101 protein-coding genes, 1 other RNA gene, 2 pseudogenes and 1 riboswitch (1 of these 105 running past the window's edge) are annotated in these 114,077 nt (G+C 67.8%); of the genes and pseudogenes, 34 read left to right on the top strand and 70 right to left on the bottom strand.

Features of this window, described 5'->3' with window-relative positions:
* Positions 1-125 precede the first annotated feature (125 nt).
* The 6 genes from Q0907_RS15115 to sucC form a co-directional block, all read right to left on the bottom strand.
* On the bottom strand, positions 126-2,759 hold the full coding sequence (locus Q0907_RS15115; protein WP_299346372.1) for a TonB-dependent receptor: 2,634 nt from the start codon (positions 2,757-2,759) through the stop codon (positions 126-128).
* A gap of 313 nt (positions 2,760-3,072) precedes the next feature.
* Positions 3,073-3,966 carry a DUF4097 family beta strand repeat-containing protein gene (locus Q0907_RS15120; RefSeq protein ID WP_296278458.1) on the bottom strand — a complete coding sequence of 298 codons (894 nt, stop codon included), beginning with the start codon at positions 3,964-3,966 and terminating at the stop codon, positions 3,073-3,075.
* Between the two features lie 10 nt (positions 3,967-3,976).
* Positions 3,977-4,459 (bottom strand): hypothetical protein, encoded by a 483-nt coding sequence (locus Q0907_RS15125; protein ID WP_296278459.1) that lies wholly within the window; start codon positions 4,457-4,459, stop codon positions 3,977-3,979.
* A complete protein-coding gene (locus tag Q0907_RS15130; protein ID WP_299346376.1) occupies positions 4,456-5,034 on the bottom strand; it encodes a sigma-70 family RNA polymerase sigma factor in 579 nt (192 codons plus the stop codon). Before Q0907_RS15130 ends, Q0907_RS15125 begins: the two co-directional genes overlap by 4 nt.
* 109 nt (positions 5,035-5,143) lie before the next feature.
* Complete coding sequence (gene sucD, locus Q0907_RS15135) at positions 5,144-6,022, bottom strand: succinate--CoA ligase subunit alpha (RefSeq protein ID WP_056878046.1); 879 nt, start codon at positions 6,020-6,022, stop codon at positions 5,144-5,146.
* A 27-nt stretch (positions 6,023-6,049) separates the two neighbouring features.
* On the bottom strand, positions 6,050-7,219 hold the full coding sequence (gene sucC, locus Q0907_RS15140) for an ADP-forming succinate--CoA ligase subunit beta (RefSeq protein ID WP_296278461.1): 1,170 nt from the start codon (positions 7,217-7,219) through the stop codon (positions 6,050-6,052).
* 200 nt (positions 7,220-7,419) lie between these two features.
* Here sucC and Q0907_RS15145 point away from each other — a divergent pair, with 200 nt between their 5' ends.
* From Q0907_RS15145 to coaE, 8 genes and pseudogenes are all read left to right on the top strand, one after another.
* Complete coding sequence (locus Q0907_RS15145; protein ID WP_299346379.1) at positions 7,420-9,042, top strand: HAMP domain-containing sensor histidine kinase; 1,623 nt, start codon at positions 7,420-7,422, stop codon at positions 9,040-9,042.
* Between the two features lie 201 nt (positions 9,043-9,243).
* Positions 9,244-10,647: a sigma-54 dependent transcriptional regulator gene (locus tag Q0907_RS15150; RefSeq protein WP_299346382.1), complete on the top strand. Its 1,404-nt coding sequence runs from the start codon at positions 9,244-9,246 to the stop codon at positions 10,645-10,647.
* Between the two features lie 588 nt (positions 10,648-11,235).
* Positions 11,236-11,328, top strand: a pseudogene (locus Q0907_RS15155) (prepilin-type N-terminal cleavage/methylation domain-containing protein); the annotation flags it as partial.
* Positions 11,329-11,803: 475 nt separating this feature from the next.
* Complete coding sequence (locus Q0907_RS15160) at positions 11,804-12,133, top strand: prepilin-type N-terminal cleavage/methylation domain-containing protein (protein WP_299346385.1); 330 nt, start codon at positions 11,804-11,806, stop codon at positions 12,131-12,133.
* 135 nt (positions 12,134-12,268) lie between these two features.
* The gene (pilB, locus tag Q0907_RS15165) at positions 12,269-14,005 is read left to right on the top strand and encodes a type IV-A pilus assembly ATPase PilB (RefSeq protein ID WP_299346388.1); all 1,737 of its coding nucleotides are present in this window, start codon (positions 12,269-12,271) and stop codon (positions 14,003-14,005) included.
* Between the two features lie 417 nt (positions 14,006-14,422).
* Entirely contained in the window at positions 14,423-15,583 is a 1,161-nt protein-coding gene (locus tag Q0907_RS15170; protein ID WP_299346678.1) for a type II secretion system F family protein, read from the top strand.
* A gap of 3 nt (positions 15,584-15,586) precedes the next feature.
* Complete coding sequence (locus Q0907_RS15175; protein ID WP_296278467.1) at positions 15,587-16,450, top strand: A24 family peptidase; 864 nt, start codon at positions 15,587-15,589, stop codon at positions 16,448-16,450.
* 50 nt (positions 16,451-16,500) lie between these two features.
* Positions 16,501-17,118, top strand: coding sequence for a dephospho-CoA kinase (gene coaE, locus Q0907_RS15180; RefSeq protein ID WP_299346390.1), 618 nt, complete (start codon positions 16,501-16,503; stop codon positions 17,116-17,118).
* 46 nt (positions 17,119-17,164) lie between these two features.
* Here the strand turns inward: coaE and Q0907_RS15185 are convergent, their stop codons facing one another.
* The 3 genes from Q0907_RS15185 to Q0907_RS15195 form a co-directional block, all read right to left on the bottom strand.
* The gene (locus Q0907_RS15185; protein WP_299346393.1) at positions 17,165-18,115 is read right to left on the bottom strand and encodes a Nudix family hydrolase; all 951 of its coding nucleotides are present in this window, start codon (positions 18,113-18,115) and stop codon (positions 17,165-17,167) included.
* A 115-nt stretch (positions 18,116-18,230) separates the two neighbouring features.
* Positions 18,231-20,981: a preprotein translocase subunit SecA gene (secA, locus tag Q0907_RS15190; protein WP_299346396.1), complete on the bottom strand. Its 2,751-nt coding sequence runs from the start codon at positions 20,979-20,981 to the stop codon at positions 18,231-18,233.
* A 171-nt stretch (positions 20,982-21,152) separates the two neighbouring features.
* Positions 21,153-22,103 carry a M23 family metallopeptidase gene (locus Q0907_RS15195; RefSeq protein ID WP_299346399.1) on the bottom strand — a complete coding sequence of 317 codons (951 nt, stop codon included), beginning with the start codon at positions 22,101-22,103 and terminating at the stop codon, positions 21,153-21,155.
* Positions 22,104-22,111: 8 nt separating this feature from the next.
* Here Q0907_RS15195 and Q0907_RS15200 point away from each other — a divergent pair, with 8 nt between their 5' ends.
* Entirely contained in the window at positions 22,112-22,579 is a 468-nt protein-coding gene (locus Q0907_RS15200) for a DUF721 domain-containing protein (RefSeq protein ID WP_299346401.1), read from the top strand.
* 201 nt (positions 22,580-22,780) lie between these two features.
* Here Q0907_RS15200 and lpxC read toward each other — a convergent pair whose 3' ends face one another.
* The 15 genes from lpxC to mraZ all read right to left on the bottom strand — a co-directional run bounded on the left by lpxC (position 22,781) and on the right by mraZ (position 39,501).
* Positions 22,781-23,695, bottom strand: coding sequence for a UDP-3-O-acyl-N-acetylglucosamine deacetylase (gene lpxC / locus Q0907_RS15205; protein ID WP_296278473.1), 915 nt, complete (start codon positions 23,693-23,695; stop codon positions 22,781-22,783).
* 214 nt (positions 23,696-23,909) lie between these two features.
* Positions 23,910-25,136, bottom strand: a complete 1,227-nt coding sequence (ftsZ, locus tag Q0907_RS15210) for a cell division protein FtsZ (RefSeq protein WP_296278474.1) — start codon at positions 25,134-25,136, stop codon at positions 23,910-23,912.
* 86 nt (positions 25,137-25,222) lie between these two features.
* A complete protein-coding gene (gene ftsA / locus Q0907_RS15215; protein ID WP_055940270.1) occupies positions 25,223-26,458 on the bottom strand; it encodes a cell division protein FtsA in 1,236 nt (411 codons plus the stop codon).
* Positions 26,455-27,237, bottom strand: a complete 783-nt coding sequence (locus Q0907_RS15220; protein WP_299346406.1) for a cell division protein FtsQ/DivIB — start codon at positions 27,235-27,237, stop codon at positions 26,455-26,457. Before Q0907_RS15220 ends, ftsA begins: the two co-directional genes overlap by 4 nt.
* Complete coding sequence (locus Q0907_RS15225) at positions 27,234-28,196, bottom strand: D-alanine--D-alanine ligase (protein WP_299346408.1); 963 nt, start codon at positions 28,194-28,196, stop codon at positions 27,234-27,236. The genes Q0907_RS15220 and Q0907_RS15225 overlap by 4 nt, the downstream gene beginning before the upstream one ends.
* A complete protein-coding gene (gene murC / locus Q0907_RS15230; RefSeq protein WP_296278571.1) occupies positions 28,193-29,644 on the bottom strand; it encodes a UDP-N-acetylmuramate--L-alanine ligase in 1,452 nt (483 codons plus the stop codon). The genes Q0907_RS15225 and murC overlap by 4 nt, the downstream gene beginning before the upstream one ends.
* Entirely contained in the window at positions 29,644-30,741 is a 1,098-nt protein-coding gene (gene murG, locus Q0907_RS15235) for an undecaprenyldiphospho-muramoylpentapeptide beta-N-acetylglucosaminyltransferase (RefSeq protein WP_299346411.1), read from the bottom strand. Before murG ends, murC begins: the two co-directional genes overlap by 1 nt.
* Positions 30,738-32,057 (bottom strand): putative lipid II flippase FtsW, encoded by a 1,320-nt coding sequence (gene ftsW / locus Q0907_RS15240; protein ID WP_299346414.1) that lies wholly within the window; start codon positions 32,055-32,057, stop codon positions 30,738-30,740. The genes murG and ftsW overlap by 4 nt, the downstream gene beginning before the upstream one ends.
* On the bottom strand, positions 32,057-33,142 hold the full coding sequence (gene mraY, locus Q0907_RS15245; RefSeq protein ID WP_296278478.1) for a phospho-N-acetylmuramoyl-pentapeptide-transferase: 1,086 nt from the start codon (positions 33,140-33,142) through the stop codon (positions 32,057-32,059). The genes ftsW and mraY overlap by 1 nt, the downstream gene beginning before the upstream one ends.
* Positions 33,132-34,508, bottom strand: coding sequence for a UDP-N-acetylmuramoyl-tripeptide--D-alanyl-D-alanine ligase (gene murF / locus Q0907_RS15250; RefSeq protein WP_299346417.1), 1,377 nt, complete (start codon positions 34,506-34,508; stop codon positions 33,132-33,134). Before murF ends, mraY begins: the two co-directional genes overlap by 11 nt.
* Positions 34,505-35,989 carry a UDP-N-acetylmuramoyl-L-alanyl-D-glutamate--2,6-diaminopimelate ligase gene (locus tag Q0907_RS15255; RefSeq protein WP_299346419.1) on the bottom strand — a complete coding sequence of 495 codons (1,485 nt, stop codon included), beginning with the start codon at positions 35,987-35,989 and terminating at the stop codon, positions 34,505-34,507. Before Q0907_RS15255 ends, murF begins: the two co-directional genes overlap by 4 nt.
* A complete protein-coding gene (locus Q0907_RS15260) occupies positions 35,986-37,833 on the bottom strand; it encodes a penicillin-binding transpeptidase domain-containing protein (protein WP_299346422.1) in 1,848 nt (615 codons plus the stop codon). The genes Q0907_RS15255 and Q0907_RS15260 overlap by 4 nt, the downstream gene beginning before the upstream one ends.
* Positions 37,830-38,093: a cell division protein FtsL gene (gene ftsL, locus Q0907_RS15265; protein WP_296278482.1), complete on the bottom strand. Its 264-nt coding sequence runs from the start codon at positions 38,091-38,093 to the stop codon at positions 37,830-37,832. The genes Q0907_RS15260 and ftsL overlap by 4 nt, the downstream gene beginning before the upstream one ends.
* Complete coding sequence (gene rsmH, locus Q0907_RS15270) at positions 38,090-39,058, bottom strand: 16S rRNA (cytosine(1402)-N(4))-methyltransferase RsmH (protein WP_299346425.1); 969 nt, start codon at positions 39,056-39,058, stop codon at positions 38,090-38,092. The genes ftsL and rsmH overlap by 4 nt, the downstream gene beginning before the upstream one ends.
* Positions 39,055-39,501, bottom strand: coding sequence for a division/cell wall cluster transcriptional repressor MraZ (mraZ, locus tag Q0907_RS15275; RefSeq protein ID WP_296278484.1), 447 nt, complete (start codon positions 39,499-39,501; stop codon positions 39,055-39,057). The genes rsmH and mraZ overlap by 4 nt, the downstream gene beginning before the upstream one ends.
* A 320-nt stretch (positions 39,502-39,821) precedes the next feature.
* Here mraZ and Q0907_RS15280 point away from each other — a divergent pair, with 320 nt between their 5' ends.
* Positions 39,822-40,592 (top strand): NRDE family protein, encoded by a 771-nt coding sequence (locus tag Q0907_RS15280; RefSeq protein ID WP_299346427.1) that lies wholly within the window; start codon positions 39,822-39,824, stop codon positions 40,590-40,592.
* 204 nt (positions 40,593-40,796) lie between these two features.
* On the opposite strand, the gene rnpB is transcribed toward Q0907_RS15280, so the two are convergent.
* The 5 genes from rnpB to rsmI all read right to left on the bottom strand — a co-directional run bounded on the left by rnpB (position 40,797) and on the right by rsmI (position 46,975).
* An RNA gene (gene rnpB, locus Q0907_RS15285) (RNase P RNA component class A) lies at positions 40,797-41,145 on the bottom strand.
* A 32-nt stretch (positions 41,146-41,177) separates the two neighbouring features.
* Positions 41,178-42,398: a chromate efflux transporter gene (chrA, locus tag Q0907_RS15290; RefSeq protein ID WP_299346429.1), complete on the bottom strand. Its 1,221-nt coding sequence runs from the start codon at positions 42,396-42,398 to the stop codon at positions 41,178-41,180.
* A gap of 50 nt (positions 42,399-42,448) precedes the next feature.
* The gene (locus tag Q0907_RS15295) at positions 42,449-44,230 is read right to left on the bottom strand and encodes a DUF885 domain-containing protein (RefSeq protein ID WP_299346432.1); all 1,782 of its coding nucleotides are present in this window, start codon (positions 44,228-44,230) and stop codon (positions 42,449-42,451) included.
* Positions 44,231-44,333: 103 nt separating this feature from the next.
* Positions 44,334-46,139: a DUF885 domain-containing protein gene (locus Q0907_RS15300; protein WP_299346434.1), complete on the bottom strand. Its 1,806-nt coding sequence runs from the start codon at positions 46,137-46,139 to the stop codon at positions 44,334-44,336.
* Positions 46,136-46,975 carry a 16S rRNA (cytidine(1402)-2'-O)-methyltransferase gene (gene rsmI, locus Q0907_RS15305; RefSeq protein WP_299346438.1) on the bottom strand — a complete coding sequence of 280 codons (840 nt, stop codon included), beginning with the start codon at positions 46,973-46,975 and terminating at the stop codon, positions 46,136-46,138. Before rsmI ends, Q0907_RS15300 begins: the two co-directional genes overlap by 4 nt.
* Before the next feature lie 225 nt (positions 46,976-47,200).
* On the opposite strand from rsmI, the pseudogene Q0907_RS15310 reads away from it, so the two are divergent.
* From Q0907_RS15310 to Q0907_RS15320, 3 genes and pseudogenes are all read left to right on the top strand, one after another.
* A pseudogene (locus tag Q0907_RS15310) lies at positions 47,201-48,457 on the top strand (penicillin-binding protein activator); the annotation flags it as partial.
* Entirely contained in the window at positions 48,447-48,836 is a 390-nt protein-coding gene (locus Q0907_RS15315; RefSeq protein WP_299346440.1) for a YraN family protein, read from the top strand. The pseudogene Q0907_RS15310 and the gene Q0907_RS15315, both read left to right, overlap by 11 nt.
* Before the next feature lie 12 nt (positions 48,837-48,848).
* Positions 48,849-50,228: an FAD-linked oxidase C-terminal domain-containing protein gene (locus Q0907_RS15320; RefSeq protein WP_299346442.1), complete on the top strand. Its 1,380-nt coding sequence runs from the start codon at positions 48,849-48,851 to the stop codon at positions 50,226-50,228.
* Positions 50,229-50,375: 147 nt separating this feature from the next.
* Here the strand turns inward: Q0907_RS15320 and thiL are convergent, their stop codons facing one another.
* The 12 genes from thiL to Q0907_RS15380 all read right to left on the bottom strand — a co-directional run bounded on the left by thiL (position 50,376) and on the right by Q0907_RS15380 (position 59,520).
* The gene (thiL, locus tag Q0907_RS15325) at positions 50,376-51,323 is read right to left on the bottom strand and encodes a thiamine-phosphate kinase (protein ID WP_299346681.1); all 948 of its coding nucleotides are present in this window, start codon (positions 51,321-51,323) and stop codon (positions 50,376-50,378) included.
* A gap of 13 nt (positions 51,324-51,336) precedes the next feature.
* A complete protein-coding gene (locus Q0907_RS15330) occupies positions 51,337-51,588 on the bottom strand; it encodes a helix-hairpin-helix domain-containing protein (protein WP_299346445.1) in 252 nt (83 codons plus the stop codon).
* Position 51,589: 1 nt separating this feature from the next.
* Positions 51,590-52,057, bottom strand: a complete 468-nt coding sequence (gene nusB, locus Q0907_RS15335; protein WP_299346448.1) for a transcription antitermination factor NusB — start codon at positions 52,055-52,057, stop codon at positions 51,590-51,592.
* A 22-nt stretch (positions 52,058-52,079) separates the two neighbouring features.
* Positions 52,080-52,547, bottom strand: coding sequence for a 6,7-dimethyl-8-ribityllumazine synthase (ribH, locus tag Q0907_RS15340; RefSeq protein ID WP_296278494.1), 468 nt, complete (start codon positions 52,545-52,547; stop codon positions 52,080-52,082).
* Positions 52,548-52,611: 64 nt separating this feature from the next.
* A complete protein-coding gene (gene ribB / locus Q0907_RS15345; RefSeq protein ID WP_299346451.1) occupies positions 52,612-53,706 on the bottom strand; it encodes a 3,4-dihydroxy-2-butanone-4-phosphate synthase in 1,095 nt (364 codons plus the stop codon).
* Complete coding sequence (locus Q0907_RS15350; protein WP_299346453.1) at positions 53,703-54,305, bottom strand: riboflavin synthase; 603 nt, start codon at positions 54,303-54,305, stop codon at positions 53,703-53,705. Before Q0907_RS15350 ends, ribB begins: the two co-directional genes overlap by 4 nt.
* A gap of 138 nt (positions 54,306-54,443) precedes the next feature.
* Positions 54,444-54,642: riboswitch (FMN riboswitch) on the bottom strand.
* An 83-nt stretch (positions 54,643-54,725) separates the two neighbouring features.
* On the bottom strand, positions 54,726-55,487 hold the full coding sequence (locus tag Q0907_RS15355) for a class I SAM-dependent methyltransferase (protein WP_299346455.1): 762 nt from the start codon (positions 55,485-55,487) through the stop codon (positions 54,726-54,728).
* A gap of 8 nt (positions 55,488-55,495) precedes the next feature.
* Positions 55,496-56,593: a bifunctional diaminohydroxyphosphoribosylaminopyrimidine deaminase/5-amino-6-(5-phosphoribosylamino)uracil reductase RibD gene (gene ribD / locus Q0907_RS15360; protein WP_299346458.1), complete on the bottom strand. Its 1,098-nt coding sequence runs from the start codon at positions 56,591-56,593 to the stop codon at positions 55,496-55,498.
* Positions 56,586-57,104: a GNAT family N-acetyltransferase gene (locus tag Q0907_RS15365; RefSeq protein ID WP_299346461.1), complete on the bottom strand. Its 519-nt coding sequence runs from the start codon at positions 57,102-57,104 to the stop codon at positions 56,586-56,588. The genes ribD and Q0907_RS15365 overlap by 8 nt, the downstream gene beginning before the upstream one ends.
* Before the next feature lie 2 nt (positions 57,105-57,106).
* A complete protein-coding gene (gene nrdR / locus Q0907_RS15370; RefSeq protein ID WP_296278500.1) occupies positions 57,107-57,640 on the bottom strand; it encodes a transcriptional regulator NrdR in 534 nt (177 codons plus the stop codon).
* Positions 57,641-57,649: 9 nt separating this feature from the next.
* On the bottom strand, positions 57,650-58,918 hold the full coding sequence (gene glyA / locus Q0907_RS15375) for a serine hydroxymethyltransferase (RefSeq protein WP_299346463.1): 1,269 nt from the start codon (positions 58,916-58,918) through the stop codon (positions 57,650-57,652).
* A 122-nt stretch (positions 58,919-59,040) separates the two neighbouring features.
* Complete coding sequence (locus Q0907_RS15380; protein ID WP_299346466.1) at positions 59,041-59,520, bottom strand: RcnB family protein; 480 nt, start codon at positions 59,518-59,520, stop codon at positions 59,041-59,043.
* A gap of 216 nt (positions 59,521-59,736) precedes the next feature.
* On the opposite strand from Q0907_RS15380, the gene ettA reads away from it, so the two are divergent.
* Positions 59,737-61,404, top strand: a complete 1,668-nt coding sequence (gene ettA / locus Q0907_RS15385) for an energy-dependent translational throttle protein EttA (RefSeq protein ID WP_296278503.1) — start codon at positions 59,737-59,739, stop codon at positions 61,402-61,404.
* 53 nt (positions 61,405-61,457) lie between these two features.
* On the opposite strand, the gene Q0907_RS15390 is transcribed toward ettA, so the two are convergent.
* The gene (locus Q0907_RS15390; protein ID WP_299346471.1) at positions 61,458-62,255 is read right to left on the bottom strand and encodes a DUF3667 domain-containing protein; all 798 of its coding nucleotides are present in this window, start codon (positions 62,253-62,255) and stop codon (positions 61,458-61,460) included.
* Between the two features lie 195 nt (positions 62,256-62,450).
* Between Q0907_RS15390 and Q0907_RS15395 the strand changes: the two genes are divergently transcribed.
* A complete protein-coding gene (locus Q0907_RS15395; protein ID WP_299346474.1) occupies positions 62,451-63,536 on the top strand; it encodes a methyl-accepting chemotaxis protein in 1,086 nt (361 codons plus the stop codon).
* Positions 63,537-63,548: 12 nt separating this feature from the next.
* On the opposite strand, the gene Q0907_RS15400 is transcribed toward Q0907_RS15395, so the two are convergent.
* Positions 63,549-63,872, bottom strand: coding sequence for a Rieske 2Fe-2S domain-containing protein (locus Q0907_RS15400; RefSeq protein WP_299346477.1), 324 nt, complete (start codon positions 63,870-63,872; stop codon positions 63,549-63,551).
* A gap of 90 nt (positions 63,873-63,962) precedes the next feature.
* Between Q0907_RS15400 and Q0907_RS15405 the strand changes: the two genes are divergently transcribed.
* From Q0907_RS15405 to Q0907_RS15420, 4 genes are all read left to right on the top strand, one after another.
* A complete protein-coding gene (locus tag Q0907_RS15405) occupies positions 63,963-64,238 on the top strand; it encodes a hypothetical protein (RefSeq protein ID WP_299346480.1) in 276 nt (91 codons plus the stop codon).
* A gap of 64 nt (positions 64,239-64,302) precedes the next feature.
* Positions 64,303-65,010: a fumarylacetoacetate hydrolase family protein gene (locus tag Q0907_RS15410; RefSeq protein ID WP_299346483.1), complete on the top strand. Its 708-nt coding sequence runs from the start codon at positions 64,303-64,305 to the stop codon at positions 65,008-65,010.
* A 77-nt stretch (positions 65,011-65,087) separates the two neighbouring features.
* Positions 65,088-65,492, top strand: a complete 405-nt coding sequence (gene mscL, locus Q0907_RS15415; protein ID WP_296278511.1) for a large-conductance mechanosensitive channel protein MscL — start codon at positions 65,088-65,090, stop codon at positions 65,490-65,492.
* 92 nt (positions 65,493-65,584) lie between these two features.
* Positions 65,585-66,988, top strand: a complete 1,404-nt coding sequence (locus tag Q0907_RS15420; RefSeq protein WP_299346486.1) for a M28 family peptidase — start codon at positions 65,585-65,587, stop codon at positions 66,986-66,988.
* A 3-nt stretch (positions 66,989-66,991) separates the two neighbouring features.
* On the opposite strand, the gene Q0907_RS15425 is transcribed toward Q0907_RS15420, so the two are convergent.
* The 7 genes from Q0907_RS15425 to cysD form a co-directional block, all read right to left on the bottom strand.
* Complete coding sequence (locus Q0907_RS15425) at positions 66,992-67,834, bottom strand: TrmH family RNA methyltransferase (RefSeq protein ID WP_299346489.1); 843 nt, start codon at positions 67,832-67,834, stop codon at positions 66,992-66,994.
* Between the two features lies 1 nt (position 67,835).
* On the bottom strand, positions 67,836-69,335 hold the full coding sequence (locus Q0907_RS15430; protein WP_299346491.1) for an alanine/glycine:cation symporter family protein: 1,500 nt from the start codon (positions 69,333-69,335) through the stop codon (positions 67,836-67,838).
* A gap of 117 nt (positions 69,336-69,452) precedes the next feature.
* On the bottom strand, positions 69,453-70,004 hold the full coding sequence (locus tag Q0907_RS15435) for a GNAT family N-acetyltransferase (RefSeq protein WP_299346494.1): 552 nt from the start codon (positions 70,002-70,004) through the stop codon (positions 69,453-69,455).
* On the bottom strand, positions 69,997-73,131 hold the full coding sequence (locus Q0907_RS15440; protein ID WP_299346497.1) for an efflux RND transporter permease subunit: 3,135 nt from the start codon (positions 73,129-73,131) through the stop codon (positions 69,997-69,999). Before Q0907_RS15440 ends, Q0907_RS15435 begins: the two co-directional genes overlap by 8 nt.
* Positions 73,132-73,136: 5 nt before the next feature.
* Positions 73,137-74,237, bottom strand: coding sequence for an efflux RND transporter periplasmic adaptor subunit (locus tag Q0907_RS15445; RefSeq protein ID WP_299346499.1), 1,101 nt, complete (start codon positions 74,235-74,237; stop codon positions 73,137-73,139).
* Between the two features lie 165 nt (positions 74,238-74,402).
* The gene (gene cysN / locus Q0907_RS15450) at positions 74,403-76,277 is read right to left on the bottom strand and encodes a sulfate adenylyltransferase subunit CysN (protein WP_299346502.1); all 1,875 of its coding nucleotides are present in this window, start codon (positions 76,275-76,277) and stop codon (positions 74,403-74,405) included.
* Positions 76,277-77,188: a sulfate adenylyltransferase subunit CysD gene (gene cysD, locus Q0907_RS15455; protein WP_299346505.1), complete on the bottom strand. Its 912-nt coding sequence runs from the start codon at positions 77,186-77,188 to the stop codon at positions 76,277-76,279. Before cysD ends, cysN begins: the two co-directional genes overlap by 1 nt.
* Positions 77,189-77,390: 202 nt before the next feature.
* On the opposite strand from cysD, the gene Q0907_RS15460 reads away from it, so the two are divergent.
* The 6 genes from Q0907_RS15460 to Q0907_RS15485 all read left to right on the top strand — a co-directional run bounded on the left by Q0907_RS15460 (position 77,391) and on the right by Q0907_RS15485 (position 84,416).
* Complete coding sequence (locus Q0907_RS15460; protein WP_299346508.1) at positions 77,391-79,256, top strand: assimilatory sulfite reductase (NADPH) flavoprotein subunit; 1,866 nt, start codon at positions 77,391-77,393, stop codon at positions 79,254-79,256.
* Between the two features lie 94 nt (positions 79,257-79,350).
* Positions 79,351-81,054 carry an assimilatory sulfite reductase (NADPH) hemoprotein subunit gene (cysI, locus tag Q0907_RS15465; protein ID WP_299346511.1) on the top strand — a complete coding sequence of 568 codons (1,704 nt, stop codon included), beginning with the start codon at positions 79,351-79,353 and terminating at the stop codon, positions 81,052-81,054.
* Positions 81,051-81,764 carry a phosphoadenylyl-sulfate reductase gene (locus tag Q0907_RS15470; protein ID WP_296278521.1) on the top strand — a complete coding sequence of 238 codons (714 nt, stop codon included), beginning with the start codon at positions 81,051-81,053 and terminating at the stop codon, positions 81,762-81,764. Before cysI ends, Q0907_RS15470 begins: the two co-directional genes overlap by 4 nt.
* A gap of 140 nt (positions 81,765-81,904) precedes the next feature.
* Positions 81,905-83,167 (top strand): histidine kinase, encoded by a 1,263-nt coding sequence (locus Q0907_RS15475; RefSeq protein WP_299346684.1) that lies wholly within the window; start codon positions 81,905-81,907, stop codon positions 83,165-83,167.
* The gene (locus Q0907_RS15480) at positions 83,164-83,934 is read left to right on the top strand and encodes a LytTR family DNA-binding domain-containing protein (RefSeq protein ID WP_296278522.1); all 771 of its coding nucleotides are present in this window, start codon (positions 83,164-83,166) and stop codon (positions 83,932-83,934) included. Before Q0907_RS15475 ends, Q0907_RS15480 begins: the two co-directional genes overlap by 4 nt.
* A 113-nt stretch (positions 83,935-84,047) precedes the next feature.
* Complete coding sequence (locus Q0907_RS15485; RefSeq protein ID WP_299346515.1) at positions 84,048-84,416, top strand: hypothetical protein; 369 nt, start codon at positions 84,048-84,050, stop codon at positions 84,414-84,416.
* A 6-nt stretch (positions 84,417-84,422) separates the two neighbouring features.
* Here the strand turns inward: Q0907_RS15485 and Q0907_RS15490 are convergent, their stop codons facing one another.
* The 3 genes from Q0907_RS15490 to Q0907_RS15500 all read right to left on the bottom strand — a co-directional run bounded on the left by Q0907_RS15490 (position 84,423) and on the right by Q0907_RS15500 (position 86,212).
* Positions 84,423-84,806: a DUF2809 domain-containing protein gene (locus Q0907_RS15490; RefSeq protein WP_299346517.1), complete on the bottom strand. Its 384-nt coding sequence runs from the start codon at positions 84,804-84,806 to the stop codon at positions 84,423-84,425.
* On the bottom strand, positions 84,803-85,120 hold the full coding sequence (locus tag Q0907_RS15495; RefSeq protein WP_296278525.1) for a hypothetical protein: 318 nt from the start codon (positions 85,118-85,120) through the stop codon (positions 84,803-84,805). The genes Q0907_RS15490 and Q0907_RS15495 overlap by 4 nt, the downstream gene beginning before the upstream one ends.
* A gap of 108 nt (positions 85,121-85,228) precedes the next feature.
* Complete coding sequence (locus tag Q0907_RS15500; RefSeq protein ID WP_296278526.1) at positions 85,229-86,212, bottom strand: LysR family transcriptional regulator; 984 nt, start codon at positions 86,210-86,212, stop codon at positions 85,229-85,231.
* Between the two features lie 170 nt (positions 86,213-86,382).
* Here Q0907_RS15500 and cysG point away from each other — a divergent pair, with 170 nt between their 5' ends.
* Positions 86,383-87,837, top strand: coding sequence for a siroheme synthase CysG (gene cysG / locus Q0907_RS15505; RefSeq protein WP_299346521.1), 1,455 nt, complete (start codon positions 86,383-86,385; stop codon positions 87,835-87,837).
* A gap of 18 nt (positions 87,838-87,855) precedes the next feature.
* Positions 87,856-88,830, top strand: coding sequence for a cysteine synthase A (gene cysK / locus Q0907_RS15510; RefSeq protein ID WP_296278528.1), 975 nt, complete (start codon positions 87,856-87,858; stop codon positions 88,828-88,830).
* Positions 88,831-88,836: 6 nt separating this feature from the next.
* Here cysK and Q0907_RS15515 read toward each other — a convergent pair whose 3' ends face one another.
* The 12 genes from Q0907_RS15515 to gap form a co-directional block, all read right to left on the bottom strand.
* Positions 88,837-89,301 carry a DUF6265 family protein gene (locus tag Q0907_RS15515; protein WP_299346524.1) on the bottom strand — a complete coding sequence of 155 codons (465 nt, stop codon included), beginning with the start codon at positions 89,299-89,301 and terminating at the stop codon, positions 88,837-88,839.
* Positions 89,302-89,517: 216 nt separating this feature from the next.
* Positions 89,518-89,904 (bottom strand): VOC family protein, encoded by a 387-nt coding sequence (locus Q0907_RS15520; protein WP_299346526.1) that lies wholly within the window; start codon positions 89,902-89,904, stop codon positions 89,518-89,520.
* 1 nt (position 89,905) lies between these two features.
* Positions 89,906-91,462 (bottom strand): MDR family MFS transporter, encoded by a 1,557-nt coding sequence (locus Q0907_RS15525; protein WP_299346529.1) that lies wholly within the window; start codon positions 91,460-91,462, stop codon positions 89,906-89,908.
* Between the two features lie 140 nt (positions 91,463-91,602).
* Complete coding sequence (locus tag Q0907_RS15530; protein WP_299346532.1) at positions 91,603-92,694, bottom strand: HlyD family secretion protein; 1,092 nt, start codon at positions 92,692-92,694, stop codon at positions 91,603-91,605.
* A gap of 8 nt (positions 92,695-92,702) precedes the next feature.
* Complete coding sequence (locus tag Q0907_RS15535; RefSeq protein ID WP_296278533.1) at positions 92,703-93,176, bottom strand: MarR family transcriptional regulator; 474 nt, start codon at positions 93,174-93,176, stop codon at positions 92,703-92,705.
* Between the two features lie 202 nt (positions 93,177-93,378).
* Positions 93,379-94,383, bottom strand: a complete 1,005-nt coding sequence (locus tag Q0907_RS15540; RefSeq protein WP_296278534.1) for a class I fructose-bisphosphate aldolase — start codon at positions 94,381-94,383, stop codon at positions 93,379-93,381.
* 137 nt (positions 94,384-94,520) lie between these two features.
* Positions 94,521-95,990: a pyruvate kinase gene (gene pyk / locus Q0907_RS15545; RefSeq protein WP_296278535.1), complete on the bottom strand. Its 1,470-nt coding sequence runs from the start codon at positions 95,988-95,990 to the stop codon at positions 94,521-94,523.
* Positions 95,991-96,266: 276 nt separating this feature from the next.
* Positions 96,267-96,908 carry an HAD hydrolase-like protein gene (locus Q0907_RS15550; RefSeq protein ID WP_299346537.1) on the bottom strand — a complete coding sequence of 214 codons (642 nt, stop codon included), beginning with the start codon at positions 96,906-96,908 and terminating at the stop codon, positions 96,267-96,269.
* Complete coding sequence (locus Q0907_RS15555) at positions 96,905-98,080, bottom strand: phosphoglycerate kinase (RefSeq protein ID WP_299346539.1); 1,176 nt, start codon at positions 98,078-98,080, stop codon at positions 96,905-96,907. Before Q0907_RS15555 ends, Q0907_RS15550 begins: the two co-directional genes overlap by 4 nt.
* A 69-nt stretch (positions 98,081-98,149) precedes the next feature.
* Positions 98,150-99,502: a DUF3999 family protein gene (locus tag Q0907_RS15560; protein ID WP_299346542.1), complete on the bottom strand. Its 1,353-nt coding sequence runs from the start codon at positions 99,500-99,502 to the stop codon at positions 98,150-98,152.
* The gene (locus Q0907_RS15565) at positions 99,499-102,240 is read right to left on the bottom strand and encodes a DUF2339 domain-containing protein (RefSeq protein ID WP_299346687.1); all 2,742 of its coding nucleotides are present in this window, start codon (positions 102,238-102,240) and stop codon (positions 99,499-99,501) included. The genes Q0907_RS15560 and Q0907_RS15565 overlap by 4 nt, the downstream gene beginning before the upstream one ends.
* Positions 102,241-102,469: 229 nt before the next feature.
* Complete coding sequence (gene gap / locus Q0907_RS15570) at positions 102,470-103,474, bottom strand: type I glyceraldehyde-3-phosphate dehydrogenase (RefSeq protein ID WP_299346545.1); 1,005 nt, start codon at positions 103,472-103,474, stop codon at positions 102,470-102,472.
* Between the two features lie 165 nt (positions 103,475-103,639).
* On the opposite strand from gap, the gene Q0907_RS15575 reads away from it, so the two are divergent.
* The 6 genes from Q0907_RS15575 to Q0907_RS15600 all read left to right on the top strand — a co-directional run bounded on the left by Q0907_RS15575 (position 103,640) and on the right by Q0907_RS15600 (position 107,910).
* Entirely contained in the window at positions 103,640-104,260 is a 621-nt protein-coding gene (locus Q0907_RS15575; protein WP_299346548.1) for an OmpW family outer membrane protein, read from the top strand.
* 59 nt (positions 104,261-104,319) lie between these two features.
* The gene (locus Q0907_RS15580; RefSeq protein WP_299346551.1) at positions 104,320-105,135 is read left to right on the top strand and encodes a S1/P1 nuclease; all 816 of its coding nucleotides are present in this window, start codon (positions 104,320-104,322) and stop codon (positions 105,133-105,135) included.
* A 62-nt stretch (positions 105,136-105,197) separates the two neighbouring features.
* On the top strand, positions 105,198-105,983 hold the full coding sequence (gene modA, locus Q0907_RS15585; RefSeq protein ID WP_299346554.1) for a molybdate ABC transporter substrate-binding protein: 786 nt from the start codon (positions 105,198-105,200) through the stop codon (positions 105,981-105,983).
* 7 nt (positions 105,984-105,990) lie between these two features.
* A complete protein-coding gene (gene modB / locus Q0907_RS15590; RefSeq protein WP_299346557.1) occupies positions 105,991-106,692 on the top strand; it encodes a molybdate ABC transporter permease subunit in 702 nt (233 codons plus the stop codon).
* Positions 106,692-107,309, top strand: a complete 618-nt coding sequence (locus tag Q0907_RS15595; protein ID WP_299346560.1) for an ATP-binding cassette domain-containing protein — start codon at positions 106,692-106,694, stop codon at positions 107,307-107,309. Before modB ends, Q0907_RS15595 begins: the two co-directional genes overlap by 1 nt.
* 40 nt (positions 107,310-107,349) lie before the next feature.
* Positions 107,350-107,910 carry a flavin reductase family protein gene (locus Q0907_RS15600; RefSeq protein ID WP_299346563.1) on the top strand — a complete coding sequence of 187 codons (561 nt, stop codon included), beginning with the start codon at positions 107,350-107,352 and terminating at the stop codon, positions 107,908-107,910.
* A 3-nt stretch (positions 107,911-107,913) separates the two neighbouring features.
* On the opposite strand, the gene Q0907_RS15605 is transcribed toward Q0907_RS15600, so the two are convergent.
* Genes Q0907_RS15605 through Q0907_RS15615 form a run of 3 tightly spaced genes read right to left on the bottom strand, consistent with a single transcriptional unit; the run spans position 107,914 to position 110,466 of the window.
* Positions 107,914-108,435, bottom strand: a complete 522-nt coding sequence (locus Q0907_RS15605) for a hypothetical protein (RefSeq protein WP_299346566.1) — start codon at positions 108,433-108,435, stop codon at positions 107,914-107,916.
* The gene (locus tag Q0907_RS15610) at positions 108,435-110,093 is read right to left on the bottom strand and encodes a TonB family protein (protein ID WP_299346567.1); all 1,659 of its coding nucleotides are present in this window, start codon (positions 110,091-110,093) and stop codon (positions 108,435-108,437) included. Before Q0907_RS15610 ends, Q0907_RS15605 begins: the two co-directional genes overlap by 1 nt.
* 4 nt (positions 110,094-110,097) lie before the next feature.
* Positions 110,098-110,466 (bottom strand): BlaI/MecI/CopY family transcriptional regulator, encoded by a 369-nt coding sequence (locus Q0907_RS15615; RefSeq protein WP_299346569.1) that lies wholly within the window; start codon positions 110,464-110,466, stop codon positions 110,098-110,100.
* A 109-nt stretch (positions 110,467-110,575) separates the two neighbouring features.
* On the opposite strand from Q0907_RS15615, the gene Q0907_RS15620 reads away from it, so the two are divergent.
* Positions 110,576-112,528, top strand: a complete 1,953-nt coding sequence (locus Q0907_RS15620) for an acetyl-CoA hydrolase/transferase C-terminal domain-containing protein (protein WP_299346572.1) — start codon at positions 110,576-110,578, stop codon at positions 112,526-112,528.
* A 119-nt stretch (positions 112,529-112,647) separates the two neighbouring features.
* Here the strand turns inward: Q0907_RS15620 and Q0907_RS15625 are convergent, their stop codons facing one another.
* Positions 112,648-113,151 carry a hypothetical protein gene (locus Q0907_RS15625; RefSeq protein ID WP_299346575.1) on the bottom strand — a complete coding sequence of 168 codons (504 nt, stop codon included), beginning with the start codon at positions 113,149-113,151 and terminating at the stop codon, positions 112,648-112,650.
* A gap of 14 nt (positions 113,152-113,165) precedes the next feature.
* A protein-coding gene (locus tag Q0907_RS15630) for an XVIPCD domain-containing protein (RefSeq protein WP_299346578.1) crosses the window boundary here: on the bottom strand, positions 113,166-114,077 show its 3' portion. 423 nt of this gene lie beyond the right edge of the window; only the last 912 of its 1,335 coding nucleotides appear in the window; its start codon lies off the right edge, out of view; the stop codon is at positions 113,166-113,168.

The raw sequence follows: 114,077 nt of genomic DNA on the forward strand, positions 1-114,077 counted from the left end.
TTGGTGGAGCTGTCCGACTCAGGAGAGCTGGGCTGACCTCTGGCTCTGTTCCAACCACATTTTGCAAATAGCCAAAAAAAGGGGCCCCTTGCGGGGCCCCTCCAAGACTTACTGCAAGCTGTGGATTACCAGCTCTGGGTGTAGCGGAAGTAGATCTCGCGACCGATACCGTAGTACAGGGCGCTCTGGTAGTACGGCGGGGTGAAGCCCAGCTGGTCCAGACGCGGCTTCTTGTCGGTCACGTTGATCGCACCGATGGTGAAGCGGCCGTTCCAGGGCGTCTTGTAGGTCGCCGCCAGGTCGTGGGTGATGTACGGCTTGTTGTCGCCGCAGTTGGAGATCAGGTAACCGAAGTCGACCACGTCCTGGCAGGTGTAGCCCAGGTCGTTGACCAGGTAGTCTTCGGTGTACGAGACGGTCTGGTCCATCGCGTTGATGGTCCACGCCAGCGAGAAGTCGCCCTTCTCCCACTCGTTGACCAGGTTGGCGCGCCACTGAGGCTGATCGGTCGTGTTGACGAAGTCCGTCGTGACGGAGTTCGGGCCGCCCGTTTCAAACTTGTTGATCCAGCTCACGTTGAGGTTGTTCCTCAACGAACCGAACGCACCCAGGTCGAAGCGCGTTGTCGCATTGAAGTCGAAGCCGTCCGTGTTGGTGAAGCCTTCGTTGGCATAACCCGCACGCACCTGGAGGAGCGCGCCGTTGGCCGGATCACGCACGCTGTACAGGTTCGACGGCAGGAAGGCGCCGCTACGCTCGCGATTGATGACGGTCTGAGCCGAGAAGAAGCGGATCGTGTTGGTGAGCTTGATGTTGTAGTAGTCCAACTTCAGGCTGGCCCAGTCGGTCGGATCCCACACCACGCCCGCGCTCCACTGCTTGGAGTCTTCCGCCTGCAGACCGGGGGTGGCCACACGCAGGCCATCGATCTGCAGCGTCGAACCGGCCGGCTGACCATAGGCGAGCGCGGTCGGAGCATCGACGACGCTATCGGCCGAGAACGCATCCTTCGAGTTCAGGAGGGTCAGCGGCGGAGCGCGGAAACCTTCACCGTAGCTCGCGCGCAGGGTCAGGCTGTCGATCGGGTGATAGCGGAACGAGACCTTCGGAACGAACGAATTGCCGAAGTCGGAGTACGTGTCGTAACGCGCCGCGAGGTCGACTTCGAAGGTGCTGGTGAACGGCATCAGCCACTCGAAGTAGGCCGACGAGAAGTTGCGGCTACCGGAGCTCGAGTTGCCCGACGAGCCACCGATATTGCCGGCTTCGGACTGCGCGTCGTAGATGTCGGCGAATTCCTGCTTGTGGTGCTCCGCACCAACGACCAGACCGGAGGTACCGCCGGACAGTTCAAACAGGTCGAACGTGGCGTTGGCGTAGACTTCGTCTTCCTTGAAGAGGCCATCACGACCGATCGTGGCGCGAACCGCATCCAGCACTTCCTGCGGATTGCCGATCGGGTTGAAGATGTCGTACTCGCCACTCTGGATCAGCGCGGTGGCGATCGGGATGTTGACGTAGTTGCGACCCAGCGAAAGGAACTTCGACTCGGCGCGGCGCAGGCCGAACTCCACCGCCACCGTATCGCTTACCTGCCAGTTGAAGCCAAGGTTGGTGTCGTAGGTGTTGGTGTCGTCGAAGTTGTCGCGCGGACCGACCGCAGCGAAACGGTGCTTCAACACCACGTCCTGACCGGTCGTGTTGTTCGGCGACGCCGCCGGGATGAAGATGCCCGAATCCGCGAGCGTCGGCGCGAAGCGGCCAAAGCTGCTGACGCGCGTGACGCTGGAGTTCAGGTAGACGGTCCAGTCGTCGTTGATCTGGTAGTCACCACGCAGGAACAGACCCTTCTGCTCCAGCGAAGCGGTGTCCGCCGCGACCAGGTTGTAGTCGTAACGGCAAACGTCGACGGCGGGTGCGGTGTCGAACCAGAAGCCCGGGTTGGTACAGCCACCCGGTACTGCGGAGATGATGGTACCCGGGGTAACGCGGCCCGTGATCGGGTTGGTCGCCGGCCTGTAGTAGTTGTTCGCGTTGGACGACGGACCACGACGGCCTTCCATCCACGGCAGGTCGCGGATGTAGGAGATGTCGCGGTTTGCGTACGACACGCCACCCAGCAGGCGGCCACGGTCGCCGGAGATGCCGAACACGACGGAACCGGACTCGGTGTCGCCGCCGTTCTGGGCCTGGCCCACGCCGATGCTGGCTTCAACGCCGTTGAAGTCCTTGCGGGTGATGATGTTGACCACGCCGCCGATCGCGTCGGCACCGTAGATGGCCGACGCGCCGTCGGTCAGGATTTCGACGCGCTCGACCGAAGCCAGCGGGATCGAGTTGAGGTCGGAGCCGGCTTCGCTGAACTGCGGCGACAGCGGCAGACGGCGACCGTCGATCAGGATCAGGCTGCGACCGCCGCCGAGGCCACGCAGGCTGAGCTCGGACATCGACTGGGCCGAGGAGCCGGACGCCGGCTTGTTCGAACCGAACGAGTTGAAGGTGGAGTTCTGCAGCAGGTCCGCGACCGTGGTCTTGCCGCTGACCTCGATGGCCTCACGGGAAATGACGGTGACGGGCAGCGCGCCTTCGATTTCCGCACGCTTGATGCGCGAACCCGTGACTTCGATGCGGTCGAGGGTCTTGGCTTCCGAATCGGGGCTCGCGGCTTCCTGGGCGAATGCATTGCCCGCTGCCAGCGATGTTGCGCTGGCGAACAACGCAAACTGGATTGCGTTGGGCAGCTTCTTGAGGTTGGTCATTAGAGGCTCTCTCTCCAAATGTTCACTGAAAAGCCAAAGCCTCGCGGCCCGGGCCAATGGTTCAGACGCATGAATGCTGCGCGACTGGTGCCCAGAGCATAACGTAAATTTTACGGCGATGAAAAGAACCCGATGATTTATCGGAAGAATTTCGTTTTTTTTAGCCTCATCAGTTACTTACGAAACCTTTTTCTCGCGCACGTACGACCATCCGTCGGATTGCGGCGCAACGAAGAAGGGCGCCCGATGGCGCCCTCCCTGTTCAGCTTCGACAACGCGACGCCATCGTGTGGGTCGCGTCAGACGCCCGTGGCTATTCGACGCGGACCTCTGCACTGCCGGAAAACGTCTCGACGGTGACGCGACCGCTGCCGCTGCCGTAGCGGGTACTGAAGCTGCTGCCAGGGCCACGCCGTTTCTCGATGCTCACGCCGGTCGCCTTCAGCGAACCACTGAAACTTTCGCCGCTGACCTGCGCGGACACGTCCTGGGGAAGGCGCAGCATCAGATTGCCGCTGACCGATTCCATGCTGATTTCGCCGCCCGGTGCCAGGCCGGTGCGCACGTCCACGCGACCGCTGACGGTGCTGGCGCTCAAGTCACGCACCTGCTGTTCGTTGACGATCACCTCGATGCGGCCCGACACCGTTTCCGCATCGATCTCGCCGCCGAGGCGCCCCCGCAACACGATCGCACCGCTGACGGTGGCCACGCCCACGTCATCGCTGTTGAGCGTCAGGTTGGCGTTGCCGCTGACGGTTTCGACATCCGCCTTGCGGGGCGCCGCCGCGGCTGAAACGCTGCCGCTCACGGTGCTGATGGACAGCTCGCCGGACGCGACCCCCGTGACGTCCACGTCGGCGGCGACCGATTCGATGTCGAGGTCGGCGCGCAGCGGCACCATCACCACCAGCCGGGTGGGTCCGCTGTCGTCGCTCCCCCAGCTGCGCTTGGGATAGCGCACCTCGATGTTCACCTGCGATCCCGATCCATCCACCTCCAGCCGCTCCACGCCCTTGCCCAGCGTGCCGGTGATCTGCACCTCGTTGCGCTCCCAGCCACGCACGTCGATACGGCCCTTGAGATTGCTGATGTCGACGCGCCCGCGGGCATCGAGCGGTCGGGTTTCGTTGATGGCGGTCTGCGCCAGGACGGCGGGCGCCCACAGGGCGGTGGCCAGCAACAGGGAAAGGGAAGCGATGCGCATGGGGAACTCCTCAGGTCATGGCCGCGCGCTGGGTCAGCTCCAGGCGGCGGGCGTAGGTACGGCGCAACTGGTCGAGCAGGAAGTGCGCATTGGGTTCGGTCGCGATGGCATGGCGGATCTGGGCGGCACTCTCATCCAGCGTATGCAACGCCGGCGCGATCTCCGGCGACGCGGTCACCTGGCGGTCGAGCTGCGCCAGCGCGCCGGTGTAGTCGCGGGTCAGTGCGGCCGCTTCGCGCTGGATGAGCGCATCCCCGGTCGGCGCGCGCTGCAGCTGCCACGTTACCGTCACCGCAAGCAGCACCGACGCCGCCAGTGCGAACGGCGCGAGCCGCGTGCGGCGCGGACGGGCGGCCGCGTGCTGCGGCACGGTAGCGATCCGGGCAGCGATGTCCGGCCACAGGTCGCGCGACGGCGGCAGGTCCTGGCGCATCGCGCGCAGCTGCCAACGCAGCGCGTCGTCGGTCGACGGGGGAAGATCATGCGGGTTCATGCGGCAACTCCTAGACGCTCGCGCAGCAACTGGCGCGCTCGGTGCAACTGGGCTTTCGAACTGCCGACCGCCATGCCCAGCTCGGCGGCGATCTCTTCGTGCTTGAAGCCTTCCACGTCGTACAGCACCAGCACGGCGCGTGCGCGCGGCGGTAGCGTGGCGACGGCGCGCTCCAGGTCCATCGACAACGCCGTGCCATGGCCCGCACTGTCGGCCAGCCCCAGGCTGTCCAGCGCTTCATCATCGTCGTCGAAGCGCGGACCGTTGCGGCGGCTGCGCAGTTCCATCAGTGCCGTGTTGACGGCCAGGCGGTGCAACCAGGTGCCGACGGCACTTTCGAAACGGAAACCCGGCAGCGCCTGCCACGCCCGTACGAACGCCTCCTGCGCAAGATCCTCGGCACGCACGCCATGGCTGCCCACCAGCCGGACGATGACGCCATGCACGCGGCCGGCGTGGCGGCGGTACAGCGCTTCGAATGCCTTGGCGTCGCCTCCGGCGGCGGCCCGCGCCAGCGCAGTGTCCAGCGCGGCACCGTCATCGGCGGCGTTTGTCTCGGCGAGGGGTTCGATCACGGCGGTCAGCATACGGAATGGGATGCCGGGGGAAGCGAAAGGGTTTAGGCGGCCCCAAAAAAGAAAGCCGCCCCAGGGCGGCTTTCCGATCGGCCCGGAGGGGCGCGACTTACTTCTTCAGGCGGGCCGCGATGGCGGCACCCAGGTCGCCCGGCGAACGGACGGTGGTGACGCCGGCGGCTTCCATGGCCGCGAACTTGCCTTCCGCCGTGCCCTTGCCGCCGCTGGCGATCGCACCGGCATGGCCCATGCGCTTGCCGGCCGGGGCCGACGCGCCGGCGATGAAGCCCACGACCGGCTTCTTGACGAACTGCTTGATGTACTCGGCGCCGGCTTCCTCGGCGTCGCCGCCGATCTCGCCGACCATGATGATGCCTTCGGTCTGCGGGTCTTCGTTGAACAGCTTCAGGCAGTCGACGAAGTTCAGGCCGTTGATCGGGTCGCCGCCGATGCCGATGCAGGTCGACTGGCCCAGGCCCACTTCGGTGGTCTGCTTGACCGCTTCATAGGTCAGCGTGCCCGAGCGCGAGACGATGCCGATCTTGCCCGGCATGTGGATGTGGCCCGGCATGATGCCGATCTTGCACTCGCCCGGCGTGATCACGCCGGGGCAGTTCGGACCGACCAGCACGGTGTCCGGATGGGCACGCGTCAGCACGTTCTTGACGCGCAGCATGTCCAGCACCGGGATGCCCTCGGTGATGCAGACGATGACCTTGATGCCGGCCGCGGCCGCTTCGAGGATCGCATCGGCCGCGAACGGCGGCGGCACGTAGATGACAGACGCATCGGCGCCGGTACTCTTGACGGCATCGGCGACGGTGTCGAACACCGGCAGGTCGATGTGGGTCGTACCGCCCTTGCCCGGGGTCACGCCGCCGACCACCTGGGTGCCGTACTCGATCATCTGGGTGGCGTGGAAGGTGCCCTGCTGGCCGGTGAAGCCCTGCACGATCACCTTCGTGTTCTTGTTGATCAAAACGCTCATGGAAGATTCCTGGTTCGGTGACGTGGATTAGGCGGCGGCCTTGACCGCTTCAACGACCTTCTTGGCGCCGTCGTTGATGTTGTCGGCCGGGATGATGGCCATGCCGCTGTCGCGCAGCAGCTGCTTGCCTTCTTCCACGTTCGTGCCTTCCAGGCGGACGACCACGGGCACCTTGACGCCCACTTCCTTCACCGCGGCGATGATGCCCTCGGCGATCATGTCGCAGCGGACGATGCCGCCGAAGATGTTCACGAAGATGCCCTCGACCTTGTCCGAGGACAGGATCAGCTTGAAGGCCTCGATCACGCGCTGCTTGTTGGCGCCGCCGCCCACGTCGAGGAAGTTCGCCGGCTCGCCGCCGTTGAGCTTGATGACGTCCATGGTGGCCATGGCCAGGCCCGCGCCGTTGACCATGCAGCCGATGTTGCCGTCCATGGTCACGTAGTTGATGTCCATCTCGGACGCCAGCACTTCGGTCTCGTCTTCCTGGCTCTTGTCGCGCATGGCGACCAGGTCCTTGTGGCGGAACGCGGCGTTGTCGTCGCTGTTGAACTTGCCGTCCAGCGCGTACAGGTTGCCGTCGTCCAGGATCGCCAGCGGGTTGATCTCGACCAGCGCCAGGTCCTTCTCGTTGAAGATGCGGTACAGGTTCACCATGATGTTGGCGAACTGGCCCGCCTGCTTGGCGGTCAGGCCCATCTTGAAGCCGAACTCGCGGCCCTGGTACGGCTGCACGCCTTCGACGAAGTCGACGTTGAGCGTGTGGATCTTCTCCGGCGTCTCGGCCGCGACCTGTTCGATCTCCACGCCGCCTTCGGACGAGGCGATGTAGGTGATGGTGCGCGTGCCGCGGTCGACCAGCACCGACAGGTACAGCTCCTTGACGATCTCGCCGGCGGTGGTCACCAGCACCAGGTTGACCGGCAGTTCGACGCCGGCGGTCTGGTAGGTGGCCATCTTGGTGCCCAGCATCTTGCCGGCGGCCGCCTTCACGTCATCGACGGTCTTGCAGAACTTGACGCCGCCGGCCTTGCCGCGACCGCCCGCGTGGATCTGGGCCTTGACCATCCAGGGGCCGTTGCCGAGGGACTGCGCGGCCGCGACCGCTTCGTCCGCCGTGGCGGCGACTTTGCCGGCCGGGACCGGGATGCCGTACTCGGCCAGCAGCTGCTTGGCCTGATATTCGTGGAAATTCATGCGTCACCGTGGGTAGGGAACAGAAGACACCGCCCGGGCCGGGGCCGTGACGGCGGCGGCTGGGCGAGCCCCCTATTGTCGCTGACCGGAGCGGGGGGCGCAAAACCTCGGGTCTAAGCCTTTGGTGGAAAAGGCCTCTCTGGGCCACGCGGGGGCCGTCATGCCTATACTGGGGGCCTCGCTAGAGGGGAAGTACGCGTTTGCGCCAGGCCCAGTCGCTCCTGTCCCGCATCGAATCGGTTCCGCGCCGCGAACTGTATTTCTTCGCCCTCTACCGCGTGCTGGAAGCCGGCATCCTGGCCGCGCTGATGTTCAGCCCGCTGGGCGAAGTGCTTGGCCAGCCCCGCCACGAAGCGCTGGGCATGGGCGTCGCGATTGCCTATCTGGTGCTGGCCCTGGCCTTGCTTTTCATCGGCCGCAGCGTGCGCTGGCTGGTGTGGATCGTCTTCGCGAGCGTCTGCGTGGACATCGCGGTCGCCGCGCTCATCACCCATGCCCTGCCCACCGCCACGGCCGGCGTGGCGATGATGCTGCTGTTCAACGTGTCGGCCGCGGCCCTGCTGCTGCCCAACACCCGGATGGCGCTGGTAGTGGCGCTGATGGCCATCGCCGGGCTGTTCGGCGAGTACCTTTTCACCCTGTTCCACGACCAGAACGCCAGCCGCTCGCTGGCGGAAGTCATCATGTTCGCGGTGAGCTACCTGGCGCTGGCCTACCTGGCGCACCAGGCCGGCCAGAAGGCGCGCAACAGCCAGGCGCTGGCCGACAAGCGCGGCGAAGAGGTCGCCAACCTGTTCGAAGTCAACGAACTGATCATCCGCCGCATGCGCACCGGCGTGCTGGTGGTCGATGCCGAAAACCACATCAAGCTGGCCAACGAAGCCGCCAGCCTGCTGCTCGGCGATGGCGGCGACGGCGCAGGCGCCGACGGCAAGGGCGTGTCGCTGCTGCACGCCGCGCCGGAGCTGGCCCGTCGTCTGCAGCGCTGGCGCAACGGCTGGCAGACCGACGAAACCCCGATGCAGCTGACCCCCGACCAGCCGGAAGTGCAGCCGCGCTTCGCCCGCCTGCTGGCCGACAGCGAGATATCGCTGATCTTCCTGGACGACGCCACGGTGGTGTCGCGCCGCGCCGAATCGCTGACGCTGGCCGCGCTGGGCCGCTTCTCCGCCAGCCTGGCGCACGAGATCCGCAACCCGCTGGCCGCGATCAACTACGCGGTGCAGCTGCTGGAGGAATCCCCGCACGTCAACGACGGCGATCGCCGCCTGCTGCAGATCATCCACCAGCAATGCCAGCGCACCAACGGCATCGTCGAGAGCGTGCTGGGCCTGGCCCGGCGCGAGCGCGCCACGCCCGAGCACGTGGACCTCAACACCTTCGTACGCCGCTTCGTCGACGACTACCAGCAGACCCTTTCCATCGAGACCGACACGCTGGAAACCATCATCGGCGCCAAGCCGGTGCCTGCGCTGGTCGACCCGCGCCACCTGCAGCAGGTGGTGACTGTGCTGGTGCAGAACGCACTGAACTACGGCCGCCTGCCGGGCGAATCCGCGCGCATCCGCGTGCGCGTGTTCAATGCCGAAGGCCGCCCGACGCTGGACGTGATGGACCGAGGCCCCGGCATTCCGGATGCCGTGGCGGCGCAGCTGTTCCGACCGTTCTTCACCACGTCCGAGCACGGCACCGGCCTGGGCCTCTACATCGCCCGCGAACTGTGCCGCGCCAACCAGGCCACGCTGGAATATGTCCCGGTCCCCGGCGGCGGCGCCTGCTTCCGCGTCACCCTGCCCGGTCCGCACGCCCTGTTGCCCGCCTAGCCGAGAGGACGCAGGGCTTTGTAGGAGCGGGCCATGCCCGCGATGCTCTTGCTTGTTGGGGCCATCCGTGAAAAGCATCGCGGGCATGGCCCGTTCCTACAAAGACAAGCGCTCATGTGGCGGGCATCCTGTAGGGGTCTCGCCTACCATGTTTAACATTCACTCGGTACACTGCCGGCACAGGGGCATGAGGGGGAATGCATGAATCAAAGCCGTAGCGCCCTGATCGTCGATGACGAACGCGACATCCGAGAACTGCTGACACTGACGCTGGGCCGCATGGGCCTGCGCATCGATACCGCCGCCAATCTCGGCGAGGCCCGCGAGCTGCTGGGCCGCAACACCTACGACCTCTGCTTCACCGACATGCGGCTGCCCGACGGCAACGGCATCGACCTGGTGGGCGAGATCTCGCGCAACTACCCCGCCACGCCGGTCGCCATGATCACCGCGTTCGGCAACATCGAACTGGCGGTGGAGGCCCTGAAGGCCGGCGCATTCGACTTCGTCAGCAAGCCGGTCGACTTGACCGTACTGCGCGGGCTGGTGAAGCACGCGCTGGAATTGAACAACAGCGAACGCGCCCCGCCGCCCCCGCCACCGCCGGAACAGGCCAGCCGCCTGCTCGGGGGGTCGGCCGCGATGGATGGCCTGCGCGAGACCATCGGCAAGGTCGCCCGCAGCCAGGCGCCGGTCTACATCATGGGCGAGTCCGGCACGGGCAAGGAGCTGGTCGCCCGCACCATCCACGAACAGGGCGCGCGCGCGGCCGGTCCCTTCATCCCGGTCAACTGCGGCGCCATCCCGGCCGAGCTGATGGAAAGTGAGTTCTTCGGCCACAAGAAGGGCAGCTTCACCGGGGCCCACGCCGACAAGCAGGGCCTGTTCCAGGCCGCCAACGGCGGCACGTTGTTCCTCGACGAAGTGGCCGAGCTGCCGCTGCCGATGCAGGTGAAGCTGCTCCGCGCGATCCAGGAAAAGGCGGTGCGCCCGGTGGGTGCGTCCGGTGAGGTGCTGGTCGACGTGCGCATCCTGTCGGCCACCCACAAGGACCTGGGCGAACTGGCGGCGGATGGCCGCTTCCGCCACGACCTGTACTACCGCATCAATGTGATCGAGCTTCGCGTGCCGCCGCTGCGCGAACGCACCGGCGACCTGGCGCAGCTGACCAGCGCCATCCTCGATCGGCTGGCCGCCCAGCACGGACGCATGGCGCCATCGGTGTCGCCGGAAGCGATGGAGGCCCTGGGCCGTTACCCGTTCCCGGGCAACGTGCGCGAACTGGAGAACATCCTGGAACGCGCGCTGGCCATGTCCGAGGGCCACAGCATCGAGATCGACGACCTGTACCTGCCGCAGGCGCCCGCCGGCAAGAAGTTCGGCGGCGAGTTCAGTCCCGGCGAGGTGATCGGTGACGCGCCCGGCGCGATGGACGTGGACCCGGCCGCCGGTGGCGCCCTTCCCGACTACATCGAGCAGTTGGAGCGCGCGGCCATCCAGAAGGCGCTGGAAGAGAACCGCTGGAACAAGACCAAGGCCGCAGCCCAGTTGGGCATCACTTTCCGCGCCCTGCGCTACAAGCTGAAGAAGCTGGGGATGGAGTAGGCCGTGCCGGGCGACAGCCCGGTCCATGCGCGCCATCGGACGATGACACCGGCCGATCACCGATGACCCCTGCGGGAGCGGGCCATGCCCGCGATGCGCTTGCCCGATAGCGCCGGAAAAGCATCGCGGGCATGGCCCGCTCTTGCAGGGCATGGAGCGACGATGGCGGCGGTCACACGCTATATATATGTATGTACCCTCAAATGTGCGCCGCATCCCACAGTGACCCGGGTGACGCAACGCGTCACTTGCTGACGCGGCAGGTCATCTCACCAAGGGGGCGTCAGCTATTTGGCGGTCACCCCCTTTTTCCGGCCAATCGCGCAATCTGTGACCCGGGCCGGCATTGGCCGCACTTCCCGATACACAACGCAAAGGAATGATGCGATAGTCCCGCCCGACTTCGGTGTCAGGGGTTTCCTCCCGGGGACGTGTGGGGGAATCACTGGGGGTATCAGAAGTTGGCACGCATCCTGCTCTACATCCCTGCACGCGTCGTAAGCAGTTGTACGCGGCGCCCACGGTCCATGTAGGGACACGGGGCTTGTGTCCCTAAACCATCAAGCCAATCCTGAAAGGGGAAATACCATGAAGAAGAACGCCCAGGGCTTCACCCTGATCGAACTGATGATCGTCGTCGCCATCATCGCCATCCTGGCCGCGATCGCGCTGCCGGCGTATAACAACTACCGCATCCGCTCGTCGGAAGGCGCCTGCCAGGCAGAAGCCAAGGCATGGGTGAACTCTGCCGTTGCTGCTGCTCAGTCGGAAATGAACGTTCTCCCTTTCCCCGCAACCGCATGTGCGGCTGACGGTGCGATTACTGCTTGGCAGACCGCTCCGGTCACCACCGCCGGCACCACGCTGACCTTTGATCCGTCCGGCCCCGGCGTGCGCACCACGACCTGTCAGATGGACAGCGCGACCTGCGCGCTGGATCCGTAATAGTTTCAGCAACTATGTGCTTCATAAAGACCCCGCCCAAAGCGGGGTCTTTTTAGTTGGACCTTGGGAAGACAAAGCGCTTGATCTCGTAATTTTTTTGCGAAGTCGATCACGCTACGGGAAACGCACACTAAATGTCCGGGTCCCTAGATGAATTCTTGGCGCACTCCTTGCATTGATTCTGCTGGGGCAATCATTTTTAGGGGTCATCATGTTCACCAAAGCACGCGGATTTACGCTCATCGAACTGATGATCGTGGTGGCCATCATCGCTATTTTGTCCGCCGTCGCGCTACCGGCATACAATAATTACCGTATTCGCGCCTCTGAGGGTGCTTGCCAAGCGGAAATGAAGAGCTATGCAAACTTCGCGCTAGCAACAATTCACAATGGCGACACACCTGATGCACCGCCGGTCGGTGCATGCAGCGCAGCGGACACGGCTACAACGATTGGCGCAGATATTACAGGCACACCTCAGCTGCCTGGCGTAAGACGCACACTTTGCGACATGGAAACAGGCAATTGCGCGCTTGAGTAAGCAGCCCCCATATCAAGCATCAGACTACAAAACATCGCACACCCACAGCTTTGGGGGAATAACTGATGTTGCTCGCATTCAACGTGCGGAGACGTCAAGCTATCGCCGCCGCTCAACGCTGATGAGGAGAGTTTCATGAGTGCAGTTTCAGCTACCACTAATCTGGTCGGCATAACCGGCTTGGCTCGCCGGTTAGTGCAGGACGGCGCACTGGAAGAGTCGGCCGCTCGTGCCGCCATGGTAAATGCCGCAGAGGCGAGAATTCCGTTACCCCAGTGGATTGCTGAAAAGCGGCTTGTTACTGCACCGCAGTTGGCGGCAGCCAATGCCATGGAATTCGGCATGCCACTGCTCGACACCCAAGCGTTTGATCCCTCGCATAGCGCTATCAAGCTGGTAAGTGAAGAATTACTACAAAAGCACCAAGTACTACCCTTGCTCAAACGTGGGAACAAGCTTTTTGTCGGTGTGGCAGATCCAACCCGCAGCCATGGCGCGCTGGATGAGATAAAGTTCCATACCAATCTGATCGTCGAACCGGTGCTGGTGGACGAGGACCAGCTGCGACGTACGCTGGACCAATGGCAAAACGCGGCCAATGCGCTGTCAGGTAACTTCGGTGATGACGAGGATGGCCTCGACAGCCTGGATGTCGATGCCAGCGACGAAGAAGGTGGCAGCGAGAGCGCGGTCGACGCCAAGGGCGACGACACTCCGGTAGTGAAGTTCGTCAACAAGGTGCTGGTGGACGCGATCAAGCGCGGTGCCTCGGACATCCATTTCGAGCCCTACGAAACCGATTATCGCGTGCGCCTGCGCGTGGACGGCATCCTGAAACAGGTCGCCAAGGCGCCGACCAAGCTCAAGGACCGCATCGCCGCGCGCATCAAGGTGATGGCGCAACTCGACATTGCCGAGAAGCGCATACCACAGGACGGACGCATCAAGCTGAACCTGTCCAAGAGCAAGCAGATGGACTTCCGCGTCAGCACGCTGCCCACGCTGTTCGGTGAGAAGGTGGTGCTGCGTATCCTGGACGGCAGCGCGGCCAAGCTGGGCATCGACAAGCTGGGCTACGAACCGGACCAGCAGAAGCTGTTCGAGGACGCCATCCAGAAGCCTTACGGCATGGTGCTGGTCACCGGCCCCACCGGTTCGGGCAAGACGGTCAGCCTGTACACCGCGCTGGGCATCCTCAACGACGAGACCCGCAACATCTCCACGGCGGAAGACCCGGTGGAAATCCGCCTGCCGGGCGTGAACCAGGTACAGCAGAACAACAAGCGCGGCATGACCTTCGCCGCCGCCCTGCGCAGCTTCCTGCGCCAGGATCCGGACATCATCATGGTCGGCGAAATCCGCGACCTGGAGACCGCCGAGATCGCCATCAAGGCCGCCCAGACCGGCCACATGGTGCTGTCCACCCTGCATACCAACGACGCGCCGCAGACCATCGCGCGCCTGATGAACATGGGCATCGCGCCGTACAACATCACCAGTTCGGTGACACTGATCATCGCGCAGCGCCTGGCCCGCCGGCTGTGCGCCAAGTGCAAGCGACCGGTCCAATTGCCGCCGCAGGCACTGCAGGCCGAAGGCTTCAGCGAGGCCGAGATCGCCTCGGGCTTCACCGTTTACGAGGCCGTGGGGTGCGACGAGTGCACCAGCGGCTACAAGGGCAGGACCGGCATCTACCAGGTCATGCCGATGAACGAAGCGATCCAGGAGATCGTGCTGGAAGGCGGCAACGCCTTGCAGATCGCGGAAGCGGCGCAGCGCGTCGGCATCCGCGACCTGCGCCAGTCGGCCCTGTTGAAGGTCCGCAACGGCATCACCAGCCTGGCCGAGATCAATCGCGTCACCAAGGACTGATATCGCGACCTCTCCCGAAGCGCCTGTAGGAGCGGGCCATGCCCGCGATGCCTTTGGGATCAATGACGACGGTAGTGCATCGCGGCCATGGGGCGCTCCTACGGCCGCGGCGGCGCTGGATTCGCGGTGCGCGCCCCTCACGGGCCTGGCACGGATAGCGCCCACTCCCGGAACACGGCAAGGGGAAGGCCCTGCATCCCCATATCACCGAAACCCGGCCGCCGTCACAGGCGCGGCGCTTCCATTGGGCCGATTACCGGCTACCATGCGGCATTGACGTCCGGGTGGGGAAATCCGGACAGGGGACTACCGATGGCCGTGACCCGCTCCGCTGCGAAGAAGACCGTGACCGCGCCCGTGCGCGAGAACCCGCTGAACCTGTTCGTCTGGGAGGGCACCGACAAGCGCGGTGTCAAGATGAAGGGCGAGCAGCAGTCGAAGAACGCCAATTTCCTGCGCGCCGAACTGCGCAAGCAGGGCATCACGCCCAGCGTGGTGAAGGTGAAGCCGAAGCCGCTGTTCGGTTCAGCCGGCAAGCCCGTCAGCGCGAAGGACATTGCCTTCTTCAGTCGCCAGATGGCGACGATGATGAAGTCCGGTGTACCGATAGTGTCGTCGCTCGAGATTATCGAAAGCGGACAAAAGAACATCCGCATGAAGAAGATGGTCGAACAGATCCGCTTTGATATTGAAAGCGGTTCGTCCATGTACGAAGCCATCAGCAAACATCCGGTACAGTTCGACGAGCTTTACCGCAATCTGGTGCGTGCGGGTGAATCGGCGGGCGTACTGGAAACGGTCTTGGAGACCGTCGCCAACTACAAAGAAAACCTGGAAGCGCTGAAGGGAAAGATCAAGAAGGCGTTGTTCTATCCCGCAGCGGTGATCGCGGTCGCGATATTGGTCACTTCCGTGATCCTGATGTTCGTCATTCCGGAGTTTGAAAAGACCTTCGCCAGCTTTGGCACAGAGCTCCCAGCCTTCACTCAGATGATCATGGGTGCATCACGCTTCATGGTGAGTTACTGGTGGATGCTGCTGCTCATCGTGATCGTGGGCAGCTTCAGCTTCATGTTCTTCTACAAACGCTCGCCGGCAATGCAGCACACGATGGATCGGTTGATTTTGAAGGTCCCGGTCATCGGCAACATCATGCATAACTCGTCGATTGCACGCTTCGCGCGCACTACTGCGGTAACCTTCAAGGCGGGCGTGCCTTTGGTGGAAGCGCTGGATACTGTCGCAGGCGCAACGGGCAATCTGGTTTATGAGAAGGCCGTGTTTCGCATGCGCGACGACGTTTCGGTCGGCTATCCCTTGAACATGGCGATGAAGCAGACGCAGCTTTTTCCTCACATGGTGGTCCAGATGACGGCGATCGGCGAAGAGGCCGGCGCACTCGACACCATGCTGTTCAAGGTGGCCGAGTATTTCGAATCGGAGGTCAACAACGCGGTGGATGCGCTGTCCAGCCTGCTGGAACCCTTCATCATGGTCATCATCGGCGTGCTGGTAGGCGGACTGGTCATCGGCATGTACCTGCCGATCTTCAAGATCGCATCCGCAGTCGTCGGCTGAATCGTGGCATTCCTGGATCAGCACCCCGAACTGGGGTATCCCGTGGTGGCAGGTCTCGGCCTGCTGGTGGGCAGCTTCCTCAACGTGGTTATCCTGCGGCTGCCCAGGCGGCTGGAGTGGGAGTGGAAGCGCGACGCGCGCGAGGTGCTGGAAGAACCGGAACTGTACGACCCGCCGCCACCCGGCATCGTGGTGGAGCGCTCGCACTGTCCGCACTGCAAGACCCCGCTGTCCTGGTACGAGAACATCCCGCTCTTCAGCTGGCTGGCCCTGCGCGGCAAGTGCCGGCACTGCAAGGCACCGATTTCGCCCCAGTATCCCCTCGTCGAACTGCTGACCGCGGTGCTGGCGGTGGCGTCGGTCTGGCGGTTCGGCTTCGGCTGGCAGGGCTTCGGCGCCGCCCTGCTGAGTTGCTACCTGGTGGCCTTGAGCGGCATCGACCTGCGCACGCGCCTGCTGCCGGACCAGTTGACGCTGCCACTGATGTGGCTGGGCCTGATCGGCAGCCTGGACAACCTCTACATGCCCGCCAAGCCCGCCCTGCTGGGCGCGATTGCCGGCTATGTCTCGCTGTGGCTGGTGTGGTGGCTGTTCAAGCAGATCACCGGCAAGGAAGGGATGGGCCGGGGCGACTTCAAGCTGCTGGCCGCGCTGGGCGCATGGGTGGGGCTGAGCGGTGTGCTGCCGATCATCCTGATTTCTTCACTGGTGGGCGCCGTGGTCGGCTCGGTCTGGCTGGCGATGAAGGGGCGCGATCGCGCCACGCCCATTCCGTTCGGCCCTTACCTGGCCATCGCAGGCTGGATCGTCTTCTTCTGGGGCCAGCAGATCGTCGACGCATACCTGCGCTTCGCCGGGCTGAAGTGAGCCGCCGGCCATAGGGCACGCGTCGGCGTGCCCTGCCCCATACTTCGCGCATGAGCGATTACTTCATCGGACTGACCGGCGGCATCGCCTCGGGCAAGAGCGCGCTGGAAAAAGCGTTCGCTACCCACGGCATCGTGGTGGCCGACGCCGACCTGCTGGCGCGCGAGGTGGTGCAGCCGGGCTCCCCCGCCCTTGCGGCGGTGGTGGAGCGGTTCGGCCCCGACGTACTGCGGGCCGATGGCCAGCTCGACCGCGCAGCCCTGCGTGCGCGCGTCTTCGGCAACGAGGAAGAGCGCCGTGCGCTGGAAGCGATCCTCCACCCTGCCATCCGGATCCGCCTGCAGGCGATCTGCCAGCAGGCCACCAGCCCGTACGCCATCGCCGTGATTCCCCTGCTCACCGAAGGCGGCGGCCGCGCCAGCTACCCGTGGCTGCACCGCATCCTGGTGGTCGACACCCCCGCCGCCGTGCAGAAGGCGCGCCTGATGCAGCGCGATGGCATCGATGCCGTCCTGGCCGACAGGATGATGGCGGCCCAGGCCACCCGCGCCGACCGCCTGGCCCTCGCCGACGACATCGTCGTCAACGATGGCGACCTGCACCACCTGCAACATGCCGCCGACGCCCTGCATCGGCGCTACCTCGCCCTGGCCAACGCCACCCCGTAGTCTCGCGCCGCACAGCTTTTTAGGAGCGGGCCATGCCCGCGATGCGCTATGTCGTGGGCCACAGTCCGCGGATGGCCGCGATGCCTTGTGCGCCATGCCGCCGGGCTTCGGTGATGTCGGCGGTTCCCATGCCGCCGATGGCATAGATCGGCAACGACACGCGTTCGCGCCGGTGGACGAACCCCTGCCACCCGATCGCCTGGCCGCCGGGATGGCTGGGAGTCGGATGCACGCTGCCCACGACGGCGAAATCGCACCCCAGTGCCTGCGCCTTCTGCAGTTCGTCCGGCGTATGGCACGACGCCGCCACCGGCAGACCGTCCGGCAAGGGCCGCGCCGCGAGGGCGTCGAGTTGCGAGGCACGCAGGTGCACGCCGGCCTGCAGTTCCTGCGCCAGCTCTATGTCGCCATTGAGCAGCACCGCCGCTCCGGCATCACGGCAGCGCGCGACGGCATCTCGCGCCAGCGTCTTCCACGCCTCGCCCGACAGGCTGCGCGCGCGCACCTGCACGCGACGGATACCGTTCGACAGGGCTTGCTCCAGCGCGGCCAGCCAGCGTGCCGGATCGGCGGGTTCCGGCGTCACGAGATAACGGTCTGGCTGCAGCAGGGCCGCGACCACCGGGCGGTCGGCGGGCGGCATGTCGTAGCGCGAAAGCTTGTCGGGCGCGACCCAGGCCAGGGCCTGCCCCTCGTGCCCGCGCGGGGTGCCGGTCCAGCCGGTCAGGTGCCGCACGTCCAGGCACAGGCGCTTGTCGGGGTACTGCTGCGGCACGCTGATGATGGGCTCGCCCACGCGTGCCTCGATGCCGAGTTCCTCGCGCAATTCGCGCACCAGCGCCTCCTCCGGGCTCTCGCCGGGCTCCTGCTTGCCGCCGGGGAATTCCCAGCGTCCCGCCAGATCGCGCCCCTCGGTCCGGCGGGCGAGCAGGATGCGGCCGCGCGCGTCGGTGATGACGGCGGCCATGACATGGATGGAGCGCAACGGGGTGGGCATGGAGGAAGCTTGCCGGGAACCGGCAGGTAGACGCAAATAGGCGCGCCGATGCCCGGACCCGCAAAAAGAAAAGCCGCGCAGTGCGCGGCTTTTCCTCCAGGCGAAAGGCGATGCCTCAGTCCAGTTGGCCGTGGCAGTGCTTGTACTTCTTGCCGCTGCCGCAGGGGCACGGGTCGTTGCGGCCCACCTTGGGGGTGTCGCGCTGCGCCGGCATCGGGCCCGACTGCATGTAACCGCCCTGCTCCGCCTGGCGCTGTGCTTGCGCGGCTTCCTCGTCGGCGCTGTACCCGCCCGCGTCCTGGTGCTGGAACTGCATCTGCCGGGCCTGCGCTTCGGCCATCGCGCGTTCCTGCGCTTCCAGTGCCGCGACCTCTTCCTCGCTGCGGATGCGCACGCGCGACAGCAGGGTGACGACTTCGCTCTTCACCCGCTCCAGCATGCTGGAGAAAAGTTCGAAGGCTTCCTTCTTGTACTCCTGCTTCGGCTGCTTCTGCGCGTAGCCACGCAGGTGGATGCCCTGGCGCAGGTAATCCATCCGCGCAAGGTGTTCCTTCCAGTTCTTGTCGAGCACGGTCAGCATGATGTGCTTCTCCAGCGCACGCATGGTCTCGTCGCCGATCGCCGCTTCCTTGTCGGCGAAATGCTGGTCCATGGCGTCCTGCACGCGGCGCTCGATCATCTCCGCATCGAGTTCCTCGGCCTCTTCGCGCCAGCGGGACACGGGCAGGTCGATGCCCATTTCCTCGCCGAGCTCGCGTTCCAGGCCCTGCAGGTCCCACTGCTCGTCCACCGAGTTCTGCGGCACGAAGCGCCCCACTGTCTCGGCGACCACGTCGCCACGGATGCCGTCGATGTTGTCCTTCACCGACTCCGCATCGAGCAGTTCGTCGCGCTGGGCGTAGATGACCTTGCGCTGGTCGTTGTTGACGTCGTCGAAGTCCAGCAGGTTCTTGCGGATGTCGAAGTTGTGCGCTTCCACCTTGCGCTGCGCCTTCTCGATCTGCCGGCTGACCAGCTTGTCCTCGATGACGTCGTCTTCCTTCATGCCGATCAGCTTCATCGCCTTCTGGACCCAGTCCGAGGCGAAGATGCGCATCAGGTTGTCTTCCAGCGACAGGTAGAAGCGGGACGAACCCGGATCGCCCTGGCGGCCCGAACGGCCGCGCAGCTGGTTGTCGATGCGGCGCGATTCGTGGCGTTCGGTGCCGACGATGTGCAGGCCGCCCGCCGCCTTCACCGCGTCGTGGCGCTTCTGCCACTCGGCCTTCACCGCCGCGCGGGCGGCTTCATCGGCGTCTTCGCCGAGTGCGTCGTATTCGGCTTCCAGCGAACCGCCCAGCACGATGTCGGTGCCGCGGCCGGCCATGTTGGTGGCGATGGTGATCGCGCCCGGGCGACCGGCCTGCGCGACGATGTGCGCTTCGCGTTCGTGCTGCTTGGCGTTGAGCACTTCGTGCGGCACGCCGGCCTTGTTGAGGAAGTCGGACAGCATTTCCGACGTCTCGATCGACGTCGTGCCGACGAGCACCGGCTGACCGCGCTGGTAGCAGTCCTGGATGTCGGCCAGCACCGCCTTGAACTTGCCCTGGCGGTTGAGGAACACCTGGTCAGGCGAATCCTTGCGCACGGTCGGGCGGTTGGTCGGGATGACGATGACTTCCAGCCCGTAGATGCTCTGGAACTCGAAGGCTTCCGTATCCGCCGTACCGGTCATGCCGGACAGCTTGTTGTACATGCGGAACAGATTCTGGAACGTCACGCTGGCCAGCGTCTGGTTCTCGCGCTGGACCGGCACGCCTTCCTTCGCCTCGACCGCCTGGTGCAGGCCGTCGGACCAGCGGCGACCCGCCAGCGTGCGGCCGGTGAACTCGTCGACGATGACCACTTCGCCATCGCGCACGATGTAGTCCACGTCGCGCTGGTAGATGGCATGCGCGCGCAGGGCGGCATTGAGGTGGTGCACGACCGACAGGTTGTTGGCGCCGTACAGCGGCTCTTCCTCGCTGATGATGCCGGCCTGCAGCAGCAGTTCCTCGGCATGCTCCATGCCCGCTTCGGACAGGTGCACCTGCTTGCCCTTCTCGTCGACCCAGTAGTCGCCTTCGGCTTCCTCGTTCTCCTGCTTGATCAGCTGGGGCACGATGCGGTTGACGCGGATGTACAGCTCCGGCGATTCGTCGGCCGGGCCGGAGATGATCAGCGGGGTGCGGGCCTCGTCGATCAGGATGGAGTCGACTTCGTCGACGATGGCGTAGTGCAGGCCGCGCTGGAAGCGGTCGGCGCGCGACATCGCCATGTTGTCGCGCAGGTAGTCGAAGCCGAACTCGTTGTTGGTGCCGTAGGTGATGTCCGCGGCGTAGGCGCCCTGCTTGTCGCCGTGCGGCATGCCCGGGTAGACCACGCCCACGCTCAGGCCGAGCCAGTTGTACAGGCGGCCCATCCATGCGGAGTCGCGGCGGGCCAGGTAGTCGTTCACGGTGACGACGTGCACGCCCTTGCCTTCCAGCGCATTGAGGTAGGTGGGCAGCGTGGCGACCAGCGTCTTGCCTTCACCCGTGCGCATTTCCGCGATCTTGCCCAGGTGCAGCACCATGCCACCGATCAGCTGCACGTCGTAGTGGCGCATGCCCAGGACGCGGCGGCTGGCCTCGCGGCAGACGGCGAAGGCTTCGGGCAGGATCTTGTCGAGCGATTCCCCGCCCGCGATGCGCTGCTGGAACTCCGGGGTCTTCGCCTTCAGCTGCTCGTCGGTGAGCTTCTGCAGCTCTGCTTCCAGCGCGTTGATCTTGTCGACGGTGCGGTGCAGCTGCTTGAGCAGGCGCTCGTTGCGGCTGCCGAAGACACGGGTGAGCAGGTTGTTGATCATGTAGGGAACCGGAAAGGAAAAGGACGCCGGGGCGGCGCAGCGTGTGCGGCCCCAAAACGAAACAGGGCGCAAGGCGCCCTGTCTGGCAACACCGTATTGTAGCTTGGGGCGCCGCCCGGGGAATCAAGGCGGGCCGTCAGACCGCCCCGCCACCGATTGGTTCCGCGCGGATCAGCCGCGCTTGACCTGCCCGACCGGCGTCGGGCCTTCGCCCAGGAACTTGCGCGGATTGACCACGCGCCCGTTCTCCCACACCTCGAAATGCACGTGTGCGCCGGTCGAGCGGCCCGTCGAGCCGGCCTTGGCCACTTCCTGGCCCACGCGGACCAGGTCGCCGGCACGCACGCTGAGGCGCGAGTTGTGCGCATAGCGGGTCACGTAGCCATTGCCATGGTCCACGTCGATCACGTTGCCGTAGCCGCCCTTCACGCCCGCGAAGCTGACCACACCGTCGGCCACCGACAGCACCGGATCGCCCACGCGCGCCTTGAAGTCGATGCCCTTGTGGTTCTGGCCGCCGCCGCCGAACGGATCGGCGCGACCGCCGAAACCGGAGGTGATGTAGCTGTTGGCGATCGGCATGCGGCCCGGGGTCGCGTTCTTGTCGAGCTCCCGGTTGAACAGCAGCGCTTCCAGCACGGACAGCTGGCGACCGGAGGCGGCGAACTGGTGCTCCAGCTTGTCCACGCCGTCCTTCAGGTCGGCAGGCTTCATGTCGAACGACACGTCGTTGCCGCCGACGCCGACCGGCTCGTTGAAGTCGAACTCGCCGTCCTGCAGCTGGCCCACGCGGGTGAGCCGCTCGCCCAGCGCGTTGAGCCGATTGGCCTGTGCCTGCAGTTCGCCCAGGCGCGCGGCCATGGCGTTGATTTCCTGCTGCGCGCCGCGACGGACCTGGTCCAGTTCGGTATCGCGCTGCTCGGCCTTGGCCTGCAGCAGCGACACCTGGGCCATGCCGGCAGCGCTGCGTCCGGCGGCGCCGACCAGCAGGCCGGCGGCGACCAGCACCGCGGCACTGGCCAGCGGACGTGCGTGGAACGCGAGGCGGATGCGATAGGCGCCATGGGCGGACGCATGGGCCCACCAAGTACGCGAATTGTTTACGATGGTCTTAAAGCTCATAGATACCGATGTCTGATTCGAAGTCCAAGCCGCGCCGCGCCGGCATCGTGCAACCTGCCCTGCAGGCTGCCCTGACGGATGCCGCCACCGACCCGGTGCGTCGTGCCATGTGGCTCGACGCCTTGGAACAGCAGCTTCGCCCCTGCCTTCCGCCTGCCCTCGCGCCGCATTGCCGGTTGGCGAACGTGGCGGGCAAGCGGCTCGTTTTTGTCGTCGACTCCCCCGTGTGGAACGCCCGGCTTCGCCTGGCGGCACCCGAATTGATCAACGTGGCCCAATCCATCGGACTGGCGGTCACCGAGGTCACCGCCAAGACAAGCCCCGCGTCGGTCATCAAGCCTGCGCAGAACCCGGTCGTACCCGTATCGGAGGCGTCCCGCAAAGGGCTGCAAGCGGCCCTCGACCTCCTGTCCGAACCGGACTCCGCCGGTACGCCTGCCGATCGCGGCAGTCATCGTGGTCGGCGGAAAAATTGACTCGGCCATCACGAGGGACGGGGCATGGTACCGGCCACCGCTGGTCGGAGCGTTAGCCAGAAGTTAAGACCGCGTTATTTTCGGGCCCATTCCCTGACCAAGGTCACACTTTCGCCAAGGCGTAACGAATCGCGCGCGCACGCGTGACGGGGGTGGGAAACCGGGCGACAACGGATTCACCGTCCCGACGGGACGGAGGTCTCAGACGGCCAGGGCGGGGGCCGCGTACGTGACCGGCGACGGCGCGGTACGGTCTTCGAACGTCACTTCTTCCCACGCCGAGGTCTGGGCAAGCAGGGCGCGGACCAGCTTGTTGTTGAGTGCGTGGCCCGACTTGAAGCCCTCGTAGGCGCCCAGGATGGGGCGGCCGGCGAGGTAGAGGTCGCCGATGGCGTCCAGGATCTTGTGGCGGACGAATTCGTCCGTGTAGCGCAGGCCATCTTCGTTCAGCACGCGGAACTCATCGAGCACGATGGCGTTGTCCATCGAACCGCCGAGGCCGAGGTTGCGCTCGCGCATGTATTCCAGGTCGCGCATGAACCCGAACGTGCGTGCACGTGCGACTTCCTTGACATACGCGCCGGTGGAGAAGTCCACCTCTGCGCGCGATTGCGACGCCGGGATCATCGGGTGGTCGAACTTGACCGTGAAGCCCAGCTTGAAGCCGTCGTAAGGCTCGAAGCGCGCCACCTTGTCGCCGTCGGTGACCTCCACCGTATGCAGGATGCGGATGAAGCGCTTCGGCGCGTCCTGCTCGGCGATGCCGGCGGACTGGATCAGGAACACGAACGGACCCGCGGAGCCGTCCATGATCGGCAACTCGGCCGAGGACAGTTCAACGTAGGCATTGTCGACGCCGAGGCCGGCCATCGCCGACATCAGGTGTTCGACGGTCTGCACCTTCGCACCTTCGCAGGTGAGGCCCGTGCACAGCGTGGTCTCGGTGACTAGATCGGCGCTCGCGGGAATCTCCACCACCGGCGACAGGTCGACGCGCCGGAACACGATGCCGGTATCCGCCGGGGCCGGGCGCAGGGTCATGTAGACCTTTTCGCCACTGTGCAGCCCCACGCCCGTCGCGCGGATCACGTTCTTGAGGGTGCGTTGCTGGGCCATCGGAGGGGATCGCAGGTGGGGGGAACCTGAGGGGGCAGCGAGAATATCACGCAGGCCACTGAATCTTAACGGAAGAACCGGTCTGTCCCACGCCTGCAACAACGGCCTGGTAGCGCCGTCGGGAAAGGGCTGCCGGACCGGTGAAGGTCCGGCAGCAAAAGGACAGGGCGATGCTGCGATACGGCCCCTCCCTTGCGGGGAGGGTGTTGCGTGATCAGTCCGCCTGGCGGCGGAGGAACGCCGGGATGTCCAGGTAGTCGGACGGCAGCTCCGCTGCGACGGGTGCCGACGCGGGGGCCGACGGCGCGGGCGAGGCCGAACCACGGCGCAGGCCCAGGCCGCTGGTGGCGGCGCTGATCGGATCCATCGAGAAGCCGTCGTCGATCGGCATGCCGGTGGTGGCGTCGCGGACCAGCTTGATCGGCGCGCGCATCGGCTCGCGCAGGTCGCCGCCGCGGCCGACCGGCTGGCGGGCGGCGTTGCGGTTCAGGCCCGTGGCGACCACGGTCACGCGCACTTCGTCCTGCATGTCCGGATCGAGCACGGTGCCGACCACGACCGTCGCGTCTTCCGAAGCGAAGCCCTCGATAGTGCGGCCGACTTCGTCGAACTCGGCCATCGTGAAGTCGGGGCCGGCGGTGATGTTGACCAGGATGCCATTGGCACCGTTGAGGTTGACGTCGTCCAGCAGCGGGTTCTGGATCGCGGCCTCGGCGGCGGCCTGCGCGCGGTCGTCGCCGCGGGCGCTGCCGGTGCCCATCATGGCCAGGCCCATTTCGCTCATCACGGTGCGCACGTCGGCAAAGTCGACGTTGATCAGGCCGGGACGGACGATCAGGTCGGCGATGCCCTGCACCGCACCGAGCAGCACGTCATTGGCGGCGCGGAAGGCCTGGATCATCGTCGCGTTGCGGCCCAGCACGGTGATCAGCTTTTCGTTAGGAATGGTGATCAGCGAATCGCAGTGGTGGCTCAGCTCCTCGATGCCCTTCAGCGCGACCTGCATGCGGCGGCGGCCTTCGAACGGGAACGGCTTGGTGACCACGGCGACGGTCAGGATGCCCATCTCCTTGGCCAGCTGCGCCACGACCGGCGCAGCGCCGGTGCCGGTGCCGCCACCCATGCCGGCGGTGATGAACACCATGTCGGCGCCGTCCAGCGCGTCGATGATGCGCTCGCGGTCTTCCAGCGCGGCCTGGCGGCCCACTTCCGGATTTGCGCCCGCACCCAGTCCCTTGGTGACGTTGCTGCCGAGCTGCAGCTGCAGCTTGGCGCCGCAGTTCTTGATCGCCTGCGAATCGGTGTTGGCGGTGATGAACTCAACGCCGTCCACACTGCCGTTGACCATGTGCGCCACGGCGTTGCCGCCGCCGCCGCCCACGCCCACGACCTTGATCACTGCATTCGGGGCCATCTTTTCAACCAGTTCGAAATGTGCCATGTCCTTGTCCTCGTTTATTTAGTTATGTGGTGCTGGGTGGAACGAACGTCGTGACGCCTTCAACTTCGCGGGGGATGTCGCCTCACTCAGAACTCGCCGCGATACCAGTTCTGCAGTTTCTTGAACCAGCTGCCCGCCTTGCCCGTGGGCAACGACGGACGCCGGGGATGTTCGATCTGGCTGCCCATCAGCAGCAGGCCCACGCCGGTGGCATGCACCGGGTTGCCGACCACTTCGCCCAACCCGGTGACGTGCTGCGGGATGCCGACGCGCACGGGCATCTGCAGCATCTCTTCGGCCAGCTCGACGACGCCTTCCATCTTCGCGGCGCCGCCGGTCAACACCATGCCGGCGCGCACGCGCTCTTCGAAACCGGAGCGGCGCAGTTCGGCCTGCACCATCTCGAAGATCTCCTCGTAGCGCTGCTGCACGGCCTGCGCCAGCGCGTGGCGCGGCAGGCGGCGCGGCGGGCGGTCGCCCACGCTCGGCACCTGGATGCTTTCTTCGGCCGTGGCGAGCTGGGCCAGCGCGCAGGCGTAGCGCACCTTGATCTGTTCGGCTTCCGGCGTCGGCGTGCGCAGCATGTGCGCGATGTCGTTGGTGACCTGGTCGCCGGCGATAGGCAGCGAGGCCGTGTGGCAGATCGCACCCTGCACGAACACCGCCAGGTCGGTGGTGCCCGCCCCCATGTCGACCAGCACCACGCCAAGCTCGCGCTCGTCGCTGGTCAGCACGGCGACGCTGGAGGCCAGCGAGGAGAAGATCAGGTCATCGATCTGCAGGCCACAGCGCTGCACGCACTTGCTGATGTTGGCGGCCGCCGACTGCGCGCAGAACACCAGATGCGCGTCCACCTCCAAGCGCACGCCCGTCATGCCGACCGGATTGCGGATGCCTTCCTGCGAGTTGTCCAGCTTGTACTCGCGCGGAATGGCGTGCAGGATCTTCTGGTCGGCCGGGATCGCGACCGCCTTGGCCGCCTCCAGCACGCGGTCCAGGTCGCCCCAGGTCACTTCGCCGTCGCGGATCGGCACGATGCCGGGCGAGTTCCGGCACTGCACGTGGTTGCCGGAGATCGACGCGTAGACCGAGCGGATCTCGCAGCCGGCCATCAGCTCGGCCTCTTCGATCGCACGCTGGATCGATTGCACCGTGGATTCGATGTCGACGACCACGCCGCGCTTCAGGCCGCGCGATTCGTGCGAGCCGATGCCGATCACCTCGATCGGATTGCCCGGCGCGTACTCGCCGACCAGCGCCGTCACCTTGGAGGTGCCGATGTCCAGCCCGACGATCAGCGATTTGTCACCCTTGCGATTCATGTAATGCCCTGCAGAAGACGACCCGCGACCGCGATCGGCGCAGGCAATGGAGTCGGTGTCGCGGTCGGTGGCGGCGCCTTCGGCGCCTCGCCCCAGCTGAGCGCGAACCCGTTGGTGTAGCGGAGGTCGGCGCGCACCAGCGGCTGCGCCTGGGTGGCGAGCAGCTGCGGCAGCATCCGTGCGAAACGGCCCAGGCGCGGACGCGCGTCGGCGCGGCCGACCACCACTTGCGTGCCGTTGCCCAGCAGCAGCGACCAGCTGCCGCGCGCATCCATCACCAGCGTGGTGACGTCCAGGCCCATCGGCGCGAACAGCTGGCGCGATTCGTTGTACAGCGCGGTCACTTCCTGCACCTGCGACTCGGGGCCGCCGAGCTGCGGCAGGTCCAGGCCGGTGAGCTCCTTCGGCATCGGGAAGAGGCGGCCGTGTTCGGACAGCAGCTTGTCGTCGCCCCAGCGCGCGAACGGCTTGTGTTCGGTGATGCGCACTTCCAGTACGTCGGGCCAGCGCTTGCGGACATCCGCGCGTTCGACCCACGGCAACTGTTCGACAGCGCGCTTGGCGTCTTCCAGCCGCACGGCGAAGAAGCCGCGCCGCGCGTGCGGCAGCACCGCCGCCTGCAGCTGCGCCGCATCGACGCGCGCCAGTTCGCCCTGCACACGCAGCTTGCTCAGCGGCCACCGGTCGGCGCCGATCCAGCCGTTGACGACGGCGACGACCGGCAGCGCGACCAGCGCCAGCGCGAGCAGCCACGTCAGGATGCGCAGGGCGGCGTTCATCGGCCCGCCACCTCCGGCACCGTCTGCTCAAGGATGCGCCAGCACAGCTCTTCGAAACCGATGCCGACCTGCGCGGCTTCCTTCGGTACCAGCGAATGGCTGGTCATGCCGGGCGCGGTGTTCACTTCCATCAGCAGGAAGCGGCCGTCGGCGTGGCGCATGACGTCGACGCGGCCCCAGCCGGTGCAACCCGCGGCGCGGAAGCCGTCCAGCGCCAGCGCACGGATGCGCGCTTCGTCGCCGGCGTCGTCCAGGCCCGGGCACAGGTACTGCGTGTCCTCTGCGATGTACTTGGCGTGGTAGTCGTACCAGCCCTTGGCCGGCACGATGCGCACCGACGGCAGTGCCAGATCACCGAGGATGGCGACGGTGAATTCGCCACCGGTCAGCATCTGCTCGGCCAGCAGTTCGCCAGGATACGAAGAGGCGAAGGCCACGGCGGGCGCCAGGTCGTCTTCGCCGATGATCTGGAACACGCCGACACTCGACCCTTCGGCCGACGGCTTCACGAACACCGGGAAGCCCAGCGTGCGCACTGCGGCGACCAGATCGCCACCGGCCGGAATACGCACGAACGTCGCAGTGGGCAGACCCGCGGCCTGCCACACCTGCTTGGTGCGGATCTTGTCCATCGTCAGCGCCGAACCCAGCACGCCGGGGCCGGTGTACGGCACGCCGAGCGATTGCAGCAGGCCCTGCAGCACGCCGTTCTCGCCATCGCCGCCGTGCATGATGTTGAAGACGCGGTCGACCTTGCCCGCGCGGATCGCTTCGATCAGCGCAGGCACGCCGTCGACGGCGAATGCCTGCACGCTGCGCGCGAGCAGCGCGTCGAGCACGTTCCGCCCGGAGTTGAGCGACACCTCGCGCTCGCTGGACGCGCCGCCCAGCAGCACGGCCACACGGCCGAAGCGCGAAGCATCGGTGATGCGCAGCGGCGGAACGGTCAGGTCGTTCATGCGGTGTCCTTGCCGGTGAATCCGTGCGCGGCGATGTGCTGCGACATGTGGCCGATGTCGCCGGCACCCATCAGCAGCAGCAGATCACCGTCCTGCAGGACGTCGGGCAGCACGTCGACCAGGTCGCTGACCTGGCTGACCACCACCGGCTCGTTGCGGCCGCGGGCACGGATCGCACGCGCCAGCGACTTCGAATCGGCGCCGGCGATTGGCTGTTCGCCGGCCGGATAGACCTCGCTCAGCACCAGCGCGTCGGCTTCCGACAGCACGGCCGCGAACGCATCGAACTGGTCGCGCGTGCGGCTGTAACGATGCGGCTGGAACGCGACGACCAGGCGCTTGTGCGGCCAGCCACCACGCGCGGCGGCGAATACGGCGGCGAGTTCCTTCGGGTGATGGCCGTAGTCGTCGACCAGTTGCACGCGCGCGCCCTGCGACGTGGTGATTTCGCCGAGGTCGTTGAAGCGGCGGCCGATGCCGGCGAACTTCTCCAGCGCGGCCGCGATGTTCTCCGGCGAAACGCCCAGCTGCCAGCCGATCGCGGCGGCCGCCAGCGCGTTCTGCACGTTGTGGCGGCCGGGCAGCGCCAGGCTGACGCGGATGCTGGCGTCCTCCGGCAGGCGCAGGGTGAAGTGCATGCGACCGCCTTCCTGCTCGACGTCCTCGGCGCGCACGTCGGCGTTCTCGGCGAAGCCATAGCTCATCACGTGGCGCGGCGTGTCCGCCGCGATGGCGGCCACTTCCGGATCGTCGATGCACAGCACGGCCAGGCCATAGAACGGCAGGCGCTGCAGGAACTCGGCGAACGCCGCCTTCACGCGCTCGAAGTCGTTGCCGTAGTTTTCCAGGTGATCGGCGTCGATGTTGGTGACGACGGAGATCAGCGGATTCAGGCGCAGGAAGCTGCCGTCGCTTTCGTCGGCCTCGGCCACCAGCCACTGGCCGTCGCCGAGCTTGGCGTTGGCGCCGGCGGCGAGCAGCTGGCCACCGATGACGAACGTCGGGTCCAGGCCGCCTTCGCTCAGCACGGCGGCGGCGAGGCTGGTGGTGGTGGTCTTGCCGTGCGTGCCCGCGACGGCGATGCCGCGGCGGAAGCGCATCAGTTCCGCGAGCATGGCGGCACGCGGCACGATCGGGATACGCTGGCTGCGCGCCTCCATCAGCTCCGGGTTGTCGTGCTTGATGGCGCTGGACACCACCACGCAGTCGGTGCCCAGCACGTTGGACGCGTTGTGGCCGCGCATGACGCGCGCGCCCAGCGACGCCAGCCGACGGGTCGCGGCGTTGTCGGCGTTGTCCGAACCCGAGACTTCGTAGCCCAGCGTGCACAGCACTTCGGCGATGCCGCTCATGCCGGAGCCGCCGATGCCGACGAAGTGCACCCGGCGGAACTCCTTGGCCAGGTTGCCGGTGTGTTGCAGGCGGCGCTCGCGTGCAGCAGCCATCATCATGCCTGCGTCCTCATTTCAATGGCTTCCTCGAGAATGATGTCGGCGATGCGGTCGGCCGCATCGGTCCTGGCCAGTGCGCGCGCGGCTTGCGCCATCGCCATGCGCTTGCCGGGCTCGGCGATGAGCGGGCGCAGCGCCGCCGTCAGGGTTTCGGCCAAGGTGTCGTCCTGCTTCAGCAGCACGGCCGCACCACGCTCGACCAGGTATTCGGCATTGCGGGTCTGGTGGTCGTCGACGGCCTGCGCGAACGGAACCAGCACGCTGCCCACGCCGACCGCGCACAGCTCGGCGAGCGTGGAAGCGCCGGAGCGGCAGACCACCAGATCGGCCCACGCATACGCCGCCGCCATGTCGGTGATGAAGGCTTCGACGCTGGCCGCCACGCCTGCATCCGCATAGGCCTTTGCAGCTTCATCGCGCAGCTTTTCGCCGCACTGGTGGCGCACTTCGAGGCTGCCCGGCGGCAACGCCGCGATCGCCTTCGGTACCGCCAGGTTCAAGGCACGCGCGCCCTGGCTTCCACCCAGCACAAGCACGCACAGCGGACCGCCGCGGCCCGCCAGGCGTTCGGATGGCGTGGGCAATGCCGCGATTTCGTCGCGCACTGGATTGCCGACGACTTCCTCGCGCGCCGGGAAGGCGCCGGGAAAGCCCGTCATCACGCGGCGAGCGACCTTCACCAGCATGCGGTTGGTGAATCCGGCCGCGCGGTTCTGTTCGTGCACCATCAGGGGCACGCCCATCAGGCGCGCAGCGACGCCCCCGGGACCTGCCGCGAAGCCGCCGAAACTCACCACGGCGCGCGGCACCCGGCGACGCAACACGAAACCGGCAGCGCGGATCGCGCGCAGGATGCGGACCGGCGCGCCGAGCAGCGCGAGCTTGCCCTTGCCCCGCAACCCGCTGATGGCCAGCGTATCCAGCGGAATATCGTGCTGCGGCACCAGGCGCGTTTCCATCGCGCCATCGGCGCCCAGCCAGATCACCGGCACGCCGCGCGCGCGCAGCACCTTCGCCACGGCCAGCGCGGGGAAGATGTGGCCGCCGGTTCCGCCGGCCATGATCATCACGGGGGCATGCATCGGCGCGTTCATGCCAGCCTCTCGAACGTCGGCTCGACGCGCGCGTGCAGGCGGCTGGTGCCGCGCAGGGTCTGAGACAGCGAGACGCCGGCAGCGGTCGCCGGTGCCGGTGCCGGGCTGGCGGGACGCGGCTCGGCCGGCGCCCGCGGCGCCTCGCCGGCGCCCTGAGCGGCGTCGCCACGCAAGGCGACCTGGCGCTGCGTGCGTTCCAGTTCGTACGACACGCGCAGCAGCAGGCCCATCGCCACGCAGGTCATCAGGATGCTGGACCCGCCCGACGAGATCAGCGGCAGGGTCAGGCCCTTGGTCGGCAACAGGCCCAGGTTCACGCCCATCGAGACGAAGCTCTGCATGCCGATCCACAGCGCCACGCCGAAGGCGACGTACCCGGCGAAGTGGCGACGCATTTCGACGCAGCGCAGGCCGATCACGAAGGCGCGGCCGACCAGCAGCGCATAGAGCGCGATCACCAGGCACACGCCGACGAAGCCGAGCTCCTCGCCGATCACCGAGAAGATGAAGTCGGTATGCACTTCCGGCAGGTAGTTGAGCTTCAGCACCGAACCGCCCAGGCCGATGCCGCTCCATTCGCCGCGCCCGATCGCCATCAGGGCATTGGTCAGCTGGTACCCGCTGCCGAACGGATCGTCCCAGGGATTGGTGAACGAGGTGATGCGGCGCAGGCGGTACGGCGCCGCCACCGCCAGCATCGCCAGCATCATGACCAGGCCGATGCCGGGCAGCACGATGCGCAGGATGTTCACGCCGCCGAGCACCAGCATGCCGGCGGTGATCGCCAGCAGCAGCGTGGATGAGCCGAAGTCGGGCTGCAGCAGCAACAGGGCGACCAGGGTCAGCGCCACGCCGAACGGCTTGAGCATGGCTTTCCAGGTCGCGCTGACGTCGTCGCGGAAACGCACTAGGTAGCTGGCCAGCCAGACGATGAAGAACACCTTCACCACCTCGACCACCTGGAAGTTCGACACCCCCAGGTTGATCCAGCGGTGCGCGCCCTTCACGCTCACGCCCAGGCCCGGCACGAATACCAGCAGCAACAGCACCACGCAGCCAAGCAGCAGCACCTGGTTGCGCGCCTCGATGCTTTTCAGTTCGGTACGCGTCAACCACCATGCCAGGCCCGCGCCCGCCACCAGGAACATGCCGTGGCGGATCAGGTAGTAGAACGGATTGCCGTGCTGGTAGATCGACGCGGACGCGACCATCACCACGCCGAGCGAGGCGAGCGCCAGCATGGCGCCGAGCAACCAGGGATCGAAACGGCCCCCGATGGCGTCCAGTCGCGTGGCCTGGCGTGGCGCGTCGTTCATCAGCGCACCTTCAGCGTGGCCAGGCCGACGAGGACCAGCACGACCGAAATGATCCAGAAGCGCACGATCACGCGCGGCTCGGGCCAGCCCTTGAGTTCGAAGTGGTGGTGGATCGGCGCCATGCGGAACACGCGCTTGCCGGTCAGCTTGAACGACGCCACCTGGATCATCACCGACAGCGTCTCGATGACGAAGATGCCGCCCATGATCACCAGCACCAGTTCCTGGCGGACGATCACCGCGATGGTGCCCAGCACGGCACCCAGCGCCAGCGCGCCGATGTCGCCCATGAAGACCATGGCGGGATAGGTGTTGAACCACAGGAAGCCGAGCCCGGCCCCGGCGATGGCGGCGCAGATGATGGTCAGCTCGCCCGCCCCCGGCACCGGCGGAATCTGCAGGTAGCTGGAGAACACCGCATTGCCGGACGCATAGGCGAACACGCCCAGCGCGCACGCCACCAGCACCGTCGGCATGATCGCCAGGCCATCGAGGCCGTCGGTCAGGTTGACCGCATTGGAGAAACCGACGATCCAGAAATAGGCGATGGCCACGAAGCCGATGCCCGCCAGCGGCAGCGCGATCGACTTGAAGAACGGTACGTAGAAGGTCGTCGCCGCCGGCACGTCGGCGTACAGGTACAGGTAGAGGCCCGCGGCCAGGCCGAAGATCGACTGCAGCAGGTACTTCCAGCGCGACTTCAGGCCGTTGGGGTCGCGCTTGACGATCTTGATCCAGTCGTCGTACCAGCCGATGGCGCCGAAGGTCAGCATCACCAGCAGCACCACCCATACGTACTTGTTGCGCAGGTCGCCCCACAGCAGCACCGACAGCAGCACGGTCATCAGGATCAGCGCACCGCCCATCGTCGGCGTGCCGGCCTTGGAGAAGTGCGACTGCGGACCGTCCGTGCGGATCGGCTGCCCGCCCTTCAGCTGGCCCAGCTTGCGGATCACCGCCGGGCCCAACCACAGCGACAGCGCCAGCGACGTCAGCGCCGCCAGGATCCCGCGGAACGTCAGATAGCCGAACAGGCCGAAAAAGTTTTCCAGGCTCTGCAGCCAGCGAGCCAGTTCAAGCAGCATGCGGTGTGTCCTCCCCGGTGGACAGCAAGGCGGCGACGATCCGGTCCATCGCGCTGCCGCGCGACCCTTTCACCAGGCAGCGCACGCCCGTCCGCAGATCGGCGCGCAAGGCGGCTGCGAGCGAGGCGTGGTCCTGGAAGGCCTGCGCCCCCTCGCCGAATGCGGCGGCCGCGGCTGCGCTGAGGGGTCCCAGCGCATAGAGACGACGGAGGCCGGCAGCCTTGGCACGACGACCGGCGTCGGCGTGCAGCGCTTCGGCGTCGTCGCCCAGTTCGCGCATGTCGCCCAGCACCAGCCAGCCCTCACCGCCGGCCTGCGTGCTCGCCGCCAGGGTGTCGATGGCGGCCACCAGCGAACCGGGATTGGCGTTATAGCTGTCGTCGATCACCACTGCGCCGTTCGACAAGGTGCGCGCAACCTGCCGGCCCGCCACGGGCTGCGCAGCGGACAGGCCCTCCGCGATGATCGCCAGCGATACGCCGCAGGCCATCGCGATGCCGGCGGCGGCCAGTGCGTTGAGCACATTGTGGCGACCGGGCAGGTGCAGTTGCACTGCGACGTCGCCGTGCGGCGCCACCAGCACGAAGTCGGAGCCGTCATCGGTCGCGCGGATGTCGCGCGCGGTCAGGTCGGCGGTCGCTTCCAGGCCGAAGCGCAGGATGCGGCGGTCCGGCACCCGGCTGGCGAAGTACTCGGCGAACGCATCGTCGGCATTGATCACTGCCGTGCCGTCGGCCGGCAGCGCCTCGTAGATGGCGCCCTTGGTCTCGGCCACGCCCATCAGCGAGCCGAGCCGTTCCAGGTGTGCGGCGGCGATGTTGTTCACCAGCGCCACTTCGGGCGTGACGATGTCGGTCAGATAGGCGATGTCGCCCGGCTTGCCCGCGCCCATCTCGTACACCGAGAAGTCGGCATCGTCCGGTGCGTCGATCACGGCCATCGGCAGGCCGATCTCGTTGTTGCGGTTGCCCGGATTGAAGTAGGTGACGCCGGCGCGCTGCAGGATCGACACAACCAGCGTCTTCACCGACGTCTTGCCGTTGCTGCCGGTGATCGCGACCGTCTTCTCCACGCGGTCGCGCTGCAGGCCGGCCGCGATCCGCGCCAGCGCCAGCAACGTATCCGGCACGACCACCTGCGGCACCTCGACCTTAACTTCATGGTCCACGAGGACCGCGGCGGCGCCCCGCATGGCCGCGTCGTAGGCGAAATCGTGGCCGTCGAAGCGCTCACCGCGCAGCGCCACATACAGGCTGCCCGGCACCAGCGTGCGGGTATCGTGGGTCAGCGAACCGATCACCAGATCGTCGCCCAGCAATTCGCCGCCCGCCCAGTGCGCCAGCAGGGACAAGGGAAGCCGCTTCATCGACGGTCCTCCAGCGCCTGGCGCGCCACGGCGGTGTCGTCGAACGGATGCTTCACGCCATGGATTTCCTGGTAGGGCTCGTGGCCCTTGCCGGCCACCAGCACGATGTCGTCGGGTCCGGCCAGCGCGACCGCGCGTGCGATCGCCTGCGCGCGGTCGCGCTGCACGAGCACCGCGCCCGGGGTCGCGAAGCCGGCCATGATGTCGGCGACGATGCGGTCGCCGTCTTCGGTACGCGGGTTGTCGTCGGTGACCAGCACCACGTCGGCCAGGCGCTCGGCGATGGCGGCCATCTGCGGGCGCTTGCCGGTGTCGCGGTCGCCCCCGCAGCCGAACACGCAGAACAACCTCCCCTGCACGTGGTCGCGCAGGCTGGCCAGCGCCTGTTCCAGCGCGTCGGGCGTATGCGCGTAGTCGATGACCACCAGCGGGCGACGCTGGCCTGCCGCGTCGCTGTCGCCGCCGAGCCGGTTCATGCGACCGTGGATCGGCGCCAGCCGCGACAGCGTGCGTGCGATGTCGGCGGGGGTATCGCCCAGTGCGTGCAGCGCGCCGGCCACGGCCAGCAGGTTGTCCACGTTGAAGCGCCCCAGCAGCCGCGACTGCACCGCCTGCACGTCGTCGCCGACCATCAGGTCGAATGCGATGCCGTTGCCATCCAGCCGCAGCGCGTCTGCCCGCACGCTCGCGTCCGCCTGGCCGCGCGAGCTGACGCCGATGCGCTGCACGCCATGCGGCAGGCGCGCGAACAGGTCGCGGCCGTAGGCGTCGTCGAGGTTGATGACGCCGGCTTTCAGGCCTTCGCGCGAGAACAGCCGTGCCTTGGCCGCCCCGTAGCGCTCCATGTCGCCGTGGTAGTCCAGGTGGTCGCGCGTCAGGTTGGTGAATACGCCGACATCGAAATGCACCGCGTCCACGCGCCCCTGGTCGAGCGCGTGCGAGCTGACTTCCATCGCCACCGCCTTCGCGCCGGCATCGCGGAACTGCGCGAGCAGCGCATGCATCTGCAACACCAGCGGCGTGGTGAAACCGGTGGGCACCACTTCGCCGTACATGCCGGCGCCGAGGGTGCCGACGGTCGCGCAACGCACGCCCCGCAGGTGCCAGGCCTGCGCCAGCAGCTGTACGGTCGACGTCTTTCCGTTGGTGCCGGTGACGCCGACCATCTTCATGTCGTGCGACGGCGCGGCGTGGAAACGGTCGGCCATGGTGCCCATGCGCATGCGCAGCCCGGGAACGGCGATCGCGTCGCGCGGCGCTTCCAGGCCATCGGGTACGGGCGGTTCGAACAGGATCGCGCTCGCGCCGTTCTCCTGCGCCTGCGCGGCGAAGTTCAGGCCATGCGCGCCGAAGCCGGCAATGGCGACGAACGCGTCGCCGGGCTGCACGCTGCGGCTGTCCAGGGTCAGGCCACGCACCACGATGTCGCGCGGCACATCCACGTCGGGCAGCAGTTCGGCGAGCGCCATCATCCGCCTCATCTCGTGGCCCCCGTGGCCGGCGCCGCTGCATGCGGGGTATCGAAAGCGGAGGGATCCATCGTGTCGACGGCATCGTCGGGGACCGGCGCCGGTGCCGGTGCGGGCACGCCGCCGCCCTGCTTGCCCGCGTTCTTCGCCTGCGCGGCGAGCCACGCCTCGATGTCGTCCGGCGGCACGTCCATCAGGCGCAGCGTCCCGTCCATCACGTCATGGAAGACCGGCGCGGCCACCAGGCCACCGTAGTAGCCGCCTTCCTGGGAGTCGTTGATCACCACGACGGCGGCGAAGCGCGGATTGCTGGCCGGCACCAGACCGGCGAAGAAAGACGCGTAGCGCCCCTTCGCGTACCCGCCACCGGACGCGATGCGGGCGGTGCCGGTCTTTCCGGCCACGCGATAACCGAGCACGCCCGCGCGCTTGGCGCCGCCCTGCGTCACCACGGTTTCCATCATGCCGACGACCTCGTGCGCGATCGCCGGGTCCAGCACCTGCGGCGCCTCGCTGCGCTGGCCCTTCACGAACGTAGGCGTCACCAGCCTGCCGCCGTTGCCCAATGCCGAGTAGGCACGCGCGATCTGCAGGGGCGTCACCGCCAGGCCATAGCCGTAGGACATGGTCGCCTTCTGCAAGCCATTCCAGCGGTCCGGCGGCGCCAGCATGCCGGCGGACTCGCCCGGGAAACCGCTGCCCGGCTTCTGGCCATAGCCGAAGCTGTGGATGCTCTCGTAGAAGTAGGCGTTGGGCAGCTTCTCCGCGATCTTGATCGAGCCGATGTTCGAGCTCTTGGTGATCACGCCGGTGACGGTCAGCACACCGTTGTTCCGCGGCACGTCGCGGATGGTGTACCGGCTGTTCAACGCCATGTAACCGGGGTTGGTGTTGACCAGCGTCGACGGCGTGACCACGCCGGCCTTCAGGGCGGTCGATACGGTCAGCGGCTTCATCGTCGAGCCGGGCTCGATCATGTCCGTCAGCGCGCGGTTACGGCGCGCATCCGGCTTCACCCGCTCGATCGCGTTCGGGTTGTAGGTCGGCAGGTTGACCATCGCGAGCACTTCGCCGGTGGCGACGTCCATGATCACGATCGAGCCGCTGCTGGCCTGGTGCTCGAGCAGCGCATTGCGCAGTTCGCGGTGGGCCAGATACTGGATGCGGCGGTCGATGCTGAGCGTCAGGTCCTTGCCCGGCTGCGCGGAGCGGATCAGGTCCACGTTCTCGACGATGCGGCCGCGGTTGTCGCGGATCACCTTCTGCGCGCCCGGCGTGCCGCTGAGCCACTCGTCGAAGGCCAGTTCCAGGCCTTCCTGCCCGCGGTCGTCGATGTTGGTGAAGCCCAGCACGTGGGCCATCGCGGGCCCCTGCGGATAGAAACGGCGGAACTCGCGCTGCGAGAACACGCCGGGAATCTTGTGCGCCAGGATCTTCTGCGCCTCGTCCGGATTGATCCGGCGCTTGAGGTACAGGAATTCCTTGTCGGCCTTCTGCGACAGGCGGTTGGTCAGGTGGTCGAGCGGCACGCCCAGCGCCTGCGCGAGTTCCGGCAGGCGGTCGGGCGCCTTCAGCAGTTCCTGCGGGTTGCCCCATACCGATTCCACCGGCGAGGACACCGCCACCGGTTCGCCGTTGCGGTCGGTGATCATGCCGCGAGAGGTCGGGATCGGAATCTCGCGCAGGAAACGCGCATCGCCCTGGCGCTGGTAGAAATCGTGGTTGATCAGCTGCACGTACGCCGCGCGCCCGACCAGGCTGATCGAACACAGGCCCATGGCGCCGAGCACCAGTGCCAGTCGGCCGCGCAGGTTGAAGCGCGCGCGATTGCGGTTCTTGGCCGGTGCGGCGTTCATGGACGCACCACCACGATATCCGCCGCTTCCGGCGACTTCATGCCCAGGCGCACGCGGGCGATCTGGTCGATGCGGGTCGCTTCGGCGACCGTGGCCTGCTCAAGCTGCAGGCGACCGAATTCGACGTTCAGTTCGTCGCGTGCACGCTCCAGCCGCGTCACCTCGTCGAACAGCACGCGGTGGCGGTGGCGCGCATAGACCACCCCGATCGCCGAGGCGATATTCGCCAGCACCAGCACGGCGATCAGGAAGCGGCTCATGCGGCCACCTCCAGCTTCTCGGCCACGCGCAGCACGGCGCTGCGGGCACGCGGGTTCGAGGACACTTCGTCGGGCTCGCCCTTCTGCCCGCCGCCGATGGCGCGCAGGGTCGGCGTGAAGTCCAGCGCCACCGGCAGGCGGCGGTTGGCCGGCGGCGCCTTGGCGTGCCGGTTTATGAACTGCTTGACGATGCGGTCTTCCAGCGAATGGAAGCTGATGACAGCCAGCCGGCCGCCGGCTTTCAGGCGCATGAGGGCCGCATCGAGACCCGCTTCCAAATCCGCCAGCTCGCGGTTGATGTGGATGCGGATCGCCTGGAAGCTGCGGGTGGCGGGATGGGTCTTCTCCCCGCGCGGCATCACGGAGGCGATGACGCCTGCCAGGTCGGCGGTGCGCATGAAGGGCTGCGTGGCGCGACGGGCGACGATGGCGCGCGCGATGCGGCGACTCTGCTTCTCTTCGCCGTAGGTCCACAGCACGTCGGCGATGTCGCGCTCGTCGGCGCGCGCGATCCACTCGGCCGCGCTTTCGCCCGATTCGGGATCCATGCGCATGTCGAGCGGACCGTCCTTGCCGAAGCTGAAGCCGCGCTCGGCCACGTCGAGTTGCGGCGAGGACACGCCCAGGTCCAGCAGCACGCCGTCCAGGCCGGCCGCGGTTTCATTCCATGCTGCCAGGGACGCGAAGCTGCCGCGGAAGATCGACACGCGCGCATCGCCCGCGAACATCCGTTCGGCATGGGCGATCGCTTCGGGATCCTTGTCCATCACCAGCAGCCGGCCTCCCGGGCCGAGGTGTTGCAGCACGCCGCGCGCGTGGCCTCCACGCCCGAAGGTGCCGTCCAGATATGTTCCGTCCTCCTTCACCTGCAGCCCTTCCATGACCTGCGTGTACAACACCGGCAAGTGCAGCGCGGGGAGGTGATCGGCCGGCGCGGACTGCCGCTTGCCGTCACCCTTGCTCACAAGCGCAGCTCGAGCATGTGTGCGCTCAGATCGTCGTCGGTGAGGGACTGACGGATCTGCGCGTGGTGCGCCTGTTCGCTCCAGAGTTCGAACTTCTCGCCCATGCCGAGCAGCACGGCCTTTTTCTCGATTCCCACCGCGCTGCGATGGCTGGCCGGGATGCTGATGCGGCCATTGCCGTCCAGCTCGACCGGCGACGCGGCGCCGATCAGCTTCAACTGCAGGCTGCGGTGCGCCTTCTGGGTGCTGGGCAGCTTGCTGACCTCATCACGGACGCGCTGCCAGACCTTCTCGGGGTACAGGTAGAGGCTGCCGCCCTCGAAGGGGTTGTAGGTGATCACCAGGCGGTTGCCGCACTCGCGCGCGACGAGGTCACGGTACGCGGTGGGCACCGCGAGCCGTCCCTTGTCGTCCACTGTGATGGCGGTCTCACCCTGAAACACTACCCCTGCCTTCCCGACGCGCGAATGAGCGATCAATTGAACCACGAAAAACCACTGAAAACCCGGTTTTCCCTCTGTTGCCCACCTTAGCAGCGCGCACAGGGTTGTCAACAGGAAACGACCGCCTAAATCACTTGGCGGATCAATGGCTTGCAGCAAACTTCAGAGACTTGTTCAAGCCTTATCCACAAGTTGCTGTTTCGTCTCAAATTTTGAGATTGAGGGACGATTCAGTGAGGTGACCGTCGTTTCACATCCCGTCTCGTCCGCGCCGGCGCTCCCGGGTGGAACTGCGCAAACCGGAGGCCCAGAATCGGCCCATGTGCCTCGTCGCCCTCGCCTGGAAGGTCCACCCGCGCTGGCGGCTGCTGCTGGCAGGCAACCGCGACGAGTTCCACGCTCGACCCACGGCGGCGCTGGCGCACTGGGAGGCGTCGCCCCACGTGCTGGCAGGCCGGGACCTGCAGTCGGGCGGCACCTGGGCCGGGGCGGACGCCGGCGGGCGGGTGGCGGTGGTCACAAACGTGCGCGATCCGGCCATCCGGATTCCGGGGGCTCCGTCGAGGGGTCAGCTGGCGGCCGGTTTCCTGCAGTCGCCCGACGGTGCGACGCACCGCGCCACCGGCGTGCTGGTGGCCGCCGAAGCCTTTGCCCCGTTCAACCTACTGCTCGCGGACGCCGCCGATTGCGAATACGTGAGCAACTACCCCACGCCCCGTCGGATCACGCTCGCACCGGGTCTGCACGGCTTGTCCAATGGCGACCTCGACGAGGCCTGGCCAAAGACGATGGCGCTCAAGGAGCGACTCGCCGCATGGGTGTCGGCGGAGAGGGACGAAGTCGATACGCTTTGGAGCGCGCTGGCGGACGAAACCCCCGCGCCCGACGACCGCCTTCCCGACACCGGCGTAGGCATCGACCTCGAACGCAGGCTGTCGCCGGCCTTCATCCGTGGCGAACGCTATGGAACCCGCGCCAGCACCCTGATTGCCATCGATCATGCGGGGCATGGGTGGATCAGCGAGCGGAGGTTCGGGCCTGACGGTGTGTTCGAGGGGGAGACGACGTTGCGGATCCAAACTGGCGCGTAGCCAGCGCTATCGAAGCTGGAGGCTCGCGGTTGCGACTTACGTCGCTCCTACAGGGAACCCTGTGATCGCTCGCCTTTAACTGCCCCCTGAGTCAGGGGGCGGCGAGCGCACCGCGCGAGCGGGGGTGTGGCAACGAAGGCCTGGGGCCCAAAGTTCGCAATGCGAACTTTGGGAGCTTCAACGCGCTTCGCGCGTTGAAGCTGGCGGCGGAGCCGGCCGATAAGCCGGGTTCTGTCGTGGACAGTCATTCCTCTAGGCGCAACGTCACCGTTACGCTCAAGCAACCTACCCGGAGACACTGCGGGCCGCAGCATAGCCTCCCTATTTGGTCTTGCTCCCGGTGGGGTTTGCCGTGCCGGTCCGTTGCCGGACTCGCGGTGCGCTCTTACCGCACCATTTCACCCTTGCCTGATCTCCGAAGAGCCATCGGCGGTATCTTTCTGTTGCACTTTCCGTCGGCTCGCGCCGCCCAGGCGTTACCTGGCACCTTGCCCTGTGGAGCCCGGACTTTCCTCGGCATTGTTTCCAATGACGCGACTGTCTGGCCGACTCCGCCGCGCCCATTGTCGCACAACGGCCATGCCGCTAAGCCGACAGCCAGGCGGATGCGGCACCGCCGAGACCCAGCAGCAGCACCACGAGCCACGGCGGCAACTTCGCCCACATCAGCATCACCACGCCCACGGCAATCCACGCAACGTCGCGCCAGTCACGCACGGCCGTGGTCCATAGCGGGTCGTGGAGTGCTGCCAGCAACAGTCCCACCACCACCGCATTGACCCCGGCCACCGCGGCCTGCGCGCCTCGCTGACGGCGTACGCGCGACCAGAAGGGCAACACACCCACGATCAGCAGGAAGGAAGGCAGGAAAATCGCAAGCAGGCACACCATCGCGCCCAGCCAGCCACCCGGCCCGGCGGACATGGCAGTCCCCAGGAAAGCGGAGAACGCGAACAAAGGCCCGGGCAGCGCCTGGGCGAAGCCGTAACCGGCAAGGAATTCACCCGTGCCGATCCAGCCAGGCGCCACTACTTCCGCCTGCAGCAAGGGCAGCACCACGTGGCCGCCACCGAAAACCAGCGCACCCGTGCGGTAGAACGCATCGAATACCTGCACGGCTGGCTCCATGGAATACCGCGCCACCCACGGCAGCAGCAACAGCAGGATCAAGAAGGCCACCAGCATCGCCACGCCGGTACGCGCGGACAGCAGCACCGCCATGCCATCGGCACCTGCCGTATCGGACGCACGTCGCAACGCCAGTCCTGTCATTGCACCCACGGCGATCAACAGCCACTGCACCCATGCGTGTGGCCACCAGACCACGACCAGCGTCGTTGCCACCGCCATCAGCACGCGCGGCGCATCGATGCAGAACATACGCCCCATCGTCCATACGGCCTGCGCCACCACGGCGACCGCGACCCACTTAAAACCGTGCAGCGATTCGGCGGGCAATGCGCTGCCCCAATGCACGAGTCCAAGCGCGAACAGCACCATCAACACCGCGGACGGCAAGGTGAACCCGCACCACGCCGCGACGGCGCCGCGGATGCCTGCCTGCGACAAGCCAATGGCCATGCCCACCTGGCTGCTCGCCGGACCGGGCAGGAACTGGCAGAGCGCGACCAGCTCGGCGTACGCACTGTCCGTCAGCCACTGGCGTCGCGCCACGAACTCATCGCGAAAATAGCCGAGATGGGCGATGGGGCCGCCGAATGAAACCAGCCCAAGCCGAAGGAATACGCGGAATACCCGCCAGGCGCTGGCCTGCTGTCGCGGCTCCCGCGCAGTCATCCCTCGCATGAGCATCATCCCTCACCCATTTCCCGCGCCTTCCTCGACACCGGCATGATTCACGCGAGCGCCGCTGCCCCATCGAGGACATCCATGGGAAGCGGCCCGGACGCCAGGATGAAGTCGTTGTAGGCGCGCGTGTCGAACCGCGTGCCCAGGCGCTGCCGGGCCTTCTCGCGCGTCGCCAGAATCTGCTGCTTGCCGACCATGAAGCTGCAGGCCTGCCCCGGGTAGACGCAATAGCGGTCGATCTCGCGCTCGGCGGCATCGCGATGTTCGCCGGCGTTGGCCACCATCCAGTCGATGGCCTGCTGGCGGGTCCAGCGCGCGTGGTGGATGCCGGTGTCGACGACGACACGGCAGGCACGGAACAACTGGCCCTGCAGGTAGCCGATTCGCCCGAACGGATCGCCTTCGAATGCACCGATCTCATCCGCCAGTTGTTCGGCATACAGGGCCCAGCCCTCGGTCCACGCCGAAAAGCGCACCGTGCGCCGGAACAGCGACAGTCCACCCGCCTCGCGCAGCACACTGTCCTGGAAATGGTGACCGGGTATGCCTTCGTGATGCAGCAGCGTCGGGATGCGCCACAGCGCGTTCTCCGCGACCGAGCGCAGGTTGAGGAAGATGGTCGAGGGCTGGGCGGGATCGCTGCTGGCGCTGTAGAACGCGCCTGGCGCGCCGTCCTGGATCGCGGGCGAGATGCGCTGCACTTCGACCGGTCGATCCGGAATCACGCGGAACCCCCGTGGCAGCAGGCCCCTGATCCGATCCAGGTGTGCGCTGGCGTAGTCGATGATCGCCTGGCGTCCCGCGTCCGTGTCCGGCTTGAGGAAGCGCGGATCGCGATCGAGGGCGGCCATGCGCTCACCCACCGATCCCCCGGTCAGACCCTCGGCGCGCAGCAGCTGATCGATCTCGGTCGACAGTTCCTCCACCCACGTCAGGCCGAGTCGATGCAGCTCGCCTGGCGCGTAGCGGGCGATGGTGTTGGAACGCAGCGCCGAGGCGTAGTAAGCCTCGCCGTCGGGCTTGGCCCACACGCCTGCACGATCATCGGCGCGGGGCATCAAGGCTGCGAGCGCGTCGCTCTGGCGTTGCAGGGCAGGCACGATACGCCCGACCAGGATCGCCGAGGCGCGACGGTCCAGATCGGCGATCCCGGCGTCGCGCGCACGCGCGAGTGCCGACGTCGTCAATGGATTGCCGCTCGGCGCGGCATCGCGCAAGGTCGCGAGCTGCTTCAGGGTCTTGGCCAGAATGAAATGCGGGGGGATGACACCCAGGCCCGCGTCGTGGCGGATCTGTTCGGTTTCCTGGTCCAGGGCCACGGCGAACTGGCCCAGCCTGTCCAGATAGCGGTCGGCATCCGCCGCGTCCTTCATGGGCGAGCGTCCACCGATGCCGTCCGGCAGCCAGAAGTAGGCACCGTTCATCTGACTGACGACATAAGGGCTGGGGCGCAGGTTGATGTCGGAAAAACCGTAGCGCCCGTACTGGTCCGCCATGGCCTCGTAGACGAAGCGGGCCGTGTCGTAGTCCAGCGCGGCGGCGGCCGAGAGTGCGGCACGGTCGATCCCGCCCAGTTCGTCCAGTCGCAGCGCCGTCGCCTGCCGATGACGCGCGCGAGCGGCCAGCGAATAGTCGGCCAGGCGGTCCGGTCCACCCTCCTCTGCCTTGAGGGCCTGGGCATGGCGTTGCAGCAGGTCCGCCAGGCGGACGTCCTCGGCGGGCGCATCCCCCGTCGTGTCGGCGACAGGCTTCGAACCGGCCATGCGCGCGGCCAGGGGCCACGTCAGGCCGAGCGCCGCGGCGCCGACCAGCAGTTCACGACGACGCATCAGGTGCACCTCCAAAGCAAGGCGTCCCGAGCCTCGAGTGCCGGGAGGCCGGAACGCAGAACGAGACCATGCAATCTCTCCGAACAGGACGCATACCCAAGGCCTAATGCGCGGCCCCGCTCGACATCAGCCAGCGGTCGATCTTGGCTTCCAGCACGTCCAGCGGCAGGGCACCGGTGTCCAGCACCTGGTCGTGGAAACGCCGGATGTCGAAATCCGCACCCAGGCGCTCGGTCGCACGCCGCCGGAGTTCCTGCAACTTCAGTTCACCCACCTTGTAGGCGCAGGCCTGGCCCGGATTGGTGATGTAGCGATCGATCTCGACCGCCACGTCGCGCGGGGCCATGGAGGTGTTGGCCAGCATGTAGTCGATCGCGCGTTGACGGTCCCAGTGCATGGCATGGAGACCGGTGTCGACCACCAGGCGCACGGCGCGCAGCATTTCCATGTCCAGGTGGCCGAACCATTGGTAGGGGTCGGTGAACATGCCCAGTTCCTGCCCCAGCGATTCGGCATACAGGCCCCAGCCCTCGGTATAGGCGGTGGCGGGCACCTGCCCGAAACGCAGCAGGTCCGGCAGGCTCTCGTCCTCCTGGACCAGCGAGATCTGGTAGTGGTGGCCGGGCACGCCCTCGTGTAGTTCCAGCGTCTCCAGAGTCGGGATGGGACGCGTGTTCAACATGGCCATGTTGAAGAACAGGACGCCGGGCTCCGACGCGTCCGGCGGACCGGCGCGGTAGTAGCCCGTGCCCCGCTGGTCGCCCAGCGCCGGCAGCGGACGCAGCTCGAATGCGGCACGCGGACGACGCGAGAACAGGTCTGGCATCCGCTCCCAGACCTTTGTTTCGATGCGCTCGAAGTGGTCGATGAGGTCCTTCGGCTCCGAATAGTAGAACTGCGGCCCGGTGCGGACGTGTTCGAAGAAGGCCGGGAGGTCGCCGTCGAAGCCGGTCGCCTGGCGCGCCTGTTCCATGGCGGCGCGGATCCTGGCCACTTCCGCCACACCCAACTGGTGGATCTGCTGCGCGCTCATCTTCGTGGTGGTGTGCTGGACCAGCAGGGACGCATAGACCCGCTCGCCGTCCTTCATCGCCCACAGGCCGACGCCCTCGGTGGCGCCCGGCAGATAGCGTTCGCGCAGGAACGTGCGCCAGCGCGCGTAGGCCGGTGCGGCGCGACCTTCGATGGCCTGGCGATACGCGGCCTCCAGGCGGGTGCGGTCCGCGGTCCCGATGGCGTCAGGGAAACGCGTGACAGGGGAGTAGAAGGGATTCTCCTCGACCGGCAGCTTCAGGAAGGCTTCGACCTGCCCCAGGATGTTGTTCACCACCACCTTGGGCTGGTGGTAGCCCCGAGCCATTCCCTGCTCCAGGCGATCGACCGTGCTGTCCATGTACCCGACGAAGCCTTCCAGCTGGGCCAGCCCCCGTTCGTAGTCTTCGACCGTCTTGAAGCGGACGCCCGACAGATAGTCGGGGAACTCGACGTGCAGGCCGAAGGAGGCGTTCAGCGGCACCAGGTTGCGGATCGCATGGATGCCGCTGTCGATGTCGCCGAGCGCCTGCTCGGCCTGGTAGCGGAACGCGTCGTAGGCGATCTGGTCCTTCTCGGCCAGTGAGGCGCGGTCTATGCCGGCCAGGCCCGACAGTTCGGCACGCTTGTTCGTCGCCAGCTGCAGGGCGAAGGCCTCGCTCTGGGGGTCGACGAAAACGGCCCCGGTCGGGGGCAGGCCGCGCTCGGCGAGACGCAGGGGATGCAGCGTGTCATCGGCCTTCTGGCTCTCCGCCACCAGCTGGCGGAACCGCTCACGGGCGTCCGGCGGGGTCGACGCGATCACCGCGGGCGATGCCGCCACCATGACCAGCGTCGCGACGGCGGCCTTGAGCCGTTCACGCATTCTCATCTTCATTCCTTTTCCTTCGAGACCAGGCCGCCATACAACTCCTTCCTCGGCGCGCCGGTGATCTCGGCAGCGAGCTTGGCGGCTGCCGACGGCGGCAGGTGGGCGTTGAGCAGCGCATAGACGCGACGACCCTCTGCGAGCTGCGCCGTCTCGTCGTCCGGCGCGCCCTGCACCATGACGACAAACTCGCCCTTGCGCTGGTTGTCGTCGGCGTCGACGCGCGCCTGCAGCTCGGCCAGCGTGCCGTCGAGAACGGTTTCGAACAGCTTGGTCAGTTCGCGCGCCAGCACCGCGGGACGGTCGTCGCCGAACGCGGCGCGCATGTCCGCCAGCGACTCCGCGATGCGGTGCGAGGACTCGTAGAACACCAGCGTGCGGGCTTCACCTGCCAGGCGCTGCAGTTGCTCGCGTCGCGCGGACGCCTTGGCCGGCAGGAAGCCTTCGAACGTGAAGCGGTCGCTCGGCAACCCCGCCACGCTCAAGGCGGCGATCGCGGCGCAGGCGCCGGGCAACGGGCTGACCTTGATGCCGGCTGCGCGCGCGGCGCGGACCAGACGGAACCCGGGGTCGCTGACCAGCGGCGTGCCGGCGTCGCTCACCAGCGCGAGGGAGTCGCCGGCCAGCAGGCGTTCGACCACGCGCAGGGCCAGTGCGTCCTCATTGTGTTCATGCAGGGCCACCAGCGGCGTGGACACGCCGAAGTGCGACATCAGCTGGCCGCTGCGGCGTGTGTCCTCGGCGCAGATCGCCGCCACGTTTCGCAGCGTCTCCAGTGCCCGGGGCGTCAGGTCGCCGAGGTTGCCGATCGGGGTGGCGACGATGAACAGGGTTCCGGCAGGCATTCCAGTGGGGCTCGGTGGCTGGGGGTAGAATCGTAGCCCGGTTCCCCTGCCTGAACATCGACGATGCCCTTGGACCTGCCTGTCGCACGCACGCTTTCCGCACGCCTCCGTCCCGCCCGGGCCCTGGCGGCATTGCTGCTGGTCGCCCTGCTCGCCAGTTGCGCGACCACGCCGGGCACGAGCCCCGTCACATCGTCCGCACGCTTCGCCCCCGCGTTCGCCAATGCCGCCACGCTGGCCCGCCAGGACGGCGCCCTCACCGGTCAGGCGCGCAGCGACAACGCACGCGAAATCGACCGCCTGCTCGCCACGCTCGACGACGCCACCCTCACCCGCGACGCCGCGGCCCTGCCGGTGGGCGACCCGCTGTACAACTTCGCCGGCCGCGCGCTGCAGCGCCGCGGACTGCCGCTGCCGCGCCCGTTCGATCGTGGCGCCCAGTGGCGCTTCGACGCCGGCAACCGTCCGCCCGCCGAGGCGGACGGATACCGCCCGCCGGTGAAGCTGGCCGTGCTGTTGCCCCTGTCCGGCAACCTCGCCACGGCCGCTGCGCCCGTGCGCGATGGCCTGCTGGCCGGCTATTACGGTGAGCGTCGCCGTCGCCCAGACATCCAGTTCTACGACACCACCGGCACCGCTGCGGGCGCGACCGCGGCGTATGCGCGCGCGACCGCCGAGGGCGCGGACTTCGTGGTCGGCCCGCTGGGTCGGGACGAAGTGAGCGCGCTGTTCCAGCAGCCCCAGCTCGCCACCCCGCTGCTGGTGCTCAACCGCGGCACCGTGAGCGTGCCGGACGGCAATGCCGGCTTCTCGCTGGCGCCCGAAGACGACGGGATCGCGGCCGCCGAATACCTGTTCGCACGCGAGCGCCGCGCGGCGCTGGTCATCGAGGGCAGCGACGACAATGGCCGTCGCGCATCGCAGGCCTTCGCCACGCGCTTCGCCGAGCGCGGCGGCAAGGTCACCCGCGTGGTGCGCGTGCAGGACGTACCGGGCGATCTGTCGGCCGCGCTGGCCACCGCGTCGCAGGAAGGCGCCGATGCCGTGTTCCTGGCCGTGCGCGGCAGCACGGCCCGCGCGCTGACGCCGCAACTGGCCCTGGCCGGCCTGGGCGGCAAGACGCGCGTGGGGACGTCGCAGCTCACCTCGGGGACGGGCAAGCCGGAAGAAGACATGGCGCTCGATGGCATCGCCTTCCCGACCGAAGCCTGGACCTCGCGCGGCGTGCCGGCCCTGCCTGCCGCCAGCGTCACCGGAGAGCGCGTCCCGACCGCACGCGGTCCTGCCGCGCGCCTGTTCGCGTTCGGCTACGACGCCTGGCTGCTGACGGCCTACCTGGAAAAGCTGGCGACCGGCGCGAATGCCGAGATCCGCGGCGCCACCGGACGCCTGCAACTGGACGGGTTCGGCAACGTGGTGCGTACGCCGTCATGGTCGACCTTCACCGGCGGACGCGCCGCACCGATCGCGGATGGCGGTTGATCGCCGCGCGCGCGGGCAGGCCGTCGAGGCCGCGGCCCGCGCGCTGCTGCGACGTGCCGGCCTGACCGATATTGCCGCCAATGCGGCGTACCGCGGCGGCGAACTGGACCTGGTGATGCACGACGCCACCCGACCGGGCATGCCGTCGGTGGTGTTCGTGGAAGTGCGCTATCGGCAATCGCAGGCGTTTGGTGGCGGCAGCGCCTCCGTCGATATCGGCAAGCGCCGCCGCCTGGTGCACGCCGCGCAACGCTTCCTGCAGGACCACCCCGCGCTCGCCGACGCACCCTGCCGCTTCGACGTGATCGATGCGCAGGGCGATCCGGCGTCACCGCACCTCGAATGGATCCGCGATGCGTTCCGCGCGGACGAGATCTGACCGCCCGGCACCATGGACCCTCGCCTCCCTCCCGCAGTGCACGATGCTCTTGCCGCCCGGCTTGGCGATGGCTGGTTGACCGGCGAGGCCTGTCGCCCCTTCGGCGGCGATGACTCGCGACGGTGGGCCATGCCGGCGGCCGTGGCGTTGCCGCGTACGCAGGAAGATGTCGTCGCGATCGTGCGCGCCTGCCGCGAACATCGCGCGCCGATCGTCGCGCGCGGCGCGGGCACGGGGACGACCGGCGCAGCCGTACCGACACAGGGCGGCGTGGTGGTGTCGTTCGCACGCATGAACCGCGTGGTCGAAGTGCGCGCAGCCGACCGTTGCGTGGTGGTGCAGCCGGGCGTCCTCAACGGCGACCTTCAGCACGCGCTCGCGCCGCACGGCCTGTTCTGGCCACCGGACCCCTCCAGTGCCGAGACCTGCAGCGTCGGCGGCAACCTCGCCACGAATGCCGGCGGACCGCGCGCAGTGAAGTACGGCACTGCGCGCGACAACGTGCTGGGGCTGGTCGCGGTCACTGGCGCGGGCGAACTGATCCGCTGCGGCGGCGCTTACACCAAGGACGCCACCGGCTACGACCTGACCCACCTGATCGTCGGCAGCGAAGGCACGCTCGCGCTGATCGTCGAAGCGACGCTCAAGCTCGCGCCGCGGCCGCACGCGCAAGCCGGCCTACGCGTGCTCTATCGCGACCCGGCCACAGCAGCAGCTGCCGTGTCCCGCATCATGGCGCGGCCGACGACGCCCACGATGCTGGAGTTCATGGATGGCAGCGCCATCGCGTTGATCCGCCGCAACGGCAGCGATGTGCCGGACGCCGGCGCGATGCTGCTGGTCGAAGCCGACGGCGACGACGACACGCTGCCCTACGCGCTACAGACGCTGGCCGAAGCGGCGGAGGGTGACGGCATGATCGCGCTGGACGTGGCACAGGACGGTACTGCACGAGACCGGCTGTGGGCCGCGCGCCGTGCGCTTTCGCCGGCACTGCGCACGATCAAGCCCGGCAAGATCAACGAAGACGTGGTGGTACCGGTATCGCGCATCCCCGATCTGGTGGCCGCCATGGAGACGCTGGCGTCGGACGTGGACCTGCCCATCGTCGTGTTCGGCCATGCCGGCAACGGCAACCTGCACGTCAACATCATGTACCACGACGGCGATGCCGCCGAGACGGCGCGTGCGCACGCCGCATTGCCGAAGGTCTTCGCTCAGGTGCTGGCGCTGGGCGGCACGCTGTCGGGCGAACACGGCATCGGCCTGAGCAAGCGCGATTTCATGGCGGACGCGTTCTCGCCCGCCACGCTGGATGCCATGCGTGCAGTGAAAGCCGCACTTGACCCGGATGGCATCCTCAACCCGGGCAAGGTGTTGCCGACGCCCTGATCCCTGTAGGAGCGACGTAAGTCGCGACCGCGGACCATACATGTCCGGCAAGCCGCCGATAGCACGCTGGCATCCGTTGCCGAACCCTTGATGGTCAACGAACGCTGACGACGTGCGGTCGCGACTCACGTCGCTCCTACAGAGGCATCAGGACTCGGCGAAGTGGTCGTAGCCGCGACGCGGCGGCGTCCATGGCTCGCCATCGGCGCGCATGGGATGCACGCCCTCGCCCGCCACCATGCGGCCGATCCGGGTGATCCGCAGATCGAGCCGGGATGCCAGCGCCGCGATGTCGGCACGCGCGTCGGCAGGCGCCGTGAAGCAGAGCTCGTAGTCGTCGCCACCACTCGCCTGCATCGGCAAGCGCGTGGCCGCATCGAACGCCGTGCACAAGGCGTCGGACGCCGGCAGCGCATCGATCTCGACCCGCGCGCCCATTCCGCTACGCGCAGCGACATGACCGAGGTCAGCCAGCAATCCGTCCGAAACATCCACGCATGCGCTCGCACGTCCGACGAGCGCGCGACCTGCTTCCATGCGCGGCGTTGGCCGGTCGAGGCGGACCCGGAGTGCATCGACGGGCGTGCGTTCCAGCAGCGCCAGCGCGCCGGCCGCATCGCCCAGCGTTCCGGTCACCCAGATGTCGTCGCCGACACGTGCGCCATCTCGCCGCAGCGCGCGTCCGGGTTCGACGAACCCCATCGCGGTGACCGACACCGACAGCGGACCGCGCGTCGTATCGCCGCCCACCAGCACGATGCCGTGGTGGGCCGCCAGCGCGGCGAAGCCATCGAGGAAGCCGTCGATCCACGCCGGGTCGGACTGTGGCAACGACAGCGACAGCGTGCACCACGCGGGGTCGGCACCCATCGACGCGAGATCGGAGAGGTTCACCGCCAGCGCCTTCCAGCCGATATCGGCCGCCCGCGTGCCACGGGGGAAATGGATGCCGTCGTTCAACGTGTCGGCGGTGACCACCAGTTGCCGTCCCGGTGGCGGTGCCAGCAGGGCCGCGTCGTCACCGATGCCCAGCACGACATCGGCGCGCGTGCCCGCACGTGCACGGACGCGGGCGATCAGATCGAATTCGCCGATACCCATGATGGCGTCAGTCGCGCGACCGCGCGAAATCGACGGCGGACTGGATGGCCGCGCGCGCCTGCGGGCTGTTCTTCCAGCAGGTGGAGCCGGTCAGGCCTGCCGCACGGGCGACGATGTCCGAGGGCTCCGCCGCAGCCAGCTGCCGCAAGGAGGCAATGCCCATCTGTTCCAGCCGCTGCACGACGGTGGGGCCGACGCCCTTCAGCGCGAGCAGCGCATCGCGTTCGTCGATGGCAAAGCGTGCCTCGCCAGCCCACACGTCAGCGTCGCGCCTGCGCCTCGGCGGGCCGCCAGTCGACGGCGGCGTGGTCGAGCACGCCGTTGATGTAGGTGTGCCCGTGTTCGGACCCGAACCGCTTGGCGGTCTCGATGGCTTCGTTCAGCACCACGCGGTAGGGCACGTCGAGGCGATGGATCAGCTCGTAGGCGGCGATCCGCAGGACGGCGCGCTCGATGGGATCGACTTCCTCGACCGCACGATCGAGGAAGGGCAGCAGCGCCTCGTCCAGCGACGCACGGTGCCTCACCACGCCGCGCACCAGGTCCTCGAAATATTCGAGGTCGGCGATCTCGTGCGCCTGCTCGTGGGCGAACTGCGCGATGACCTGGCCGACTTCGCCGCCCGACATCTGCCACGCGTACACGGCCTGCAGCGCGCGGCGGCGCGCGCGCGCGCGCGTGACCGGATCGACGCCGTCCTTGCGGTGGGGATGGGGGTGTCGGCTCACGTCGGCTCCTGCGGTTCTTGGGTTACGGCAACTGTTCCAGCAACTGCGCCATCTCGATGGCGGCCAGTGCGGCTTCTTCGCCCTTGTTGCCATGGCTGCCACCGGCACGCGCTTCGGCATCCTCGATGCGCTCGACCGCCAGCACGCCGTTGAGCACCGGCACGCCGGTGTCCAGCTGTACGCGCATCAGGCCTTCGGCACAACGATCGGCGACGTGTTCGTAGTGGCGGGTGTCGCCACGGATCACGCAGCCCAGCGCAATGAGGGCGGCATGGTCGCCCGAGGCGGCCAGCCGCGCGGCGGCAAGCGGGATCTCCCACGCACCGGGCACCCGTACCACGTCGATCATGTCCTCGCCCACGCCGTTGCCGGCCAGGCTCTGGCGCGCGCCGGCCACCAGCACATCGGTGATGCGCGGGTTCCAGCGGCTGGCGATGATCGCGAAGCGGGCGCCGTCGGGCGCGCGCAGATCGCCTTCGTAATGGGACATGGCGGGTTCCTTGGGGGTGGGGAAGTCTACCAGCCGGGGCGGGCGGCCGGTCTGCCGAGGCCGGTCAGGGCTGGACGTACTCGACCACGTCGAGCCCGAAACCGGCCAGGCCGACCTGGCGGCGCGGGGTGCCCAGCACGCGCAGCCGGCCCAGGCCGAGGTCGGCCAGGATCTGCGCACCGGCGCCGTTGCGACGCCACTGCCCTACATCCTTGGCGTTTGCGCGCACCTCGGGTTGCTTGCGCAGGCGGGCCAGCAGCGCCTCGGCGTTGCGGGGCTCGGAGAGCACCACCATCACGCCCTGCCCTTCCGCCGCGATCGCGCGCAGCGCATCGGTCGCATGCACGCCGAAATCGTCGCGGCGCCAGTGCAGCAGGTCGCTCAACGGGTTTTCCACCTGCACGCGTACCAGCGTGGGCGAGTCCTTGCGTGGCGTGCCGCGGACCAGCGCGAAATGCAGGTCATGGGCGATGCGGTCGCGATAGGTCACCAGCCGGAACGGACCGAACTCCGTCTCGATGTCGCGCGCGTCGATGCGCTCCACGGTGTGCTCGGTGGCCAGGCGATAGGCGATCAGGTCGGCGATCGATCCCATCTTCAGGCCGTGCTCGCGCGCGAACACTTCCAGCTGTGGACGTCGCGCCATGGTGCCGTCCGGGTTCAGCACTTCGACCAGCACACCGGCCGGCTCCAGGCCCGCGAGCAGCGGCAGGTCGCTGGCGGCTTCGGTATGGCCGGCGCGGGTGAGCACGCCGCCGGGCTGGGCGATCAGCGGGAAGATGTGGCCAGGCTGGCTGAGGTCGGTGGGCTTCGCATCGGGACGCACGGCAGTGCGCACCGTGTGTGCGCGGTCGTAGGCGGAGATGCCGGTGGTGACGCCCTCGGCGGCCTCGATGCTGACGGTGAAGTTGGTGTGGAACTGCGCCGTGTTCGTCTGCACCATCGGCGCCAGGCCCAGTTGCGTGCAGCGTTCGCGGGTCAGCGACAGGCAGACCAGGCCGCGCGCGTGGGTGACCATGAAGTTGATGTCGGACGGCTTGACCAGCTCGGCCGCCATGATCAGGTCGCCTTCGTTCTCGCGGTCCTCGTCGTCGACGATGACGACCATGCGGCCGTTGCGGATTTCTTCCAGCAATTCGGGAATCGGGGCGAAGTTCATGCGCCGCTCCTCTCGCCCAGCAGGCGCTCGACGTAGCGCGCGACCAGGTCGATTTCCAGGTTCACCGCATCGCCGACGGCGGCCTGCGAGAACGCGGTGTGCGCCACCGTGTGCGGGATCAGCGCGACCTCGAATCCTTCGCCGTCCACTTCGTTGACCGTCAGGCTCACGCCATCGACGCAGATCGAGCCCTTCTTCGCGATGTACTTCAACAGCGGCGCCGGGGCGGCGAATCGCCAGCGCTGCGCGCGCGCATCCTCGTGCACGGACAGCACGCGGCCGACGCCGTCGACATGGCCGCTGACCAGGTGGCCGCCGAGGCGGTCGGTGGGGCGCATCGCCCGCTCCAGGTTCACCAGCGCGCCTGCGGCCAGGCCGCCGAGCGTCGTCAGCGAGAGGGTTTCGGTGGAGGCGTCGGCCTGGAAGCTGGCGGCGTCGAACGCGATCACGGTCAGGCATACACCGTTGACCGCGATGCTCTCGCCCAGCCGCACCGCGTCGAACGGCAGCGTCCCCACAGCCACGGTCAGGCGGACGTCGCCACCGACGGGTTCCAGCGCCGCGATGCGGCCGACGCCTTCGATGATGCCGGTGAACATCAGCAGGCCTCCTGCAGGAGGACGGGGAAAGCGGTGGGAAGCGTGGAAGGCATGCAACGTCTCTCGCGAAAGCAAAGCGGAGACGCCTCCGGGCGCGAAGGCAGGCGCACGACGCCGCGCTTCCGCGCGGTTCGGCGATGCCGTCTTCTTTCATCCGGACTATGACCGTCGGCTCCGGCATCTGACCGGATCTGCTGACCCTTCGGCGGCTTTGGCGAGTCCGCACCGGAACGTGCGGGCTCTTGCGGGGTAATCGCATGCCGCCCAAGGCGCTCGCGGGCTCGTCGCTGGGCGACCTACCGCCGGTGGGGAATCGCACCCCGCCCTGAAGACGTCGTTGGTGGTGTGCCGGCGGACCGGCCCGCGCATTCTACACGCCGCACCCGGCACCCGCCGGCGAACGGAGTGTTCCGCGGGATGTCAGGCCGGCTTGCGGCGCAGGTGCAGGATCAGCGGCCAGCGCATGGTGCGCACCCGCTGCGGATCGCCCCAGACCTCGGCCAGGGCGGGCGTGTGCGCGTAGACCGGATCCTCGCCCGTGGCCGCGCGATAACTGCCGGTGGCGGACAGGCTGCCGAAATACCCCAGCAGCGTGGGCAGGTTCCATTCCGCGGTCAGCCACAGGCGGGGCGTCGGGACGAACTCGAAAGGCCACACGTAGTCGCCGTAGCCCATGTCCACGTCGGCGCGTTCCGGCGGCCAGTACGGGTCGATGTCGTCGCGGACCTTCTCGGCGACCTCGGCCAGGTCGTCTTCGAAAATGATGTCCTGGTAGGTCCAGGCCGCCAGCACGCCGCCGGGACGCAGCACGCGCTCGCAGGCGGCGAAGAAGCGGTAGCGGTCGAACCAGTGCAGCGCCTGCGCCACGGCGATCAGGTCCACGCTGGCGTCCGGCAACGCGGTCGTCTCCGCCGGTTCGACGGCGAGGCTGACGTTGCCGCCCGCCTGCCCATGCGCCCAATGGCGCTCGATCTGTGCCGCGCTGGGGTCGGTGGCGTGCACGTGGGCGAAACGCGCGGCGAGCCCGCGCGTGGCCTGCCCACTGCCGGCCCCGGGCTCCCACACACGGGCGCTGGCGGGCACGGCGTCGGCGATCACGTCGTACAACGCATCGGGATACGTGGGGCGGGAAGCGACGTAGACGTCGGCGACCCCGGAAAAATGGTCCTTGAAGGCCACCATGGCGAGCGTCAGCGGGCAGGTTGCAGCAGGAGGCGGTGATCTTCGCCAATCATGCGGCTGTCCACAATCTCCAGTGTCAGCCGCTCCGCCATCGCCTGGATGCCCAGGCCGCCGAACAGCGGCCGGGCCTGATCGCCGAGCAGCATCGGTGCCACGTACAACAGGACCTCGTCGGCCAGCCCCGCCGCCACGAAGGCGCCTGCCAGTGTGGCCCCCGCTTCGGCATGCACTTCGTTGATGCCCCGGCCAGCCAGCAGCTCCAGCACAGCCTTCAGGTCGAAATTGCTGCCGGTGGCCGGGGCGACCACGCGCTGGACATCGACATCGCGCGGCGGCTTGGCCTCGGCCGTATGGACATAGAGCGTCGGTGCCTCGCCCTGGCGTACGTTGCCGCGCGCGACGGTGGCCAAGCCAGGGTCGAGCACCACCCGCAGCGGCGGCTCGAAGGCCGTGTCGTCACCGAAGCGCACGGTGAGCGACGGGTCGTCGGCCAGCACCGTGCCGGCGCCAGTCAGGATGGCCCCGGCGCGCGCGCGCCAGCGCATCACGTCGCGCCGCGATGCCTCGCCACTGATCCATTTGGAATCGCCGTTCGCCATCGCGGTACGACCGTCCAGGCTGGTGGCCAGCTTCACGCGCATCCACGGCCGGCCGCGCTCCACGCGCGACAGGAAGCCACGGTTCAGGCGTCGCGCCTGCGCTTCCATCAATCCGGCCTGCACCTCGATGCCCGCCGCGCGAAGACGATCAAAACCCGCGCCATCCACCTGGGGAAACGGATCGCGCATCGCCGCGACCACGCGCGTCACGCCCGCGGCGACCAGCGCGTCCGCGCAAGGACCGGTGCGGCCGGTATGCGCACACGGCTCCAGCGTGACGTACGCCGTCGCCCCCTTCGCCTGCTCGCCTGCCGCCTGCAGCGCGAACACCTCCGCATGCGGACCGCCGGCCTTCTGGTGCCAGCCTTCTCCGATGACCTGTGCACCCTGCGCGATCACGCAGCCGACCATCGGGTTCGGCCGCGTGGTGTAGGCACCGCGCTCGGCCAACCGCAGCGCCCGCGCCATGCACTGGTGGTCGAACGCGGAGAAGACAGCGTCAGTCATGCAGGGTCCACACCGCATCGGAAGGGGCGCCAGTATGCGCCACGCGCTCGGCTGGCCGGATGGACATGATGACGATCGGGGTGCCGTGCAGCGACGTGCGCTCTTCCACTCGCCACCCGAGCGAGGCATAGAAGCTCTCGTGCCACAGGGTGAACAGGCGCAGCAGCGCCACACCCTCACGCGCGGCATGCGCGACCGCCGCGTCGACCAGCACGCGTCCGCCGCCGCGGCCCCGCGCTTCGGGCACCACGAACAGGCTGCCCAACCACGGACTGCCACGATCCTGCAGCGCAGGCGCGTCCTCGACCAGCAGGCTGACCGACCCCAGCAGCTCCTTCCCGTCCATCAGCAGCAGCGTGGTCGGTACCGACGCGCGCGTCGCGTGATCCGCCAACTCGGCCGTGGCGGCATCCAGCGTCCAGTCGTCGTACAGCCCGCCCCACTCCTGATGGTGCCAGCGCGCGAGCGTTTCGATGCACGCGGTGTGCCGCCCGATCGCCTCGATGCGCACGCTCAGCGCTTCTTGTTCTTGTCCGCGTGCTTGTCGAACGGCACCACGTCGCCGCTCAACAGGGACAGTTGGCCGGCGGCGGGAAGATCGCGTTCCAGCTTCTCGATCTCGTCGCGGAAATCGGCCACGTCCTCGAAGCTGCGGTACACCGAGGCGAAGCGCACGTACCCCACATGGTCGAGCTTGCGCAGCTCGCCCATGACGAACTCGCCGATCTTGCGCGAGGCGATTTCGCGCTCACCGCTCATGCGGATGGCATGGATCACCGCCCGCACGGCGGCCTCGATCTGTTCTTCGGATACCGGCCGCTTCTGCAGCGCACGGTCGAAACCGGCGCGCAGCTTGCGCGCATCGAAGGTGTCGCGTCGGCCATCGCCCTTGATGACCGCCGGCAGCTTGATCTCGATGTTCTCCAGCGTCGAGAACCGCTCCCCGCACGCCTCGCATTCCCGACGACGACGGATCGTCGCGCCGTCCTCGGAGACGCGCGAGTCGATCACCCGGGTATCGGTGTGCTGGCAGAAGGGGCAGTGCATCGTCGTCGGTCAGCCGTAGACCGGGTACTTCCGGCACTGCGCGGTGACGTTGTCACGCACCTTCGCCAGCACGGCTTCATCGCTCGGCGCGTCCAACACGTCGCAGATCCAGTTGGCCAGATCGATGCAGTCCTGTTCGCCGTAGCCGCGCGTGGTCACCGCAGGGGTGCCGATGCGCAGGCCCGAGGTCACGAAGGGCTTGCGCGGATCGTTCGGCACGGAGTTCTTGTTGACCGTGATGTGCGCCTTACCCAGGGCTTCTTCCGCGTCCTTGCCGCTGACGTCCTTGCCGATCATGTCGACCAGCATCAGGTGGTTCTCGGTGCCGCCGGAGACGATCTTGTAGCCGCGCGCGATGATCGTCTTCGCCATCGCCTGGGCGTTCTTCACGACCTGCGCCTGGTAGCTCTTGAACTCCGGCTCCAGCGCCTCCTTGAAGGCCACGGCCTTGGCCGCGATGACGTGCATCAGCGGACCACCCTGGATGCCCGGGAAGACGATGCTCTGCAGCTTCTTCTCGATCTCCTCGCCCGCCGGCCCCAAACCAGCACGACTGGCCACGATGATGCCGCCGCGCGGGCCGCGCAGCGTCTTGTGGGTGGTCGAGGTCACCACGTGCGCATGCGGCAGCGGATTCGGATAGACGCCGGCGGCGACCAGGCCCGCCACGTGCGCCATGTCGACGAAGAGGTAGGCGCCGACCTTGTCGGCGATGGCGCGGAAACGTGCCCAGTCCACCACCTGCGAATAGGCGGAGAAGCCGGCCACGACCATCTTGGGCTTGTGCTCCAGCGCCAGCTTCTCGACTTCGTCGTAGTCGATCAGGCCCTGGGCGTTCACGCCGTACTGGACGGCGTTGAAGATCTTGCCCGAGGCGTTGACCTTGGCGCCGTGGGTCAGGTGGCCGCCGTGGGCCAGGCTCATGCCCAAGATGGTGTCGCCCGGCTGCAGCAGGGCGAAGTACACGGCCTGGTTGGCCTGCGAGCCGGAATGCGGCTGCACGTTGGCGTAGTCGGCGCCGAACAGCTGCTTCACGCGGTCGATCGCCAGTTGCTCGGCGATGTCGACGTACTCGCAGCCGCCGTAGTAGCGCTTGTACGGGTAACCCTCGGCGTACTTGTTGGTCAGCACGCTGCCCTGTGCTTCCAGCACGCGGGGGCTGGCGTAGTTCTCGCTGGCGATCAGCTCGACGTGATCCTCCTGCCGGCGCGCCTCATGGGCGATGGCCTGGGCCAGTTCGGGATCGTAGGTTTCGATGCGGGCGTCGCGCGGGAACATCGGGTCTCCGGGGCAGGTCGGGCGGGAGGACCGATTGTAGCCCGCCCCGCCCCTGGCCACCCTGCCCCGGAAAAGGAAAAGCGCGCCGGAGCGCGCTTTTCGGGGGCATCGGGCCCGCTGGCTCAGTGGTGCAGCAGCAGGTCGGCGATGATGCCGGTGGCGATGGCGACCATCAGCAGGTTGCCGCGGTCGTCGCGCACCCAGTGGTAACCGCGGGGAGGATGGCGCACGTGGTAGCGGTTGTAGTCGTTCACCACGTAGACCGGGCCGCGGTAGTAGTCCCGGTAACGCTGGCCCTTGGCCCAGCGGTGGTAGCTGGGCGGTGCCGGGCGATAGACGACGCGGGGCGGCGCGTAATAGCGCCGGTCGTCGTAGCGACGGCCATCGTGGTAGCCGTGACGGTAGGCCTGGCGCTGGTCGCGGTAGTCGCGGCGGTCGTCCCGGCGATCCTCACGCCAGTCGCGGCGGTCGTCGCGGCGATCGTGGTGGCTGGAGCGGTCCCGGTCGCGACCGCGATCGTGGTCGCGTGCAAGCACGGGGGCGGTGACGGCGAAGGCGAGGATGGCGCAGGCCATGCTCTGGAAAAGACGCTTGGTGTTCATGGAAAAGCCCTCTGTGTGGCACGTGAGCCCATCATGCCGATCACATCTGAACCGATTCCGGCTGGAAAACGGTTACGGCCGCGTCAACGCCATGTTCGCGAAACGTATTCAGCCAGCGGTCGGGCGGGCCGGAGCGGCTATAATCGCCGCCTTCCCCTTTGCCTCCCCGCCCGCCGTCGCACGGCTGGGCGACGGGGCCTGCGTACCGGAGCCTGCATGTCCTCGCAATACATCTACACCATGAACCGGGTCAGCAAGGTGGTCCCGCCGAAGCGGCAGATCATCAAGGACATCTCGCTGTCGTTCTATCCGGGCGCGAAGATCGGCCTGCTGGGCCTGAACGGCGCCGGCAAGTCCACCGTGCTGAAGATCATGGCCGGCGTGGACAAGGATTTCGAAGGCGAAGCCCGCCCCCAGCCCGGCATCAAGGTCGGCTACCTGGCGCAGGAGCCGGAGCTGAACCCCGAACACACCGTCCGCCAGGCCGTCGAGGAAGGCGTGGGCGACGTGCTGCAGGCCCAGGCGGCGCTGGAAGCGGTCTACGCCGCGTATGCCGAGGAAGGTGCAGACTTCGACGCCCTCGCCAAGGAGCAGGAGCGCCTGGAAGCGATCCTCGCCGCCGGCGACGCGCACACGCTGGAAAACCAGCTGGACGTGGCCGCCGACGCGCTGCGCCTGCCGCCGTGGGATGCGATCGTCGGCAAGCTGTCCGGCGGCGAGAAGCGTCGCGTCGCGCTGTGCCGCCTGCTGCTGCAGAAGCCGGACATGCTGCTGCTCGACGAACCGACCAACCATCTGGACGCCGAATCCGTCGAATGGCTGGAACAGTTCCTCGCTCGCTACACCGGCACCGTGGTGGCGGTCACCCACGACCGCTATTTCCTCGACAACGCCGCCGAGTGGATCCTCGAACTGGACCGCGGCCGCGGCATTCCGTGGAAGGGCAACTACACCGACTGGCTGGTCCAGAAGGACGAGCGCCTGAAGCAGGAAGACAACCAGGAAAAGGCCCGTCAGAAAGCCATCCAGAAGGAACTAGAGTGGTCGCGCCAGAACGCCAAGGGCGGCCGTTCCAAGGGCAAGGCCCGTCTGGCCCGCCTGGAAGAGCTGCAGTCGGTCGACTACCAGCGCCGCAACGAGACCAACGAGATCTTCATCCCGCCGGGCGAGCGCTTGGGCAACTCGGTGATCGAGTTCAAGAACGTCTCCAAGAAGTTCGGCGACCGCCTGCTGATCGACAACCTGAGCTTCCTGGTGCCCGGCGGCGCGATCGTCGGCATCATCGGCCCGAACGGCGCCGGCAAGTCGACACTGTTCAAGATGATCACCGGGCAGGAGAAGCCGGATTCCGGCGAGATCATCAAGGGCCCGACCGTGCAGCTGGCCTACGTTGACCAGAGCCGCGACAAGCTGGAAGGCAACCACAATGTCTTCCAGGAAATCTCGGGCGGCCTGGACATCCTCAACATCAACGGCGTGGAGATCCAGTCGCGCGCGTACATCGGCCGTTTCAACTTCAAGGGCCAGGACCAGCAGAAGATGGTGGGCTCGCTGTCCGGCGGTGAACGCGGCCGCCTGCACATGGCCAAGACGCTGCTGCAGGGCGGCAACGTGCTGCTGCTCGACGAACCCTCCAACGACCTGGACATCGAAACCCTGCGTGCGCTGGAAGACGCGCTGCTGGAATTCCCCGGCAACACGTTCGTGATTTCGCACGACCGCTGGTTCCTGGACCGCATCGCCACGCACATCCTCGCCTTCGAAGGCGATTCGCACGTGGAGTTCTTCCAGGGCAACTACCGCGAGTACGAGGAAGACAAGAAGCGTCGCCTGGGCGAGGAAGGCGCGCGTCCGCACCGCCTGCGGTTCAAGGCGCTTAAGTAAGCGGTCGGTTTCAAACCTGACGACATGCCCGCCTATCGGCGGGCATGCTCGTTTCAACCGTGGTGGAACAGCAGGAACAGTACGAAGACGGCAGCGCCAACCATCAGACTCTGGGCCACCATGAACATCCCGAGTCCCACCAGGGCCCGCAGCGCCGACGTCCATCCGGAGTGCCGGTTGAACAGCTGGACGAGCGAGAACACGGTGTACGTCACCACGCAGAGCAGGATCCATGCCTGCGCACTGGGTATCCAACGCTGCAATACGATGGCGATCGCCATGAAGACGAACGACTGCACCGTCAGGAATGCCGAAACGACCAGCCATTCGGGATAGTTCAATCCCCGCCCCTTGAAAGCCAGCCAGAACGCGGCCGCCTCAAGCGGCAGGCAGAGCAGCGTGAATGCCGTCATGTGGCCGTTGAGCCAGTCCTTCGCCGCGGCGAACGTCGCAGCCAGCGCGGCCGGGTCCACGCCCGCGCCCGCCTTGGGACCGGCGCTTCCCGCGAAGCCCAGCTCCATCGCCGAACCGACGATATCCCCGTCCAGCAAGAACTTCCCGAGCAGGATGACGGCGGCTGCGGAGATCATCAGCAACAGCAACGGCTTGACCTGCTTCGCGCGCCTTCCCTCCAGATACGCCCGCATCAGGTGCCCGGGCCTGAGCATCAGTTCCTTGAGCGAATACAGGATGCCGCGATCCATGTGGAGCACGCTGTGCTCCAGCTCGTGGCCAAGGAAATGCCAGTCGATGCGATGCACCGGCGTGGGTTGGCCGCAGGCGGGACAGAACTTCTGCTGGGGATCGGCGACGGGTCGGCCGCAGTTGATGCAGATGCTCGCGTCGCCCATGCCGCTCCCCTCCCCGTGGTCGGCGGATTCTAGGGAAGCGAGGTGCGAACGTCCAACGCGCGTGCGCAGCGCGCCCCACCGAGGGGAAAACCTGCACCGCGAAGGTGCCTGCTAAAGCGGCTGCGAGACGCGCCGATAGCGCCTCAATGACGGCCATGCGCGAACGCACGGCCACCCCGCCACGCAAGGAAACCCATGAACGCACGCGCCGCCGACCCCACCGACGACGCCGGCATCGACGACCACATCCAGTCCGTATCGGGACTGTCGGACTCGCTGCTCAAGCAACTGCGGCAATCGCTGCATAAGATCGACGAGATCAACCGCATCACCCGCATCATCTCGATGAACGCCCGCATCGAAGCCGTGCGCATCGGCACGGCAGGCCGCAGCTTCGGCGTGATCGCCGAAGAAATGGATACCCTCGCGCGCCGGGTCAGCGACACCGCGCAGGACATCGACCGCATGGCCGTCCGCACCAGCCATGACCTGCGGGAGCGGCTGGACCAGCTGCAGACCGACGTGCGCCGCACGCGCCTGACCGACCTAGCCCTGGCCAACATCGACCTGATAGACCGCAACCTCTACGAACGCAGCTGCGACGTGCGCTGGTGGGCCACCGACGCGGCCGTGGTCGCGGCGGCGCAGGATCCGCAACCGGCCGCGCTCGCCCATGCCAGCCAGCGGCTGGGGCAGATCCTGGACTCGTACACGGTCTACTTCGACCTGGTGCTCGCCGACCTGCAGGGCAACATCATCGCCAACGGACGGCCGCGCCAGTACCGCTCGACAGGCCAGTCGGCCGCACAGCAGGCATGGTTCCAGTCCGCCATGGCCACGCACAGCGGAGAGCAATTCGGCTTCCAGTCCATGCATGCCAGCCCCCTGGCCGGTGGAGAGCGCGTACTGGTGTACGCCTGCACCGTGCGCGAAGGCGGCCGCGTGGTGGGAAGACCGCTGGGCGTGCTGGGCATCGTGTTCCGCTGGGATGCGCTGGCGCAGACCATCGTGGAACGCACCCCGTTGTCGGACGCCGAATGGCGCCGCAGTCGCGTCTGCATCGTCGACGGACAAGGCCATGTGCTGGCCGACTCCGCGCGCGGAGATGCCGCGTCGCCGCGGCTGGACTTCCCAGGGCGGGCGACCCTGTTCGCACAGGCCCGGGCTGCGACCGATCTGGTCATCGAGGGGCGCGCCTGCTGTCTGGCGCAAGCGGCCTCCCCCGGGTACGAAACCTACCGCACGGGGTGGCACTGCGTGATCCAGCAGGGCGTCGCCTGAAGACCCGCGCGCTCAGGCGAGCCATACCTCGCCATCGCGCACCTGCACCGCGACGGCGTGCAGCGTGTCGCCCCGGCATGGCCCTGCGACACAGGCACCGGCCACGAGCTCGAACGACGCACCGTGGGCCGCACAGACCAGATGACCGTCCTTGCTCTTGAGGAACTGCCCGGGCGCCCAATCTAGGCGCCTGCCCGCGTGGGGACAGACATTCAGCCAGGCGCGCACGTCTCCGCCCGACCGATAGAGGATCAACGACTCGGCATCGTCGCCGATCGTGGCCTCAACCTCGGCGAAAGCCCCGTCGGCGATGTCATTCAGTGCACTCAGTCGCATGGCGCTTAACGAAGTCCTCACACGGTCATCTAACCGTCATCCGATACTGCGTGCACCGGCTCCGGCCGCATTCTGTCACGACGCACCGCCATGTACGCACGCCATTTCCAGTTCAATTCCTTCCGCCACATCTTCGCGCCGCGCAAGCCGCGCCATCCGCTGCTGCGGATGGGACTGGGCCTGGTGGGCGTGGCGCTGCTGGGCGTGCTGGTGTTCTTCAGCGTGTTCGTCGGGGCGGCCATGATCGCGGCCGGCCTGGTCTACAAGCTGGTTCGCCAGCGCGGCAAGCCGCAGGCCCGCGATGCGCGCGTGGTGGACGCGGAATACCATGTGGTGCGCAAGCCGGTGCTTCCGCTGTCGCGTTGATCGCACCGCGGGAACCCGGTTCCCGCCTACACTTTGCGGCCGTTCCACCTGCTGCCCGGCCGCCATGACCGACCTCGTTCCCGCTCCGCCCGTGCCACGCGTTCCCGTACGCGGCGGCGGCACGTTCCCTGTCCGGCGCATCTTCTGCGTCGGCCGCAACTTCGCCGACCATGCGCGCGAGATGGGCGCGGCCGCGCCCGCCTCGAAGGCCGAACGCGGCACGCCGGTGTTCTTCCACAAGCCGGCGGACGCCATCGTCACCGGCAACGCGGACGTACCCTACCCGCCGGGCACGAACGACCTGCACCATGAGGTCGAACTGGTCGCCGCGCTGGGCGCCGACGCACCCGCGGGCACGCTGTCGCGCGAAGCGGCGCAGGATCTGGTCATCGCCTACGGCGTCGGCCTGGACCTGACCCGCCGCGACCTGCAGGGCGCCGCCAAGGCCAAGGGCCTGCCGTGGGATACCGGCAAGGGCTTCGATCATTCGGCCCCCATCAGCGAACTGGTCGCCGCCGCGGATGTCGGCGCGCTCGATGCCCGTACCCTGACCCTGAGCGTGAACGGCGCGACGCGACAGCACGGCGCACTGCAAGACCTGATCTGGGACGTGCCCGACATCCTGCACGAGCTGTCGAAGCTCTATGCGCTGAAGGCCGGCGACCTGGTCTTCATGGGCACGCCGGCAGGCGTGGCCGCACTAGTGCCCGGCGACACTTTCGTGGCCTCGCTCGATGGCGTGGTGGAACTGCGCGGGCGCATCGCCGGCTGATCCTGCCTTGCACAGTCGACGCCCGGGGTTATAGTCCATCGCAGTGGCGAGTCGGCGCCGTTCCAGGAGATGACGCAATGGGCATGATCAGCGAGTTCAAGGAATTCATCGCGCGCGGCAACGTGGTCGACCTGGCCGTCGGCGTGGTGATCGGCGCGGCCTTCGGCAAGATCGTCACCACCCTGGTCGACAAGATCATCATGCCGCCCATCGGCTACCTGATCGGTGGCGTCGACTTCTCGAAGTGGGCGTGGACGCTGAAGGAAGCCACCGTCGACGCCGCGGGCAAGGAAGTGCCTGCGATCGTGGTCGGCATCGGCGAGTTCCTCAACACGGTCATCCAGTTCGTCATCGTCGCGTTCGCGATCTTCCTGCTGGTCAAGGCGGTCAACCGCCTGCACCGCAAACCCGAGGCCGCGCCCGCCGCGCCACCCGAGGACGTGCTGCTGCTGCGCGAGATCCGCGACGCGCTGAAGAAATAACGAACGCGGCGTTCCGGATCGGCAACGCCGTCGACGGAAACACGGGGCCACGGGCTGCTAAGCTCGTGGCCTTCGTTTTTCCGGGACTTTCCATGCGTCTTGCTCCGTTGCTGCTCGCCCTGGCCGTCACCGCTCCCGCTTTCGCCGCGTCGCGCGAAACCCGCATCCCCGACGCCGCACTCGCCACCGCGGCGCAGCTGCGCGAACAGGCGCTCGCCGACCGCACCGGTTGGAACGTCGTCGAATCGCTGACGACGGAGGTGGGCCCGCGCCTGGCCGGTAGCGAGGCCGATGCGAAAGCCGTGGCGTGGGCGCAGGCGAAGTTCAAGGCGCTCGGCTTCGACAAGGTGTGGATCGAACCGGTGACGTTTCCGAAGTGGGTGCGTCGCAGCGAGCGGGCCGCCGTACTCGGTGGACACGCGCAACCGCTGACGGTCACCGCACTCGGCGGCAGTCCGAAGGGCAGCGTGGAGGCGGAGATCGTCCGCTTCGCCGACCTGGCTGCACTGGAAGCGGCGCCCGCGGGATCCCTGGCCGGGAAGATCGCCTTCGTCGATTACCAGATGACCTCCGCGCGCGATGGCAGCGACTATCGCAACGGCGGCGCGATCCGCTCGAAGGGCCCGTCGGCCGCGATCCGCAAGGGCGCGATCGCGTTCCTGATGCGCTCGGCCGGCACGGACAACCATCGCGTCGCGCATACCGGCATCACCCGGTTCGACGAAGGCCTGACGCCGGTACCGTCGGCATCGCTGACCATCCCGGATGCCGACCAGTTGGCGCGCCTGCTGCAGCGCGGTCCGGTGCGCGTATCGCTCGCGCTGGATTGCGGCTGGGACGGTGAGTACACCTCGCACAACGTGATCGGCGAGATCACGGGGCGCAGCCTGCCGAAGGAGGTCGTGGTGATCGGCGGCCACCTGGATTCCTGGGACCTCGGCACCGGCGCGATCGACGACGGCGCCGGCATCGCCATCACGATGGCCGCCGGCCACCTGATCGGCCAGCTGAAGCAGGCGCCGAAGCGCACCATCCGCGTGATCGCCTTCGCCAACGAGGAGCAGGGCCTGTACGGCGGCAAGGCGTATGCGGAGAAGCATCTGGGCGACATCACGCGCCACCAGATCGGTGCGGAGAGCGATTTCGGCGCCGGTCGCATCTATGCGTTCAACACCGGCGCGCCGGACCACGCGCGCAAGGCCACCGAGCAGATCGCGCAGGCGCTGGCGCCGCTGGGCATCGAGTACGCGCCCGGCAAGGGCAGCGCGGGCCCGGACATCAGCCCGTTCGCGGCAAAGGGCATGGCGTGGGCGTGGCTGGCGCAGGATGGCAGCGACTATTTCGATCTGCACCACAATGCAGACGACACGCTCGACAAGATCGACCCGGCCGCGCTGGCGCAGAACGTGGCGGCTTACACGGTGTTCGCCTACCTGGCGGCGGACGCCGAGGGCGACTTCGGCAGCCAGCTCAAAGAGACCGCGGCTACCGAGTGAGGCTCAGCGGGCGCGCTGCGCCCACTGCGCCAGGAACACCGCCGTCGCGGCGGCCACGTTGAGGCTCTCGACGGCGCCGCTGCCGGGGATCGACAGTCGCGTATCGCAGGCATCGGCGAGGCGTGCATCCATGCCTTCGCCCTCCGCACCCATCACGTAGACGAGGCGCTGCGGCAGCTTGGCGGCGAACAGGTCGTCGCCACCGCGCACGACGGTGGCGGCCAGCGAGAAACCTGCATTGCGCAGCTGGGCGGCGGCGTTGTCCGGCTGTCCCATGCGCACCAGCGGCACCTGCTCGGCACCGCCTTCGGCCACGCGCGCCGCCGCGCCGGAGATCGCCAGCGTCGAATCACGCGGTAGCAGGATGCCGGCCACGCCGAAGTGCGCGGCCGAGCGCAGGATCGCGCCGAAGTTGTGCGGGTTGCCCACGCCATCGAGCCACAACGCGGCGACGGGCTTGCCTTCGGGCAATGCGCGAAGCCAGTCGGACATCGGCAGCGGCTCGACCTTGCGCACGTCGGCCACGATGCCTTCGTGGTGCGTACTGGCCGCGAGCCGGTCGAGATCGCCCTCTTCCACCACACGGTAGCCGACCCGCTGCTTCACGCACCACGCCAGCAACGGCTTCAGGGCCTGGATACGCGACTCGGTCAGGTAGACCTTGCGGATCGCGTCCGCGCGCCGCGCGAAGACCGCCTGCACCGCATTGAGACCGTACAGGCGGAGTTCGTCGCGCGCGCTGCCCGCGGGGCGCTCTTCGCGCGGCGAGGGCGCTTGCGGCGGCCGCCGCCGATCGGGCGGATTGCCCGGTGGCCGTGGCGGCCGGCTGTTCCAGGGATTACTCACGTCAGGCCTTCGTCTTCCAGAAGTCGGCGTTGCGGATGCCCAGCGCATCCGGATCGAACGTCGGGTCAACGCCCAGCTTCTTCTGCCGCTCGTAGTCGCGCAGCGCGATCAGCGCCGGCTTCTGCAGGATCAGGATCGCGATGACGTTCAACCACGCCATCAGGCCGACGCCGATGTCGCCCAGCGTCCAGGCCATCGCGGCGTTGTGGTACGCACCGAAGATCACCATGCCCACGATGCCCACGCGCAGCAGCAAGGTTGCCAGCGGATGGGTCTTCTTGGTGCCGGCCAGGTAGGTCAGGTTGGTCTCGGCCATGTAGTAATAGGCCATGATCGTGGTGAAGGCGAAGAAGAACAGCGCCAGCGCCACGAACCCCGCACCCCAGCCCGGCAGCACCGATTCCACCGCGGCCTGGGTGAACTGCGCACCTTCCGAGGGTTGCAGGCCCGGAACGCCGGAGAAGATCTCGACCAGCGTGTCCTTGCCGTTCTCGGTGACGGTCTTGAACGTGTTGTACATGCCCGTCGACAGCAGCAGGAACGCCGTCGAGGTGCACACCAGCATGGTGTCGAAGTAGATCGCGAAGGCCTGCACGTAGCCCTGCTTGGCCGGGTGCGAGACCTCGGCGGCCGCGGCGGCGTGCGGGCCGGTGCCCTGGCCGGCTTCGTTCGCGTAGATGCCGCGCTTCACGCCCCAGGCGATCGCCTGGCCGATGATCGCGCCGAACGCCGCATGCGCGCCGAACGCGCTGGAGAAGATGTCGGCGAACATCGCCGGCACCTTGCCGGCGTTGGCGATCATGACGATGACCGCCATCAGGATGAACGCCAGCGCCATGAACGGCACGACGACTTCGGCGAACGTGGCGATGCGCTTGATGCCGCCGAAGATGATCAGCGCCAGCACCGCCGCCACGCCCACGCCCAGCCACAGCTTCAGCGCACCCGCACCACCGACGGCGTCGCAGCCACCGGCGCTGCACAGCACGTTGCTGGCACTGTCGGCGATGGCATTGGCCTGCACGCCCGGCAGCAGGAAGCCGGTGGCGATGACGGTCGCCACGGCGAAGGTGACGGCGTACCACTTCAGGCCCATCGCCTTCTCGATGTAGTAGGCCGGACCGCCGCGATAGCGTCCCTCGCCATCCTTTTCCTTGTAGATCTGCGCCAGCGTGCATTCGATGTACGACGTGGACGCGCCCAGGAAGCCCATCACCCACATCCAGAACACCGCACCGGGGCCGCCGTAGGCGATCGCGGTGGCGACGCCGGCGATGTTGCCGATGCCCATGCGGCCGGCCATCGAAATGGCCAGGGCCTGGAACGAAGATACGCCCGCATCGGATTTCTGCCCGGTGACGGTCAGGCGGCACATCTCGGCGAAGCCGCGGACCTGCATCACGCGGGTGCGGAGGGTGAACCACAGGCCGGCACCCAGGCACAGCGCGATCAGCGCGTTGCTCCAGATGATGCCGTTCAACCAGTTGAAAAAGGCTTCCACGGGGATGCGTCTCCGTCGTTCGTGCGTGCGCTGGGATACGGGAAGGCGGCGCAGGGCGCCGCCGGGTACCTGCAAGATAACCGCAACACGCGCCGCTGCGCAGTCCCCGCCGGCGTTTCAGCCGGGCCAGACCCGCCCGAACAGCCTCAGGTCGTGCAGTCCGTCCGCCTTCCGGATCGCGGCCCGCCGACAGCCTTCCTCGACGAAGCCGTTCTTCACCAGCACCCGCGCGGAAGCCGGGTTGGTGTCCAGCACGTTGGCCTCGATGCGGCGCAGCGACAGCGCAGGCACCACCCAGCCCAGATAGGCCGACACCACGCGCGTCATGTGGCCCTGGCCCCAGTGCGCGCGTCCGAGCCAGTAGCCCAGTTCCGCGGCATGACCGCGCTCGCCCGCGTGCGGGCGCACACCGATACCGCCGCAGGCTTCGCCATCGATCTCGATCGCGAACACCGGATGCCGGAAGTCCACCACATGGCCGGCCAGGAAGGCCTCGCCATCGGCCCGCGTGTACGGATGGGGGAAACGCTCGCTCAGGCCACGCGGTACCTGCGGATCGTCGGCGTGGCGCAGCAGGGCATCGAGATCGTCCGGCCGCCATGCACGCAGCAGGAAGCCGTCGCCCGCGATGTGCACGTCCGCATGTGGGCGCGCGCCGGTGTCAGCCATAGCCGCCGACGGAGGGTGTCTCGGCTTCCAGTTTGCTCAGCTCGTGCGCCACCGCTTCGGGCGAACGCGTGAACGGCGCCAGCAGCGCGTAGAACGCCGGCACCACGTACAGCGAGAGCAGCGTCGAGAACGTCACGCCGAAGATCACCACCACACCGATGGTGGCGCGGCTGGCCGAGCCCGGCCCGCCTGCCAGTACCAGCGGCACCGCGCCCATGACGGTGGCGACGGACGTCATGAGGATCGGACGCAGGCGCACGCGGGCGGATTCGGCGATGGCCTGCGCCACGCTGGCGCCGTCGTCGCGCAGCTGGTTGGCGAATTCCACGATCAGGATGCCGTTCTTCGCCGCCAGGCCGATCAGCATGACGATGCCGATCTGGCTGAAGAGGTTCAGCGTGCCACCGGTGACCCACAAGCCTATCAGCGCGCCCAGCACCGCCAGCGGCACCGTCAGCATGATCACCAGCGGATGGATGAAGCTCTCGAACTGCGCCGCCAGCACCAGGTAGACGATCAGCAGCGCCAGCGTGAACGTCAGCAGGATGGCGCCGCCGGCCTCCTGGTACTCGCGCGATTCACCCTTCCAGTCGATCTGTGCGTAGTCCGGCAGCTCCTCCGCCACCGCCTGCCGTGTCCACTCCAGCGCTTCTCCCATCGTGTAGCCCGGCGCGAGCCCGGCGCTGATGGTGATCGCGCGCAGGCGGTTGAAGCGGTTGAACGTGCCCGGCTCGGCGATCTCGCTGAGCGTCACTAGGTTCGACAGGGGAACCAGTGCGCCATCGGTGCCGCGCACGTAGGTATTGGCCAGATCCTCGGTGTTGGCGCGGTTCTCCCGACCGGCCTGCAGCATGACGTCGTATTCCTCGCCGTTGTCCACGTACGTGGTCACCTGGCGCGAACCCATCATCGTTTCCAGCGTGCGGCCGATCTCCTGCACCGGCACGCCCAGATCGGCGGCGCGGTCGCGGTCGATGTTCACGCGCATCTGCGGGCGCGTTTCCTTGTAGTCAGAATCCGGATCCTGGATGCCAGGGTTGGATTCCATCCGCTGCAGGATGCGGTCGCGCCACTGCGCCAGTTCTGCGTAGTCAGGGCCACCCAGCACCAGCTGGTAGCGCTGGCCGCGACTGCCGACCAGGCCACCGGCGACGTTCGCGCGCGCCTGCACGCCCGGCAGCTTCGAAAGTTCCGCGCGCAGGCCGTTGACGACATCGTCCGTCGTCGCCTCGCGCTCGTGCCAGTCCTGCAGGAAGACGATGACCTGGCCGGTATGCATGTCCTCGCTGCCGCCGAACCCGCGCGGCACGCGCGAGTTGGCCCGCTCGATCGGCTTGTCGCCGCCGACCTGCCCCATCACGATGCGTTCGACCTGCTGCATCTGGTTGACCATGTAGTCGAAGCCGGCGCCTTCCGGCCCATCCACCATCACGAAGAAGCGGCCGCGGTCTTCTGCCGGCGCGAGCTCGCTGGGCACGCGCAGGCCCAGCACCACCACTGCCACGCCGCACAGCGCCATCGCCAGCAGCACCAGGCCGAGGATGCGCTTGCCGCTCATCGCGACAAGCCGCTCCACGTGGCGACCGTAGCCATTGCTGACGCGGGTGAGCGTGCGGTTGGTCCACGCATTCAGGCCGCGCGGCTCGGTGTGGGGCCGCACCAGCTTGGACGACATCATCGGCGTGAGCGTCAGAGCGACGAAAGCGGAAATCGCCACCGCCGCCGCCAGCGCCACCGACAGCTCGCGGAACAGGCGGCCGGTGTTGCCCTCCATGAAGCCCACCGGCAGGAACACGGCCACCAGCACCGCGGTGGTCGCGATGACCGCGAACGCAACCTGCGCCGTGCCGCGTCGTGCGGCGACCAGCGCAGGCTCGCCCAGGTCGGCCCGCCGCTGCACGTTCTCCAGCACCACGATGGCGTCGTCCACCACCAGGCCGATGCAGAGCACCAGCGCGAGCAGGGTCAGCAGATTGATCGAGAAACCGAACGCATACAGCGCGATGAAGGCGGACACCAGGCAGACCGGCACCGTCACCGCCGGAATCAACGCCGCGCGCAGGCTGCCGAGGAACAGCCAGATGACCAGGAACACCAGCACCATGGCTTCGCCCAGCGTCCAGTACACGCGCTCGATGGACGCTTCGATGAAGGTGGTGCTGTCGAAGGCGATGAAGATTTCCGTGCCTTCCGGCAGCGTCTGCTGGATCACCTCGGCTTCGGCACGGGCCGCGCGGGCCACGTCCAGCGCGTTGGCGGTGGACGTGCGCACGATGCCCAGGCCGACGTTCGGCACCGCATTGCTGCGCAGGTAGGAGCGGCGCTCCTCCGCGCCCAGCTCCACCTTCGCCACATCACCGAGCCGGACGACATAACCGTCCGCGCCCTTGCGCAGCGGCAGCTGCGCGAACTGTTCGGGGCGCTGGTAGCCGCGCTCGACGCGCAGGGTGAAGTCGCGCGTCTGCGATTCGATGCGGCCGGCCGGCAGTTCGACGTTCTGCGCACGCAGCGCGGTTTCCACGTCACCGGTGGTGACGCCACGCGCGGCCATCGCTTCGCGATCGAGCCAGACACGCATCGCATAGCGCTGGCCGCCGCCCAGCTGCACGCGGGCCACGCCATCGAGCGCGGACAGGCGGTCCAGCACGTAGCGGTCGGCGTAGTCGGTCAGCTCCATCGTGTCCATCACGGTGGAACGCATGTTCAACCAGATGATGACGTCGGCGTCGGCTTCCACCTTGGAGATCTGCGGCGGATCGGCCTCCTCCGGCAGGCGGTTCATCACCCGGCTGACGCGGTCTCGCACGTCGTTGGCGGCGGCTTCGATGTCGCGGCTGAGGTTGAACTCGATGGTGACGTCGGCACGGCCGTTGCGGCTGCTCGACTGGATGGTCTTGATGCCCTCGATGCCGGACAGGCCGTCCTCGAGGATCTGGGTGATGCGCGTCTCGACCACCGCGGCCGATGCGCCAGGGTAGTTCACTTCCACCGACACGATCGGCGGATCGATGTTGGGCAGTTCGCGCAGCGTCAGGCGCAGGAACGACATCACGCCCAGCACGACCAACAGCAGGCTGACAACCACCGCGAAGACGGGGCGCTTGATCGACAGATCGGAGAGCTTCATGACGCTCAGCCCTTGCCGTCGGCGGCGGGCGCGTCCTGCTTCGGCGGCGCGGCCGGCGCGGCATTGGCCACTTTCACGCCGGGGCGCAGCTTGCCGGTGCCGTCGATGACGATGCGGTCACCCGCGGCGACGCCTTTCAGGATCTCTACGCGACCGTCGCGGCGCACGCCGGCGGTGATCGGTGCCTGTTCGACGCTGCCATCCGCCTTGACGCGGTAGACGAACGAGTCGCGTCCCACCTGCACCACCGCGATCTCGGGAATCACCAGCGCCTGCCGCTCGGGACGGAACAGGCGCACGTCGAGCAGCATGCCGGGACGCAGCCTGCGGTCCTCATTGGCGAAGACCGCGCGAACGGTGACGGCGCGGGTGGCCGGATCGATGCGCGCGTCGACGGTCTCGACCTGGCCCTCGAACGACACGCCGGGGTACGCCGTGGCCGTCGCCGTCACTGCATTACCCGGTTCGACCGAGGCCAGCGCGGCTTCCGGCAACTGGAAGTCGACGTACATGCGCGAGAGGTCGTCGAGCGTGGCAATGGTGCTGTTGGCCGTGATCAGCGAACCGGGGCTGACCTGGCGGATGCCGAGGACGCCGGCAAACGGTGCGCGCACGCTGCGGTCGCTGATGTCGGCACGCGCCTGGCGCACGCGGGCGGCGGCGGCATCGCGCAGGGCCAGCTGGGTATCGAGTTGCGAGCGCGCGATGAGTTGCTGGTCGGCCAGCTCCTTCTGCCGGCGATACAGGCGGTCCGCTTCGGCGAAGGTCGCCTCGGACTGCACCAGCGCGGCCTGTGCCGCGTCGCCCTTCAGCGTGACCAGCGTCTGCCCGGCCTTGACCTGCTGGCCGCTCTCGAAATGCACGTCCTGCACGATCTCGCTGACCTTCGCGGTCAGGGTGACGGATTCGCGCGCTTTCGCCGTGCCGAGTGCCTGCAGGGTGTCGCTCCAGGCGCCCGATTGCACGACCTGGGTGGTGACCGGGATCGGACGCTCGCCCGCATTGCCCTTGGCCTTCGCCTGTCCGTCCTCGCCACCACCGCACGCGGCAAGCAGCAGCAGGGGCAGCGCGACCAGCAGGGCGCGGGGAGCGGATCGGTTGAGCATGGAACTTCCCGTAATCATCGTTATCTACGCAAGTCTACCGGCCCTACGTGACGCGAGGCGCGACAGATGCGGTAGTCGGTGCGGGAAACGCGCCGAAGGGCGGGCGGTGCACACACCCGACCATGACCAATGACCCTTGCCGGCCACGGAGGGCCGACGGCCGGGCTACTCCAGACCCAGCGTCGCCAGCACCTGCAACGCGAGCGCCTCGGGGTCGTGCTCGCCTGCATGCAGATGTATGTCGGGGCGTTCGGGCGCTTCGTATGGGGAATCGATGCCGGTGAAGTTGGGAATCAGGCCGGCACGCGCCTTCCTGTACAGCCCCTTCACATCGCGCGCTTCCGCCAGCGCCAGCGGCACATCGACGAACACCTCGACGAACTCTCCCTCGTCGAACCGTTCGCGCGCCATGCGCCGTTCCGCGCGGAACGGCGAAATGAAGCTGACCAGCACGATCAGCCCGGCGTCGGTCATCAGCTTCGCCACCTCCGACACGCGACGGATGTTCTCCACGCGGTCCTCGTCGGTGAAGCCGAGGTCGCGGTTCAGGCCGTGGCGCACGTTGTCGCCGTCGAGCAGGAAGCTGTGGTAACCCAGCGCATGCAGGCGCTTGTCCACCAGGTTGGCGATGGTCGACTTGCCCGCGCCGGACAGGCCGGTGAACCAGAGCACCTTCGGCACCTGGCCTTTCTGGCGCGCACGCGCGGCCTTGTCCACGTCGACGTGCTGCCAGTGCACGTTGCCGGCGCGGCGCAGGGCGAAGTCCAGCGTGCCGGCACCGGCCGTCGCATTGTCGTAGCGGTCGATCAGGATGAAGCCGCCGAGTGCGCGGTTGCGCGCGTAGGCCTCGAAGGCGATCGGCTCGTCGAGGCTGAGGTTGCAGTAGCCCACCTCGTTGAGCTCCAGCCGTTTCGCGGCCAGGTGCTCCTGGGTGTTCACGTCGATGCGGTGCTTGATCTCGGTGACCGTGGCCGACACGGTGCGCGCACCGATCTTCAGCAGGTAGGGCCGACCCGGCAGCAGCGGCGCATCCGACATCCACAGCACGTGGGCGGCGAACTGGTCCGCCACTTCGGGCGGGTCGCCGGCGGCGACGATCACATCGCCGCGGCTGATGTCGATCTCGTCGGCCAGGGTCAGCGTGACGGCCTGCCCGGCCGATGCCGACGCGACCTCGCCGTTGGCATCCAGCACCTGGGCAACGCGCGTACGGCGCGACGATGGCAGAACGACCACCTCGTCACCGGGCTTCACCTGCCCCGCGGCGATCGTGCCGGCATAGCCGCGGAAATTCTGGTGCGGGCGATTGACCCACTGCACCGGCAGGCGCAGGCCGTCGCCGTTTTCCTGTGCCTCTACCTGCACCTGCTCCAGGTGCTCCAGCAGTGCGGGACCGGCGTACCAGGGCGTGCGCGCCGAACGCGACGACAGGTTGTCGCCTTCCAGCGCCGACAGTGGGATGCAGGTGACCTCCGCGATGCCCAGGCGCTGCGCCAGCGCGCGGTAGTCCGCGGCGATGCGCGCGAACACGGCTTCGTCGAAGCCCACCAGGTCCATCTTGTTCACCGCCAGCACCACGTGGCGGATGCCGAGCAGCGAGACGATGTAGCTGTGCCGGTGGGTCTGGGTCAGCAGACCCTTGCGCGCATCCACCAGCACCACGGCCAGGTCCGCGGTGGACGCGCCGGTGGCCATGTTGCGGGTGTACTGCTCGTGGCCCGGGCAGTCGGCGACGATGAACTTGCGCTGGTCGGTGTCGAAGTAGCGGTAGGCCACGTCGATGGTGATGCCCTGCTCGCGCTCGGCGGCCAGGCCGTCCAGCAGCAGCGCGTAGTCGATGCGCTCGCCCTGGGTGCCGTGCTTGCGGCTGTCCTTCTCCAGTGCGGCCAATTGGTCGTCGAACAGCCGCTTGCTGTCGTACAGCAGGCGGCCGATCAGGGTGCTCTTGCCGTCGTCCACGCTGCCGCAGGTGATGAAGCGCAGCAGCGGCTTGGACTCGTGCTGCTTGAGGTAGCCGGCGATGTCGGTAGGGGCATTCATCAGAAATAACCCTCCAGCTTCTTCTTCTCCATCGACGCGCCCGGATCGTGGTCGATCACCCGGCCCTGGCGCTCGGAGCTGGTGGTGACGAGCATCTCGGCGATGATCTTCTCCAGCGAGTCGGCCTCGGACTCGATCGCGCCGGTCAGCGGATAGCAGCCCAGGGTGCGGAAGCGCACCCACCGCTGCTGCGGCACTTCGCCTTCTCGCAGCGGCAGGCGGTCGTCGTCGACCATCAGCAGCGCGCCGTCGCGTTCGACGACCGGTCGCTCGGCGGCGAAGTACAGCGGGACCACCGGGATGTTCTCGCGATAGATGTAGAGCCAGATGTCCAGCTCGGTCCAGTTCGACAGCGGGAACACGCGCACGCTCTCGCCGGTGTTGATGCGGGCGTTGTAGAGGTTCCACAGCTCCGGTCGCTGGTTCTTCGGGTCCCAGCGGTGCTTGTCGTTGCGGAACGAGAACACGCGCTCCTTGGCGCGCGACTTCTCCTCGTCGCGGCGCGCACCGCCGATGGCCGCGTCGAAGCGGTAGTGGTCCAGCGCCTGTTTCAGGCCCTGGGTCTTCATCACGTCGGTGTGGACGGTGGCGCCGTGGGTGATCGGGCCGATGTCGCGGGCGATGCCATCCGGATTGATGTGCACGCGCAGGTCCACGCCGGTCTCGGCGGCGCGCAGGTCGCGGAAGGCGATCATCTCGCGGAACTTCCAGCGCGTGTCCACGTGCAGCAGCGGGATCGGCGGCCGGGCCGGGGCGAACGCCTTCAGCAGCAGGTGCAGCAGCACCGAGCTGTCCTTGCCCACCGAATACAGCAGCACCGGATTGCGGAACTCGGCTGCGACCTCCCTGAGGATGTGGATGCTTTCCGCTTCCAGGCGGTCGAGGTGGGACAGGTGGTGTACGGCGGTCATCGAGGGGTGCGGCAGGGCTGGAATCCGGACGCGCTAGCCTAGCAGGGCTTCGCGTGATCGCCGGGAGGGCCGCCAGTATTCGGCCGCGGGCTCATGCCGGCGAAATAAGCGGGGGACATAAGCCCATAACCAGGCGTCCTTTCTGCCCGGGGGAACGGGTTCCTAACATCGACCGTCCCAGTCGCGCCCACGGGCCACGCCGATGTCCGCCACCCAGCCAGTCCTCGCCCCCATCCCCCTCGCGGAGGAGCGGCGGGCGCTGCTGGCCCAGGCGGTAGCCGGTCTGGATGGCGCGAGCCTGTGGTGGATCTCCGGCTATGCCGCTGGATTGGCGCAGGCACAACTGGCCCCGCAGGCCTCGCCGGCCACGGTGCCGAAAGCGATCGCCCCGGCCGCCGGTGCGCAGGCCGCGCAGCGCCTGACCATCGTCTACGGCAGCCAGACCGGCAACGCACGCCGTGCCGCCGAGGCGTTGTCCCAACAGGCCGAGGCCGCCGGACTGTCGGTCCGCCTGCTGCGTGCCGACGCTTACCCGCAGCGCGAACTGGCCAGCGAGCGCCTGCTCTATATCGTCATCAGCACCCAGGGCGAAGGCGACCCGCCGGACGACAGCATCGGCCTGGTCGAATTCCTGCGCGGCAAGCGCGCGCCCAAGCTGCCGGAACTGAAGTACGCCGTGCTCGGCCTGGGCGATTCCAGCTATGCCGACTTCTGCGGCATCGCGTCGCGGCTGGATGCACGCCTGGCCGAACTCGGCGGCAGCCGGCTGTTCGCCGCGGGCCTGGCCGACCTCGACATCGACACCGTGGCCACGCCGTGGCGCGAACAGGCCCTGGCCCACGCCCGCGACCTGCTGAAGGCACCGGCGACGGCCACGACCCCGTTGGCGACCGTCACCCCGCTGCGCCCGGGTCACGCCGCCGCGTGGTCGCACGAGCACCCGTTCCCGGCCGAGCTGCTGCTCAACCAGCGCATCAGCGGCCGTGATTTCAAGGGACCGCGCTTCGGCCAGCACGGCGTTGCCGACAAGGACGTGCGCCATATCGAACTGTCGCTGGACGGCAGCGGCCTGCAGTACGAGCCCGGCGATGCGCTGGGCATTCGCCATCGCAATCCGCCCGCGCTCGTCGATGCGGTGCTCGATGCGCTGCACCTGGACGGCAGCGCCGCCGTCAGCGAAGGCAGCGACACCCTGCCGCTCCGCGAGTGGCTGGCCGCGCGCCGCGAACTGACCCGGCTGTCGCGCTCGTTCCTGGCCACGCATGCGGCGCATGCGCAGGCGCACGAGCTCAATGCGCTGCTCGCACCCGCGCAGAACGCCGCGCTGGCGCAACTGTCCAACACGCACCAGCTGATCGACGTGCTGCGCCGCTGGCCGGCCGGCTGGAGCGCGCAGGAGCTGGTCGCCGCGCTCCGCCCGCTCGCGCCGCGCCTGTACTCGATCGCCTCCAGCCGCAAGCGCGTCGGCGAGGAAGCGCACTTGACCGTCGACGTGCTGGGCTACGAAGCCTTCGGCCACGCGCATGGTGGCGCGGCCAGCGGTTTCCTGGCGGCGCTGGACGAAGGCGACCAGGTCCCGGTGTACATCGAGGCCAACGAGCGCTTCCGCGTGCCGGCCGACGGCAGCCGCGACATCCTGATGATCGGTCCGGGCACCGGCGTGGCGCCGTTCCGCGGCTTCGTGCAGGAGCGTGCGGAGACCGGCGCGCGCGGCCGCAACTGGCTGTTCTTCGGCGCCCCGCACTTCAACCACGGCTTCTTCTACCAGAGCGAGTGGCAGGACGCGCTGCGCAGCGGCGAACTGCACCGCCTGGACCTGGCGTTCTCGCGCGACCAGGCGCGCAAGATCTACGTGCAGGACCGCCTGCGCGAGCGCGGCCGCGAGGTCTACGACTGGCTGCAGAACGGCGCGCACCTGTACGTCTGCGGCGCCATCGCCATGGGCAAGGACGTGCATGCCGCGCTGCAGGCCATCGTGGCCGAGCACGGCGGGCTGGACGAGGATTCGGCGCGCGAGTACCTGGTGCAGCTGCAGACGGAGGGACGCTATAGCCGCGATGTGTACTAACTCTGATACCGATGTGGGAGCGACGTAAGTCGCGACCCCAGGGTCCCGAGCACAGCCATCGCGACTTACGTCGCTCCCACAGCCAAGAGCACCCATGAGCAACCATTCCGTCGAAGACATCAAATCCGAGAGCCACCGGCTCCGCGGCAGCCTGCTCGACAGCCTGGCCGACCCGGTCACCGGCGCGCTGCGCGAATCGGACCAGACCCTGATCAAGTACCACGGCAGCTACCAGCAGGACGACCGCGACCTGCGCGACGAGCGGCGCCGGCAGAAGCTGGAGCCGGCCTACCAGTTCATGATCCGCACGCGCACGCCCGGCGGCGTGGTCACGCCGGCGCAGTGGCTGAAGCTGGACGCGATCGCCACGCAATACGCCAACCACTCGCTGCGCATCACCACACGGCAGGCGTTCCAGTTCCACGGCGTCATCAAGCGCGAACTGAAAGCCACGATGCAGGCCATCAACGCCGCGCTGATCGACACGCTGGCCGCCTGCGGCGACGTCAACCGCAACGTGCTGGTTGCGGCCAATCCGCTGGAATCGCGCGCGCATGCCGAGGTGCAGGCCTGGGCGGCGAAGCTGTCCGAGCACCTGCTGCCGAATACCCGCGCCTATTACGAGATCTGGCTGGACGAGGAGCGCGTGGCCGGGAGCGGCGAGGAAGAGGAGCCCATCTACGGCGCCACCTACCTGCCGCGCAAGTTCAAGATCGGCTTCGCGGTGCCGCCCGTCAATGACGTGGACGTGTTCGCCAACGACCTCGGCTTCATCGCCATCCTCGAGCACGGCGTGCTGGCCGGTTTCAACCTGGTGATCGGCGGCGGCATGGGTGCGACCCATGGCGATGCGGAGACCTATCCGCGCGTCGGCAACGTGGTCGGTTTCATCACGCCCGACCAGTTGCTCGATGTCGCTACGGCCGTCGTCACCACCCAGCGCGACCTCGGCAACCGCGAGCTGCGCAAGCGCGCGCGCTTCAAGTACACCATCGACGACCATGGCCTGGACAAGGTGGTCGGCGAGATCGAACGCCGCAGTGGCGTGGCCCTGCAGCCCGTGCGCGCCTTCCGCTTCGACCACAACGGCGACCGCTACGGCTGGGTTGAAGGCGAGGACGGGCGCTGGCACCTAACCCTGCACCTGTTCGCCGGCCGCATCGCCGACACCGCGCATGCGACCCACCTGACCGGCCTGCGCGAGATCGCCAACGTGCATCGGGGCGAGTTCCGGATGACGCCGAACCAGAACCTGGTGATTGCCGGCGTCCCCGCGGGCGAGCGCGAACGCATCGACGCACTGGCCAGGACGCACGGACTCGACGCCGGCCAGCGCCTGGGCACGGCCCTGCAGCGCGCGGCCGTGGCCTGCGTGTCGCTTCCCACGTGCGGCCTGGCGATGGCCGAAGCCGAACGCTACCTGCCCAACTTCACCAACCGCCTGCAGCCGCTGCTGGAAAAGCACGGCCTGCGCGATGCGCCGATCCTGCTGCGCATCTCCGGGTGCCCGAACGGCTGCTCGCGTCCCTACCTCGCCGAGATCGCCCTCGTCGGCAAGGCGCCGGGCCGCTACAACCTGATGCTCGGCGGCGACGCGCGCGGCCAGCGCCTCAACACGCTCTACCGCGAAAACATCGACGAAGCCGCGATCCTCGACACCCTCGACGGCCTGTTTGCGCGCTACGCCGGCGAACGCGCCGACGGCGAAGGCTTCGGCGACTTCCTCCACCGCAGCGGCGTGGTCGCCCTGCCGTCGTACCCCACCCACCGACAGATCGCACTGGAACTGCACGCATGAGCGCCCCCGCCCTTTCCCTGGACACCGACCAGATCGCCGAGCACAACGCCTGGCTGGAAACGCAGACGGCCGAACAGCGCGTCGCCTGGGCACTCAAGCACGGCCCGGCGGAAGCGGCGATGTCCTCGAGCTTCGGTGCGCAGGCCGCGGTGCTGCTGCACATGGTGTCGCAGCAGAAGCCGGACGTGCCGGTGATCCTGATCGACACCGGCTACCTGTTCCCGGAGACCTACCGCTTCGCCGACGAACTGGTCGAGCGCCTGAAACTCAACCTGCAGGTCTTCCGTCCGCTGGTCAGCCGCGCCTGGATGGAGGCCCGCCATGGCCGCCTGTGGGAACAGGGCCTGGTCGGCATCGAGCAGTACAACAGCCTGCGCAAGGTGGAACCGATGAAGCGCGCGCTGAAGGACCTGGGCGTGGGCACCTGGTTCACCGGCCTCCGCCGCACGCAGTCCACCAGCCGTGCGAACGCGCCGGCGCTGCAGCAGCGCGAGGCGCGCTGGAAGATCAACCCCATCGTCGACTGGACCGACCGCGATGTCTGGCAGTACATGAAGCAGCACGACCTGCCCTACCACCCGCTGTGGGAACAGGGCTACGTCTCGATCGGCGACTTCCACACCACGCGCCGCTGGGAACCCGGCATGCGCGAGGAAGACACCCGCTTCAACGGCCTGAAGCGCGAGTGCGGCATCCACGTCGAGGTCTGATGGCGACGCCGGTGGCCTGAAGCTTTCGCGCCGAGCCAGCCCGGTTTCATCGCCGGATCGCCGGGTCCGTCGCGGCCCCCCTTCCCTCTGCGGATGACCCCGTTATCCTCCACGGCACTCCCAACGCCGTGGTGTCCGACGTGTTCCCCAGCCTGCTCCTGATCGTCCGCATCCTCATCGCCTGGTTCGGCGCCGTGCTCATGGCGGGCTTCATCTGGAACGGCATCTTCGAGCGGACGGTGTTGTCGGGAGCGGCGGAGTGGCTCTTCAATCTCGCCTCGACGCTGGTGATGCTGTCGGTGCTGATCGGCCTGATCAGCCACTTGCGCCGCATCTGGCTGATCACCGGGCGACTGGACAGCACCACCCTGGCGAGCCGACAGCGTCGACAGATCGAAGTGCCGCTGGACACCGCCGCCGCCTTCGCCCTGATCGAAGGCGCACTGCGCGAGCTGCCCCGCGCCGAAGACGCCGAAAGCGCGCCCGACAGCCTGCAGGTGCGGGTCAAGGTGCGCCGCACGGACAGTTTCGACGGCCCGAGCCAGCCCTCGCGCTTCAACATCATGGCGCGCTTCGCGGTGAAGCGCGACCTGGTGCAGGCCACGGTCACGCCCGGCAACGGCACCAGCAGCATCACCCTGATGGTGGGTCCGGATGCGAGCGCATGGCTCGACCTGTTCGTGCTCGACGACGGCGTCAACGTCGAGAACGTCGAGGCCGTCACGCGCGCCATCACCCGCCGCGTCGCCGACCAGCGCCGGCAGGAGCAGGCCGATGTCGTGAAGACCGTCAGCGAAAAGGAACTGACCGTGGCGCGCCTGAACCTGCTCAATGCGCAGGTCGAACCGCACTTCCTCTACAACACGCTGGCCAGCGCGCAGGTGCTGACCCGCACCGATCCGCCACGCGCCGACATCATGCTCGGCCACCTGATCCAGTACCTGCGCAGCTCGCTGCCGCGCACCGACGATGCGCTGTCGACGCTGGGCGAGGAACTGGAGCGGACGCTGGCCTACCTCGAGATCCTGAAGATCCGCATGGGCAGCCGCCTGTCGATGCAGGTCGAGGTACCCGACGCACTGAAGTCCGTGCCCATGCCATCGATGATGCTGCAGACGCTGGTCGAGAACGCAATCAAACATGGCCTGGAGCCCAAGACCGGCGGCGGTACCATCTGGATCCTGGCGCGCCGGCATGACGACCACGCCACGCTCACCGTCGCCGACGATGGCGAGGGCTTCGGCGGCCAGAGCACCGGCACCGGGATCGGCCTGAAGAACCTGCGCGAACGCCTGCGCCTGACCTTCGGCAACGATGCCTCGTTCGCCATCGTGTCCAACTTCCCCAGTGGCGTCGCCGCCACGCTGACGCTGCCGCTGGACGGCAAGGCAGGTGCCGCATGAATTTCCGGGGTGTGATCGCCGAAGACGAGGAGCTGCTGCGCACCGCGCTGTCCTCGCTGTTGAAGGAGGCCTGGCCGCAGCTGGAGATCGTGGCCGAATGCGAAGACGGCGCCAGCGCGCTGGAATCGATCGCCGAGCTGCAGCCGGACGTGGCCTTCCTCGATATCCGCATGCCCGGCCTGACCGGCATCGAAGTCGCACGCGGCCTGGCCGATGCGAGCCCGCGCACGCAGGTCGTGTTCGTCACGGCGTACGATCAGTACGCGATCGACGCGTTCGAACAGGGCGCCATCGACTACCTGCTGAAGCCGATCACGCGCGAGCGCTTGCTGGCCACCGTGCAGCGCATCCAGGCGCGTGCAGCGGCGGGGCATCCGGATGGCGCCACGCTGGACGCGCTTCTGCGCCACCTGTCGGCACGCCAGGTCGTTTCGTCCAAGCCGCCGCTGGTGTGGATCACCGCCAGCGCAGGCAAGGACACCAGGCTGATCATGGTCGACGACGTGGCCTACTTCCAGGCAGACAACAAATACACCACGGTGATGACGGCCGACGGCGAATCGCTGCTGCGCACGCCCCTGCGCGAACTGCTCGATTCGCTGGATACCACCACGTTCAAGCAGATCCACCGCTCCACCATCGTCAACATGAAGGCGGTCGCGTCGGTCAGCCGCGACGAGACCGGCCGCGGCCGATTGAAACTGAAGACGCGTCCGGAAGTGCTGACGGTCAGCCAGCCCTTCATGACGCTGTTCCGCAACATGTAGCACCGCTCTAAACCCGCCCGCCCTCCGCGGCATCCAACGTGGCAACGCCGGCACGACGCAGCATGCGTCGTGGAGGGCATGCCTTTGCCCATCGAAACATCCGAGGAAACGCCATGCGCATCATCACGTCCCTGGTGTCCTGCCTGCTGGCTTTGGCAGGATGCGATGAAAAGCCCAGCGTCACCACCATCCACCACAGCAGCGCGAACGGTGTCGATACGCTTTTCAGCAAGACCACGCTGAAGGAAGGCGTGGCGACGTTCGAATGCTTCGCCAGCGAAAGCGGCCAGTGCCACTACCTCGTCTACACGGAGACGTGCCCGACGCCCGCGCCGGGCGAGGACCCCGGGGCCTGCGAACGCAGCACGCTGGAGGACTTCGCGCTGGCGCCCGGCAAGGCGCATGAGATTCGCGGCCTGCCCCAGGATTTCAGGCAATGCGTCTCGAAGAACGCCGATGCCGATCCGGCGTGCGGAGGCTGACGCCGCTCAGCGTACGGGGTTGACCATGGAACGACGTTCCAACACGCAGGCAAGCCCGAAGCCGATGACGTAGGCGACCACGTCCAGCCAGTCCGGCGTGCTGCCGAGCACGATGCGCAGCACCGGCGACGTCACCTGCCAGCCCGCTTGCTGGCTGACATACTGCCCCGCTTCGACGGCCAGCCCGACGGAGAGCGCAATCAGCGGACGCACCGGTGGACGCAGCCATACGACGCAGGCGAGCACGCAATGCACCCAGACGACGGCGAGCACGTCGCCAGCGAAGCTGCGCAACCATCCCAGTCCCGCGCCGGCGGTCGCCAGCAACACGAGCAGCACGAACAGGCCCACCGCCCACGATGCCGCCGTGCGGTCGAACCGCCACCTCATGCGCTGCCGCAATGCGCACCCTCGAGGCTCTTGCTGCCGCAGGCCAGGCATTTGCGGTACTTCTGCCGATGCCGGTTGTAGCGCACCCGCGACATCATGCCGCCGCACGCGCAGCGCAGCTCATGGCCCAGCGTCCACCGGTAAAGGCGCCAGCTGGAGTGGAGCGCCCAGGCCGTCCCCAGCAGGATCGCCAGCAGGAACGAAAGCGAGGCCAGCCGCTGCGGCGTGATGTCGCCGAGTGCGCGCCCGCTGCGCGTCACCACTTCGGCCGTGGCGAAGCCACCCACCGCCAGCACCACGGCGGGGGCGTACATGCGGGCAACCATCCGGGAAATTCGGTTCATCGGACGCAGGAGAGGGGCGACGACGCGCAGCCTCGCCCGCGCCGGCATGCCGCGTCAATCACGCGGCCTGGACCGGCCTCAGCTGGTGATCGTCTGCGTCAGCGACTGCCAGGTCGGCGGTTCCGGCCAGTCCGGATCCTGGTTGCCGTCGATCACCCGGCGCAGGTCGCGGCGATCGATCTGCGGCGCCAGCGCCCGCACCAGGTCCAGCGCGTAATCGCGCAGCACGCGCTCGCGCGGCAGCACGGCCCACGCGATGCACTCCTTCACTTCCACCGGTGCGGGCCAGGCGCGCAGGTCGGTGTCGGCCGCGTTCACCGCCATCTCCGCCAGCAGGCCGACGCCGAGCCCGGCCCGCACGTAGGTCTTGATGAGGTCGGCGTCCAGCGCGGTCAGGGCGATGTCGGGTTCCAGTCCCACCTTGGCGAATGCGCGCTGCAACGACGATCCGGGCCGCGTCGACGACTCGTAGCTGATCAGCGGCTGGTCGGCCAGGTCGGCCATGCCGGGCACGCGACCGAGTTGCTCCAGCGCATGCCCGCGCGGCACCAGCACCAGGCGACGCCAGCGGTAAAGCGGCACGGCGATGCCCGCCTGCGGCGCGTCGCCCGCCGTACTGACCACGGCCATGTCGGCGTCGCCCTGCGTCAGCAGGTCCAGCGCCTGGCTTTCCGGCGCCTGCTGCAGGTGCACGCTGACCTGCGGGAAATCCCGCTTGATCTGCGCGATGGCCGGCGGCAACACGAAACGCGCCTGTGTATGCGTGGTCACCAGCACCAGCTGCCCCTGGCTTTCACGGCGCTGGTTGGCGGCGTAGGTACGGATGTTGTTGGCCTCGGCCAGCACCAGGCGCGCGCGGTCGATCACTTCCTGGCCGGCCGGGGTCACGCTTTCCAGGCTGCGCCCCTTGCGGACGAACAGCAGGAAGCCCAGCTCGTCCTCCAGTTGCTTCAACTGCTTGGACAGGCCCGGCTGGGTGGCATGCACGCGCGCCGCCGCCAGCGTGATGTTGAGGTCGGCATCGGCGATCGCCACCAGGTAGCGGAGTTGGGTCAGCGTCATCGGCGTGGGGCGTGGGGCCCACCGGAAGGGCCTTGGACTGTAGAGGATTTGCCGGGACCGTAGCCGCCACTACTTATAACTGCAAGGCATATGGTGTTGGTGGGATGTCATTTCCGACCGCCATGAGCGGGCAGTACGTTCAGCAGCCCAGCCGACTTCCGCCAACGCCCGTGAGCGCTCCACTGTTTCCGCTGTTTGCCGACCTGCAGGGCCGCCATGTGCTGGTCGTGGGGGGCGGTGCGGTGGCGGAGCGGAAGACCGAGGCCCTGCTGCACGCTGGTGCCCGTCCCCGCGTCGGTGCGCCCGACCTGACCCCGCGCCTGCACGCTTGGCACGAGGCAGGCCGCATCGAATGGGTGGAAGGCCGTTTCGACGCGCAGTGGCTGGCGAGCGCCTGGCTGGTGGTCGCCGCCACCGACGACGGTACGGTCAACCGTGCGGTCGCCACCGCCGCCGAAGCCCGCCACGTATTCGCCAATGTCGTGGACGACGGCGACCTGTCCACGTTCCACGTGCCCGCCATCGTTGAACGCGGTCCCCTGCAGATTGCGATCTCCAGTGGTGGTGGTGCGCCGATGCTGGCGCGGCACCTGCGCCGCCAGCTGGAAACACTGCTCGACGATTCGTGGGCGTCATTGGCCGAGCTGTTCACGCGCCAGCGCCAGCGCATCCGCCAGCGTTTCCCGCAGCCGGCCGAACGGCGCCGCTTCTTCGAAAGACTGCTGGCGGGGCCGTTGCCGCGCCTGTTCCGCCAACACCTGCACGCGCAGGCCGAACACCATTTCCAGGCGATGCTCGACGAGCATGCTCCGTCCACGCCTGGTGGCTCGGTCGCCGTGGTGGGTGCCGGCCCCGGCGATGCAGGCCTGCTGACGCTCAATGCGCTGCGCGCGATGAACGAAGCGGACGTGATCCTGCACGACCGCCTGGTCAGCGAAGACGTGCTGCGCCTCGGCCGCCGCGACGCCACCTACATCGAAGTCGGCAAGTCGGCCACCGGCCACAGCACGCGGCAGGACGATATCCACGCCCTGATGCTGGAGCACGCGCGGGCGGGAAGGCGCGTCGTGCGGCTGAAGGGCGGCGACCCGTTCGTCTTCGGCCGCGGCGGCGAAGAGCTGGAATACCTGCGCGCGCACGGCATTCCCTACGAAGTGGTGCCCGGCATCACCGCCGCGGTGGCGTGCGCGGCCTACGCCGGCATTCCGTTGACCCATCGGGACCATGCGCAGTCGGTCAAGCTGGTGACGGCGCACTGCAAGGCATCGTTCGACACGCTCGACTGGCCGGCGCTCGCGCTGGAGCGGCAGACGCTGGCCGTCTACATGGGCGTGGCCGGGCTGGAAGGACTGCGCGACCGGCTCGTCGCCCACGGGCGTGCGGCTTCCACACCGTTCGCACTGGTCGAGAACGGCTCCCGCCGCGACCAGCGCGTGGTAGCCGGCACGCTGGCCGATCTGCCCGAGATCGCGCGTTCCCACCACGTACGGTCACCCGCCCTGCTGATCCTGGGCGAAGTCGCGGCGCTCGCCGGCACCCTGCACTGGTTCGGCGCGCCGCCCTTGGGCACCCCGGACTCCACACATTCCCGCAACCTTCCGGCGCCCACACTGCAGGCCGCCTGAGCCCCCTTCGGAGACCCCATGGCCGTTTACGACAGCATCCTGGACACCATCGGCCGCACCCCGGTCGTCAGACTGCACCGCATCGCGCCGGAGCACGTCACCCTCTACGCGAAAGTGGAGTCGTTCAACCCCGGCGGCTCGGTGAAGGACCGGCTGGCACTGGCGATCATCCTCGATGCCGAAGCCAAGGGCCTGCTGAAGCCGGGCGACACCATCGTCGAAGCAACGTCGGGCAACACTGGCGTCGCGCTGGCGATGGTGGCCGCCGCGCGCGGGTACAAGTTCGTCGCGGTCATGGTGGAAACCTTCTCGATCGAGCGCCGCAAGCTGATGCGTGCCTACGGCGCGAAGGTGATCCTGACACCGGCCGCGGAGCGCGGCAGCGGCATGGTGCGGCGCGCCGAGGAACTGGCGAAGCAGCATGGCTGGTTCCTCGCCCGGCAGTTCGCCAATCCCGCCAATCCTGCGTATCACCGGCAGACGACGGCGGCCGAGATCCTGCGCGACTTCGCCGGCCAGCGGCTGGATCATTTCGTCACCGGCTGGGGCACGGGCGGCACGCTGACCGGTGTGGGCGAAGTGCTGAAGGTCGCGCGCCCTGACGTGCGCATCACCGCATCGGAACCCGCGGGCGCGTCGCTGCTCCAGGGCAAGGAGTGGCAGCCGCACAAGATCCAGGGCTGGACGCCGGACTTCGTGCCGGACGTCCTGAACCGTGAGGTCGCCGACGAGATCCTGCCGGTCACGGACGTGGAGTCCATCGCCACCGCGCGCCGCCTGGCGGCGGAGGAAGGCATCTTCGTGGGCATTTCCGGCGGCGCCACGGTTGCGGCCGCGCTCCAGGTCGCGCAGAAGGCCAAGCCCGGCGACGTGCTGCTGGCGATGCTGCCGGATACCGGCGAGCGCTACTTCTCCACACCGCTGTTCGAAGGTGTCAACGAAGGATCCGACGACGACTGGCTGGCCTCGCTGGGCGACGCCGCCCTGCCGTAACCGACGTCAGGACGACGGCGGCGCAACGCAATCGCGCCGCCACGTCCATTCCATCGCCTTGCCGTCGTCACGCCCATCGTCGACACGCGCGTGCAGCGTGTCGGCACCCGGGCGCGAGTAGATCACGCGCTTCGGGAAGTCATGCGCGGGATTGGCGAACACCACGCGGTCCCGCGCCACATGGTCGGCGGGAAAGGTCGTGACCGCACCGCCGCCGGGCTGCGCGAGGAACACCCAGCGCCCCTCCTGTTGCGCGATGCGCATGAACTCGAAGCCGATCGCCTTGCCCTCGCGCGTGTCGCGATGCATGCCAACCATCAGCCCGCCGCGCGGCGCCATCCAGGTTTCTTCGCTGAAGGTCTTGCCGCGCTGGCCGCACCAGTGGCCGGCGAGCCAATCGAGTTCCTGCGCACCGGCTCGCATTGACGTCCCGGCTAGCAACACCGCCATCAGTATTGGTGCAGACCGCATGGCGTCCTCCACTGAGTGAACGGGCCACACGTTAACAGCACTCGTTGGCGCTGACGAGCTCCTGCCATCTGTAGGAGCGACGTCAGTCGCGACCGTAGATCTCGCGCGTCCTGGGCCTCACATCAAGCCGGCCCTCTGTCCGTGCCAGAGATGGACCATCGCTGCCGATGGCGCGCGGTCGCGACTGACGTCGCTCCTACAGAGAAGCGGAGGCCACTAGCCTTCGTAGAGTTCCAACGGCAGGTCATCCGGATCCGCGAAAAAGGTGAAGCGGCGGCCGGTGTATTCGTCCACACGCACCGGTTCACTGGCCACGCCGTGCGCGTGCAGGTGGGCGACGGCGGCATCCAGGTCGGCGACGCGCAAGGCGAGATGGCGCAACCCGCAGGCTTCCGGACGCGAGACGCGCGGCGGCGGTGACGGGAACGAGAACAGTTCGACCTGCGTGCCATCGGGCAGCGCCAGGTCGAGCTTCCAGGAATCGCGTTCCGCCCGGTAGTGCTCGGCGACGACGCGCAGACCGAGCACCTCGGTGTAGAAGCGTTTCGACCGCGCATAGTCCGACGCGATGATCGCGACGTGGTGCAGGCCCTCGATCCGCATGTCAGTGCGCCGCGGCGGCGTCGGCGCTCGTGTTGCCGCCGGAGGGCGCCTTGCCGCCGCGCATCAGCAGCACCAGCGGCATCGACACCAGCGTGAGCAGCATCATCAGCTTGAAGTCGTTGAGGTAGCCGATGGCCGCGGCCTGCCGGTTGACCTCGGCGTTGAGCAAGGCCAGGCCCGTGGCGGTGGACGGATTCATCGCCGCCGGCAGCAGCGTGGTCTCCGCACCGAACGCCGGGATGCGTGCACCGATCTCCGCGTGGTTCACCTGCATGGCACGCGACAGCATCGTCATCACGACCGAGATTCCCACCGACGAGCCGATGTTGCGCACCAGGCTGAAGAGGCCAGCGGCCTCGGTGCGCTGGTGAGGTTCCAGCGTGGCGTAGGCGACGGTGGAGATGGGCACGAACACCAGGCCCAGGCCCATGCCCTGGATGACACCGAGCCAGACGATGGAATGCATCGACGCATTCGGCCCGAACTGGGTCATGCCGTGCAGCGAGAACACCATCAACCCCATGCCGACCAGGATCGGCCAGCGCGCGTCGATGCGGCCCAACAGGCGTCCGACGACCATCATGCTGAACATCGTGCCGACGCCACGCGGCGCCAGCACCAGGCCGATCGTCAGCACCGGATAATTCATCAGCGTGCTGAGGTACGGCGGCAGCAGCGCCAGCGTGGCGAACAGCACGATGCCCACGACGAAGATCAGCGCGCAGCCGACGGCGAAGTTGGCGTTCTTCAACAGGCCCAGGTCGAGCAGTGCATGGTCGCGCTTGCGCCACCACCACAGGCCGTACATGTAAAGCGCGAGGAAGGCGAGCGCGGCCTCGATCTGGATCTCGACGCTGCCGAACCAGTCTTCGCTCTGCCCACGGTCAAGGAACAGCTGCAGCGCGCCGATGCCGAGCGCCAGCAGGGCGAGGCCGACGCCATCGAGCTTGCGTTCCTGCACCGCGTCCTTCTTCACGCTGGCCATGATGCCGACCAGCGCGAGGATGCCGATCGGCAGGTTGATCAGGAACACCCAGTGCCAGCTGTAGTTCTGGGTCAGGAAGCCGCCCAGCGGCGGCCCGAGGATGGGACCGACCATGATGCCCATGCCCCACATCGCCATCGCGGCGCCGTGCTTCTCCTTGGGGAAGGCATCGAGCAGCAGCGACTGCGAGATCGGCACCAGCGACGCGCCGAACACGCCCTGCAGGATGCGGAACAGGACCATTTCGCCGATGCCGGCGGCGATGCCGCACAACAGGGAGGCGACGGTGAAACCGCTGACGGCGATGATCAGCAGGCGACGGCGGCCGAGCCGGCCGGCGAGCCAGCCGGTGACCGGCGTCAGGATCGCGGCGGCGACGATGTAGCTGGTCAGCACCCACGACACCTGGTCCTGGGTGGCCGACAGCGAGCCCTGCATGTCCGGCAGCGCGACGTTGGCGATGGTGGTGTCCAGCGCCTGCATCAGCGTGGCCAGCATCACCGAACCGACCAGCAGCGTGCGCTTGCCGGTGTCGTCCTGCGCGGGGGCGGCGGTAGCGGTGGAAGTGCTCATGGGAAATTCCGGAGGGGATCGACGCATCCGTGACGCGACGATCCAGAGGTCACCCGGGGCGCGGCGTCAGCGGGGCCGGGCCCCACCACAGTGCCCTCGCCCGCATCCGCGCACGCCCGGGATGACATGGAAATCGAACCTCAGCGCGCGGCAGTGGCGCGGCTGGAGGCGGTACCGCCGTCGCGCAGCTCGACATGCACGTCGGCACTCATGCCGGCGCGCAGCTGCGGTGCATCGCTGGCGGCGCCATCGATCTCGAGGCGCACGGGAATGCGCTGCACGATCTTCACCCAGTTGCCGGTGGCGTTCTGCGGCGGCAGCACGCTGAACTCGGCGCCCGATGCCGGCGCGATGGACGCCACGTGCGCCTTCCACGTCACGCCCGGATAGCTGTCCACTTCGATCGTCGCGTGCTGGCCGACCTTCATCTTCTCCAGCTCGGTTTCCTTGAAGTTGGCCTCCACCCAGATCGGCGAGGTGGCCACCAGTGGCATCGCCGTCTGGCCGACGTTGATGTACTCGCCCACCTGCAGGTCGTGCAGGCCGACGATGCCGTCGACCGGTGCGCGCACTTCGGCGTGGTCCAGGTCAAGTCGGGCCTTGGCCAGCATCGCGGCGGCGGCACGGTACTCGGGCAGGTCCTGCGTGGGCGTGCCCGGACTGCCGCTCAGCGACGCGGTCGCTTCGGACTGGCTGGCAATGGCGTCGGCCAGATCGGTGCGCGCTTCGGCGACCGCGTGGCGCGCGTCGTCCAGCATCTTGCGCGAGACCAGCTGCTGGCTGGCGAGCTGCTGCATGCGCTGCAGGTCGCGCTGCGCCCAGGTCAACGTTTCGCGCGCGGCCTGGATCGACGTACCGGTGCCGACCACCTTGGCGCGGCTCGCGCTGGCGGAGTTCGCCATGCGCGCGACCAGCGCTTCGTTCTGTGCGACCGCGATCGTCAGCGGATCGGCATCGATGCGGAACAGCAGATCACCCTTCCTGACCGGCTGGTTCTGCTGCACGGCCACTTCGACCACGCGGCCGCCGACCTGCGGCGCGATCAGGATGCGTTCGGCCTTGATGTAGGCGTTGTCCGTGCTGACTTCGCGCTGCGAGGCGACGTATTCCCAGCCGAAGAAGCCGGCGACGGCGAGCGGGCCGGCGATCCACAGCCATACGGGCACGCGGCGGCGCTTGGGAGCGGGGGCTTGGGCCGCGTTCTCGGCGGCCTCGTTGATCTTGCTGGTCATGGTGGGGGTCAGCTCTTGCGGAGGGAGGACTCGGCGCGACTGGCGCGATCGAGCAGGGAGAGGTTTTCGCGGACCTGGCCGAGCACCTTCATCGCCGTCGCCAGTTCATCCGGGTCGATGCCCGCCAGGCAGTCCTCGCGGACGGAGGTGGCGACGGCCTCGATGTCGTGCATCACCGCATCGGACTGCGGTAGCAGGTGCAGGCGCCACACCCGTCGGTCATCCGGATCGCTGCGGCGCTCGACGAAGCCGGCCTTCTGCAGGCGGTCGATGACGCGGCCGACGGCGATGGGCTCCATGTCGAGCAGGTCCGCGAGTTCGGACTGGGTGATGCCTTCGCTCTGGTGGATGCGCTTGAGCGCGCGCCATTGCACGCGGGTGAGGCCGAGATGCGCCGCCCGGCGGTCGAAGACCCGGCCGAACAACCGGCTCAGGTCCGCAATGAGGTAACCGATGGTGCTCTGGCCGGCGGGTGTCTTCATGGGTGCCTATGATATAGATGCTTAGGCAATTATATTCAAGGCGAAGAATTTGTGTTCAGCCCCGCTTTCGTTACGGGCAGACGGCCACCTCGGTTGGATCGAGGCGGTGCCGGGTCCCGCACGGCAGGCCGGGATTCCGACGCCGGAAACGACGACGCCGGCACAAGGCCGGCGTCGGAATCACTTCAGCGGGCGGAGGCGATCAGCCTTCCCACTTGCCCAGTGCGGCGAGGCCGTTTTCCTTCGCACGCTCGTACACCACGGCCTGGGCCTTGGCGAAATTGCCCACCAGGTCCTGCGACCACAGCTTCAGCGCAGCCTGCTGCATGGCGCGGCCATACGAGAAGCTCAGCGGCCACGGCAGGCTGCCCAGCTGGTTCATGGCATTCAGGTGCGCGGTGGACTGCTCGTCGGTCTGGCCGCCGGACAGGAACACCACGCCCGGCAGGATCGCCGGCACCGTGCTCTTCAGGCACATGACGGTGGACTCGGCCACTTCGTCGACATCGGCCTGCTCTTCGCAGTCCTTGCCGGCGATGACCATCGAGGCCTTGAGGATGGTGCCTTCCAGCAGCACGTTCTGCTCGTACAGCGCGCCGAACAGCGAACGCAGCACGGCCTCGGTCACTTCGTAGCAGACCTCGATGTTGTGGTCGCCGTCCATCAGCACTTCCGGCTCCACCATCGGGACCAGCCCGCATTCCTGGCACAGCGCGGCATACCGGGCCAGCGCGTGGGCGTTGGCTTCGATGCAGGTGCCGGACGGGATGTCCTCGCCGATGGTGATCACCGCGCGCCACTTGGCGAAGCGGGCGCCGAGCTTGTAGTACTCCTTAAGGCGGTCGCGCAGGCCGTCCAGGCCTTCGGTGACCACTTCACCCGGGCAGCCGGCCAGCGCATGCGTGCCCTTGTCGACCTTGATGCCGGGGATGATGCCGTGGTCGCTCATGTACTTGGCGAACGGCACGCCGTCCTTGGTGGACTGGCGCAGGGTCTCGTCGAACAGGATCGCGCCGGAAATGTAGTCCGACAGCTTCGGCGTGGTGAGCAGCAGCTCGCGGTAGGCGCGACGGTTCTCTTCCGTGTTCTCGATGCCCACGCCCTGGAACCGCTTGGCGATGGTGGTGGTGGACTCGTCGATCGCGATGATGCCCTTGCCTGCGGCCACCATGGCCTGGGCGGTTTCGGCAAGCTGTTCGATGCTCATGGGGTTCCTGGGGAAGCGGCGGGAAAGATACCAATTGTAGCCCGCACCGCGCCGGCAGCGGGCGACATCGGGCCATCGGCGCGCCAAGGCACGCATCCGGGGACGATCGCGAGGCACGAGGCCCCGGGCGAAACCGGTTACAGCTCGCCCACGCCCTCGGCCTTGCCGCGCTCGCCCATCTGCAGCAGGCGCAGCGTATTGGTGGCGCCGTGCTTCTCCATGTGGTCGCCGCTGGTGAAGATGACGCGATCACCCTCTGCCAGCAGTTCACGGTCGTGAAGCACGCGCATCGCATCGCGCGCGGCCTCGCGTGGCGCCAGGCCGCGGCTGTCGAAGGCGATCGGGAACACGTCGCGGATCATCGCCATCTTGCGACGGGCGCCGTCGTGGCGCGAGAACGCGTAGATCGGCGCATTGGAACGGAAGCGCGACAGGAAGCGCGCGGTGCCGCCGGATTCGGTCATCGCCACGATCGCGCGCACGCCGATGTGCTCGGACAGGAACATGGTCGCCATGGCGATCGCCTGGTCGGCGCGCTCGAGGTTGCGCGGCGCCTTCTCGAAATCGGTGTCCATCTCGAACTGTTTCTCGGCGCCGAGGCAGATGCGCGCCATCGCTTCCACCGCACGGACCGGATAGCTGCCGGCCGCGGTCTCGGCAGACAGCATCACGGCGTCGGTACCGTCGATGACGGCATTCGCCACGTCAAGCACTTCGGCGCGCGTGGGAATCGGACTGTCGACCATCGACTGCAGCATCTGGGTGGCGGTGATCACCACCTTGTTGCGTGCCAGCGACTCCCTGATGATCTTCTTCTGCAGGCCGGGCAGCTCGGCATCGCCGATCTCCACGCCCAGGTCGCCGCGCGCCACCATCACCACGTCGCTGGCATCGACGATCTCGGCTAGGTTCTCGATGGCCTCGGTGCGCTCGATCTTGGAGACCAGCGCGGCGTCGCAGCCGTGTTCGCGCGCGATGCGACGGGCCTCGTTCATGTCGTCTGCATTGCGGCAGAACGACACGGCGATGAAGTCCACGCCGATGTTTTCCGCCACGTAGGCGATCAGCTCGCGGTCGCGCTCGGTCAGCGCGCCCAGCGACAGGCCGCCGCCCTGCTTGTTCAGTCCCTTGCGGTCGGACAGCACGCCGTCGTTGAGCACGGTGCAGACGATGCGCTCGCCTTCGACCGACACCACCTTCAGCTGCATCAGGCCGTCGTCGAGCAGCAGCACGTCGCCCGCTTCCACATCGCCCGGCAGGCCCAGGTAGCTGACACCCACCTGCGAGGTATCGCCGGGAGGCGCGCTGACGCTGGCCACCAGGTCGAAGCGGTCGCCGGTCTTCAGCACCACCTTGCCTTCGGCGAAGCGCTCGACGCGGATCTTCGGTCCCGGCAGGTCGGCCAGGATGCCGACTTCCGCACCGACACGCTGCGCGGCCAGACGCACCGCCGCCGCGCGCTTGGCCTGTCCGGACGGATCGCCGTGCGAGAAGTTCAGTCGCACCACGTTGACGCCGGCGCGGAACAGGTCCTCCAGCACGCCGGGCGGGTCGGTCGCCGGTCCGAGGGTGGCGAGGATCTTGGTGCGGCGCTGGCGTTCGGTCATGGTGCGGATTCCCTGTGATCGCGCAAACGCTACCACAGCGAAACGGCACCGTATCGGCCGCTGTGCGTGGACGCGCGATGCTGTCCCGGGACAGGTTGCAGCACATGCTTCGCGAAGCCGGAAACGCGCTGTTTTCAAGCGGTTTCGCGTAGGCGGCCGACATCGCACGACTGGTATTTTTTTGGTCTCTGCACGTGCACCGGATGCTGCGCACGCACACCCGAGTGCGCAAAAAGAGCGAAGATGAAACGCGCGTTTGATCGCATGCGTTTCCGCTCAGGCGAGCACTGCCCGCAATTGTCCGGGCGTCGCGGCGAGACGCGTCGCGCCTGCCCCGCGCAACTCCTCTTCGCCACCGAATCCCCACAGCACGCCGACGTTGCGCATCCGGTGGTGGTTCGCGCCGTCGATGTCCATGTGGCGGTCACCGATCATCCAGCATGCATCGGGCGCCACGGCGAGCCGCCGCAGGGCTTCGCCGATCAGATCCTTCTTGTGGCTGAGTCGCCCGTCCGCGGTCGCGCCGATGATGTCCTCGAAACGATGACCGAACGGAAGATGCGCCAGGATCTTGCGCGCGTGCGGCTCGTTCTTCGCCGTGACCACGGCGAGACGGTGACCGTCCGCATCCAGCGCCTCGATCGTCTCGCCGATGCCGGGGTACACCTGGTGCTCCCGCCAGCCGTGGGACTCGAAGCGCTCCCGGTAGTGGTCGACGGCGGCCTCCACCTTCGCCGGATCGCCCAGCAGCGGCAGGAAGCTCGTGCGCAACGAGGGCCCGATCCACTGGCGCAGCTCGGCGTCCGAAGGGATCGGGTGATCGAGCTGCGTCAGCGCATGCGCGATGCAGCGGGTGATGCCGACGGCGGAGTCGATCAGCGTGCCGTCGAGATCGAAGAACAGGGTGGCGCGGCTCACTGGCCGCGCGCCTCCAGGGCCGCGACGGCCGGCAGGGTCTTGCCTTCCAGGAATTCCAGGAACGCGCCGCCGCCGGTGGAAATGTAGCTGACGTCATCGGCGATGCCGTACTTGTCCACCGCCGCGAGCGTATCCCCGCCGCCGGCGATCGAGAACGCCTTCGACTGCGCGATCGCGCGCGCCAGCGTTTCGGTGCCCTTGCCGAACGCGTCGAACTCGAACACGCCCACCGGGCCGTTCCACACCACCGTCCCGGCCGACGCGATCAGCTCGGCGTAGCGACGCGCGGTCTGCGGGCCGATGTCGAGGATCAGTTCGTCTTCCGCCACGGCATCGACGGCCTTCACCGTCGCCGGCGCATCGGCCGCGAACGCCGTGGCGACCACCACGTCGGTCGGCAGCGGGATCTCGGCACCGCGCGCCTTCGCGTCGGCATCGATCTTCTTCGCGGTATCGATCAGGTCCGCTTCGTACAGCGACTTGCCGACGGCATGGCCTTCCGCCGCGATGAACGTGTTGGCGATGCCGCCGCCGACGATCAACTGGTCGACCTTGCCGACCAGGCTGGTGAGCAGCTCCAGCTTGGTGGACACCTTGCTGCCGGCCACGATGGCCAGCAGCGGGCGCGCCGGCTTCGCCAGCGCCTTGTCCAGGGCATCCAGTTCCGCCATCAGCAGCGGACCGCCGGCGGCGACCGGCGCGAAGCGGATCACGCCATGCGTCGACGCCTGCGCGCGGTGAGCGGTGCCGAACGCGTCCATCACGAAGACGTCGCAGAGCGCGGCGTACTTCTTCGAGAGCGCTTCGTCGTCCTTGCCTTCACCGACATTCATGCGGCAGTTCTCAAGCAGGACGATCCGGCCGGGCGATACGTCCACGCCATCCACCCAGTCCTTCACCAGCGGCACGTCGATGCCCAGCAGTTCGGACAGGCGCGCGGCGACGGGCGCCAGCGAATCGGCCTCGCTCCAGACGCCTTCCTTCGGTCGGCCCAGGTGCGAGGTGACCATGACCGCCGCGCCCTTCTGCAGCGCCAGCTTCAACGTGGGCAGCGACGCGGTGATGCGCTGCTCGGACGTGATGCGTCCAGCGTCGATGGGCACGTTCAGATCCTGGCGGATCAACACGCGCTTGCCGGCGAGGTCGAGGTCGGTCATGCGGACGATGGGCATGGGAAGTCCTGGCAGCGGGAGAGACACGTATTGTCCGGCCTGCCCTTTCCTGCCGCAAACCCGCGAGACTCAGGCCGGGGGACGCGCGCGCAGCAAGCTGAAGGCAAAGGCGGCGACCAACGCGGCGCCGAGCACCAGCAGGCCCCACAGCAGCCAGGTCTTCCAGTCGCGCGGCGTCGGCGGCGGCACCAGGGCGGCGTTGCCTGCGAGCGCCGATGACGGCGACAGATAGGCGGGTGCGGGCTGCCAATCCTCGCCACGGTCACGGCGCAGCGCGTCCACCAGTTCCGGCATCGGCACGGTCGCGCGGCGGGCGCTCGCGCTGCCCGCCACCAGGGCGTAAGGCGGCGTCCCCTGCGCCAGGAAGACCATGACCTCCGGCCGATAGCCCAGCCGCAACGTCGGCGCCTGGTCCGGCAATGCGCCCCGGTTGCGCAGTCGCCAATAGCGGTCGCGCGCCGGACCGCTGGACAATGGCTGCGGCGGTGACGCGCTGGGTCGATCCCCCGCCACGCGGTAGGCCACCCAGGGACCCGCGCGCAGGCGCCACGGCGCATCCAGCGCATCCCGGCTTTCCAGCGTCCACTCCCCGACCGCGTAGTCGTCCATCGCCAGATCGGCCAACGCGGCGGGATAGCGACCGTCGGTTTCGTAAGTGAACGCGTCGACGCCCTGTTCCGATACACGACGCCCGGTCCGTTCCGACCATTCCACGACCTGCCGCTGGTGGGCAGCGTCCAGTCGCACGCGCACTTCCCGGATCGGCAACGCCGGCGAGGCATCGAGCGGCACGAAACGAACATAGCGCAGTCCGCTGCGGATCGGCGCCTCGTCGCGCAGCAGGCGCTGCGGGCCGCGCTGCAGTTCCACCAGCGTCACCCGGTCCTGCACCACCTCCCAGGCCTGCAGGTCCTGGCTGCCTTCCACGCGATAGCGGGACTCGCGCGGCGTACCGGCGTCCCAACTGAACTCCAGCGCTTCTGCGTTGTCGCGGATGCCGCTGAGGTCGACCAGGAAGGCGCGCGCCGGTCGGCTGGTGCCGGGGCTGCCACTCTCGGCCTCGATGCGGACGATGCGCCCGTTCTCGCCGAACTGCGCCGAAACGCGCGACGACGCCTCCGTCCCCTGTTCCGTTTCGGGCAGCGGAAACCACGGCACCACGATGCGTCGCGCAGGCAACGCCGTCGGTTGCTCCGGCCCGAACAGGGCCGCGGCCACTGGCTTGCCGCGCGCATCCAGTACGTCGATGTCGTGCAGGTCGGGCCATGCCGTGGTGGCATAGACCTCGCGATCCAGCACCACCCGATACGCGCCGGCCTGCTCGGCCGACAGCACCAGCGGCCATCGCTTCGCATACGGCGCAGGCACTTGCGCAGCAGCGATCGCCGGCAGCAGGCAGAGCGCGAGCAGGAACTTCTTCATGCGGAGGCTTCCTCGTTGTCGATGCGGCGCGGCGGGGCCGGCGCCAGATATCCCACGACCGTGCACAGCAAGCCATAGCCGATGAAGGATCCGATGCCGAGCAGGTTGCCCAGGTGCTGCCGGTCGATCGTCATCAGTTTGACCAGCACCACGCCCATCAGCACGGCACCGCCCAGCCACAGCATGCGCTGTCCGCGCCGCGAGCCGATCACCCAGCCCAACACGCCCAGCACGCTCCACGTGATGGTCAGGCTGGTCTGCGCCAGGCTCCCGGACACCAGGCCCTCGCTCCAGGGCACGCCGCCCCAGTGGTGCACGGCATGCAGCACGACGGACGTGATCCAGACAAAGGCCAGCGACGACAGCAGCACGATGCGTGACGGGGGCAGGACGCGCGTGGCCGGCATCCACCAGCGCAACAGCAGGACCAGCGCGGCGAGCTGCGCCAGTTCCATAGGATTCAGCACCGGCATCCACGGCAGCGGCCGCGCGCCACCCGGCAGGAACAGCGACACCAGCCACCACAGGCCCAGCGCGGCAAACAGCACGCCCAAGAGCGGCATGCGCCAGCCATCGAAGCGCTCGCCCAGCGGCGCCGCCAGCCAGCCCCAGCGGAACAACGCCAGCGCCACGACGACCAGCCACGGCAGCGCCACGAGGCCGGCCTGCCAGCCGCCGCCCATGCCCTGCAGATGTCCCGGCAACCATGCCAGCAGCAGGCTGCCTACCAGCGGCCACACCAGCCACCACACGAACTGCGCTGCACCGGCCAACCGGTGCGCGCTGTCGCGCAGGCACATCAGGCTGCGAACACCCATCACCGCATACGCCAGCCAGGCCCACACGCCATATCCGGCGAACGGCTGCTGGTGCACGTCGGACTGCCACAGCGCGAACAGGCCGGCCGACGCCAATCCGGCCAGCGTGGTCCACGCCAGCGCAGCAGCAGGACGCCGGCGATGCACTTCGGCCGCCAGCCAACCGGTCAACGCGATGAAGGCCAGCATGGCATCCGGCTCGCTGCGCGCGTCGATGTGGGCGTCGATCTCCGTCATGCCATTGCCCAGCCACCAGGCAAGCGCCCATACGTAATAGACCACGCCCACCGCGGCGCTACGTCCGCGATACGCCCACGCACTGGCGAATCCGCCGACGGCGATCAACAGCGCGCTCATGAACGCGGCATTGGCGAACATCGGTGCCGTCGCGTGCGGATCGCGCCATGCGGTCACGTCGGACTGCGCGATCAGGAACGCCACCGCCGCCGCCATCTGCAGCCCGGCGCCTGTCAGCTGTGGCAGCAGCCGCGACTGACGGAGGCCCAGCCACGCCAACGCCGCGCCCTCCAGTGCGAACACGCATGCCGTCGCCTCTGCAGACAACGCCAGCGGCACGGCCAATGTGGCGAAGCCGACCGCAAGCAGCGCGTAAGACTGCGCCAGCACGTCGTAACCGTCGCGATGCCGCAGCCGCCACGACAGCCCGGCGTACAGCACGCCCAGCCCCAGCGCGCAGAACGCCAGCGGCAGGCGGCTGTCGTCGAACGTGCCGCCCTGCATCAGGCCGGCCTGCAGCGAGAAAGCCACCAGCGGCATGCCGAACACCAGGCAGCCATCGATGAAGTCCCGACGGCCGGCCGGCTGGCGGCGCGCGAACAACAGCGGGATGAGCAGGTAGAACACGAAGAACAGCGCCAGGAACGGTTGCGTGGAGCCGTATTTTTCCGGCGCGTAATCGAACACGCCCCAGGCCGTCCCGATACCGAAGGTGAAGACGAATCCCAGCAGGTTGAGCAGCCGCCAGGACTTGTACCAGGCGATGCCGACGATGGCCGCGTTGAGCACGGCGTAGTACGAGAACAGGGCGACATGGTTGCCGCTGCCGGTGGACAACCAGATCGGCGCGAGGAAGCCGGCCAGCAGCGCGAACACGGCCAACGATCTGGCATCCTGCAGCACCGCCAGCATGCCGGCGCCGGCCACCAGCACGATGCTGAGCGCGAAGGCGGCACCCGCCGGCATCACGCCGAAGATCTTGAACGCAGCGAACACCACCAGCAGCAGCACGCCTATGGCGCCGCCTTGCAGGCTCAGCGCGAACGTGCGGTTGCTTTCGCGCTTGCGCCAGGCGAACACGAGCGCCCCCATTGCCGCAGCGGCAATGCCGGCGAGGCGCAATTCGGGCGGCAGCGAGAACCAACCCTGGTCGGCGCCGTATTTCAACAACGCGGCCACGCCGGCGAACAGCACCAGCACACCGATCTTCACCGGCACGTTGCCCACCGTGAACCAGCGTTGCACCGCGCGCAGCGCCACGCTGACCACGTCCGGGGTGGCCGGTCGCGAGGGCGCGTCGGCACGCGGCGGACGCGGCGGCATCGGCGATGCAGCGGACGGGGATGTCGGCGCGGTGGCCGGGGGGATCGGTGGCGGTCCGGCCGGGCGGCTCGGGGGGGGGGAGGCGGGTTCGGGCGCCGGCCGCGGCGGTGCGACCGGCGCGGCGTCGCGCATCAGGTCCGACAGGGTGGGACCGTCATCCACGGGAGTTGCCGCAGGCGCGGCGACCGTGCCCGCAGGCGCAGGCGAGGCATCGGCAGCGCGTGCGGCACGCAGCTGCGTGACCTGTGCCTCCAGCGTCGCGACGCGGCGCTTCAGGCCGCCGACCGACACCAGCGCGACGATGAGCAGGACAGGCATGGCCAACACGGCCAGCCCCACCAGGACCAACAACCCGACCACGTCATCCATTCCCCGACCTCGCCTGTGCGTGTTTCCGGTGCAAGGACGCGGAATGCCGCGTCCTCCGGCCGTCCGTGCAGCCGCGTCCGCAGCCTCGGGCATGGCCCCGGGATTTGCAAGATTCCGATCCGCCGGTGGCCGCGGACGGCGCACCCGGTATCGCTTGGCGATACCCGGAAACGACACGGGCGCCCCGAGGCGCCCGTGCGTCAAGTGCCGGTGACGGGGCTTACTTGCCGGCGACCACGCGGACCATTTCCAGGCACTTGTTGGAGTAGCCCCACTCGTTGTCGTACCAGCTGACGATCTTGACGAAGGTCGGGTCCAGCGCGATGCCGGCCTCGGCATCGAAGATCGAGGTGCGAGTGTCGCCGCGGAAATCGGTGGCGACCACCTTGTCCTCGGTGTAGCCCAGGATGCCCTTCAGCGCCCCCTGGCTCTGCGCCTTCATCTCGGCCTTGATCTCTTCGTACGTGGCCGGGTTCTCGAGTTCGGCGGTCAGGTCGACCACCGACACGTCGCTGGTCGGCACGCGGAACGACATGCCCGTGAGCTTCTTGTTGAGCGACGGGATCACCACGCCGACGGCCTTCGCCGCGCCGGTGCTGGACGGAATGATGTTCTCCAGGATGCCGCGGCCACCGCGCCAGTCCTTGTTGCTCGGGCCGTCGACGGTCTTCTGCGTCGCGGTCGCCGCGTGCACGGTGGTCATCAGGCCGCGCTTGATGCCCCACTTGTCGTGCAGCACCTTGGCGATCGGCGCCAGGCAGTTGGTCGTGCACGACGCGTTGGAGATGATCGCTTCGCCGTTGTAGGTCTTGTCGTTGACGCCATAGACGAACATCGGCGTGTCGTCCTTCGACGGGGCCGACAGGATGACCTTCTTCGCGCCGGCATCGAGGTGCTTCTGCGCAGTGGCCTTGTCGAGGAACAGGCCGGTGGACTCGATGACGACCTCTGCACCGACGTCGTCCCACTTCAGGTTGGCCGGATCGCGCTCCTGGGTCAGGCGGATCTTCTTGCCGTTGACGAACAGCGCGCCGTCCTCGACCTTCACGTCGCCGTCGAAACGACCGTGCACGGAGTCGTACTGCAGCATGTATGCCAGGTAGTCCGGCTCCAGCAGATCATTGATGGCGACGATCTCGATGTCGCTGCCGAAGTTCTGCACGGCGGAACGCAGCACGTTGCGCCCGATGCGGCCGAAGCCGTTGATACCCACCTTGATCGACATTGCTCAGGACTCCTGCGGCCACGCGCGCGGCGCGGCGGGGTTGACGGGGGCCGTCATTCTAACAGGCCGCCCTCTCGGCACGTCCGTACGGGTATTGATCAGGATCAAGGCGGCAGGGAAACGGCGGGCAGAGACTGGCGCCACATTCCAACGAGCGTCTCCCTCATGAAAAAGACCCTGATCCCGATTGCCATCGCCCTCGCCTTCGGCGCCGCCGTGCCCGCCTTCGCCCAGTCCAAGGGCGACTGGACCCTGGGCGTCGGCGCACACCAAGTGAACCCGAAGTCCGACAACGGCACCCTGGCCGGCGGTACGCTGCCGCTCGACATCGACAGCGACGTCAAGCCGACCATCACCTTCGAGTACTTCCTGCGCGACAACCTGGGCCTGGAAGTGCTGGCCGCGCTGCCGTTCAAGCACGACATCGCCATCGACGGCGTCGGGACCGTGGGCAGCACCAAGCACCTGCCGCCGACTTTCTCGCTGCAGTACCACTTCAACAGCAAGGGCAAGGTCTCGCCCTTCCTCGGCGCCGGCCTGAACTACACCACGTTCTTCAGCGAAGACACCCAGGGCGCGCTGGAAGGCTCCGATCTGAAGCTGGACGATTCCTGGGGCCTGGCCGCGCATGCGGGCATCGACATCAAGGTGAGCGAGCGCGGCGCCGTGCGCGTGGATGCGCGCTGGATCGACATCGATACCGAGGTCAAGGTGGATGGCGCCAAGCTGGGTACCGCGAACATCGACCCGCTGGTGTACGGCGTGGCTTATGTCCTGACGTTCTGAGCACTGCATAACGTCGCCAACGCGCAATGGGGACGGCCCGTGTCGGTTAAAGTACCGGCATGGTCCGTCCCTTCCTCTTCGTTCTCGCCCTCGCCAGTGCCTGTGCGCTTGCGCTGCTGCCGGTCCCCGCGCAGGCATGGGGCCTGTTGGGGCATCGCCTGGTCGCATTGCTCGCCTGGGACGACCTGACCCCCGCGACACGCCTGCAGATCGACGCCCTGCTGACGGGAGAAGCCGATCCCACACTGGCCGGTATCGCAGGCTGGGCAGACGACCTGCGCAAGAACGATCCCGTGCTCGGCCGCCAGACCGCGAACTGGCACTTCGTCAACATCGGCGAACACGACTGCGTCTATCTGCAGAGACGTGACTGTCCGGATGGCAACTGCGTGATCGAAGCGATCCGCAAACAGACCGCGATTCTGGCCGACACGCGGCGGACACGCGCCGAACGATTGCAGGCGTTGAAGTTCGTCGTGCATTTCGTCGGCGACGCCCACCAGCCCCTGCATGCCGGATATGCGCGCGACAAGGGTGGCAACGACGCGCAGATCAACTGGAACGGGCGGGGCACGAACATGCACACGCTGTGGGACAGCCGCATGCTGGTATCCACCGGGCGCAGCGAGCAGGCCTATCTGCAGCACCTGCGTACCCTGCCGCGACCCGCGCTCGCTGCCATGACCCTGCCACCGCCTGCCGCCACCTGGGCAGAGCAGTCATGCCGGGTGGTCACCCAGCCGGGCTTCTATCCGCGTCGCGCGAAGCTGGAACAGGCGTATGTCGATACGCACCTGCCGATCGCCGAACGCCAGTTGCGCGCTGGCGGCGTGGCGCTGGCGGCGGTGCTGAACAAGGCGCTGGGTGGCCGCTGACGCCGGCAGCCCCCTCCCCGCCCCTCGATACGCTCGTGGCATCCCCCAGAGGAGTCGTCCGCATGAAGCTTCCTTCTTTGCTCCGCCCCTTCTCTGCCCTCTTGCTGATCGTCGCTTCGCTGGCGCCGCCGGGCGCACGCGCGCAGGACGACGCAGGCCTCACTGTCTTCGCCGCGGCCAGTCTGAAGGAGTCGCTGGATGCGGCCGCGTCGGCCTACCAGAAGCAGACCGGCGTTCCGGTACGCGTGTCGTATGCCGCGAGCTCGGCGCTGGCGCGCCAGATCGAACAGGGTGCGCCGGCGGACGTGTTCTTCTCCGCGGATCTGGAGTGGATGGACTATCTGCAACAGCGCGGCAAGCTCGACGCGACCACGCGACGCAATCTGCTGGGCAACCAGTTGGTGCTGGTCGCACCGAAGGCAAGCAAGGCGCGCGTCGACCTGAAGCGGCCCGCCACCTTCCTCGCCGCGCTCGGCGACGGTCGCCTGGCGGTAGGCCAGACCCAGACCGTGCCCGCGGGCAAGTACGCCAAGGCCTCGCTGGAATCGCTGTCGCTGTGGAACGGTGTCAAGGCACGGCTCGCCGAATCGGAGAGCGTGCGCGCGGCGCTGATGCTGGTGGCGCGCGGCGAAGCACCGTTGGGTATCGTGTACGCCTCCGATGCGAAAGCGGAACCGGCCGTGCGCGTGGGCGCGACGTTCCCCGAAGAAAGCCATCCGCCGATCATCTATCCGGTCGCCGCCCTGCGAAGCCCGCGATCGGCGCAGGCGACGCAGTTCGTGCAATGGCTGGCCTCCCCGGCCGCCGATGCGATCTTCACGCGGCGCGGATTCGCGGTGAAGGACTGACGCCTTCATGCTCGATGCGTTCACCGCGGAAGAACTCACCGCGATCCGGCTCAGCCTGAAGGTGGCACTGGTGGCCGCGCTCGCCAGCCTGCCGTTCGGCGTGCTGGTCGGCTGGGTGCTGGCGCGCACGCGCTTCCCGGGCAAGGCGCTGCTGGATGCCGTGGTGCACCTGCCGCTGGTGTTGCCACCGGTGGTGATGGGTTACGGATTGCTGGTGACGTTGGGCACGCAGGGCGCCATCGGCGCTTTCCTGAAGGATCACCTGGGCCTCGTGTTCGCGTTCCGCTGGACCGGCGCGGCACTTGCGTGCGCGGTGATGGGCTTCCCGCTGATGGTGCGCGCGATCCGCTTGTCGCTCGAAGCCACCGACCGCCGTCTGGAACAGGCCGCGTCCACCCTGGGCGCCGGCCCGTGGCGCGTCTTCTTCACCGTCACCTTGCCGCTGGCCTGGCCCGGCCTGGTGGCTGGCAGCGTGCTGGCATTCGCGAAAGCGCTTGGCGAATTCGGCGCCACCATCACCTTCGTCTCCAACATCCCCGGCGAGACGCAGACGCTGTCCGCCGCGATCTATGGCCTGATGCAGGTGCCCGGTGGCGAAGCCGGCATCTGGCGCCTCGCCGCGGTCGCCGTGGCGATCTCGCTGGCCGCGCTGCTGTTCTCGGAGTGGCTGGTGCGCCGGCACCACACGCGCCAGGGCGAGGACAGCTGATGCTGCACCTAGACATCGAACTGCGGCGAGGACACTTTCATCGCCACGTGCGCATCCAGGATGACGCGCGCGTGATCGCCCTGGTGGGGCCGTCCGGCGCGGGCAAGACCTCCGTCCTCAATGCCATCGCCGGACTGGTGACGCCCGTGGCCGGGCGCATCGACGTGGACGGCCATCGCCTGTTCGACAGTGCGCAGCGCATCGACGTGCCGGTGCACCAGCGCCGCATCGGTTATGTCTTCCAGGATGCGCGGTTGTTCCCGCACCTGGACGTGCGCCGCAACCTGCTCTACGGGCGCCACGGCGGGCGGGGCGCGCCCCGCTTCGGATTCGATGCCGTCGTGGACCTGCTTGGCATCGCACCGCTGCTCGGTCGCCGCACGCGCAACCTGTCCGGTGGCGAGGCGCAGCGCGTCGCGATCGGTCGCGCGTTGCTGTCGCAGCCCTCGCTGCTGCTGTTCGACGAGCCGCTGTCGTCGCTTGACCAGGCCCGGCGCGAGGAACTCATCCCCTACCTGCAGCGTGTGCGCGACGAGATCCGCCTGCCCATCGTCTACGTCAGCCATCATCCGGACGAAGTACGCCGCGTGGCCGACTCCACACACGTTCTCGACTGACGTCGTCGTAGGATGCGGCGACGCCCCAGGAGCGCCCCGCATGACACACCCCAAGCGCTGGAAGTCCCTGCCTGTTGACCAGACCCGTCACTACCTGGAGCCGGGGCCCGTCGTGCTGGTGAGCACCGCACACAACGGCGAACGCGCGATCATGACGCTGGGCTGGCACATGATGCTGGGTTACGACCTGGTCGGCACCTATATCTGGGACGCGAATCGCAGCCACGCGCTGGCGCGCGCGAGCCGCGCCTGCGTGATCAACTTGCCGACCGAGGGCCTGCTGGACACCGTCGTACGCATCGGCAACTGCAGCAGCACCGAGCAGGACAAGTTCGAGCGCTTCGGCCTCACCGCGCTGCGCTCGCGCGAGGTGGACGCGCCGCGGATCGCCGAATGCCACGCACAGTTCGAGTGTCGCTTGCACGAAACCCGCATCACCGCCGACTACCCGCTATTCGTATGGCGCGTGCTGGCAGCACACGTCGCGCCCTCGCCGCGCGTGCCCCGCACGGTGCATTACCGAGGCGAAGGCCGCTTCATGGTCGCCGGCCACGAGGTTTCCCGACGCCGCCTGTTCCGACCGGACATGCTGGCGCAGTGAGCGTCAGCGTTTTCGCGCTGCCAAGCGCTGCCTGCCTTCGCGGATTTCGAAGGTGAAGGCATAGGCCAGCGTGACCGGCACGATACGCGCCTGCACGCGTTCGCCGGCGCAGCCGTATCCGTTCCAGTCCCGATCACGACTCGTGGCGTCCGGATAGTCGCAGAACATCGCGGGTTCGAAGGTCCATCCCGACACCGCGGATAGCGCCGCATCGCGCAACAGTGGCTGCGCGGCGCCATCCGCGCAGCCTGCCTGACGCAGCGGCACGACTTGCGTCGCCTTGCCCTTGTCATCCACCACGAACGCCACGCACAAGGTGAGCGCCGTCAGTTCGCGCGGCATGCCCGCCGACGGGAACGCGGGGCCGGCCGTATCGATGGGTACCGGGTAGACGAAGGCCTGGTGTGCCGCCATTTCGTAACGCCCGGCCGCTTCAGGCAGCAACAGGCGCTGCCCGATGCTGTCGATACGGTGCGCGCAGCCGCTGACCAGCCACACTGCGATGGCACATGCGAAGAAACGCATTAGGGCTTGTTGGCAACGCGCTGCCCGCAGGACACCTTGCGACCGTCTTCGCCATCGAACTTCATCTCATCGCATTCCAACGTCCTGAGGGACGTCGACTGCGCCATGTCGAGCGTGCTCCACGCCGTGGGCGGATCAGTCTCCGACGATCCTTCGCGTCCGTCCGGATCGCCGCCGACGTCGTAGCGAATCGGCACGCGTACCCAGCCTTCGCCGCGCATGCCATTCTCCATGGGCGGCTCGAACGTCCACTGCCGGGCGGCGGCGAGCGACGCTTCATCGAACAGTCCGGCGGGCTCGGAGGATTCCACGATCGCCTCGCGAACGCGGCCGTCCGGTCCCACGCGCAGTTTCAGCACCACCAGCCCACTCTGGCCGCGCGCCTTCGCCTCGGCCGGATAAGCAGGTGCGGGCTGCTTAGGCACGCTGGCCGCGTCCGGCCCGGGCGCGCCGTCGTGCCGGCTGACGATCATCGACAGCGCGAACGTCGAGCTGCCATCCGGCGGGGTAACCTCGATACGCATCGCCTTGTCGAGCAGACCCATCAGTACCGGTTTGGACACAGGCTTGCCGTCCACGCTGATGTCCCCGGCGAGCCTCACCTGGCCTTCTGCCGCAGGATCGACGACCAGCTCGATGCGCCACGCGCGGCCGGCTTTCGTCGTCGATGCGAAACCCACCTTCTGGCCCGGCCAGTCGCGCAGGACAACGTCCTGGCGTTCGCCATCGACCTCAAGCGTCGCACCAATCCGGTAGTGGAAGTCGTGTGCGCCCTGCGCCTGTGCAGCGGGCTGCGCGGCCCACGCGGCGATGCCGGTGCCAGCGACCAGCAGCATGACCAGGGCGGCGGCGGCGAACCGGCGGGTGCGGCTGCGCAAAGGGTGCTTCAGCATGGCGATCCTCTCCTTGAGGGGGTGGTGGTGCGTCCAGTGGCAGCCCGCGGGCAGCGGGATGCCAGCCAGATGCGCCTTCAGCATCGCTTCGCCGTAGGTGCGGCGCTCGCCGGGATGGCGTGCGACCACGGCCGCATCGCAGGCGAACTCCTGGTCCAGGCGGTGCAGGCGCGACGCGATGTGTATCAGCGGGTTGAACCAGAACACGCTGCGCAGCAGCGCGGCGAGCAGGTTGCCGAACAAGTCGCCGCGGCGGATGTGCAGGCGCTCGTGGCACAGCACCAGCGCGCGCTCAGCGTCCGTGTAGCGTTTGTCGAAGTCCGCCGGCAGCAGGATTTTGGGCCGCAGCACGCCGTAAGCCGCCGGAAGGCCCGCGCTGTCGCTCGCTCGCAGCACGCCCGGCGCGACTTCCGTCATCGGCCCCACGGCACGGATGAAGCGCCGCTGTTGCGCGGCCAATCGCGCAACCATGATGAAGGCGCCGGCGCCCCAGAACGCAAGCAGCAACGCCGGCAGCGCGGGCCATGACGCGTTTGCTTCGACGGCCGCCACCGATGCAGGCTGCAGTACGACAGCCTGCGGCAGCACCCACTGCGTCTCGGCGTGACGGGCCGGCACCAGTACCGCCACGCAGGCCAGTGGTACGCAGATCCACAGCGCGTGCGCAGTCGCGGCGCCGAGATGACGACGCAGCGGGACACGGAGGATCATCACCAGCAGGATGGCCAGCGTGCTGGCGATGGTCGCTTCGAGCAGGGCCATCATCGCGTCATTCGCCATCGTCGAGCTCCGCGATCAGGCGTTTCAGTTCGGCGATATCGGCCGAGGAGAGTTTGCGCTGCTCGCTGAAATGCGCGACCAGCGGCGCCACACGCCCCCCGAACAGGCGGTCCACCAGCCCCGCGCTCTGCTCCGCCAGCCAGGCATCGCGGCTGAGCACGGGCGAATACAGATAGCGACGCCCCTCCTTCTCGGCCTGGATCGCGCCCTTGTTGAGCAGGCGGTTGAGCAGGGTCTTCACCGTCGGCTCCGCCCATTCCGCGCGGCCGGCCAAGGCCGCGACCACGTCTTCCGCACTGGAGGGATGGCGCCGCCACAACACGTCCATCACCACAGCTTCCGCATCGCTGATCGACATACGTTTACGCCTGTAATTTTTATTGATTACGCCCGTAAACGAAACCCGTGTCAAGGCCTCCCGCGCCCCCATTCGTCGGCGGATCACCCGGCTTCGCTAAGCTGCACACATGACCCCACGCCACCTGACCGATCTCGACGAAGCCGTCGACCTGATCCTTGCCCACACCGACGGGCCGCTGCGCATGGGCGCACCGCTCGGCATCGGCAAGCCGCACCGCCTGCTCAATGCGCTTTACCGGCGCGGCGTAGCGGACCCGTCGCGCCCGTGGTCGCTCTACACCGCGCTGTCGCTCGATCCGCCTGCGGGTGGCAGCGGACTGGAGGGACGATTCGTGAAGCCGTTCGCCGCGCGGCATTTCGGCGAGGACTTCCCGCGGCTGGATTACGTGCAGGCGATGAAGCGCGACGCGCTGCCCGCGCACATGGAGGTGGAGGAGTTCTACATGCAGGGCGGCGCGCTGCTGCGCTCCACCACCGCACAACGCCTGTACGCCAGCCTCAACTACACGCACGTTGCCCGGGCACTCGCCGACCGCGCGCTCAACGTGATCGTGCAGAAGGTCGCGCGCGAACCGGGCGGCACGCGGCTGTCGTTCTCGTGCAACAACGACCTGACCCAGGATGCCGTCGATGCCATCGTGGCGCGCGGCCTGCCGCGCCCCTTGCTGGTGGCGGAAGTCGATCCGCAGTTGCCCTGGATCGGCGGCACCGCGGCGGTGGACGAGGCCTACTTCGACATCGTCATCACCCCACCTGGCCCTTATCCGTCCCTGTTCGGGTTGCCGCGCCAGCCGGTATCCGACGTCGATTACGCCATCGGCCTGTATGCCAGTGCGCTGGTCCGCGATGGCGGCACGCTGCAGATCGGCATCGGTGCGCTCGCCGATGCGCTGTGCCACGCACTGGTGCTGCGCCACACCGACAACGCCACCTACCGGCGCATCCTGGCCGCCCTCGATCCCGCGCTGGAGCAACATCCCGCCGTGCTCGCCAGCGGTGGCCTCGACCCGTTCGCTATCGGCCTGTACGGCTGCAGCGAGATGGTCAACGAGGGCTTCAAGCGACTGGTCGAGACCGGCGTGATCCGGCGCAAGGTGGTGGATGACGAAGCGCTGATGCGGCGCGTCGCCGACGGCACGGCCAACCTGGGCGACCAGGCGCGGCTGGAGCGCGACGGCGAGTACCTGCATGGCGCGTTCTACCTGGGGTCGCCCGCGTTCTACCAGTGGTTGCGCGACCTGCCGGACGACCAGCGCCGTGCCATCGGCATGCGCCGCATCAGCCTGATCAACGAACTGCAACGCGACCATGAATCGCTCGCCCGCCTGCAACGCCACGACGCCCGCTTCTTCAACTCCTGCATGATGGTCACGGCGCTCGGTGCGGCCGTCTCGGACGGACTGGAAGACGGTCGGGTGGTTTCGGGCGTCGGCGGCCAGTACAACTTCGTCGACATGTCCAACACCTTGGACAACGCGCGCAGCGCGTTGATGTTCCGCGCAGTGCGCGACGATGCCGGCGCGCCCGCCTCCAACGTCCGCTGGAATTACGGCCACACCACCATTCCCCGCCACCTGCGCGACCTGTACGTCAACGAATACGGCATCGCGGACCTGCGCGGCAAGAACGACGAGGATTGCGTGATCGCGATGGGCGGCATCACCGACGCGCGCTTCCAGCCGGCACTTGTCGAGCGCGCGAAGCACGAAGGCAAGCTGCGCAGCGGCTTCCATGCGCCCGGCCACTGGATCGACAACACGCCGGTGCACCTGTCCGCGCGCCTGCGCGCCTTCCGTCACGACGGCACGCTGCCGGACTACCCGCTCGGCAGCGACTTCACCGAGGTCGAGCAGCGCATCGTCAGTGCACTCGGCTGGCTGAAGGCAAATACGGCGACGCCCTGGAAGAAGATCGGTACAGTCATGCGCGCGCTAAGTGCCCCATCAAACGATGCCGAGGCGATGGCGCGCATGGCGCTGGCGACGCCCGGGACGTTGGGCGAACGCCTGGAAGCGAAGCTGCTGGCACTCGGCTTGCGGGAAACGCGGCAGTCTTCATAATCACGCCAAGCAATCCATAACGGCATCATTCCGGCAGAAGCCGGGACGACGGGCTGGGTCAAGACAGGGGCTTGCACGGCGACATGGCAAGGCGGAGTTGCCACTCCTTGCCGCTTCTGCTACTTGCCTGACCTGCCGTCCACCAGAATGTATTCCTTGCCGCGACTCTTCCACGTTGCCGACTCCGGATCGATGGCGATGCACGGACGACCTCCGCAGGAGGTGATTTCGACATGCTGGGAGGCGTGCCGGACTTCAGCCGACACCTCGGCCGCATCTGCGCGCAGTTGGGCATCCTTCAGCCGTTGGTACTCGTGACGGAGCAGCAGAAGCAGGCCGGCGTACAACAACGCGAAGCCCGCGGCGACGCCGATCAGGCCCCGCCACGCCTTGCCAATCACGGGCCGAAGGGCGACCTCGGTCTTCTGCTGCTGCTCCTGGAACAGACGAACCATCGCCTGCCTCAGCTTGGCCTCCTCGGCCTCACGCGCGGTCGCCAGTTCAGCATTGGCCACATGCGCGTGCTGCAGGCCTTCGGCCATCTGTCGCGCCTGCTTGTCGGCGGCATCCTCGAGCCGTTCTACCGCCAACATCAAACGGCGGATGGCATCCGTGTCGTTCATTGCGTTCCCCTCGGCTACCTTGCCATTCCCTGCTGCTGTTCCTGCACTTGCCGTTGCTGCGCGTCAATGATGGTCTGCTGTTCCTGCCGCTGCGTTTCCTCGTTGAACGCCTGCATGCTCTGCCGCAGCGGTTGCTCAGACGCCTGCGCTGGGTTGATCGTATCCGTCCGCCGATCCAGGATCGGATTGTGTGGGTGGTTCCACACCGCCATCAGGCCACCGTCGTGGGTCTGGACGAGAGCGCTGATTTCCGGCAGGTGATCGCGCCGCGCCTCCAGTGCGATCGTGCCGGCGAGTTGTTCGCGCTGTTGCTGCGTCCAGTGGGCATCCATCTGCGGCTCCAACCGTTCCAGGTGATCCATCGCCTGATTGAACAGCGGAGTATCCCGGGCTTGCGCTAGCCATGGCTTCTGCCGGGCCTCCCAGGCCTGAGCATCGGCCAGTGACTCGGCCCACAAACGTCGACCATCAGGCGATTCGGTGAACTCCTTCTGCAGGACTTTGGCAGCGGCCTGGTCACCCACCTGCAGCGCGTCGATCCAGCGATCGACCACCGGGTCGCCGCTGGCGCGGATCCGCCCTGCAACCGCGATCGGCACGTGCTGATGGTCGTGCCCCATGCTTGCGTCCTGGGTGTGGTGGAAATGGCCGGGCTTCGCCGGGACTTGGCTCGTGTCCAGATAAGGGCGCGGCGCTTTGTTAGCGCCAAGGTCCAGCCCTTCCATTTCGATCAGGTTTTCCTTCAAGCCGAGGGCCGCCATGTCGATGGCGATCTGCGGGCGCGCCCCTTTATATGACACATTGGCCCGGTCTTCTGCGGCGACGATCTGCTCAAGCGCCCAAGTGCCGTAGTAGTTGGGATAGTCGGCGGTGGGGTGGGGTTTGTGTTCGCCGATGCCCACGGGGCGTTGGCCGGGCTGCGCATG

The sequence above is a fragment of the uncultured Pseudoxanthomonas sp. genome (assembly GCF_947498795.1).
GTDB lineage: Bacteria > Pseudomonadota > Gammaproteobacteria > Xanthomonadales > Xanthomonadaceae > Pseudoxanthomonas_A.

Coding starts and splice junctions, on each gene's coding strand:
- Q0907_RS15115 (WP_299346372.1), bottom strand. CDS start 2,759: ATGACCAACCTCAAGAAGCTGCCCAACGCAATCCAGTTTGCGTTGTTC.
- Q0907_RS15120 (WP_296278458.1), bottom strand. CDS start 3,966: ATGCGCATCGCTTCCCTTTCCCTGTTGCTGGCCACCGCCCTGTGGGCG.
- Q0907_RS15125 (WP_296278459.1), bottom strand. CDS start 4,459: ATGAACCCGCATGATCTTCCCCCGTCGACCGACGACGCGCTGCGTTGG.
- sucD (WP_056878046.1), bottom strand. CDS start 6,022: ATGAGCGTTTTGATCAACAAGAACACGAAGGTGATCGTGCAGGGCTTC.
- sucC (WP_296278461.1), bottom strand. CDS start 7,219: ATGAATTTCCACGAATATCAGGCCAAGCAGCTGCTGGCCGAGTACGGC.
- Q0907_RS15150 (WP_299346382.1), top strand. CDS start 9,244: ATGAATCAAAGCCGTAGCGCCCTGATCGTCGATGACGAACGCGACATC.
- Q0907_RS15160 (WP_299346385.1), top strand. CDS start 11,804: ATGTTCACCAAAGCACGCGGATTTACGCTCATCGAACTGATGATCGTG.
- pilB (WP_299346388.1), top strand. CDS start 12,269: ATGAGTGCAGTTTCAGCTACCACTAATCTGGTCGGCATAACCGGCTTG.
- Q0907_RS15170 (WP_299346678.1), top strand. CDS start 14,423: ATGAAGGGCGAGCAGCAGTCGAAGAACGCCAATTTCCTGCGCGCCGAA.
- coaE (WP_299346390.1), top strand. CDS start 16,501: ATGAGCGATTACTTCATCGGACTGACCGGCGGCATCGCCTCGGGCAAG.
- Q0907_RS15185 (WP_299346393.1), bottom strand. CDS start 18,115: ATGCCCACCCCGTTGCGCTCCATCCATGTCATGGCCGCCGTCATCACC.
- secA (WP_299346396.1), bottom strand. CDS start 20,981: ATGATCAACAACCTGCTCACCCGTGTCTTCGGCAGCCGCAACGAGCGC.
- Q0907_RS15195 (WP_299346399.1), bottom strand. CDS start 22,103: ATGAGCTTTAAGACCATCGTAAACAATTCGCGTACTTGGTGGGCCCAT.
- Q0907_RS15200 (WP_299346401.1), top strand. CDS start 22,112: ATGTCTGATTCGAAGTCCAAGCCGCGCCGCGCCGGCATCGTGCAACCT.
- lpxC (WP_296278473.1), bottom strand. CDS start 23,695: ATGGCCCAGCAACGCACCCTCAAGAACGTGATCCGCGCGACGGGCGTG.
- ftsZ (WP_296278474.1), bottom strand. CDS start 25,136: ATGGCACATTTCGAACTGGTTGAAAAGATGGCCCCGAATGCAGTGATC.
- ftsA (WP_055940270.1), bottom strand. CDS start 26,458: ATGAATCGCAAGGGTGACAAATCGCTGATCGTCGGGCTGGACATCGGC.
- Q0907_RS15220 (WP_299346406.1), bottom strand. CDS start 27,237: ATGAACGCCGCCCTGCGCATCCTGACGTGGCTGCTCGCGCTGGCGCTG.
- Q0907_RS15225 (WP_299346408.1), bottom strand. CDS start 28,196: ATGAACGACCTGACCGTTCCGCCGCTGCGCATCACCGATGCTTCGCGC.
- murC (WP_296278571.1), bottom strand. CDS start 29,644: ATGATGGCTGCTGCACGCGAGCGCCGCCTGCAACACACCGGCAACCTG.
- murG (WP_299346411.1), bottom strand. CDS start 30,741: ATGAACGCGCCGATGCATGCCCCCGTGATGATCATGGCCGGCGGAACC.
- ftsW (WP_299346414.1), bottom strand. CDS start 32,057: ATGAACGACGCGCCACGCCAGGCCACGCGACTGGACGCCATCGGGGGC.
- mraY (WP_296278478.1), bottom strand. CDS start 33,142: ATGCTGCTTGAACTGGCTCGCTGGCTGCAGAGCCTGGAAAACTTTTTC.
- murF (WP_299346417.1), bottom strand. CDS start 34,508: ATGAAGCGGCTTCCCTTGTCCCTGCTGGCGCACTGGGCGGGCGGCGAA.
- Q0907_RS15255 (WP_299346419.1), bottom strand. CDS start 35,989: ATGAGGCGGATGATGGCGCTCGCCGAACTGCTGCCCGACGTGGATGTG.
- Q0907_RS15260 (WP_299346422.1), bottom strand. CDS start 37,833: ATGAACGCCGCACCGGCCAAGAACCGCAATCGCGCGCGCTTCAACCTG.
- ftsL (WP_296278482.1), bottom strand. CDS start 38,093: ATGAGCCGCTTCCTGATCGCCGTGCTGGTGCTGGCGAATATCGCCTCG.
- Q0907_RS15280 (WP_299346427.1), top strand. CDS start 39,822: ATGTGCCTCGTCGCCCTCGCCTGGAAGGTCCACCCGCGCTGGCGGCTG.
- chrA (WP_299346429.1), bottom strand. CDS start 42,398: ATGCGAGGGATGACTGCGCGGGAGCCGCGACAGCAGGCCAGCGCCTGG.
- Q0907_RS15295 (WP_299346432.1), bottom strand. CDS start 44,230: ATGCGTCGTCGTGAACTGCTGGTCGGCGCCGCGGCGCTCGGCCTGACG.
- Q0907_RS15300 (WP_299346434.1), bottom strand. CDS start 46,139: ATGAAGATGAGAATGCGTGAACGGCTCAAGGCCGCCGTCGCGACGCTG.
- rsmI (WP_299346438.1), bottom strand. CDS start 46,975: ATGCCTGCCGGAACCCTGTTCATCGTCGCCACCCCGATCGGCAACCTC.
- Q0907_RS15315 (WP_299346440.1), top strand. CDS start 48,447: ATGGCGGTTGATCGCCGCGCGCGCGGGCAGGCCGTCGAGGCCGCGGCC.
- Q0907_RS15320 (WP_299346442.1), top strand. CDS start 48,849: ATGGACCCTCGCCTCCCTCCCGCAGTGCACGATGCTCTTGCCGCCCGG.
- ribH (WP_296278494.1), bottom strand. CDS start 52,547: ATGTCCCATTACGAAGGCGATCTGCGCGCGCCCGACGGCGCCCGCTTC.
- ribB (WP_299346451.1), bottom strand. CDS start 53,706: ATGAACTTCGCCCCGATTCCCGAATTGCTGGAAGAAATCCGCAACGGC.
- Q0907_RS15350 (WP_299346453.1), bottom strand. CDS start 54,305: ATGTTCACCGGCATCATCGAAGGCGTCGGCCGCATCGCGGCGCTGGAA.
- Q0907_RS15355 (WP_299346455.1), bottom strand. CDS start 55,487: ATGGTGGCCTTCAAGGACCATTTTTCCGGGGTCGCCGACGTCTACGTC.
- ribD (WP_299346458.1), bottom strand. CDS start 56,593: ATGACTGACGCTGTCTTCTCCGCGTTCGACCACCAGTGCATGGCGCGG.
- nrdR (WP_296278500.1), bottom strand. CDS start 57,640: ATGCACTGCCCCTTCTGCCAGCACACCGATACCCGGGTGATCGACTCG.
- glyA (WP_299346463.1), bottom strand. CDS start 58,918: ATGTTCCCGCGCGACGCCCGCATCGAAACCTACGATCCCGAACTGGCC.
- Q0907_RS15380 (WP_299346466.1), bottom strand. CDS start 59,520: ATGAACACCAAGCGTCTTTTCCAGAGCATGGCCTGCGCCATCCTCGCC.
- ettA (WP_296278503.1), top strand. CDS start 59,737: ATGTCCTCGCAATACATCTACACCATGAACCGGGTCAGCAAGGTGGTC.
- Q0907_RS15390 (WP_299346471.1), bottom strand. CDS start 62,255: ATGGGCGACGCGAGCATCTGCATCAACTGCGGCCGACCCGTCGCCGAT.
- Q0907_RS15395 (WP_299346474.1), top strand. CDS start 62,451: ATGAACGCACGCGCCGCCGACCCCACCGACGACGCCGGCATCGACGAC.
- Q0907_RS15400 (WP_299346477.1), bottom strand. CDS start 63,872: ATGCGACTGAGTGCACTGAATGACATCGCCGACGGGGCTTTCGCCGAG.
- Q0907_RS15405 (WP_299346480.1), top strand. CDS start 63,963: ATGTACGCACGCCATTTCCAGTTCAATTCCTTCCGCCACATCTTCGCG.
- Q0907_RS15410 (WP_299346483.1), top strand. CDS start 64,303: ATGACCGACCTCGTTCCCGCTCCGCCCGTGCCACGCGTTCCCGTACGC.
- mscL (WP_296278511.1), top strand. CDS start 65,088: ATGGGCATGATCAGCGAGTTCAAGGAATTCATCGCGCGCGGCAACGTG.
- Q0907_RS15420 (WP_299346486.1), top strand. CDS start 65,585: ATGCGTCTTGCTCCGTTGCTGCTCGCCCTGGCCGTCACCGCTCCCGCT.
- Q0907_RS15435 (WP_299346494.1), bottom strand. CDS start 70,004: ATGGCTGACACCGGCGCGCGCCCACATGCGGACGTGCACATCGCGGGC.
- Q0907_RS15440 (WP_299346497.1), bottom strand. CDS start 73,131: ATGAAGCTCTCCGATCTGTCGATCAAGCGCCCCGTCTTCGCGGTGGTT.
- Q0907_RS15445 (WP_299346499.1), bottom strand. CDS start 74,237: ATGCTCAACCGATCCGCTCCCCGCGCCCTGCTGGTCGCGCTGCCCCTG.
- cysN (WP_299346502.1), bottom strand. CDS start 76,277: ATGAATGCCCCTACCGACATCGCCGGCTACCTCAAGCAGCACGAGTCC.
- cysD (WP_299346505.1), bottom strand. CDS start 77,188: ATGACCGCCGTACACCACCTGTCCCACCTCGACCGCCTGGAAGCGGAA.
- Q0907_RS15460 (WP_299346508.1), top strand. CDS start 77,391: ATGTCCGCCACCCAGCCAGTCCTCGCCCCCATCCCCCTCGCGGAGGAG.
- cysI (WP_299346511.1), top strand. CDS start 79,351: ATGAGCAACCATTCCGTCGAAGACATCAAATCCGAGAGCCACCGGCTC.
- Q0907_RS15470 (WP_296278521.1), top strand. CDS start 81,051: ATGAGCGCCCCCGCCCTTTCCCTGGACACCGACCAGATCGCCGAGCAC.
- Q0907_RS15480 (WP_296278522.1), top strand. CDS start 83,164: ATGAATTTCCGGGGTGTGATCGCCGAAGACGAGGAGCTGCTGCGCACC.
- Q0907_RS15485 (WP_299346515.1), top strand. CDS start 84,048: ATGCGCATCATCACGTCCCTGGTGTCCTGCCTGCTGGCTTTGGCAGGA.
- Q0907_RS15490 (WP_299346517.1), bottom strand. CDS start 84,806: ATGAGGTGGCGGTTCGACCGCACGGCGGCATCGTGGGCGGTGGGCCTG.
- Q0907_RS15495 (WP_296278525.1), bottom strand. CDS start 85,120: ATGTACGCCCCCGCCGTGGTGCTGGCGGTGGGTGGCTTCGCCACGGCC.
- Q0907_RS15500 (WP_296278526.1), bottom strand. CDS start 86,212: ATGACGCTGACCCAACTCCGCTACCTGGTGGCGATCGCCGATGCCGAC.
- cysK (WP_296278528.1), top strand. CDS start 87,856: ATGGCCGTTTACGACAGCATCCTGGACACCATCGGCCGCACCCCGGTC.
- Q0907_RS15515 (WP_299346524.1), bottom strand. CDS start 89,301: ATGCGGTCTGCACCAATACTGATGGCGGTGTTGCTAGCCGGGACGTCA.
- Q0907_RS15520 (WP_299346526.1), bottom strand. CDS start 89,904: ATGCGGATCGAGGGCCTGCACCACGTCGCGATCATCGCGTCGGACTAT.
- Q0907_RS15525 (WP_299346529.1), bottom strand. CDS start 91,462: ATGAGCACTTCCACCGCTACCGCCGCCCCCGCGCAGGACGACACCGGC.
- Q0907_RS15530 (WP_299346532.1), bottom strand. CDS start 92,694: ATGACCAGCAAGATCAACGAGGCCGCCGAGAACGCGGCCCAAGCCCCC.
- Q0907_RS15535 (WP_296278533.1), bottom strand. CDS start 93,176: ATGAAGACACCCGCCGGCCAGAGCACCATCGGTTACCTCATTGCGGAC.
- Q0907_RS15540 (WP_296278534.1), bottom strand. CDS start 94,383: ATGAGCATCGAACAGCTTGCCGAAACCGCCCAGGCCATGGTGGCCGCA.
- pyk (WP_296278535.1), bottom strand. CDS start 95,990: ATGACCGAACGCCAGCGCCGCACCAAGATCCTCGCCACCCTCGGACCG.
- Q0907_RS15555 (WP_299346539.1), bottom strand. CDS start 98,080: ATGCCCATCGTCCGCATGACCGACCTCGACCTCGCCGGCAAGCGCGTG.
- Q0907_RS15560 (WP_299346542.1), bottom strand. CDS start 99,502: ATGAAGAAGTTCCTGCTCGCGCTCTGCCTGCTGCCGGCGATCGCTGCT.
- gap (WP_299346545.1), bottom strand. CDS start 103,474: ATGTCGATCAAGGTGGGTATCAACGGCTTCGGCCGCATCGGGCGCAAC.
- Q0907_RS15575 (WP_299346548.1), top strand. CDS start 103,640: ATGAAAAAGACCCTGATCCCGATTGCCATCGCCCTCGCCTTCGGCGCC.
- Q0907_RS15580 (WP_299346551.1), top strand. CDS start 104,320: ATGGTCCGTCCCTTCCTCTTCGTTCTCGCCCTCGCCAGTGCCTGTGCG.
- modA (WP_299346554.1), top strand. CDS start 105,198: ATGAAGCTTCCTTCTTTGCTCCGCCCCTTCTCTGCCCTCTTGCTGATC.
- modB (WP_299346557.1), top strand. CDS start 105,991: ATGCTCGATGCGTTCACCGCGGAAGAACTCACCGCGATCCGGCTCAGC.
- Q0907_RS15595 (WP_299346560.1), top strand. CDS start 106,692: ATGCTGCACCTAGACATCGAACTGCGGCGAGGACACTTTCATCGCCAC.
- Q0907_RS15600 (WP_299346563.1), top strand. CDS start 107,350: ATGACACACCCCAAGCGCTGGAAGTCCCTGCCTGTTGACCAGACCCGT.
- Q0907_RS15605 (WP_299346566.1), bottom strand. CDS start 108,435: ATGCGTTTCTTCGCATGTGCCATCGCAGTGTGGCTGGTCAGCGGCTGC.
- Q0907_RS15610 (WP_299346567.1), bottom strand. CDS start 110,093: ATGATGGCCCTGCTCGAAGCGACCATCGCCAGCACGCTGGCCATCCTG.
- Q0907_RS15615 (WP_299346569.1), bottom strand. CDS start 110,466: ATGTCGATCAGCGATGCGGAAGCTGTGGTGATGGACGTGTTGTGGCGG.
- Q0907_RS15620 (WP_299346572.1), top strand. CDS start 110,576: ATGACCCCACGCCACCTGACCGATCTCGACGAAGCCGTCGACCTGATC.
- Q0907_RS15625 (WP_299346575.1), bottom strand. CDS start 113,151: ATGAACGACACGGATGCCATCCGCCGTTTGATGTTGGCGGTAGAACGG.